Raw genomic sequence first — 115,343 nt, 5'->3', positions numbered from 1 at the left:
CGCGCCGTCGCCGGCCTCGCCCACCACCGTGAGGTCGTCCTCGTCGTCGAGCACCAGCCGGAAGCCCATGCGCAGCAGCGGCTGGTCGTCGACCAGCAGGACGCGCACCGGGCCGGACGCGCCGCCCGGGCCCGTCGCCCCCGGCCCGGTGCCGGACCCCGTCGCGTCCCCGGTGCTGCTCACGTGCGCTCCTCGTCGTGCTCGTCGGTGGTGGTCGCGGTCCCGGAGTCCTCGGTGCGGAGCTCCACGTGCACCCGCCAGCCGCCCCGGTGCGGCCCCGCCGCCACGGAGCCACGGTAGACCGCGGCGCGCTCCCGCATGCCCACCAGCCCGCGCCCCGTCCGGACCGGCTGACCCGGCACGAGGGTCTCGGTGCCGCCGGCGTCGGTGCGCGTGGCCAGCGGGTCCTCGAGCCGCTCCGCGAGGCGCCCGCTGAGGCGCGCGCGCCGGCCCGGCTCCGGGTCGGGCTCCGCGACCGGGTCCGCGCCGCCGCCGTCGTCCACGACCTCGATCCCGATGCGGCCCGCGCCGTGCCGCACGAGCACGTCCACGCGCGCGCCGCTGCCGGCGTGGCGCAGCACGTTCGTCAGCGACTCCTGGACCACGCGGTAGACCGTCAGCGCCAGGCCGGCGTCCGCGGGGAGCGCGGGCCCCGCCGTGGTCAGGTGGACCGTGAGACCCGCGGCGCGGAACTGCTGCACCAGCGACTCCAGGTCGTGCGTGCCGGGCTGCGGCTCCAGCGGCACGTCCGCGCCGCGCAGCACGCCGAGCATCCGCCGCATGTCGTTGAGGGCGGACCGGCCGGTCTCGGACAGCAGGTCCAGCGCGGCCACCGCGTCGTCCGGGGACCGCCGCACGGCCACCCGCGCGCCGTCCGACAGGGCGATCATCACCGTGAGGCCGTGCGCGACCACGTCGTGCATCTCGCGCGCGATCCGGGTCTGCTCGGCGGCCGCGGCGAGCTTCGCGTGCTGCTCGCCGGCGTCGACGAGCTGCTGGTGCCGGTCGACCAGCGCACGGGTGTGCAGCCGGCGCGCCCGCACGTTCGCGCCGATCGCGAACGCCCCGAGGCCGACCAGGAGGAAGCTGGGCGCGTCCGAGGCGAGGACCGGCTGCGGCAGCGGCCGGACGTCGGTGCCCTCGGAGGTCGTCACCGTCACCGAGCCGGGCTCCGGCTCCGTCCGCCCGCCCCACAGCGCCAGGGCGCCGACGACCACCACCGTGGCGATGCCGAGCACCGACCAGGCGACGCGCTGCGGCCGGCTGGCCGCGACGACGTACAGCGCGAGCGCGAACCCCAGGTCGAACGCCCCGACGTGCCCGTCGACGAGCACCTGCAGCAGGCCGAGCGCGGCCATGGCGAGCGCGACGCGGACCGGCCAGCGCCGCCGGACGGCCAGCACGCCCAGCCCGGCGACGGTGAGCGCCAGCGACAGCGCGGTCGCCGCGGGGCCGCCGTCCAGCAGGACGCCGGTCGAGCCCTGCGGGCCGGCCTCCGACACGCCCGCCACCGCGTACACCAGGCAGACCAGCACGTCCGACGCGACCGGGTGCCGGGCGAAGAAGCGCCGGACGCGGCCGAGCCGCCGCGCGTCGAGCTCGGTGAAGGCCTGCGGGGCGGCATCCGGGGCCGGGCTCGTGCTCGGGCTCAGCGGGACCTCCGGGGGCGGCGGAGCGGACGGGTGGACGGCGTGGACGGGCGGGTCGGGACGGCGGCGGCCCCGCCCCGCCGGAGCGGGACGGGGCCACCCTGCCACGGGCGCGGCCGGGTCAGGCGTCGCGGCGCTTCGCGAGCACCAGCGCGCCGGCGAGCGCGACCAGGCCCCAGGCCACCAGCACCCCGAAGCCCTCCCAGGGGGACAGCGTGGCGTCGGGGCCGCCGTTCTGCACGAGCTGCGACCCGGCGGACATCGGCAGGTACGGGCTCACCTTCTGGAAGAACGTCCACGGGACCATCGCGAACACGCTCTCGACCACCAGCAGCAGGCCCAGCACGGTGGCGAGCGCGCCGGCCGAGTGCCGCAGGAGCGCGCCGATGCCGTACGCGAGCAGCGCGATCGCCGCGAGGTAGAGCGGCGCGCCGACGAAGATCCGCTGGTTCACGGCGTCGCCGAGGTCCACGCGGTACTGCTCGCCGAGCACGGGGTACGTCACGGCCCAGGACGCGAGGGTGCCGACCACGCCGGTGACCCACGCGACGACCACCACGACGAGGCCCTTGGCCAGCAGGGCCGGCGTGCGGGTCGGGGCGGCGGTGAGCGTGCTGCGGATCATCCCGGTCGAGTACTCGCCGGTGATGGTGAGCACCGCGAGCACGCAGATCGCGAGCTGCGCGAACTGGATGCCGCCGACGACGTCACCGGCGGTGAAGCGGCCGAGGTCCATGCCCCCGGACTCCATCTCCCGGGTGCCGAAGTACGCGATCATCCACGCGATGCCGGTCTGCGCGAGCACCGTGATGGGCAGCACCCACCACGTCGAGCGGACGGTCCAGAGCTTGATCCACTCCGAGCGGACCAGCCGCGGGAACGTGACGCGGACGTCGCCGGCGGCGCGGGACGAGCCGGCGCGGCGGGCGGCGGGGACGGTGGCGGTGGCGCTCATCGCCGGGCCTCCTGGCTGGTCGTGGCGGCGAGGGCCGCGGGGTCGGAGTGGTACTCGACGTCGTCGGCGGTCAGCGACATGTAGGCCGCCTCCAGCGACGCGGACACCGGCGTGAGCTCGTGCAGCACCAGGCCGTGCTGCGCGGCGAGCTCGCCGACGGCCGGGGCGGTGGCGCCCGCGACCTCCAGCAGGCCCGCCTCGACGGAGGTCACGGTGGTGTCGGGGCCGCGCAGCAGGTCGGCGAGCTGGGCCGCCTGGGGGCTGCGGACCCGGACGCTCGCGCCGGACGCGCCGGCCACGATGTCCGCCACGGGGGCGTCCGCGATGATCCGGCCGCGGCCGATCACGAGGATGTGGTCGGCGGTCAGCGCCATCTCGCTCATGAGGTGCGAGGAGAGGAACACGGTGCGGCCCTCGCCCGCCAGGTGCTTGACCAGGTTGCGGACCCACAGCACGCCCTCGGGGTCGAGGCCGTTGACCGGCTCGTCGAGGATCAGCGTGCGGGGGTCGCCGAGGAGCGCCGCGGCGATGCCCAGGCGCTGGCCCATGCCGAGCGAGAACCCGCCGACGCGCTTGCCGGCGACGCCCCGCAGGCCGGTCATCTCGATGACCTCGTCGACGCGCTTGCGGCCGATGCCGTGGGTCGCGGCGACGGCCCGCAGGTGGTTGGTCGCGGAGCGGCCCGAGTGCACCGCCTTCGCGTCGAGCAGCGCGCCGACCTCCGTCAGCGGGGAGCGGTGCTGCGCGTAGGGGCGGCCGTTGACCGTGACGGTGCCGGCCGTCGGGCGGTCCAGGCCCATGATCATCCGCATGGTGGTGGACTTCCCGGCGCCGTTCGGGCCGAGGAAGCCCGTGACCTTGCCCGGCTGCACGGTGAAGTCGATGCCGGCGACGGCGGTCTTGCTGCCGTACCTCTTGGTCAGTCCTCGTGCCTCGATCATGGTGTCCTCACTGGTGGGTTCCGGTACGTCACGACCGTACGGACCGGTGCGCCGGCGCGGAACGGTCGCACGGCCGAACCCGTCCGGCCCCGCGCTCGCCCGGGGGGACGACGCGGGTCCTCCTCACGGATGACCCGGTCGGGTCCGGGCTCCCGCGCAGGTCGCGTCGTGCGCCGGGGAACTTCCGGGGGCGGCGTGGCGTTCTAGGGTGGTGAACCACTGCCGGCTCGATCTCGAACCGACCCTGGAGGACCGATGAGCAACCCGGTGTTCAACAACAGCGCCGTCTTCGGCGACCCGCGCGCCCGCGGGAACCGGGCCGCCCGCCCGCAGCAGGGTGCCCCGACGGGCACCCTCGGCTCGACGGGCCCGGTCGTCGAGGCGTCGACGCTCGAGCAGATGTACGGCGCGCCGTCCGCGACCACGCGTGACACGCGCCGCCTGACCTACGACGACGTCATCGTCAAGACGGGCGGGCTGCTCGCGCTGCTCGTCGTCGTCGCGGCGGCGACCTGGAACCTGGCGCCCGGCATCTGGCCGATCGGCGCGATCGCCGGCCTGGTGCTCGGCCTCGTCAACGCGTTCAAGCGCGAGCCGAGCCCCGTGCTCATCACGCTGTACACGGTGGCGCAGGGCGTGTTCCTCGGCGGGATCAGCCTGGCGTTCCAGAACCTCACGTTCGACGGGCAGTCGACGCAGCCGATCGTGCTGCAGGCCGTCATCGCCACGTTCGCCACCTTCGGTGCCGCGCTGTTCCTCTTCAAGTCGGGCCGCGTCCGCGTCACCCCGAAGTTCACGCGCTGGCTGCTCATCGCGATGGTGGGCTACCTGGCGTACTCGCTGGTCAACGTCGTGATGTTCTTCTTCGTCGACAGCGACGGCTTCGGGCCGCTGCGCAGCGGTTGGCTCGGCGTCGTCATCGGCCTGGTGGCCGTCGGCCTGGCCGCCGCGAGCCTCATCATGGACTTCGACGCCATCAAGCGCGGCGTCGACCAGGGCGTGCCGAACAAGTTCGCCTGGTCCGCCGCCTTCGGGCTCATCGTCACCCTGGTCTGGCTGTACCTGGAGTTCCTGCGGATCCTCGCGATCCTCCAGGGCCGCGACTGACACCACCCCCACGACGGCCCCGCCGCCCGGCCCTAGGCTGGTGCGACGGGGCCGTCGCACGTCCCCGCCACCCCCTCGGCCGTCTGGAGTCCCGTGAAGTACGCGCAGCACGTCTCCGACCTCGTCGGCAACACGCCGCTGGTCCGCCTCAACACCGTGACCGCGGGCCTGTCGGCGACGGTCCTGGCCAAGGTCGAGTACTTCAACCCGGGCGGGTCCGCCAAGGACCGCATCGCCCTGCGGATGATCGAGGCGGCCGAGGCCTCCGGCGAGCTGCGGCCCGGCGGCACCATCGTCGAGCCGACCAGCGGCAACACGGGCGTCGGTCTGGCGCTCGTCGCCCAGCGCAAGGGCTACCGCTGCGTGTTCGTGTGCCCGGACAAGGTCTCGGAGGACAAGCGCGACGTGCTGCGCGCGTACGGCGCGGAGGTCGTCGTCACGCCGACCGCCGTCCCGCCCGACCACCCGGACTCCTACTACTCGGTGTCGGACCGCCTGGTCACCGAGATCGAGGGCGCCTGGAAGCCCAACCAGTACGCCAACGTCAACGGCCCCGCGAGCCACTACGACTCGACCGGCCCGGAGATCTGGGCCGACACCGACGGCCGGGTCACGCACTTCGTCGCGGGCGTCGGGACCGGCGGCACCATCACCGGCACCGGCCGCTACCTGCACGACGTCTCGACGGACCGCCCGGCGGCCGACGGCGGCCCGGTCCGCGTGGTCGGCATCGACCCGCAGGGCTCGGTGTACTCCGGCGGCGACGGCCGGCCGTACCTGGTGGAGGGCGTCGGCGAGGACTTCTGGCCGTCCGCGTACGACCCGGCGGTGCCGGACGAGATCATCCCCGTGTCCGACGCCGACTCGTTCGCGATGACGCGGCGCCTGGCCCGTGAGGAGGCGCTGCTGGTCGGCGGGTCGTGCGGGATGGCGGTCGAGGGCGCGCTGCGCCTGGCCCGCCGCCTCGAGGAGGACGACCCGGAGGCGGCGGCCCGCGCGGTGATCGTGGTGCTGCTGCCGGACAGCGGCAAGGGCTACCTGTCGAAGATCTTCAACGACCGCTGGATGCGGTCCTACGGGTTCCTCGACGCGGGCGAGGGCGCCGCCGTCGGCGACGTGCTGCGGACGAAGGACGGCAGCGTGCCGGCGCTCGTCCACACGCACCCCAACGAGACGGTCCGGGACGCCATCGAGATCCTCCAGGAGTACGGCGTCTCGCAGATGCCGGTCGTCGGCGCCGAGCCGCCCGTGAAGATCGGCGAGGTCGCGGGCGCCGTCTCCGAGCGCGAGCTGCTGGACGCCGTGTTCTCGGGCGCCGCCTCGCTGTCGGACCGCGTTGACCGGCACATGTCGGCGCCGCTGCCGCTCATCGGGTCCGGGGAGACGGTCGGCTCGGCGCGCGAGGCGCTGCAGAAGCACGACGCGCTCATGGTGGTCGACGACGGCGTGCCGGTGGGCGTCCTCACCCGGCACGACCTGCTGGCGTTCCTGGCGCGCTGAGCGCCGCGGGCGTCCGGCGGGGCGCCCGCCCCGGTCACGCTCCCAGGACGTGCCGGTCGACGAACGCGTTGCGGAACGTGCCCTCCGGGTCGGTGCGCGCCACCAGCGCGCGGAAGTCGTCCAGCCGCGGGTAGAGCGCGCGCGGGTCCGAGTCGGGCGCGCCGAGCGAGGCGAACAGCTTGCCCCAGTGCGGCCGCGCCCCGAGCGGGGCCAGCGCGGCCTCCAGGCGGGGCAGGACGGCCTCGACCTCGCGCTGCCGCGGCTGCCACGTGAAGTGCAGGGCGACCCGGTCGCCGCCGGACGCCGTGCTGAGCCACAGGTCGTCGCCCGCGACGGTGCGGACCTCCGAGACCTGGAGCAGCGGCGCGACGACGGGGGCGAGGGCCCGCAGCGCCTCGAACGCCTCGGCGGCGCGCCCGCGGGGGACGAGGTACTCGGACTGCAGCTCGTCGCCGTTGCTGGGCGTGAACTCCAGCCGGAAGTGCGGCAGCCGCTCGTGCCACGGACCGGGGACGCCGAGCTGCTCGGTGCAGTGCACGGGGTCGATGCCGGGCAGGGGGTGCAGCGGGCCGGGCGCCGGGCGCGCGCCGAACAGCTCGGTGCGTCGCTCGTAGCCGGCGCCGGCGGCCAGGCGGGTCTTGCGCCAGACCTGCTGCACCGCGGGGCCGGTCCAGTCGGTGAACAGGCTCACGGAGTCGGCGGACCCGGTCACGTCGTCCAGGTGCTCCAGCGCGACGTCCCACGGCAGGTCGGTGTGGACCTCCTGCGCGACGTCGTACGTCGGCTCGACGTCGAGCGTGACCCGCACGACGACGCCGAGCGCGCCGAGCCCGACGACGACACCCGGGAAGTCGGCGTCCCCGCGCGCGACGTGCCGCAGCGTGCCGTCGGCGGTCACCAGGTCCACCGCCGCGACGGCCGCAGCGAGGTTCCGGGACCGGTCGCCCGACCCGTGCGTGGCGGTGGCGACCGCCCCGGCCACCGAGATGTGCGGCAGCGAGGCGAGGTCGTGCAGGGCCCAGCCCTGCGCGTGCAGGACGCGGGCGAGCGCCCCGTAGCGGGTTCCGGCGGCCACCGACACCGTCCGGGCGCCGGCGTCGACGCGGACGTCCGGGTCGAGCCCGTCCAGCCGGACCAGGTCGTGCTCGGTGTCCGCGAGGTCGTTGAAGCAGTGCCGCGTCCCGAGCGCCCGCACCCGCCGCGCGCCCGCGACCACCTCCTGCACCTGCTCGACGGTCCGCGGCTCGTGCACGCGCGCGGCGGCGTAGGTGAGGTTCCCGGCCCAGGTGGTCAGCGACATCGGTGCTCCCGTCCCGGCGGGCGCCCCTCGCCCGCCGGGACGACGCTAACCCGTCGCGCGCCGGGCGGCCGGTCCCCCGGGTTCGCGGCGACGGCCCGGGAGCGGGCAGGATGGGGGAGTTCAGCCCACGACCGAGGAGACGTCATGTCCACCCTGCCCGAGGCCACCGGATCGTTCGGCGAGAAGCCGACCCTGACGTTCCCCGAGGGCGAGGCGCCCGCCGAGCTCGAGGTCGTCGTCCTCGCGCCCGGCGACGGCGCGCTCGTCGAGGCCGGCGACGACCTCGAGGTGCACTACCTGGGCCAGACCTGGGGCGGCCACGTGTTCGACAACTCGTACGACCGCGGGTCCTCGATCTCGTTCCCGATCGGCGTCGGCGCCGTCATCGGCGGCTGGGACGAGGGCCTGGTCGGCCAGCCCGTCGGCTCGCGCGTGCTGCTGTCGATCCCGCCGCACCTGGGCTACGGCGACCGCGGCGTGCCGCAGGCCGGCATCCGCGGTGGCGACACCCTGGTGTTCGTCGTCGACATCGTCGGCACCCGCTGACGCCACCGCCCGTCGTCGCGCCGCCGCCCGCCCGCGCCCGGGAGGGCGGCGGCGCGACGTCCGGACCCGCCCGGCCCCCGCTCCGCCCCGATCAGGAGACCCCCATGCCCACCCCGCACATCTCCGCGCAGCCCGGCGACTTCGCCCCGGACGTCCTCATGCCGGGCGACCCGCGCCGCGCCACCCGGATCGCGGAGACGGTGCTGGACGACGCGCGGCTGGTGACCGAGGTGCGCGGCGTCGTCGGCTGGACGGGGACCTGGCAGGGCCGGCCGGTGTCCGTGATGGCCTCCGGGATGGGCGTGCCGTCCATCTCGATCTACGCCACCGAGCTGTTCCGGTTCTACGGCGTGCGGCGGATCATCCGCATCGGCACGGCGGGCGGCATGCAGCGGCACCTCGAGCTCGGCGACGTCGTGGTCGCCACCGCCGCGCACACCGACTCCGGCGTCAGCGCCAACCGGCTGCCGGGGCTGCACTACTCCCACGCCCCGAGCTTCGCGCTCGCGTCCGCCGCGGTGGCCGCCGCGCGCGACGTGGAGGGGGCGCGCGTCCACGCCGGGCCGGTGCTGACCTCCGACGTGTTCTACGCGGACCGGCCGCAGCTCATGCAGGCGCTGGTCGAGCACGGCACGCTCGCCGTCGAGATGGAGGCCGCCGGGCTGTACGCGGCCGCCGACCGGGAGAAGGCGGAGGCGCTGGCGCTGCTGTCCGTCTCGGACTTCACGTTCCAGGCGGCCGAGCTCGACGCGGACGAGCGCGAGCGGCTGTTCCAGCACGCGGTCGGCATCGCGCTGCGCGCGTTCGCCGCCACCGACTGACGCGCCGTCAGGCCGGCCCGGCCACCACGACGCGGGTGCCGACCGTCCGCAGCACCGCCAGCGGGGACGTCACGCCGTCCAGCAGGACGCCGCACTCGTCGGACGGCCACTGCACCCGCACGGCCCTGCCGTGGGCGTCCACCAGGTAGACCTGCGGCTGCGGCAGCCACACCGCGGCGCAGACCTGGTCGGGCCCCGCGACCCGGCTCGGGCGCGCGAGCTGGGCGAGCAGGGGACCGAGGTCGCCGGCCAGCTCGACCTCCGTGACCGCGACGGCCGCGGGGGACGGCTCGGGCGCCCCGGGCGCCGCGGGGAGGTCGCCGAGGTCGACCGCCTCGCCCTCGGGCACGGTCAGGAACCCGGGCGCCGGCTCCGCGTCGCCACCGGGTGCGGCCGGTCCGGGCTGCACCGGTCCGTCGAGCGGGCCGCGGCAGTGCACGGCCGAGACGGGGATGAACCCCTCGGGGACCGACCCCGCCGCGGGGGCCGGGCGGTCGTGGCCCTCCGGCGGCGTCAGGCCGAGTCCCCACAGGACGTCGGTCGCGAGGCAGTCGGGGGCGGCCGCGACCTCCGCGGCGGGCGGTCGCTCGGTCGCCGCCCCGCAGCCGGTGACGGCGAGCAGCGCGGGCAGCCCCAGGGCGAGGGCGGCACCCGCCCGGCGACGGGCGCGGCGGGCGTGCCGGTCGCTGGGCGCCGCGGCGCGGTCGCACGGGTCGGGCAGGTCGGGCAGGTCGGGCAGGTCGCGCGGCTCGCGCAGGGGACGGGACCCGCCGGTCGGGGCGACGGCGGGGACGGCTCGGGTCGCGGACGGCACGGGTCTCCTCGGCGGTCAGTCGAGCAGGCGGCGCAGCCGGCTCTTCTTCTCGTTCTCCCGCACCACCCACGCGACGTCCGGGTCGGTGGTGGTGCGCAGGGCGGCGAACGCCGGCAGGCCCGCGCCCGGGTCGCCGGCCACCGCCACGCTCCAGCAGTACCCGAGCGCCTGGCGCAGGGTGCGGACGTCGGGGTGGCGGCGCGCGTCCGCCGGGAGGGCGGCGAGCGCGTCGGTGGCCGTGGTGCACGCGGACAGGGCGGCGGCCGCGGTCGCCGGGTCGCGCAGCAGCCGGGGCTCGCACACACCCGCGACGGCCGCACGGCGGACCAGCGGGTGGGCGTCCGCGGCCCAGTCGGCGACGACCCCGCGCAGGTCCGCCGGCCGGTCGTCGCCGAGGCGCTGCAGGGCCATCGCGGTCGCCTCCCGCACCCGCCACAGCGGGTCCGCGGCGCGGTCGTGCAGCAGCGCGAGCAGGTCGCGGGCGCCGTCGTCGTCCCCGGCCGCCAGGGCCTCGACGAGCAGCCGTCCCGCGCCGACGGTCCCGCAGCAGCGCAGGTACTCGTCCGGGTCGTCCGCGAGCGCGAGCACCAGGGGAGCGGGCGCCACGTCGGCGAACGCCGCCATCACCTCGAGGTTCCCCCGCGGGCCCGGCAGCCCGGAGTGCTGCGTGAGGTAGCCCGGCACCTGCCCGGGGGGCAGGGCGCGCAGCGCGGCGCGGTGCTCGTCGACCTTCGTCACACCAGGTCACGGTACGCGGACGCCGCGGCGCCCGGGGTCGTTCCCGTCCCCGGGCGCCGCGGCGTCGTGGTGCTGCGGCTACGCGTCGAGCGGCCGCGGGCAGGACACGCCGGTGCCGCCGAGCCCGCAGTACCCGTTCGGGTTCTTGTCGAGGTACTGCTGGTGGTAGTCCTCGGCGTAGTAGTACGTCCCGGCCTCGGCCGCGGGCCGCACCTCCGTGGTGATCTCGCCGTACCCGGCGCGGGTCAGCCGCTCCTGGTAGGCGGCGAGCGTCTCGCGCGCCGCGGCCTCCTGCTCCGGCGTGGTCGGGTAGACCGTCGACCGGTACTGCGTGCCGCGGTCGTTGCCCTGCCGGAACCCCTGCGTCGGGTCGTGCGACTCCCAGAACGTGCGCAGCACGTCCGCGTCCGACACCACCGACGGGTCGTAGGCGACCTGCACGACCTCGGCGTGCCCGGTCAGGCCGGTGCACACCTCCTCGTACGTCGGGTACGGCGTGTACCCGCCCTGGTAGCCCACCGACGTCGCGACGACGCCCGGCAGCTGCCAGAAGACGCGCTCCGCGCCCCAGAAGCAGCCGAGGCCCAGCGTGATCGTGCGCGTGCCCTCCGGCCACGGCCCGCGCAGCGGCGTGCCGAGCACGGTGTGCGTGGCGGGCACGGTGTACGCGTAGTCCTCGCGGCCGCGCAGGGCGCGCTCCGGCGTGACCATCGTGGTGGCGAGGGCAGATCCGAACAGCCAGCTCATGGTGACTCCCTTCCTCGGGTCCGACGCTCTCAACCGGGCCGCGCGCCCGCGTGTTCCCGCCCGCTCCGACCGCCTAGCCTGGCCCTGTGACTGACGAGACGCACCCCACGCTGCCCGGATCCGGCGACCTCGCCGCGCACACCGACGACGGCGACTGGTCCGGGGCCGGCTTCGCGACGCGGGCCATCCACGCCGGGCAGGAGCCGGACGGCGCGACCGGCGCGGTCGTGACGCCGATCTACCAGGTCTCGACCTACAAGCAGGACGGTGTCGGCGGGCTGCGCGGCGGCTACGAGTACTCCCGCTCGGGCAACCCGACGCGTGCGGCGCTCGAGGAGGCGCTCCGTGCGGCGGAGGGCGGCGGCGCGGGCTTCGCGTTCGCGTCGGGCCTCGCGGCGGAGGACACGCTGCTGCGCGCCGTGCTGCGGCCCGGTGACCACGTGGTGGTCCCGGACGACGCGTACGGCGGCACGTACCGCCTCATCGCGCGGGTGTTCGGTCCGTGGGGCGTCGAGCACACGCCCGTGGGCCTGTCCGACCCCGACGCCGTGCTGGCCGCCATCCGGCCCGGGCAGACCAAGCTCGTGTGGGTGGAGACGCCGACCAACCCGCTGCTCGGCGTCTCCGACATCGCGGCGCTCGCGGCCCACGCGCGGGCGGCCGGCGCGGTGCTCGTCGTCGACAACACCTTCGCGACCCCGTACCTGCAGCAGCCGATCGCGCTCGGCGCGGACGTCGTCGTGCACTCCACCACCAAGTACATCGGCGGCCACTCCGACGTCGTCGGCGGGGCGCTGGTCGTCGCCGACGGGGCGCAGCTCCCGGTCGGGCTCGAGGGGCCGACCGGCACGACCGCCCTGGCCGACGCGGTGGCGTTCCACCAGAACGCGTCCGGCGCGGTCGCGGGTCCGTTCGACGCGTGGCTGACGCTGCGCGGCCTCAAGACGCTCGCGGTGCGGATGGACCGGCACTGCGCGAACGCCGCGGCGGTCGCGCGGTTCCTCGCCGACCGCGACGACGTCGGCGACGTGCTGTACCCGGGCCTGGACTCGCACCCGGACCACGCCGTCGCCGAGCGTCAGATGTCGGGCTTCGGCGGCATGGTGTCGTTTCGGGCCGGCAGCGCCGAGCGCGCCGCCCGGGTGTGCGCCCGCACCCGCGTGTTCACGCTCGCGGAGTCGCTGGGGGGCGTCGAGTCCCTCATCGAGCTGCCCGCCCGCATGACGCACGGCTCCGTGGTCGGCACGGACCTGGAGGTCCCCGACGACCTCGTGCGGCTGTCCGTGGGCATCGAGGACGAGGCCGACCTGCTCGCCGACCTCGCGCAGGCGCTCGCGTGAGCGCGCCCGGCCTGCCCGGGAAGGGCTGGCGCAGCCGCGCCCGGAGCCGCCGGGCCGTCGCCGCCGAGCCGGCGCCGGTGCTCCACGAGGGCGACCTGACGTCCGGCGCGACGCCCCGCGGCTGGAGCGCCGAGCAGTCGGTGACGCCGTCCGTGCGCGCGGCCGCCGCGTGGTCGTGGCGGTTCCTGCTCATCGTGGCCGCCGCGGCGGCGGCGCTGTGGCTCATCGGCTACTTCCAGATGATCGTGGTGGCCGTCGCCGTCGCGCTGCTGCTGACGGTGCTGCTCACGCCCGTGGCCCGGTGGCTGCGGCGGGTGGCCCGCTTCCCGCGCGCCCTGGCGTCGATCACGTCCGTGCTGCTCCTGCTCGCGGCCGTCACCGGGCTGGTCGTCATCGCCGGCCGGTCCATCGCGGCGGGCTTCGGCGACCTGTCCGACCAGGCGTCCCAGGGCGTCGACGAGGCGCTGCGGTGGCTGTCCGACGGGCCGCTCGGCATCGACACCGTCCAGCTCGACCAGCTCGTCCAGCAGGGCCGGGACCAGATCTCCGCCAACGCCGACGCCCTGCTGTCCGGCGCGCTGTCCGTGACCACCACGGTCGGGCACGTCGCCGCCGGCGCGCTCATCGCGCTGTTCTGCACGTTCTTCTTCCTGCTCGACGGGCGCACCATCTGGTCCTGGGTGGTCGGGCTGCTGCCGTCGTCCGTGCGGGAGCGGGTGCACCAGGCCGGCCGCCGCGGCATCGTCACGCTGTCCGGCTACACCCGCACGCAGATCCTCGTCGCCCTGGTCGACGCCACCGGCATCGGCCTCGGCGCCGCGATCCTGGGGGTGCCGCTCGCGCTGCCCCTGGCGACGCTGGTGTTCGTCGGCTCGTTCATCCCGATCGTCGGCGCGATCGCGACGGGCGCCGTCGCGGTGCTGGTCGCGCTCGTCGCCAAGGGCTGGGTGATCGCGCTGATCATGCTGGGCGTCGTGCTCGCGGTGCAGCAGATCGAGGGCCACGTGCTCCAGCCGTTCCTCATGGGCCACGCGGTGTCGCTGCACCCGGTCGCGGTGCTGCTGGTCGTCGCCGCGGGGTCGATGGCCGCCGGGATCGTGGGCGCCCTGTTCGCCGTGCCGATCGCCGCCGTGCTCAACACCGTGGTGCTGTACCTGCACGGGCACGACAAGTTCCCGCAGCTCGGCACGGACGACCACCCGGACCTGCGACCACCCGGCCTGTTCTCGCGGCGCGGCGCCGGCGGGGCGGACGCCCGTGTCTGAGCGGACCGACGTGAGCTTCCTGGAGGACGCCCGGGCGGCCGCGCGCCTGCTGGACGGGGTGGCCACCCGGACGCCGGTGGAGTCGTCCCGGGCGCTGTCGCAGGTCGCCGGCGTCCCGGTGCACCTCAAGTGCGAGAACCTGCAGCGGGCCGGGTCGTTCAAGATCCGCGGCGCGTACGTGCGCATGTCGCGGCTGTCGCCCGAGGAGAAGGCCCGCGGGGTCGTCGCCGCCAGCGCCGGCAACCACGCGCAGGGCGTCGCGCTCGCCGCGCAGCTGCTCGGCATCGACGCGGTCGTGTACATGCCGGTCGACGCGGCGCTGCCGAAGATCGCCGCCACGAAGGAGTACGGGGCGGAGGTGCGCCCCCACGGGCACAGCGTCGACGAGGCGCTCGTGGCCGCCCGCGCCGAGGCCGAGCGGACCGGGCGGGTGCTCATCCACCCGTTCGACCACGCGGACATCGTCGCCGGGCAGGGCACGCTCGCGCTCGAGATCCTCGAGCAGGTGCCCGACGTCCGGACCATCGTGGTGCCGCTCGGCGGCGGCGGGCTCGCGGCCGGCATCCAGGCGGTCGTCGCCGAGGCGGCGCCCCACGTCCGGGTGATCGGCGTCCAGGCGGCCCGCGCGGCGGCGTACCCGGCGTCCCTCGTCGCGGGGGAGCCCGTGCCGGCGCCCGAGCTGCACACCATGGCCGACGGCATCGCGGTCGGCACGCCCGGACGGGTGCCGTTCGACGTGCTGCGGCGCCACGCCTGCGAGGTGCGCACCGTCTCCGAGGAGGACCTGTCCCGGGCGCTGCTGCTCGTCGCGGAGCGCGCGAAGCTGCTCGTCGAGCCGTCCGGCGCCGCCGGGGTCGCGGCCGTCATGGCCGCCGGCGCCGGGGACCTCGAGGGAGCCGTGGTGGTCGTGCTGTCCGGCGGCAACATCGACCCCCTGGTGCTGCTCCGGGTCGTCCGGCACGGGCTCGCCGTCTCCGGTCGGTACCTGCAGCTGCGGGTGCGCGTCCACGACACCCCGGGCGCGCTCGCGGGGCTGCTGCGTGAGCTCGCGGCCGCCGGCGGCAACGTCATGCACGTGTCGCACGTCCGCACCGGGGTGGACCTGGAGATCGACGAGGTCGAGATCGAGGTCCAGGTGGAGACCAAGGGCCCCGAGCACTGCGCGCGCCTCCTGCAGAGCCTGCGCGACGCCGGCTTCCGCCTGTCCGAGCACTGACCCCCTGGCGCGAGCTCGGCGCGGCCGCGAGGTCGTCAGTCCGGGCCGAGGTCGTCCCGCCCACCTGACGACCTCGGCCCGACGTGACGACCTCGCCGCCGACCCGGAGCCCAGGGCCGCGGGGCGGGAGCGGGCGGGGACGCGGCGAGGGCCCCGTCCGGCGTGCGGACGGGGCCCTCGCGGTGCCGAGCGGGTCAGCCCTCGAAGGGCTTCGCGGCCTTGATCTCGACGGGGATCTCGCGGCCGTTCGGCGCGGTGTAGGCCACCGTGTCGCCGACCTGCCGGCCGTTGATGGAGGCGCCGAGCGGCGACGTCGGGGAGAAGACCTCGATGTCCGCGCTGCCGGCGATCTCGCGGGAGCCCAGGAGGAACGTCATCTCGTCACCCGCCACGACGGCGGTCACGACCATGCCCGGCTCCACGACGCCGTCGTCCGGCGGGGTGCCGATCTGCACGTTGCGCAGCTTCTCCTTGAGCTCGCGGATGCGGGCCTCCTGCTTGGCCTGCTCCTCGCGCGCCGCGTGGTAGCCGCCGTTCTCCTTGAGGTCGCCCTCGTCACGCGCGGCGGCGATGCGCTCGGTGACCTCGGCGCGTCCCGGGCCCTCGAGGTGCTCGAGCTCCGCCTTGAGGCGGTCGTAGGCCTCCTGCGTCAGCCAGGTGGCGGCCTGCGTCGTGTCGGTCACGTCCACTCCTTCCCTGCGTGTCGCGCCCCGGCGGGGCGGGTGCACTGTGCGTCGTCCCCGGTCAGGCGTGCGCGGACCCGCGAGGTGCGTGAACGGGTGTGCCGCCGTCTCGTGGTCGCGTCGACCTGCGGCGACGTCGGGCGACGTCGGTCCGGGGGCGGCGTATGAATCGGCAATCATAGCAACGCCGGGGCTCCGGCGCGTGCGGGTCCGGCCCGGCGCCCGCGCCGCACCCGCACGGCACCGGCGCGGTCTCCCGCACGGCTCCCGCGCGGCGTCAGGCGGGCTCGCAGGACTCCACGACGGCGGTCACGGCCTGCTCGGCGGTGAGGATGGTCGCCGTGACCCGCTGCGTGCGCGTGCCCGCGGGGCCGACCTCGACCGTCCGGACCCCGACCTCGGCGTACCCCTCGGACAGCGCCTGCACCCGGCAGACGGCGGTGGCGTCCGGGTCCTTCGTGACGTCGAACGTCACCTCGGTCGACGTCGGGCCGTCCACGCGGAAGCCGACCTCGTCCCAGCGCACGGGCGTCCGCGCCTGCCCGACGCCCAGCCAGACCACGACCGCGAGGCCGAGCACGGCGAGCACCGCCACGGCGGCCCGCGTCGCGCGCCGGGACGTCGGCGGGCGCCCGTAGCGTCCCTCCGGGGGTGCCGGCGTCGCGGCGGCGTCTGCGGTCACGCGCTCCTCCTGCTGGTCCGCCGGGCGTCGGGGTGCGCCGGTGTCGGTGGGGTGAGGGATCATTGTCTCCCGTCCGCCGGTGCTCCGGCGGACGCCGAGGGAAGGACCACGAGCGAACGTGACCGAGCAGCTGCGCCTGATGGCCGTGCACGCCCACCCGGACGACGAGTCGAGCAAGGGCGCCGCGACGACCGCCCGGTACGCCGCCGAGGGGGTGGACGTGCTCGTCGTCACCTGCACCGGCGGCGAGCGGGGCGACGTGCTCAACCCGCACCACCCGCCGGTCGAGGGCGGCATCGAGGGCATGCGCGCGGTGCGGCGCGTCGAGATGGCCGCGGCCGCGCAGGCGCTCGGCGTCCGGCAGCACTGGCTCGGCTTCGTCGACTCCGGCCTGCCCGAGGGCGACCCGCTGCCGCCGCTGCCCGAGGGCTGCTTCGCCCTGGTCCCGCTGGAGGACGCGGCGCGGCCGCTCGTCGAGCTGGTCCGCTCGTTCCGGCCGCACGTCATCACGACGTACGACCCGACGGGCGGCTACCCGCACCCCGACCACGTGATGACCCACCGGGTCGCGGTGGAGGCGTTCCACGCGGCGGGGGACCCGGAGCGCTACCGCGGGGCCGGCGAGCCGTGGACGCCGCTGAAGCTGTACTACAACCACGGCTTCTCGATGGCCCGCATCCGCGCGGCGCACGAGGCGATGGTCGAGCGGGGCCTGGAGTCGCCGTTCGGCGAGTGGGTCGAGTCCCGCGCCGCCCGCGAGATCCCGGAGCGCGAGGTGACGACCCTGGTCCCCGTCGGCGGGTACTTCGACGCCCGGGACGCCGCGCTGCGCGCGCACGCCACGCAGATCGACCCCGAGGGGTTCTTCTTCGCGATGCCGCGCGACCTCGAGCTGCAGGTGTGGCCGCACGAGGAGTACGAGCTCGCCGAGTCGCGGGTGCCGACCACGCTGCCCGAGGACGACCTGTTCGCCGGCGTGCGCGAGGCCCGCGCATGAGCGCCACCACGCTGATCGCCGTCGCCCACGGGGCGGTGCTGCAGGCGGGCGGCGCGCTCGGCGAGGCGGTGCACGCGGTGGTCCCGGTCCCCGTCGCGCTCCTGGTGCCGGGGGCCGCGGAGCCGTCGCCGTCGCCCAGCACGGTCGAGATCCCGCCGGAGGACCAGACGTCGCCGGGCCTGCTCGGCTTCCTGGTGACGTTCGCCGTGGCGGCCGCGGTGATCGCCCTGGCGTTCTCGCTGGTGCGGCACCTGCGCGTCGTGGAGCGCAACGCCCGCCGGCTCGAGGAGGCCGAGGCCGAGGCCGGGGGCGGCACGCCGGCGCCCGGCGTCGGTGACGCGCCCGACGACCTCCCGCCCGCCGCCCCGGCCGACGACCCGGCGCCCGAGGACCGGGACCGCCCGTGACCGTCGACCCGCCCGTCCGGCCCGCCGTGCGGGTGACGCTCGGCCAGCTGCGGGTCAGCGACGACCACGACGCGAACCGCGAGGTGGTCCGGCGGGCCTTCGACACCGCGGCGCGCGCCCGGGCCGACGTGCTCGTGCTGCCGGAGTACGCCTCGGGGTTCGACCCGCGCGGCACCGGGCCGGAGCACGCCGAGCCGCTCGACGGCCCGTTCGTCTCGTCGCTGCGCGAGCGTGCCGCCGCCCACGGCGTCGCGGTGGTCGCCGGCACCACCCTCCCGGGGTCCCGGGCGGACCGTGCGGCGAACGCCGTCGTCGCGGTGGACGCCGCGGGCGCGGTCGTCGGCGTCTACCGCAAGGTGCACCTGTACGACGCGTTCGGGCACCGCGAGTCCGACCGGCTGGAGCCCGGGCCGGCCGACGCCGCCCCGCTGACGCTCGACGTCGCCGGCCTGCGGTTCGGCGTGCTCACCTGCTACGACCTGCGGTTCCCCGAGTCGGCGCGGCGCGCGGTCGACGCGGGGGCGGACGTGCTGGTGGTCCCGGCGGCGTGGGCGGCGGGTCCCCTCAAGGAGCATCACTGGCGGACGCTGGCGACGGCGCGCGCCATCGAGAACACCGTGGTGGTCCTCGCGGTCGGCCAGGCCGGGCGCGGCGTGACGGGCCGGTCCCTCGTCGTCGGCCCGGACGGCGTCGCCGGGCTCGAGCTGGGCACGGAGCCGGAGCTGCGCACGGTCGACCTGGACCCCTCGGCGCTCGCCGACGTGCGCGCGGTGAACCCGTCGCTGGACCATCGCCGGTACCGCGTCGTCCCGGTCGCCTGACCCGGACGCCGGTCAGACGCGGGGGCGGCCCTCGCCGTCGAGCTGCGTGTCGGGCGCGGGCCAGAACGACCGCATGAGGTCCTCCGGGCTGAGCGCGTCGTCGGCCCCGGGGCCGGGCACCGGCTGCTCGCCCGCCAGCGCCTTGACCTCGTGGTGGATGCGCTCCATCGACGTGTCGAGCGACGCCGCCACGTCGGCCGCGAGCTTGAGCGAGTCCGTGAGGTGGCGGGGCACCTGGCCGGCGTACTTGTAGTAGATCTTGTGCTCGAGGCTCGCCCAGAAGTCCATGGCGATGGTCCGGAGCTGGATCTCCACGACGACGTCCTCGACGCGGTCGGACAGGTACACCGGCACCTGGACGATGAGGTGGAGCGACTGGTAGCCGTTCGGCTTGGGGTGGGCGATGTAGTCGCGCTCCTCGAGCAGGGTGAGGTCGCCCTGGCCGATCAGCATGTCCCGCAGCCGGTAGATGTCCGACACGAACGAGCACGTCACCCGCACGCCGGCGATGTCGAACATCTGGGCGCGCACGGCGTCCGGGTCGAGCGGGATGCCCTTGCGCCGGCACTTGGCCGCGATGGACTCGAACGACTTCAGCCGCGACCCGACGTGCTCCACGGGGTTGTCGTCCTGCATGTGGAGGAACTCGTCCCGCAGGATCGCGATCTTCGTCATGACCTCGTCGATCCCGAACTTGTACGTCAGGGCGAGGCGGCGCATCTCGCGCACCAGCGCGCGGACCTGCGCGGGGTCGGGGACGTCGCGGACGGGCTGCACGGCGGACATGACCTCCACCGTAACCGCAGAGGTCAGCGCAGCACCGCCAGCGCGGCGGCCGCGTAGTGGCAGCTGAACCCGACGACGGTGAGCAGGTGGAAGATCTCGTGGAACCCGAACCAGCGGGGGCTGGGGTTCGGCCGCTTCAGCCCGTAGACGACGGCGCCGACCGTGTACGCGAGGCCGCCGGCGGCGACGAGCCACACGACCTCGGGGCCGCCGTTGGGCGCGCGACCGAACGCCGGCAGGAACCACACCGCCACCCAGCCGAGGGCGATGTACACGGGCACGTACACCCAGCGCGGGGCCCCGAGCCAGAACACGCGCGCGAGCAGCCCGACGAGCGCCCCGGACCACACGATGACGAGCAGTGTCTGGGCGGTGGCCGCCGGGAGCAGCGCGACGGCGAGCGGGGTGTAGGTGCCGGCGATGACGAGGAAGATGTTCGTGTGGTCCATGCGGCGCAGGACGCCGGCGACCCGGGGCGACCACGTGCCGCGGTGGTAGACGGCGCTGGTGCCGAACAGCAGCATGGCGGCCCCGCCGAAGACCGCCGAGGCGATCGTGAGCGGGGCGGTGGGCGCGAGCACGACCAGGACGACGGACGCGGCGGTGGCCAGCGGGAACATGCCGGCGTGGATCCACCCGCGCAGCCGCGGCTTGACGGCCTGCGCGACCTGCTCGGCGGTCTCGGTGACCTTCACGGCGCATCCCCTCCTCGGCTCGGTGACGTCGGCTGCAGCGTAACCTACGAATGCGTAGGTTACGGGTGCGTAGGTTCGTGCACCTGCACGAGTTCTCCTCCGCGCGCCCTCCGTCCGCGCGGCCGTCGGGGGTCCGCCGGGCGGTAGCGTGAGCACCGCCACCCCTCCCGGCGAAGGAGTTCCGCGCGTGCGCCTGCCCCACCCGCTCTACGGGTTGTACGAGCGTCGGCTGGCCGCCTCGCTGCCACGCGACCGGGTGCCCCGGCACGTCGGGGTCATCCTCGACGGCAACCGGCGCTGGGCCCGCCAGCTCGGGGAGTCGACCGCCACCGGGCACCGGCGCGGCGCCGACCGGATCGCGGACCTGCTGCAGTGGGGCGAGGAGGTCGGCGTCGAGGTCGTCACGCTCTGGATGCTCTCGACCGACAACCTCACGCGGGACCCCGAGGAGCTCGAGGCGCTGCTCGGCATCATCGAGGACGCCGTGCGCGAGCTCGCGGCGACGCGGCAGTGGCGGCTGCAGGCCGTCGGGTCGCTCGACCTCCTGCCGGAGCGGACGCGCGGCATCCTGCGGGACGCCGAGTCCGCGACCGCCGACGTCGCCGGGCTGCACGTGAACGTCGCGATCGGCTACGGCGGCCGCCGCGAGATCGCCGACGCGGTGCGGTCCTACCTCGCCGAGCGCGCGGCCGAGGGTGCGTCGCTGGACGAGATCGCCGCGACGTTCGACGTGGAGCACATCGCGGACCACCTGTACACGAAGGGCCAGCCCGACCCGGACCTGGTCATCCGCACCTCCGGGGAGCAGCGGCTCGGGGGGTTCATGCTCTGGCAGTCGGTGCACTCGGAGTACTACTTCTGCGAGGCGTACTGGCCGGACTTCCGGCGGGTCGACTTCCTGCGCGCCGTGCGCGACTACGCCGCGCGGGAGCGCCGGCACGGCCGGTAGGCGCCCGCCGGGTGAACATCAGGTTTCGCGCCGCGCCGCGGGCGTGTCGCGCGCGCCGCACCCCCGCCGGCTGGGCGTAGCGTCCGAGAGCAACGGACGGCGCCCGCCGTCCCGGGGAGGCCAGCCCATGGAGCATCCGCTCCGGGAGGAGGGCCGGTCGTGGCCCGACGCCCGCGCCGGCCGCCCTCGTCCCGTCACCGCGCGTCGCACCGCCCCACGGGGCACGGACGGCGCGAGGGGCCCGATGCGGCGCTGATCGGCGCCGGAGGGAGCCTGCCGTGGTCAGCAAGCTGGGAACCGCCACCACCTCGATCGAGCAGCCGGGGGAGGGGCGCCGGACACACGTCCTCGACACGTCCGTCCTGCTGTCCGACCCCCGGGCGATCCTGCGGTTCGCCGAGCACGACGTGGTGCTCCCCGTCGTCGTGATCACCGAGCTGGAGGGCAAGCGGCACCACGCCGAGCTCGGGTACTTCGCCCGCGCCGCCCTGCGGATGCTCGACGACCTGCGGGTGCAGCACGGGCGCCTGGACGCGCCGCTGCCGATCGGCGACCAGGGCGGGACGCTGCGGGTGGAGCTGAACCACATCGACCCCGGCGTGCTGCCGGCCGGGTTCCGGCTCGGCGACAACGACACCCGGATCCTGGCGTGCGCGGCCAACCTCGCGGCGGAGGGTCGCGACGTGACGGTCGTGTCCAAGGACCTGCCGATGCGCATCAAGGCCTCGGCGATCGGGCTGCGCGCCGAGGAGTACCGCCACGAGCTCGCCGTCGACTCCGGGTGGACGGGGATGGACGCGCTCGACCTCACCGAGCAGCAGATGGCGCAGCTCTGGGAGCACGACAGCCTGCCGCTCGCGGACGTCGAGGACGCGCCGTCGCTGCCCTGCCACACGGGTCTGGTGATCCACAGCCCGCGCGGCTCGGCGCTGGGCCGCGTGACGGCCGACAAGCACGTGCAGGTGGTCCGCGGCGACCAGGACGTGTTCGGGCTCCACGGCCGCAGCGCCGAGCAGCGCATCGCGATCGACCTGCTGCTGGACGAGCAGGTCGGGATCGTGTCGCTCGGCGGCCGGGCCGGGACCGGCAAGTCGGCGCTGGCGCTGTGCGCCGGGCTCGAGGCCGTGCTGGAGCGGCGGCAGCACCGCAAGGTGATGGTGTTCCGGCCGCTGTACGCGGTCGGCGGCCAGGACCTCGGCTACCTGCCGGGCAACGAGTCCGAGAAGATGAACCCCTGGGCGCAGGCGGTGTTCGACACCCTCGGTGCGGTGGTCAGCCGCGAGGTGGTCGAGGAGGTCATCGACCGCGACCTGCTCGAGGTGCTGCCGCTCACGCACATCCGCGGGCGCTCGCTGCACGACGCGTTCGTGATCGTCGACGAGGCGCAGTCGCTCGAGCGGAACGTCCTGCTCACGGTGCTGTCCCGCATCGGGCAGTCCTCGCGGGTGGTGCTCACGCACGACGTCGCCCAGCGGGACAACCTGCGGGTCGGGCGGCACGACGGCGTCGCGGCGGTCATCGAGGCGCTCAAGGGCCACCCGCTGTTCGCGCACGTCACGCTGACGCGCTCGGAGCGGTCGCCCGTGGCGGCGCTCGTGACGGAGCTGCTGGAGGGCATCGAGCTCTGAGGCGCCGGCGGGCGGGTCAGCGCGAGGTCCGCACCGGGGCCGCCTGACCCGTCCCGCTGCCGCCGCCCCTTTCGGTGCGTTCGGATCCGCACGCACCGACACGCCCGGCGTGTCCGGCCGGACGGATCCGCACCGCCGCCGCGCCGGCCGTCGCCGCGCCGGGCTCGCCCGCGTGCTCCGGGCGCGCCGCGAGCACCGCGACGACGAGCCCGACGACCGCACCCGCCGCGGTGTCGAGGGCCCGGTCCAGCGCGAGCCGGGCGGGGTCCGGCGGCGCGCCGAGCGAGGTCATCAGCAGCGCCATCGGTGTGATGGTGAGCATCGCCGCCCCGTAGTGCCGCGCGACGACCAGCTCGGTGGCGGTCTGCAGCACGACGACCAGCGCCGCCACGGCCCAGAACGGCAGGTGCGCGTCGAGCAGCGGGAGCGCGAGCGCGACGCCGGCGGTGGTCCCGGCGGCGCGCTGCAGCGCCCGGACGCCCATGTGCCGGACGTGCGCGCCCTGCAGGACGGCGGTCGCGCCCATCACCGCCCAGGCGGGGTGACCCCAGCCGGCGGCGACCGCGACGGAGGCGGCGAGCGCCGCGGCCACGGCGACCGAGAGCGTGGGCGACAGCGCCGCGCCGCCGGCGGTGCCCTCCCGCACGACGTCCCGCACCCGCGGCGCGGCGTCGGCAGGGCGGCTGCGGTGCCGGCCGAGCACCCGGCCGGCGTTGCACACCAGGCAGGCCACGAGCGCGCCGCCCGCCACCGCGACCGCCCGCCCCGCCACGTCGCCCGCGCCGGTCGCCGCCGCGGCACCCGCGCCGGCGGCGAACACGAGGATCGTCGCCCCCGGCGGGCCGGTGCGCAGCGCGACGGCGCCGGCCGTGGCGCCCGCGGCGAGCAGGGTCAGCGCGGCCAACTCGACGACCACCGGGGCGCCCGCGGCCGACAGCGCCGACATCGCGGCCACGGCGGCGGTGAGCGCCGTGCCGACCAGGGCCATGAGCCGCAGCCGCCACGCGTAGCCGCTGGAGCGCCCGTACAGCGACGCCAGCGCGCCGAGGGAGGCGTAGCCGGCCAGGTCCTGGCGGCCGAGCGCGGCGACCAGCACGAACGCCAGCGCGACGCTCGCCCCGCACCGCAGCGCCCCGCCCAGGGACTCCCGGGTGCTCGGCCCGCCGGGGCGCGGCCGGACGTCGGCGCGGAGCTGGGACGGGTGCAGGAGGGCGGCGGCGAGGGACAGGCGGTGCACCGGGCGATGCTGCCACCGAATCGTTCACGGGTAAATGATTCGTGAAGCAACTCACGCTCGGTAGGGTGGCGGCCGTGGACAGCGTGGACCGCCTGCGCGAGGACTGGGAGCGCGAGGCCCCGGCGTTCGACGTCGCGCCCATCGCGGTGGCCGGCCGCATCACCCGCATCGCCGCGCTGCTCGACGCCCGGGCCGAGGCCGCGCTCGCGGTGGCGGACCTGACCCGGGGCGAGTTCGACGTGCTCTGCGCGCTGCGCCGGGCGGGCCGCCCCCTGCGGGCCGCCGAGGTGTCGACCATCACCGCCGCCTCGCCGGCCGCTATCACCAAGCGCGCGGACGCGCTCGAGCGGGCCGGGCTGGTGGCGCGCACGACCCCGCACCGCGACCGCCGCGGCGTGCTGCTCGCGCTCACCGCGGACGGCCGCGCCGCGGTCGACCGGCTGATGCCCGAGCACCTGGCACGGGAGGCCGAGGCGCTCGGCGCCCTCGACCCGGCCGAGGCGGCGACGCTGGCGGCCCTGCTGTCCCGGGTGCTGACGCGGGTCGAGGGCGGCGCCTAGCCGGGGCCCCACGGCCCCGGACCGTCGGCGCCGCGCGTGCTCAGGCCCTCGGGCGGGTCATGCTCAGCAGGTCGAGGGCCTCGTCGAGCTGCTGCTCCGTGAGCTCCCCGCGGTCGACGTAGCCCAGCGCCAGCACCGCCTCCCGCACCGTGACGCCCTGCGCGACGGCGTGCTTCGCGATCTTCGCGGCGGCCTCGTAGCCGATCAGCCGGTTCAGCGGCGTGACGATCGACGGCGACGACCCCGCGTACGCGGCGCCGCGCTCCACGTCGACCTCCAGGCCGTCGACGCACCGGTCTGCGAGCACCCGGCACGCCGCCGCCAGCAGCCGCTCGGACTCCAGCACCGCCTGGCCCATGACGGGGATCTGCACGTTGAGCTCGAACGAGCCGCTCGCGCCGCCCCAGGCGACCGTCGCGTCGTTCCCGACCACCCGGGCGGCGACCATGAGCACGGCCTCCGGGACCACCGGGTTGACCTTGCCGGGCATGATCGAGGAGCCCGGCTGGAGGTCGGGGATGCGGATCTCGCCGAGCCCCGTGTTGGGGCCGGAGCCCATCCAGCGCAGGTCGTTGCAGATCTTCGTCAGGCTGACGGCGATGGTGCGCAGCGCGCCCGACAGCTCGACCAGCCCGTCGCGGGCGCCCTGCGCCTCGAAGTGGTCGCGCGCCTCGGTGAGCGGCAGCCCCGTGTCCTGCGCGAGCAGCGCGATGACCCGCTGCGGGAAGCCGGCCGGGGTGTTGATGCCGGTGCCGACCGCCGTGCCGCCGAGCGGGACCTCCGCGACGCGGGGAGCGCCGCCTGCACCGCTCGACGCCCCGGCGGACCGCGGCCGCGTACCCCCGAACTCCTGGCCGAACGTGACCGGGGTGGCGTCCATGAGGTGGGTGCGGCCGGACTTCACGTCGCCGGCGTGGCGCTCGGCGAGCCGCTCGAACGAGACCGCGAGGTGCTCGAGGGCGGGCACCAGGTCCTGCACCGCGCCCGCCGTCGCGGCGACGTGCACGGACGTCGGGAACACGTCGTTGGAGGACTGGGAGGCGTTCACGTGGTCGTTGGGGTGCACGTCCGCGCCCAGCGCCCGCGACGCGAGCGTCGCCAGCACCTCGTTCATGTTCATGTTCGAGGACGTGCCCGAGCCGGTCTGGAAGACGTCCACCGGGAAGTGCGCGTCGTGCCGGCCGTCGGCGACCTCGTCCGCCGCGGCGGCGACCGCGTCCGCGACGGCGCGGTCCAGGATGCCGAGCTCGGCGTTCGCCAGGGCCGCGGCCTTCTTGATGCGCGCCAGGGCGGCGATGTGGCCGCGCTCCAGCGTCGTCCCGCTGATCGGGAAGTTCTCGACGGCGCGCTGGGTCTGCGCGCGGTACAGCGCGGCGGCGGGGACGCGGACCTCGCCCATCGTGTCGTGCTCGGTGCGGTACTGGACGTCGTCGTCGGCGTGCAGGCTCATGCGCGGCATCCTGCCACCGCCGCGTGCCGCCGGCCCGGCCGTCCGGGACCTTCGTCCCGGGTTATGGCGCACGTCACACCCGCCGGTGGCGCGGAGCGTGGCGTGACCGGCGCGCCGGGCGTGCGGGCGCCCGTCAGGCGGCGGGCCGGTCGCCCACCTCGCCCACGGCCGTCGTCAGCCGCGCGCGCCCGTCGGCCAGCGCGTACTCCACGCCCACCACCGCGCACCGGCCGGCGTCGATCGCCTCCGCGAGCGTCACCGAGTACGAGCGCAGCATGTCGACGGTGTGCCGCACGTGCTCGTGCCCGAGCTCGGCGGGGTCGACCGTCGCGAGGTCCCGCGGCCGCCCGTCGGCGTCCGGGCCGTGGGCGAGCGACACGATGCTCGGGATCACGCGGTCGACCACGGCCCGCACGAAGCCGCGCGGCAGCTCCCCGGTGGTCAGCGCGGCCGTCGCCGCCGCCACCGCCCCGCACGAGTCGTGCCCCAGGACGACCACGAGGGAGGCCCCCAGCACCTCGACGCCGTACTCGATGGAGCCGATGACGGTCGTGTCGAGCACGTGGCCCGCCGTCCGGACGACGAACACGTCGCCGAGGCCCTGGTCGAAGATGATCTCCGCCGCGACGCGGCTGTCCGAGCAGCCGAAGACGACCGCGAACGGCGCCTGCCCGGTGCTCACCTCGGCGCGCCGGTCGATGCCCTGGGACGGGTGCTCCATCTCGCCGCGGACGAACCGGTCGTTGCCGTCGCGCAGCGCGGACCAGGCCTCGGCGGGGGTCGTGGGGTGTGCCATGGCGGTCATGATCGCACCGCCCGGCCGGTGCGCGCCCGCGGGGCCCGGCAGGCGCCCGGCAGGCGCCCGCCGGGATCCGTCCGCGCGGCCCCGGCGCGCCTTCCGGTGGCAGGACCGTCCGGAGCCGGGTAGCACTTGGGGGGGACGCGTGGCGGACGCCGCGGGTGCGCAGGTCGGGCGCCCCGGGGGACCAGGGGAGGGAGCGGTGAGGGTGCGCAGACGATCGAGGGGGATCGCCGCGGGAGCCGTGCTCGCGCTCGGCGTGGGGCTCGCGGCGTGCGCCCCGGCCGACGACACCCCCGTGCTGACCTGGTACACCAACCCCGACGCGGGCGGGCAGGCCGCCCTCGCGCAGCAGTGCACCGAGGAGGCGGACGGCGCCTACCGCATCGAGGTGTCCGTGCTGCCCCGCGAGGCCAGCGCCCAGCGCGAGCAGCTCGCCCGGCGCCTCGCCGCCTCGGACTCGTCGATCGACCTCATGAGCCTCGACCCGCCGTTCATCCCCGAGCTGGCGAACGCGGGGTTCCTCGCGCCGGTGCCGCCGGAGGTCGCCGAGCAGGTCAGCCAGGACGTCGCCGAGGGCGCGCTGCAGGGAGCGTCCTGGGGCGACGAGCTGGTGACCGTGCCGTTCTGGGCGAACACGCAGCTGCTGTGGTTCCGGACGTCCGTCGCCGAGGCCGCCGGTCTCGACATGTCGCAGCCGGTGACGTGGGACCAGGTGATGGACGCGGCCCGCGACCAGGACAAGCGCCTCGGCGTGCAGGGCGTCAAGGCCGAGGCCTACACCGTCTGGATCAACGCGCTGGTCGAGTCGGCGGGCGGGCACATCGTCGAGACGCCCGAGGCGGACGCCCAGGACGTCGAGCTGGGGCTGGACTCCGAGGCCGGGCGCGAGGCGGCGCGGATCATCGGGGAGATCGGCTCCGAGGGACTCGGTGGTCCCGGCCTCCCGACGCAGGACGAGAACGCCTCCCTCTCGCAGTTCCAGGGGGACAGCGGGTCGTTCATGGTGAACTGGCCGTTCGTGTGGCCGGCCATGCAGGGCGCGGTCGAGGACGGCACGCTCGACCAGGAGCTGCTCGACGACGTCGGCTGGGCCGTCTACCCGCAGGTCGTCGAGGGCGAGGACGCCGCGCCGCCGTACGGCGGGATCAACCTCGGCGTCGGGGCGTTCAGCGAGCACGTCGACGAGGCGTACGAGGCCGCGGTGTGCATCACGACGCCCGAGAACCAGGCGGCGTACTTCGTCTCCGACGGCAACCCGCCCGCCAGCACCGTCGCCTACGACGACCCCGACGTGCAGGAGACGTTCCCCATGGCGGACGTCATCCGGCAGTCGCTGGAGCAGGCGGCGCCCCGCCCGCAGACCCCGTACTACAACGAGGTCTCCCAGGGCCTCGTCGAGACCTGGCACCCGCCGGCCTCCGTCGACCCGGACTCCACGCCGCAGGAGTCGACCGACTTCATCACCGCCGTGCTGCGAGGGGAGCGCCTGCTGTGAACCGACGCGAGGACGCGCGCCCCGCCGGACCCGAGGGGGCGCCGAGATGAGCACCGAGGTCACCGGCGCGACGGCGGGCGTCGCCGCGCGCAGCACCCGCGGGTCCGGGCCCGAGCGGTCCGGCAAGCCGCGCCGCAGCGACCGGGCGCGGGCCGAGGCGCGGCTCGGGTGGCTGCTCGCCGGGCCGGCGTTCGTGGTGATGCTCGCGGTCACCGCCTACCCGATCCTGCAGGCGGTCTACGAGTCGCTGTTCCGCAACCGGCTCACCGCCCCGGGCGACCGGGCGTTCGTCGGGCTCGGCAACTACGCGGTGATCCTCACCGACCCCGTGTTCTGGGGCTCGCTGCTGGTCACGACGATCATCATGCTGGTCACCGTCGCCATCGAGCTGGTGCTCGGGTTCGCGCTCGCGCTCGTCATGCACCGGGCGATCACGCGGCTGCGCGGGCTGCTGCGCACCGCGATCCTCGTGCCCTACGGGATCATCACCGTCGTCTCGGCGTTCGCGTGGTTCTACGCGTTCGCCATCGACTCCGGGTACGTGAACCACTGGTTCGACTGGGTGCCGGCATCAGCCCCGACCTCAACTGGTTCGCCGGCACCGGCACCAGCCTGTTCGTCATCATCGCGTCCGAGGTCTGGAAGACCACGCCGTTCATCTCGCTGCTGCTGCTCGCCGGCCTCGCGCAGGTCCCGGGCGACCTGGAGGAGGCCGCGCAGGTCGACGGTGCGACGTGGTGGCAGCGGATGAAGCGCGTCGTCCTGCCGAACATGAAGGCCGCGATCATGGTCGCCGTCCTGTTCCGGGCGCTCGACGCGTTCCGCATCTTCGACAACGTCTTCATCATGACGAACGGCGCGAACAACACGACGGTGCTGTCGCTGCTGGCCTACCGGACGTCCATCAGCAGGCTCGAGATCGGTCTCGGGTCCGCGATCTCCGTGCTGCTGTTCGTGTGCGTCCTGATCATCTGCTTCATCGCGATCAAGATCTTCAAGGTCGACCTGGCCGGCGCGAGGGGGACCGCTGATGGGTGCCATGTCCGGCCGGCAGAAGGTCGCCTGGGCGGCGATCACGCTCGCGGTGCTGATCTACGCGCTGTTCCCCGTCGCGTCCATCCTCGCGACGTCGTTCAAGCTGTCGAGCGACCTCAACACCGGGACGTTCCTGCCGAGCACGTGGACGCTGGGCAACTACGAGCAGATCCTCGCGCCCGACGGGTCCGCGCAGGACCTGTTCCTGTCGTCGCTGCGCAACTCCGTCGGCATCTCCCTGATCGCCACGGCCATCTCGGTGGTGCTGTCGACGCTCGCCGCCTACGCGATCGCGCGGCTGCAGTTCCCCGGCCGCAAGCTGATCCTCACCACGGCGCTCGCGGTGTCGATCTTCCCGGTCATCTCGATCGTCACGCCGCTGTTCAACCTCTGGCGGTCCATCGGGCTGTACGACACCTGGCCCGGCCTGGTGATCCCGTACCTGTCGCTCACGCTGCCGATCTCCATCTGGACGCTCACCGCGTTCTTCCGGCAGATCCCGTGGGAGCTCGAGCAGGCGGCGCAGGTGGACGGCGCCACCACCTGGCAGGCGTTCCGCAAGGCGATCGTCCCGCTGGCCGCGCCCGGCGTGTTCACCACGGCGCTGATCGCGTTCTTCATCGCCTGGAACGACTTCGTCTACGGGATCTCGCTCACGTCCACCGAGGCCGCGCGCCCCGTCCCCGCGGCGCTGGCGTTCTTCGCCGGCGCCTCCCAGTTCGAGGAGCCGACCGGGGCCATCTCCGCCGCCGCGGTCGTCGTCACCGTGCCCGTGGTCGTGCTGGTGCTGCTGTTCCAGCGCCAGATCGTCTCCGGGCTGACCCAGGGCGCCGTCAAGGGCTGACGCCCCGCCGCACGAGGAGGAACCCCATGGCATCCATCACCCTGACGGACATCGTCAAGGAGTACGGCGACGGCTACCCGGCGGTCAACGGCGTCAGCCTCGACATCAAGGACGGGGAGTTCGTCATCCTCGTCGGGCCGTCCGGCTGCGGGAAGTCGACGCTGCTCCGGATGATCGTCGGCCTCGAGGACATCACGTCCGGCGAGCTGAGGATCGGCGACGAGGTCGTCAACGACAAGGCCCCGCGTGACCGGCACCTGGCGATGGTGTTCCAGAACTACGCGCTGTACCCGCACCTGACGGTGTTCGAGAACATCGCGTTCCCGCTGCGGCTGCAGAAGGGGAAGTTCACGGAGGACGAGATCCGCTCGCACGTCGAGTTCGCCGCCGACACCCTGGAGCTGCGCGAGCACCTGGACCGCAAGCCCGCGAACCTGTCCGGCGGCCAGCGGCAGCGCGTCGCGATGGGCCGGGCGATCGTCCGGGACGCGCGCGCGTTCCTGTTCGACGAGCCGCTGTCGAACCTCGACGCCAAGCTGCGCGGCCAGATGCGCACCGAGATCGCCCGGATGCAGCGCCGGCTCGGCACCACCACCGTCTACGTCACGCACGACCAGACGGAGGCCATGACGCTCGGCGACCGGGTCGCGGTGCTCCGCAAGGGCGAGCTGCAGCAGGTCGCGAGCCCGCGGGCGCTGTACGAGCAGCCCGTGAACCTGTTCGTCGCCGGGTTCATCGGGTCGCCGCCGATGAACTTCATGCCGGGCGAGGTGCGCGGCGACTCCCTGGTGCTGCCGTTCGCCGAGGTGCCGCTCACGGACGACCTGCGGCAGCGCATCGACGGCCGCGAGCTGGTCATCGTCGGGCTGCGCCCGGAGCACGTCGAGGACGCGCGCGTGATGGACGACGCCAAGCGGGACGGCGGCGTGCGGTTCGAGGCCGACGTGGACGTCGTCGAGTGGCTCGGCGCCGAGCTGTACGCGTACATCCCGTTCGAGACCCACGCCGACGTCGCGGCGAAGCTCGAGGAGCTCGACCGGGACCTCGACGGCGAGGGCATGCGGACGCAGGTCGTCGTCGCGCTCGGGTCGGAGAGCCGCGTGCGGGACGGCAGCCGCGCCGAGCTGTGGTTCGAGCCGCGCCGGCTGCTGGTGTTCGACCCGGAGTCCGGCGAGAACCTCACGTACGACGACGAGGCGGCGAAGCGGATCGACGCCGAGACGGAGGAGGACCGCCGGGCCGCGCTGGAGCGGGCGCACCGCGATGCGGAGCGCTCGGACGACGGCACGGCGTCGGACGGCCGCCCGTCCGGCCGCGAGCCGTCCGGAGAGCGCGAGCCGTCCGGCGGCGCCGAGCCGTCCGGCGGCCGCGAGCCGTCCGCGGGCCGGCACCGCCAGGCGGGCTGAGCTCCGCCGTCGAGGTCGTCAGCCCGGGCCGAGGTCGTCAGGTCCGCGTGACGACCTCGGCCGGACGTGACGACCTCGGGCGGGGCTGGGCCCGCCGGGTCGGTCAGGCCTCGCCCAGCTCCGCGGACGTGGGCGGGTTCGCGCCGGCGCGGGACACCGTGATCGCGGCGATCGCCACGCAGCGCGCCAGCACCCGCTCGACCGTCGCCACGTCGACCGCCCGGAGCCGGTCCCGGGCGTCCGCGCCGAGCAGGCCCGCGGTCCACAGGCCGTCGACCAGCCCCGCCATGAACGAGTCGCCGGCGCCGACCGTGTCCGCGACCTGCACCCGCGGTGCCGTGACGGTCAGCTCGTCGCCGCCCGCGGTGACCGCCAGCGCGCCCTCGCCGCCCAGCGTGACGACGACCAGCGCCGGCCCGCGCCCGACCCAGTCGCGCGCGACCTCCACCGGGGCGACGCCCGGGTGGAGCCAGCCGAGGTCCTCGTCCGACACCTTGACGACGTCCGCCAGCCCGACGAGCCGCTCCACGACGGGCAGCGTCCGCTCCGGCGAGCCCATGAGCGCGGGCCGCAGGTTCGGGTCGTACGTCAGCGTGGCGGTCGCACGCCGGTCGGCGAGCAGCCGCGCGACCGCCTCGCCGCCCGGCTCGATGACCGTGGCGATGGAGCCGGTGTGCACGACGAGCGCCTCGCCGTCGCTCTCGTCCCAGCGGTCGGGCAGGTCCCACGTGAGGTCGAACTCGTAGCTCGCGACACCGGCCTCGTCGACGTGCGCGCGGGCGACCGGGGTGCGCTCGGGGCGGCGGTCGCCGGCCAGCACGTGGACCCCGGAGGACTCCAGGTGCGCGCGCACCAGGTCGCCGTGCGCGTCGTCGCCGAGCCAGGTCAGCAGGTCGACCCGGCGCCCGAGCCGCCCGAGGCCGATCGCGACGTTCGCGGGGCTGCCGCCGGGGTGCTCGGCGGGCTCGTCGCCCGGCCGCAGCACGACGTCGACGAGGGCCTCCCCGACGACGAGGGCGCGGGCGGTGGCGGGGGCGGACTGCTCGGACATGCTGCTCCTTCGGTCCGGCTGCGGTGCCGGGGGACGGTCTCGGTCGGGGTCGGGCGGATCAGGGACCGGGCGGCCGGCGCCCGCGGACGGTCAGGCCGGGCGGCCCTCGCCGGCCGGCGCGTCGGGGGCGTCGTCGGAGGTCCGGGCGGCGTCCAGCCGGGCCCGCGCGCCGTCGAGCCACTCCTGGCAGCGCGCGGCGAGCGCTCGCCGCGCTCCCACAGCGCCAGCGACTCCTCCAGGGTCGCGCCACCGGCCTCCAGGCGGGAGACGACGGCGACCAGCTCGTCACGGGCCTGCTCGTAGGACAGCTCGGCGACGCCCGGGGCGTCCGGTGCGGGGGTGGTGGCGCTCACGGGTCCATCTAACCAACGACCGAGGACACCCGGCCCGGGACAGCGGTCCGGGGACGCACGGCGCGCCGCCCGGACCCGGCCGTCGAGCCGGTGCCAGGGGAGTGCCGCGTCTGTCGACCCGGCCGTGGAGCCAGTGCCGGCGGGAGCGCCGCTCGCCTCCCGGACCCGGCCGTCGAGCCGGCACCGGGAGCTCCGCGCGCCCCACGGCCCGTGCGCCGTCGCCGGGCCGTCCCGGCACCGCCTCCCGCGGTCAGGAGCCGGCGGCCCCGTCCGACGTGGCGTCAGCGCCCGCCGCGGTGTCCGCGTCGGCGGGCCGGCGCCGGCCCGGTGCCACGGCCACCACCGACGCGATGAGCTCGCCGCGGGCCAGCCGCACGCGCAGCGAGTCCTTCGCGGCGACGCTCGTGGCGTCCCGCACCACCGCCCCGTCGGCGGTCTGGACGACGGCGTAGCCGCGCTCCAGGGTGGCCGCCGGCGACAGCGCCCTGACCTGGGCCGCCAGGGATCGGACCTGCGCGGCCCCGCCGGTGAGCGCGTGGTCCAGGCAGCGTCGCGCGGTCTCCCGCAGCCGGTGCACGTCCGCCTCACGCGTCTCCACCATCGTGCCAGGGCGCGCGAGGACGGGGCGGCTGCGCACCTGCTCGAGCCCGGCGGCCTCCCGCGCCACCCGGTGCTCCACCGCGGCCCGGATGCGCGACCGGGCCTGCGCCACCCGCGCCCTCCTCGCCGACGTCCGGGACGATGCGCTTCGCGGCGTCCGTCGGGGTGGACGCGCGGTAGTCCGCCACGAGGTCGAGCAGCGGGGTGTCCGTCTCGTGCCCGATGGCCGACACCAGGGGCGTGCGGCACGCCGCCGCCGCCCGCACGAGCGCCTCGTTGCTGAACGGCAGCAGGTCCTCCACGGAGCCGCCGCCGCGCGCGACCACGACGACCTCCACCCGCGGGTCCGCGTCGAGCTCGGCGATCGCCCGGCTCACCTGCGGGACGGCGCCCGCGCCCTGGACCGCGACCTCCCGGATCACGAACTCGACCTGGGGCCAGCGGGCGCGGGCGTTCACGACGACGTCGTGCTCGGCCTTGGACTCCCGGCCGCACACCAGGCCGACGACCCGCGGGAGGAACGGCAGCGCGACCTTGCGCTCGGCGTCGAACAGCCCCTCGGCGGCCAGCACGCGCTTGAGGTGCTCGATGCGGGCGAGCAGCTCGCCGATCCCGACCGCCCGGACCTCGTCGGCGTTGAGCTGCAGCGTGCCGCGCTTGGTCCAGAACGTCGGGCGGGCGTGCACCACGACGTGCGCGCCCTCGCTGAGCGGCGTCGCCACCGAGGCCAGCACCTGGGCAGGCAGCGACACGGGCAGCGACATGTCCGTGTCCGTGTCGCGCAGCGTGAGGAACGCGATCCCCGCGCCGGGGCGCCGGTTGAGCTGCACGACCTGGCCCTCGACCCAGAGCGGGGACATCTTCGCGACGTAGTCGGCGATCTTCACGGACAGCAGCCGCACCGGCCACGGGCGCTCCGCCGTCGTGTCGAGGGCCCGGGCGGGCAGGTCCGTCGGGGGCGTCCCCGGGCGCGGGCCGGCGGCGGTGCGCGGGACGTCGGGGAGGGCTGCTGCACGCACCCACCCTGCCACGCCGCCTCGACACCCCGGCGCGGTCGCCGCTGCCCGGCAGCCCGGCGCGACCGGGTGCCGCCCGGTCGCCGCCCGGTCGTCGCCGGGTGCCCGGCGCCTAGACTGGCGCGGTGACGCCCGACACCGCGCCCGCGCCGGACGCCCGCCGCGGCGGGCGCGTGCTCCTGGCCGCCCCGCGCGGGTACTGCGCCGGCGTCGACCGCGCGGTCGTCGCCGTCGAGCAGGCGCTGGAGCACTACGGGGCCCCGGTGTACGTCCGCAAGGAGATCGTGCACAACCGCCACGTCGTCGACACCCTCGCGGCGCGGGGAGCGGTGTTCGTCGACGAGACCGACGAGGTGCCGGAGGGTGCGCGGCTGGTGTTCTCGGCGCACGGCGTGTCCCCCGCGGTGCGGGCCGCCGCCGCATCACGGTCGCTGCGCACGATCGACGCGACCTGCCCGCTCGTCACGAAGGTCCACCGGGAGGCGGTGCGGTTCGCCGCCGACGACCTCGACGTGCTCCTGATCGGGCACCCGGGCCACGAGGAGGTCGAGGGCACGCAGGGCGAGGCGCCGGACCACGTGCAGGTGGTCGCGTCGCCCGAGGCGGTCGCCGACGTGACCGTGCGGGACGAGAGCCGCGTCGTGTGGATCTCGCAGACGACGCTGTCGGTCGACGAGACGATGGAGACGGTGCGCCGGCTGCGCGAGCGGTTCCCGCTGCTGCAGGACCCGCCGAGCGACGACATCTGCTACGCCACGCAGAACCGGCAGGTCGCGGTGAAGAAGCTCGCGCCGGAGTGCGACGTCGTGATCACGGTCGGGTCGGCGAACTCCTCGAACTCGGTGCGCCTCGTGGAGGTGGCGCTCGAGGCCGGTGCGGGGGCGTCGTACCGCGTCGACACGGCCGCCCAGGTGGACCCGGCGTGGCTGGCGGGCGCCCGGACGGTCGGGGTGACGTCGGGCGCCTCGGTGCCCGAGATCCTGGTGCGGGACGTGCTGGACGTCCTGGCGGCGCACGGCTTCGGCGAGGTGGAGGAGGTCCGCACCGCGACCGAGGACCTGATGTTCTCGCTGCCGCGGGAGCTGCGGACGGACCTGCGGGCGGCGGGTACGGACGACCCGCGACCCCGCCGGGGCGAGCGCCGCGACCTGGCGGTCCGCCCGGTCTGACTCCCGCCGCGGTCCGCCCCTGGGAGAGCGCCACGGTCCGCCTCCCGGGAGCGCGTCGTGATCCGCGCCCGCGAGCGCGCGCTCAGGTCGCCGGACCGCCGGTCGTCCCCGCGTCGTCGGTCGTGCCGGTGTCGCCCGGGGCCCCGAGCACCGCGTCGTCCAGCGCGCCCAGGGCCGCCGCCCGGTCGCGCTCCGCGCCGCGGCCGGGCACTCCCTCGCCGTCGAGCCCCACGACCCGCGCCTGCTCCCACGCCACCAGCTCCGGGGCGGTGACGACCGAGAGCCGCCGCTCGACGGGCTGCGGCGTGGGCAGGTCGGTGTCGACCACCCGCAGGTCCGCGAGGCGCCGCGCGGACACCAGGACGCGCGACTCGAGCGACGCGATGGACTGGTTGTACGCCGTGGCTGCGCCGTCGATCGCCCGGCCGACCTTCGACAGGTGCCCGCCGAGCGTCGCGATGCGGCCGTGCAGCTCCTTGCCGAGGTCGAGCACCGCCTGGGCGTTGCCGGCCAGCGCGTCCTGCCGCCAGGCGTACGCGACGGTCCGCAGCAGGGCGAGCAGCGTCATCGGCGTGGCGATCACGACGTTCTGCTCGAACGCCCGCTCGACGATGCCGGGGTCGACGTCGAGCGCCGCGTGCAGGAACGCCTCCGCCGGCACGAACATCACGACGAACTCCGGCGACGGCGCGAACTGGTCCCAGTAGCGCTTGGCGGCGAGCTGGTCGACGTGGGCGCGGACGTGCCGCGCGTGCGCCGCGGTGCGTCGCTCCCGCTCCGCCGGGTCCGTCGCCTCGACCGCCTCCAGGAAGCCGAGGAACGCGACCTTGGCGTCCACCACCACGCGCTTGCCGCCGGCGAGGTGCACGACCATGTCGGGCCGCAGCAGCCCGTCGTCGGTGCGCACCTGGTCCTGCTCCACGAAGTCGACGTGCGGCAGCATCCCGGCGGCCTCGACGACGCGACGCAGCTGGACCTCGCCCCAGCGGCCCCGCACCTGCGACGACCGCAGCGAGGTCACGAGCCGCGCGGTCTCCTCCCGCAGCCGCCCGGCCTCCTCGCGCATCTGCCGGACCTGCTCGCCGAGGGCGGCGTCGCCCTGCGCGCGGGCCTGCTCGGCGGTGCGCAGCTCCGTGCGCACGGCGTCGAGCGTCCGCGCCAGCGGGTCGACCAGCGCCCGCACCGCCTGCTCGCGCTGGGCCAGGTCGCCGGACTGCTCCTGGTGCCGCGCGGCGAGGCTCTGGTGCGCGAGTGCGAGGAACTGCTCGCTGCTCTGGGCGAGCGCGTCGGCGGCGAGCGCCCGGAACCGGTCCGCCTGCCGCTCCTCGCCGGCCGTCCCGCCGAGCTCCCCGCGGACCTCCGCGGACGCCCGCCACCGCGCGGCCTCCACCTCCGCCGCCCGCAGCCGCGCCGCGGAGCGACCGGCCGCGGCGAGCCAGCCCACCGCCACGCCGACGAGCAGCGAGCCGGCGAGCGCGACCACGAGCGCGAGATCCGTCATGCGCCGCAGCCTGCCAGCCACCACCGACACACCCCGGGACCCGCGCGCCGGCCCGGGCGGCGGACGCCGGGCGGGCGGGCACGCACCCCTCCTATGCTGGGCCGATGACCGCGGACGAGCCCCTGAGCCCTGCCCGGCCCGACGACGCGGCCCCGTCCGGGGACGCCGCTGCGGCGGACGCGCCGCCGGCGCCCTCCCCGCACGCGCCCGCCGCGCCCGCCCCGCGCCCACCCGCCCTGTCCATCCAGGGCCTGTGGAAGCGGTTCGGCACCAAGATCGCCGTCGCCGACGTCTCCCTCGAGGTGCCGGCCGGCTCGCTGTACGGCCTCGTCGGCCCGAACGGCGCCGGCAAGACGACGACCCTGTCGATGGCGACCGGCCTGCTGCGCCCCGACTTCGGCCGCGTGGTGGTGCGGGGGCACGACCTGTGGTCCGACCCCCTGCCCGTCAAGCGGATGCTGGGCGTGCTGCCCGACGGGGTCCGCCTGTTCGACCGCCTCACCGGTGCCCAGCTCGTGACGTACGCCGGGCTGCTGCACGGCCTCGACCGGGCGACGGTCGGCGACCGGACCGCCGACCTGCTGCGGGCGTTCGACCTGACCGCGGACGCGGACACCCTGGTCGTCGACTACTCCGCGGGCATGACCAAGAAGATCGCGCTGGCGTGCGCGCTCGTCCACGCCCCGCGCGTGCTCGTGCTCGACGAGCCGTTCGAGGCGGTCGACCCGGTGTCGGCGGCGAACATCCGGGACATCCTCGCGTCGTACGTCGCGGACGGGGGCACCGTGGTGGTCTCGTCGCACGTCATGGACCTGGTGCAGCGCATGTGCGACCACGTCGCCGTGATCGCGGCCGGCCGGGTGCTGGCGCAGGGCACGGTGGACGAGGTGCGCGGCGCGGAGTCGCTGGAGGACCGCTTCGTCGAGCTGGTCGGCGGCCGCCGCAGCGAGGAGGGGCTGGCGTGGTTGCACACCTCGTCCGACTGAAGCTGTCGCTGCTGCGGGGCGGCCTGCGGCGGAGCACGTGGCGGGTCGTCGGGCTGGTGCTCGGCGGCGCGTACACGGCGTTCCTGGTGGTGCTCGCGGTGGTCGGCCTCGTCGCGCTCGGCGTGCAGCGCGACGAGGAGCTGGCACGCACGGTCGTGGTGCTCGGCGGGACCCTGCTGGTCGCCGGGTGGTGGCTGCTGCCGCTCGTGGCGTTCGGCGTGGACAGCACGCTGGACCCGGACCGGTTCCGGCTGTTCCCGGTGCGGCGCCGGACGCTGCTGCTGGGGCTGGCGGTCGGCGGGCTGGTCGGGCTGCCGGGCGTCGCGACGACCGTGGTCTCGGCGGCGACCGCCCTGGTGTGGTGGCGCACCCCGGTCGCGGCCGTCGCCGCCCTCGTCGGCGCCGCGCTCGGTGTCGCGCTGTGCGTCGTGGGCTCCCGGGCTCTCACCACCCTGCTGGCGCCGCTGGTGCGCGGGCGGCGGTTCCGCGAGGTCGCGGCCGTGCTGGCGTTCGTGCCCCTGATCCTCGCGGGACCGATCATCATCGGCGTCACCGCGGGACTGAGCGCCGTCGCGACGACGCGCCCCGGGGTGGCCGTCGTCGTCGGCTGGACGCCGCTCGGGGCGCCGTGGGCGCTCGCGGCGGACGTCGCCGCCGGCGCGTGGCTCGCCGCGCTGGGCAAGCTCGCGGTGGCGTGCGCCTCCCTCGCCCTCGGTGCGCTGGTGTGGGACCGGGCGATGGCCGCAGCGCTCGTGCGCCCGCCGGGGGCCGGCCCCGCGGCGCGCAGCACCGGGCTCGGGTTCTTCGGGCGGCTGCCGGCCACCCCGACCGGTGCGGTGGCCGCGCGCTGCCTCACGTACTGGGTGCGCGACGCCCGCTACGCCGGCGCGGTCGCCGTGGTGCCGGTGCTGGTGCTGCTGCTGTGGTTCCTCGGGCGGGGCGGCACGTCGCTGCTGTGGGCGGGCCTGCTGGTCGCGTTCGTCATGGGGTGGTCCCTGTCGACGGACGTGTCGTCCGACTACACCGCGTTCTGGACGCACGTCGCCGCACCCGTCGACGGCCGCGTGGACCGCGCGGGGCGGGCGCTGGCCGGCCTGCTCGTGGGCGGGGCGGCGGTGCTGGTGACGGACGTCGTGGTGCTCGCCGGTTCCGGCCGGTGGGGCGCGACCCTGCCGGTGCTCGCCGGCTCGGTCGGCGTCCTGCTCACGGGCGTGGGCGCGGCGAGCGTGTTCTCCGCGCGCGTCGTCTACCCCGTGCCGAAGCCGGGGAGAGCCCGTTCACGACGCCGCAGGGCTCGTCGTTCGCCACGATGGTGACCCAGTGGGTCGGGATGCTCGTCCTCGGGGCGCTGTGCCTGCCGGGCGTCGCGCTCGCGGTCGCCGCCGTGCTCACCGGGAACGCGGTCCTCGTGGCGCTCACGGTCGTGGTCGCCCCGGGGTCGGCGTGGCGGTGCTGCTCGGCGGGATCCGGCTCGGCGCCCGGGAGTACGACCGCCGGGCGCCGGAGCTGCTGCAGGCGCTGCGCTCCTTCGCCTGAGGGACCCGCGGTGGCGGCCCGTGACCGCCCCCGGCCCGCCGCGCCGCGTGCTCCGGCGTCCACGGCCCCGGCCGCCCGCCGCGCGGCCCCCTAGGATGGTCGCCCGTGGCACTCACCATCGGCATCGTCGGCCTGCCCAACGTCGGCAAGTCCACCCTCTTCAACGCCCTGACCCGCGCGCAGGTGCTCGCGGCGAACTACCCGTTCGCCACCATCGAGCCGAACGTCGGCGTCGTGCCGCTGCCCGACCCGCGCCTGGAGAAGCTCGCGGAGATCTTCGGCAGCGAGCGGATCCTGCCCGCGACCGTGTCGTTCGTCGACATCGCGGGCATCGTCAAGGGCGCCAGCGAGGGCGAGGGGCTGGGCAACAAGTTCCTGGCGAACATCCGCGAGGCCGACGCGATCTGCCAGGTCACGCGCGCGTTCGCCGACCCGGACGTCGTGCACGTGGACGGGCGCGTGTCGCCGCGCGACGACATCGAGACGATCAACACCGAGCTCGTCCTCGCCGACCTGCAGACGCTCGAGAAGATCGTGCCCCGGCTCGAGAAGGAGGTCCGCGCCAAGAAGGCGGACCCGGCCGAGCTCGCCGCCGCCCAGGCCGCGCAGGCCGTGCTGGAGACGGGCCAGACGCTCTTCCAGGGCGCGAAGGCCGCCGGCCTCGAGCTCGCGGACCTGGCGCCGCTGCAGCTCATGACGGCCAAGCCGTTCATCTACGTCTTCAACACCGACGACGCCGGCCTGGCGGACACCGCGATGCAGGAGGAGCTGCGCGCGCTCGTCGCCCCGGCCGACGCCATCTTCCTCGACGCGAAGTTCGAGTCCGACCTGGTCGAGCTCGAGCCGGACGAGGCCAAGGAGATGCTCGCCGAGAACGGCCAGGAGGAGGCGGGCCTCGACCAGCTCGCCCGCGTCGGGTTCCACACCCTCGGCCTGCAGACGTACCTGACGGCCGGGCCGAAGGAGTCGCGCGCCTGGACGATCCGGCAGGGCTGGACGGCCCCGCAGGCCGCCGGCGTCATCCACACGGACTTCCAGAAGGGCTTCATCAAGGCCGAGGTCATCTCGTTCGACGACCTGGTCGAGGCCGGCTCGGTCGCGGCCGCCCGGTCCGCCGGCAAGGCGCGCATCGAGGGCAAGGACTACGTCATGGCCGACGGCGACGTGGTGGAGTTCCGCTTCAACGTGTGACCGGCTGCCGGCACCGACGAACTGCTAGCATCAGGGCTAGCAGTTCGGAGGGAGGTCGCCAGCATGTCCACCATCGTCGTCCGCGGGCTCGACGAGTCCGTGAAGCAGCAGCTCGCCGCCCAGGCCAAGGAGCACGGCCGGTCCATGGAGGCTGAGGCGCGCGACATCCTCACCAGGGCTGCTCGCCGCCCCCACATCGGTGTGGCCCTCCTCCGGGCGGCCCGTCAGGTCGGTGGCGTCGAGGGCCTCGTCGTGCCGGAGCGCAGCGACGACGCCCGGGCGGTGGACCTCGAATGATCGTGCTGGACACCCACGTCATCTCGGAGGTCTTCCGGCCCGAGCCCGAGGCGCGGGTCGTGGCCTGGCTCGAAGGGCTGACCGGGGAGGTCGCGATCGCTGCCGTGACGCTCGCCGAGCTGCTCGCCGGGGTCCGTCGGCTCCCCGACGGGCAGCGCCGCACCGCGCTCGCCGGGATGCTCCACGACGCGTTGGAGCCCTATCGCGCGACCCGGGCCATCCTGCCGTTCGACGTGGCAGCCGCCGAGCAGTACGCGGACGTCCTCGCCGCGCGCGAGCGGGCGGGTCGGCCGATCCACACCGCTGACGCCCAGATCGCGGCGATCTGCCTGGCGCACGGAGCCACGTGCGCCACCCGGAACGTCCGGGACTTCGACGGCACCGGTGTGGATCTCGTCAACCCGTGGACCGCGTGACCGAGGCCCTGCTCGCCGCGCTGCGCTGCGACCCCGAGATCCCCGCGCCCGACCTGGTCGCGGTGGACGCCGCGGACCGGCTGCTCCTCGACGAGGCGGCGCCGCTGCTCGACGGCGCCGCGCCGGGCACGGTCGTGGTGGTCGGCGACCGGTACGGCGCGGTGACGCTCGGGGCGGTGCACCGGTTCGGTCTCAGCGGGGTCCGCGCGCACACCGACCGGCTCACGGGCGAGCTCGCGCTGGCGGGGAACGCTGCCCGGCTCGGCGGCGCGGACGCGTTCCGGTCGCTCGCCGGGCTCGGGCCGGAGCTCGTCTCCGGGGCGCGCGTCGTGCTGCTCCTGCTGCCGCGGTCGCTCGACGCGCTGGACGAGGTGGCCGGGCTCGTCGCGCGACACGCCGACCCGGCGGTCGCGGTGGTCGCCGCGGGCCGGGAGAAGCACATGTCCCGGGCGATGAACGAGGTGCTGGCCCGCCACTTCGGCGTCGTGCGGGCCAGCCGCGGGAGGCAGAAGGCCCGGGTGCTGCACGCCGCGGAGCCCCGCCCCTCCTCGGGCGAGGACGCCTGGCCCGTCACCGCGCTGCACGACGACCTCGGCCTGACGGTCTGCGCGCACGGCGCGGCGTTCGCCGGTGCGCGCGTCGACATCGGGACGCGGTTCCTGGCCGAGCACCTGGCCGGTGCGGTGCCGGACGCCCGCACCGCCGTCGACCTCGGCTGCGGCACCGGTGTGCTGGCGTCCGCGCTGGCCACCGCGCGCCCGGGCGTCGAGGTCGTGGCCACCGACGAGTCCGCGGCGGCCGTCGCGTCCGCCCGGGCGACCGTCGCGGCGAACGCGCTGGGGGAGCGGGTCCGCGTCCGGCGCGCCCGGGGACCGCCGGGATCGCGGACGCGAGCGCGGACCTCGTCCTGCTGAACCCGCCGTTCCACGTCGGCGCCGCGGTGCACGACGGGGTGGCCCGCGGGCTGTTCGCGGAGGCGGCGCGGGTGCTGCGCCCGGGCGGCGAGCTGTGGTGCGTGTGGAACTCGGGGCTCGGCTACCGGCCGGCGCTGCGGGAGGCGGTCGGCCCGACCCGGCAGGTCGCGCGGAACCCGAAGTTCACGATCACCGCGTCCCGTCGGGCCTGACCGCCCCGGGCGCCGCGGACCGTGAGGCGCCCGGACGCGGTCGAGCGGCTCACAGCAACGTCGTGAGCACGCCCCCGTCCGCACGGACGGCGGCGCCGTTCGTGGCCGACGACACCGGGCTGGCCAGGTACACCGCGAGCCGGGCGATCTCCTCGGGCTCGATGAACCGCTGCAGCAGCGACGTGGTGCGGGCGGCGGCCAGCGACGCCCGGAGCTCGCCGGCCGGCACGCCCTGGCTGCCGGCGATCTGCTCCACGGTCGCGGCGACGCCGTCGGACCACGTCGGCCCGCCGAGGACGGTGTTGACCGTGACCCCGGTCCCGCGGGTGGTCTTCGCCAGGCCGTTCCCCAGCGCGAGCAGGGCGGCCTTCGTGACGCCGTAGTGGGTCATGTCGGCCGGGACGTCCACCCCGGACTCGCTGCTGATGAGCACGACGCGGCCCCACCCGCGGCCGAGCATGGGGCCGAGCAGCCGGCGGGTCAGGCGGACGGCGCTCATGACGTTGAGGTCGAGGTGGCGCTGCCAGTCGGCGTCGGTGAGCCGGTCGAACGGGGCCACGTCGAAGACGCCGGCGTTGGCGACCAGCACGTCGACGTCGCCGAGCTCGCCGAGCTCGTCCAGCAGCTGCTCCACCTGCGCGGCGTCGGCGAGGTCGGCCGCGATGCCGGACACGACGGCCCCCGGGGCGGCGTCGCGCAGCCGGGCGACGGCCGCCCGCACCCGCCCGGCGTCGCGCCCGTTGACGACCACCTCGGCCCCCTCGGCCAGCAGGCCCCGCGCGATCGCGTGGCCGATGCCCTGGGTCGACCGCTGACGAACGCCCTCCGGCCGGTCAGCTGCAGATCCATGTCGTCCTCCTCCGTCCCGCACCGTGAGGTTCACGTGCTCAGGAAAGTGACGGTAGGCGGCGATGACTTGCCTGAGCAAGTCAACCGGGGCGGCTAGGGTGCGGGGCATGACGGATCCCGGCACCCCCGCGCGCTGTCCGGCACCGAGCTCGAGGCGTGGTCGGCCCTGGCCACCGTCCTGGAGTGGCTGCCCCCGGCGCTCGACGCCCAGCTGCAGCGGGACGCGGGTCTGACGCACTTCGAGTACGGCGTGCTGTACGCGCTGAGCCGCGCCGACGCCGGGACGCTGCGCATGAGCGTGCTCGCCGGCTACGCCAACAGCACGCTGTCCCGGCTGTCGCGCGCGGCGGCCCGCCTGGAGGCGCGCGGCTGGCTGCGCCGCAGCCCCGACCCGCAGGACGGCCGCTACACGCTGGCGTCCCTCACCGACGCCGGGCGCCGCGTCGTCGCCGACGCCGCACCCGGTCACGTGGAGACGGTGCACCGGCTGGTGCTCGACCGGCTGACCTCGGCGCAGGCCCGGCAGCTGCGCGAGATCGGGCGGCGGATCGCGCGGGGTGTCCGCGAGGAGGGCGGCTGGGAGCCCCCGGCCGGTGCGGGGGAGCGGTAGGCCCGGCGCCGTCCGGGGCCTGTCGCGCGGGTGCTCATAGCACACCCGGTCGCCCCGGCGCTCGGCGGAGGAGCCCCGGCGCGCACCTGCGCGGGGCGGTGCGGTCGCGATCCCGATGTTTCCGGGACGTTACGCACGTGTTCCGTCTTGAATGCTGGACACTACTACTCAGTATCGATCCGGTAACGATCAGCCCCCCACCTCGGGGGTGTCCGATATGTCCGTCTCAACGCCACTAGCGTGTCCCCATCCATGGCGGGAGCGTGCGTCCGCCCTGCGCGAGCCGGTGACGGCCGCGGCGCAGGGGCCGGAGGCCGAGCGCCACCTTCTCAGGAGGAACATTGAGGATCACACGAAAGGCCGCCGCTGCGGTCTCCATCGCTGCGGCCGGCGCCCTCGCGCTGACGGCCTGCTCGGACTCCGGCAGCGACGACACCACCGACGACTCGGGCATCAACACCGAGACCTCGGTGAACATCGCCTGGAACCAGCCGTTCTACTCGTACAACCAGAACAGCATCACGGGTAACGCGACGGCCAACTCGGTCATCACGTACCTCACCAAGGCCGGCTTCAACTACTACGACCAGGAGCTCAACCTGGTCCCGGACGAGTCGTTCGGCACGTACGAGAAGACCTCGGACGACCCGCTGACCATCGAGTACACCTTCGCGGACACCGCGAAGTGGTCCGACGGCGTCGCGGTCTCCCCGACCGACTTCCTCCTGGAGTGGGCGGCCCAGAGCGGCACGTTCAACAACGTCGAGGCCGAGTACGACGACGAGGGCAACATCTCGAACCAGGACGCCCTGGACGCCGGTGTCTACTTCGACGCCGCCTCCCCGTGCGCGCCGCCCTGATCGAGACTCCCGAGATCGACGGCAGCACGATCACGTTCACCTACACCAAGCCGTTCGCGGACTGGGAGACCTGCATGACGGCGCCCACGCTGCCGTCGCACGTCGTCGGTCAGCGCGCGCTGGACGAGTCGGACGCCGAGGCCGCCACGCAGGCGGTGCAGGACGCGATCCTCAACAACGACGTCGACACGCTCTCCAAAATCGCCAAGGTCTGGAGCACCGACTTCAACTACACCGAGCTCCCGGACGACGCGAACCTGTACCTGTCCAACGGCGCGTACGTCATGACGGACTTCGTCAAGGACCAGTACATGACGCTCAAGGCCAACGAGGCCTACGAGGGCGCGAACAAGGCGTCGATCGGCACCGTCACGGTCCGCTGGAACGGCGACCCGATGGGTCAGGTCCAGGCGCTGCAGAACGGTGAGGTCGACCTCATCAGCCCGCAGTCGACCGCGGACGTCCTCGAGGCGATCCAGGCGATCGACAGCCTGAAGGTGGAGACCTCCGACGAGGGCACCTACGAGCACGTCGACCTGCAGTTCGCCAACGGCGGCCCGTTCGACCCGGCCACCTACGGCGGCGACGCCGACAAGGCGCTCAAGGTCCGCCAGGCGTTCCTCAAGACGATCCCGCGTCAGGACATCGTCGACTCGCTCATCAAGCCGCTGAACGAGAACGCCCAGGTGCGCAGCTCCTACACCGTGGTCCCCGGCTCGCCGAACTACGACGCCGTCTCCGAGGCCTCCGGCCAGGACGCCCAGTTCGGCGAGGTCGACATCGAGGGCGCCAAGGCGCTGCTCGCCGAGGCCGGCGTGCCGGCGGTCAACGTCCGCCTGCTCTTCGACCCGGAGAACACCCGGCGCCAGAACGAGTTCCAGCTGATCGCCGCGTCCGCGGCGGAGGCCGGCATCACGGTCACCCCGTACCAGGTCCAGGCCGACTGGGGCACCGACCTGTCCAACGCGACCTCCTACTACGACGCGGCCCTGTTCGGCTGGCAGTCGCAGTCCACGGCCGTGACGGAGTCGGACGCCAACTACCGGACCGACGCGACGAACAACTTCTACGGGTACTCGAACCCGGAGGTGGACTCGCTGTTCGACGAGCTCCAGGTCGCGACCGACCCCGACGAGCAGGGTGAGCTGCTCGGCCAGATCGAGAAGCACCTGGTCGACGACGCCTTCGGCGTGACCCTGTTCCAGTTCCCGGGCGTCACCGCCTGGAACCCGGAGAAGATCGACGGGATCTCGAAGATCTCGATCAACCCGACGATCTTCGCGGGCTTCTGGAACTGGACCCCGGGCTCGGCCGCCTCGGCGAGCTGACCCACCCAGCGCACGACCCGGCACGTCCCGCCGGCGCCTCCTCGCGAGGCGCCGGCGGGGCGGCCACCCAGAACCACACCGAAGGGCGCCGAGGCACCCCCGCCCGGCGCTCTTCGCGTGCTCGGACCCGACCCGGGTCACGGGCACGTGCGGACGTGAGGCTAGGATCCCTCTTCGTCCGCGGCATCCTTTCCGTGAGCGAGGTCCCCTCCCCGTGCTGAGATTCCTCTGGCGCCGCTTCCTGGCGGGGCTGGCCACGTTGTTCGTGGCTCTGTTCCTGATGTTCATCCTGGTCAACGCCGCGGTCGACCCGCTGCAGGACCTCCGCGAGAGCACGGCGCCGAACAAGGCCCAGCTCATGGAAGCGCGCATCGCGCAGCTCGACCTCGAGACCAACGTGGTCATCCGGTTCTTCCGCTGGATCGGGAACTTCGTCACCGGTGACTGGGGCGTCGCCTGGCGCACGGGTCAGGACGTGAGGCCGCTCATCGGCGACGCGATCGGCTCGACGCTCGAGCTGGTCACCGCCGCGACGTTCCTCGCGCTGCTCCTCGGCGTGTTCGTCGGCATCGTCAGCGCGCTGCGCCAGTACAGCGCGTTCGACTACCTCATCATCTTCGTGTCGTTCCTGCTGTACTCGCTGCCCTCGTTCTGGGTCGCGGTGCTGCTCAAGCAGTGGGGCGCCATCGGCTTCAACGACTTCCTGCGCGACCCGACCATCGCGTGGCCGGTGCTGATCGCCCTCGCGGCCGTCGCGGGCGTCGTGTGGATGCTGGCGATCGGCGGCTCGGCCCGCCGGCGCGCGCAGACGTTCGGCATCGCCACCGCCGCGACCTTCGCGATGCTCGCCTACCTGCAGCTCACCGACTGGTGGTCCCGCCCCCAGATCGGCCCGGCGCTGCTGCTGGTGCTCGGCATCGGGACCGCCCTCGCCGTGACGATGGTGTCCGCGGGCCTCGAGAACCGCCGCGCCCTGTTCACCACGCTGACGGTCGCGCTGCTGGGCGTCGCCCTGTACTTCCCGATGCAGTCGTTCTTCAAGTCGGTCGACGAGTCGCACCTGCTGATCGCCGGCCTCGCGCTCGTGACGCTGGCGGTCGGCTGGGGCATCGGCATGCTGTTCGGCGGCCCGGACCGCGGGATCTCCGCCCGCGCGGGGCGATCACCGCGATCGTCGTCGGCGCGCTGATCTTCGTCGACCAGGTCATGAAGGTCTGGGTGCCGTACTTCAACGCCCTGAGCGGCCGGCCCATCCCGACGTTCGGCGACCGCACGCCCAACCTCGGCGGCAACTACTGGGTGCAGACGCTCGACTCGTTCACGCACCTGATCCTGCCGACGCTCACGCTGATCCTCATCGCGTTCGCGGCGTACACCCGGTACTCGCGCTCGAGCATGCTCGAGGTGATGAACCAGGACTACATCCGCACTGCGCGCGCCAAGGGCCTGCCGGAGCGGCTCGTCGTGGTCCGCCACGGGTTCCGCAACACGCTGATCCCGCTGGCCACGGTCGTCCCCATCGACGTCATCACCCTCATCGGCGGCGCGATCATCACCGAGGCCGTGTTCGCGCGGCCCGGCATGGGCCAGCTGTTCGTGCAGTCGCTGCAGAACGCCGAGATGGACCCGGTGATGGCCTACCTGTTCATCACCGCGGCCCTCGCGATCATCGCGAACGTCGTCGCTGACATCATCTACGCGGTCGTCGACCCCCGGATCCGGTTGGACGCATGAGCACCCAGAACCCCACCCCCGTCCGCCGGCGACCAGCCGACGGAGCACCTCGAGAACGCGATCGAGCTCCAGGAGGTCGCGGGTCTGTCCCAGGGGCAGATCGTCCGGCGCCGGTTCTTCCGTCACAAGGGCGCGATGATCGGCCTCGGCGTGCTGATCCTGGTCGTCCTGCTCGCGTTCAGCTCGGTGGGCTTCGGCCCCGTCCCGGGCTGGTGGAAGTACACCGGCGCGCCGGACCCGCAGAACATCACCAACCCCGGGGCAGCCCGACCCTCTCGATGCCCACGTGGCTCGGCGGCACCGGCTTCGCGATCGGCGAGCACCCGCTCGGCCAGGACGAGATCGGCCGCGACATGTTCGCCCAGGTGATGAAGGGCATCCAGACCTCGCTGATGGTCATGTTCATCATCGGCGTGGTGTCCTGCGCCGTGGGCGTGCTCGTCGGCTCGCTCGCCGGGTTCTACCGCGGGCGCACCGACACGTTCCTCATGCGGACCACGGACCTGTTCATCACGGTCCCGGCGCTCGTCATCGGCGCGGTCGTCGGCAAGCTCGCCGGCGGCGTCTCGGGCCTGGTGTTCGCCTTCGCCCTCGGCCTGATCCTGTGGCCCAGCCTGGCGCGCCTGGTGCGCGGCGAGTTCCTGTCGCTGCGTGAGCGCGAGTTCGTCGACGCCGCGCGCGTCGCCGGCGCCAGCACGCGGCGGATCATCTTCAAGCACATCCTGCCGAACGCGATCGGCGTGATCATCGTGAGCACCACGCTGCTCATGAGCCAGGCGATCCTGCTCGAGACGGCGCTGTCGTACATCCACTTCGGCATCACGCCGCCGGAGGTGTCGCTCGGCCGCCTGATCAGCGACTACCAGAGCGCCTTCGCCACCCGGCCGTGGCTGTTCTGGTGGCCGGGTCTGTTCATCGTGGTCATCGCGCTGAGCGTCAACTTCATCGGCGACGGCCTGCGCGACGCGTTCGACCCGCGCCAGAAGCGCATCCCGTCCGCGCGCAAGATGGCGCGCGCCGAGGCCGCGGCCTCGCGCGAGCCCGTCGTGCCGCTGCAGATCCAGGGCCGCGGCAACGGCCTCGGCAGCTGAGGTCGACCCGGTGGACGCACCCCGGCCCGGGCCGCTGTCAGCCCAGCAGCAGCCCGGCCACGCCGACGGCGACGAGCACCGCGACCGCCGCGAGCGTGCGGACGTGCAGCCGGCGCGTCGGCACCACGCCGGCCGCGACGGCCGCGTCGGCTCCCTCGAGGTGGCCGGCGTCGCGCAGGGCGGAGTACCGCTCGGCGACGGCGCGGGCCGCGGTCTCGGCGGTGCCGTGGTGACGCAGCACGGTGCCGGGCTCGCCGCCGGGCAGCGGGGTCGCGTCGCGTCGGCCGCGGGACAGCCGGGCGGCGGTGCCGCTCGACCGGGGTGCCGCCCAGGCGCTCACGGTGCCGGACACGGACCGCACCTCCAGGGAGAAGCCGGCCTCGACGCCGCGGAACGCCGGCCAGGGCACCCGCACCGTGGACCACACGTTGCGGACCTCGACGCCCGCGTCGCTGACCTCCACCTGCGGCAGCCAGAAGGTCGCCGCCACCAGCACCACGGCCAGCACCAGCCACGGACCGTAGGCGAGCAGCGCCTGCGCGCCGTCGGTGGCGACCACGCTGACGCCCGCGGCCACCGCCGCGACGGCGGCCGCGCCGGTCAGCACACGGCCGAAGCCCGAAGGAAGACATGCGTGGGGCCCATGGCCTCATGCTCCCAGACGCCCGGTCCCGGACCGCGCCGTCATGGTGCACCGGCACGCTGCCGGTGCAGGAAGGACACTGAACCGTGGCCATCGACACCTCCCACGGCACGACCGCACCGGAGACCACCCCGGTGCTGAGCGTGCGCGACCTCGGCGTGGACTTACGTGGACGGCGCGTGGTTCCCCGCCGCCAAGCACGTGAACTACGACGTGCGCCCCGGCGAGGTCCTGGCGATCGTCGGCGAGTCGGGCTCCGGCAAGACGCAGTCGTCGATGGCGCTGCTCGGCCTGCTGCCGCAGAACGGCCGCGCGACCGGGTCCGCCAAGCTCGGCGAGCGCGAGCTCATCGGCATGCCGAACGGCGCCCTGCGCAAGATCCGCGGCAAGGAGATCGCGGTCATCTTCCAGGAGCCGATGACGGCCCTGAACCCCGTCTACACGATCGGGTTCCAGATCGTCGAGACGCTGCGCACCCACTTCGAGATGGGCCCGACCGCCGCCAAGGAGCGCGCGATCGAGCTGCTGCGCCTCGTGGAGATCCCCGAGCCGGAGCGCCGGTTCGACTCCTACCCGCACCAGCTGTCCGGCGGCCAGCGCCAGCGCGCGATGATCGCCCAGTCGCTCGCCTGCGACCCGAAGCTGCTCATCGCGGACGAGCCGACCACGGCCCTCGACGTGACGGTGCAGGCCGAGATCCTCAAGCTCATGCGGGACCTGCGTCACCGCATCAACTCCGGCATCGTCCTCATCACGCACGACATGGGCGTGGTCGCCGACATGGCGGACTCGATCGTCGTCATGAAGGACGGCGAGGTCGTCGAGCACGGCGACTCCGCGGCGATCTTCTCGTCCCCGCAGCACCCGTACACGCAGCGGCTGCTGGACTCGGTCCCGCACCTGGGCCGGCACGCCGGCACTCCGGGCGCCACGGCCACGCCGGTCGAGCAGCCGGCGGCGGCGCCCGCCACGACGCGCCCCGTCGTCCTCGAGGCCCGCGACATGGTCGTCGAGTACCCCGGGCGTGGCCGTACTCCGGCGTTCCGCGCCGTCGACGAGGTCAGCTTCTCGATCGCGCAGGGCGAGGTCGTCGGCCTCGTCGGCGAGTCCGGCTCGGGCAAGACCACCATCGGGCGCGCCCTCGTCGGCCTGCTCCCGGTCACGGCCGGCTCGCTGACGATCAACGGCGTCGACATGGTGGGGGCGACCACCAAGACGCTGCGGCCGCTGCGCAGCCAGGTCGGCATCGTGTTCCAGGACCCGGGCTCCTCGCTCAACCCGCGCCTGCCGATCGGCGAGTCGATCGCCGAGCCGCTGCTGCTGCACCGCGGCACCAAGGGCGCCGAGCTCAGCCGCGAGGTCGAGCGCCTGCTCGACCAGGTCCAGCTGCCGCGGGCCATGCGCAACCGCTACCCGCACGAGCTGTCCGGCGGCCAGCGCCAGCGCGTCGGCATCGCCCGGGCGCTGTCCCTGGAGCCGAAGCTGCTGGTCGCGGACGAGCCGACCTCCGCGCTCGACGTGTCCGTGCAGGCGACGGTGCTGGACCTGTTCCAGGAGCTGCAGCGCGAGCACGGCTTCGCCTGCCTGTTCATCAGCCACGACCTCGCCGTGGTCGAGATCCTGTCCGACCGCATCGCCGTCATGCACAAGGGCAAGCTCGTCGAGATCGGCGACACCACCCAGGTCGTCACCGAGCCGCAGCACCCGTACACGCAGCGCCTGCTCGCCGCGGTCCCCGTCCCGGACCCGGAGGAGCAGCGCCGGCGCCGCGAGCTGCGCGACGCGATGCTCGAGGAGCAGCGCGCGGAGATCGAGCGCGAGGAGGCCGAGGCGGCCGAGGGCGCCCACGCCCCCGACACCGGCGACCTCGAGGCCCGGCACCCCGGCCCCGCGGGCGTCTGACCCGGCCCGCCGGCAGGCGGACCCGCACCACCACGCACCGTCCCGCACCACCCCGCGCGCCCCGGCACAGGGCCTCCCTCGTGCCGGGCGCGCGGGCGCGTAGAATCGACCGGCGCTCGACGTCGTCGCGCCCCCTCCCACCCCCTTCGCGGAATGAGTCCTCATATGTCTGTGCCCTCGACGCCCACGGGAACCCGTGTGCGCGGCGACCTGCGCAACGTCGCGATCGTCGCCCACGTCGACCACGGCAAGACCACGCTCGTCGACGCCATGCTCTGGCAGTCCGGCGCGTTCGGCGCCCACGCCCACGTGGACGAGCGCGCGATGGACTCCGGTGACCTGGAGCGCGAGAAGGGCATCACGATCCTCGCGAAGAACACCGCGGTCCGGTACTCCGGCCCCGCGGCGGCCGCGGCGGGCCAGCCCGACGGCATCACCATCAACGTCATCGACACCCCGGGTCACGCCGACTTCGGCGGCGAGGTCGAGCGCGGCCTGTCCATGGTCGACGGCGTCGTGCTGCTGGTCGACGCGTCCGAGGGCCCGCTGCCGCAGACGCGGTTCGTGCTGCGCAAGGCGCTCGCCGCGAAGCTGCCGGTGATCCTCGTCGTCAACAAGGTCGACCGCCCCGACTCGCGCATCTCCGAGGTCGTCGCCGAGGCGACCGACCTGCTGCTGGGCCTCGCGTCCGACCTGCACGACGAGGTCGAGGACCTGGACCTCGACGCGATCCTCGACGTCCCCGTCGTGTACGCCGCCGCCAAGGCCGGCCGGGCGTCGCTGAACCAGCCCGCCGACGGCGGACTGCCGGACTCCGAGAACCTCGAGCCGCTGTTCGCGACGATCCTCGAGAAGATCCCGGCCCCCACGTACACCGAGGGCGCGCCGCTGCAGGCCCACGTCACGAACCTCGACGCCTCGCCGTTCCTCGGGCGCCTGGCCCTGCTGCGCGTCTTCAACGGCGAGCTGACCAAGGGGCAGACGGTCGCGTGGGCGCGGGCCGACGGCACGATGCAGAACGTCCGCATCACCGAGCTGCTCGAGACGAAGGCGCTCGACCGCGTGCCGACCGAGAAGGCGGGCCCGCGGCGACATCGTGGCGGTCGCGGGCATCGCCGACATCACCATCGGCGAGACGCTGACCGACCCCGAGGACCCGCGGCCGCTGCCACTCATCACGGTCGACGACCCGGCGATCTCGATGACGATCGGCATCAACACCTCGCCGCTCGCCGGCAAGGGCGGCAAGAACCACAAGGTCACCGCCCGCCAGGTCAAGGACCGCCTCGACTCCGAGCTCATCGGCAACGTGTCCCTGCGCGTCGTCCCGACCGACCGCCCCGACGCGTGGGAGGTGCAGGGCCGCGGCGAGCTGGCGCTGGCGATCCTCGTCGAGCAGATGCGCCGCGAGGGCTTCGAGCTGACGGTCGGCAAGCCGCAGGTCGTCACCAAGAAGATCGACGGCAAGGTGCACGAGCCGGTCGAGCGCATGACCGTCGACGTGCCCGAGGAGTACCTGGGCGCCGTCACGCAGCTCCTGGCGCAGCGCAAGGGCCGCATGGAGACGATGTCGAACCACGGCACCGGCTGGGTCCGCATGGAGTTCCTCGTGCCGTCGCGCGGCCTCATCGGCTTCCGCACCCGGTTCCTCACCGACACCCGCGGCACCGGCATCGCGTCCTCGATCGCCGAGGGCTACGAGCCGTGGGCCGGCCCCATCGAGACCCGGGTCTCCGGCTCGCTGGTCGCCGACCGCGCGGGCGTCGTGACGCCCTACGCCATGATCAACCTGCAGGACCGCGGCTCGTTCTTCGTGGACCCCACGCAGGAGGTCTACGAGGGCATGATCGTCGGCGAGAACTCCCGCGCGGAGGACATGGACGTCAACATCACTAAGGAGAAGAAGCTCACCAACATGCGCTCCTCCACAGCCGACAACTTCGAGAACCTGGTGCCGCCGCGGCACCTGACGCTCGAGGAGTCCCTGGAGTTCGCCCGCGAGGACGAGTGCGTCGAGGTGACGCCCGAGGTGGTGCGCATCCGCAAGGTGGTCCTGGACCAGACCGAGCGCGCCCGCCAGACCGCGCGGGCCAAGCGCGCCTGACGCCGTGACGACCGCCGCGACCACGCCGCCCGTGACGGGTGGCGTGGTCGCGGTGCACGCGCACCCGGACGACGAGACGCTGACGTCCGGCGCGCTGCTCGCCACCTGGGCGGCGGCGGGCCTGCCGGCGCTGGTCGTGACGTGCACCCGCGGGGAGCGGGGCGAGGTGATCGGGGCGGAGCTCGCGCACCTGGAGGGCGACGGCCCGGCCCTGGCCGCGCACCGGGAGCGGGAGCTCGCGCGGGCGGTCGCGGCCCTGGGCGCGGACCAGGTCTTCCTGGACACCCTCCCGCTCCCGCCCGCTTCCGCACCGCCCGTCGAGGTTGCAGCAGGTGCGGGGTTCGGCCCTGAACCCCGCACCTGCTGCACTCTCGTCGTCCGGGACGCGCGGTACGAGGACTCGGGGATGGCGTGGGTCGGGACCGGGCGGGCCGGGGCAGCGGCCGCGCTGCCGGACCGGGCGTTCGTGGGCGTCGCCCTGGACGACGAGGCCGCCGGGCGGCTCGCCGGGCTGCTGCTGGACCGGCGCCCCGACCTCGTCGTCACGTACGAGCCGGGCGGCGGCTACGGGCACCCGGACCACGTGCGGGCGCACGAGGTCACGATGCGAGCGGTGGAGCTGGCGCGGGCCGCCGACGCGGACGGGTGGCGGCCGGCCGTCGCGTGGGCGGTGCAGGACCCGGACGCCCTGCGCGCCGGGTACGCCGCGCTGGCCGAGGACCCCGTGGTCCGCGCCGTGCTCGCGGCCCACGCCGGCGCCGACCCGGCGACGCGCAGCGGCCCGCTCGTGCTGCCCGACCCTGACGGCCCGCTGCCGTCGGTGGCCGCCGCGGGGCGGCCCGACCTCGTGGTGGACGTCGTGCCCGTCCGCGACCGCCTGCTCGGCGCCCTCCGGGCCCACGCGACGCAGGTGCAGGCCGTGCGGCCGCTCGACCACCCCGCGGCCGCCGCCTGCCTCGCGCTGTCGAACCTCGTGCTCGCCCCGGTGCTGCCGCACGAGGGCTACCGCTGGGCCCCCGGGGGCGCCCCGGCGGCGGGGCTGCGCGTGCCGCCGGGCGTCACGCGCCGGTCCTGACGCCGCGAGCCCGCCCGCCCGGGGCCGTCCCGGTCCGCGCGCGGCGCCGGCCCGGTCCGCGCGCGGCGCCGGCCCGGACCGCGCGCGGCGCCGGCCCGGACCGCGCCCGGTGCGACGCGCTGCACGCGGCGGACCGGCGTGACGCGCCGCACGCGGCGGACGTAGCCTGACGCCCGTGCCGCCCCTCACCTCCCGCCTGGTCCTGAGCACCCTCGGCGCGCTGCTGCTCGGCGTCGTCGCCGGCGCTGTCGGCACCGTCCTGCACCGCTCGACGCGCCCCTGGGGCCTCGTCGTCGGCCTGCTGCTCGTGCTCGCCGTGTCCGTGGCCGCGCGCGCCGGCGGCGGGCGGATCGCGTCGACGGCCCTGCTGGCCGGCGTGTTCCTCGCGGTGCAGGTGCTGTCGGGGCGGGGCCCGGGCGGCGACGTGCTGGTCCCCGCGGCCGGCGCGATCGGCTGGGTCTGGGCGGTCGGCGCCCTCGTCGTGGCGCTGGGTGCGACGCTCGCGCCCTCGGCGTGGTTCGCGGACGTGCCGCTGCGGCGCAGGCCGAGCACGCCGTGACCGACGCGACCGTCGACCCGCTCTACGGCGACGGCGACCCGGGCGGCGGCGCGGCGACGGACGCGTTCCGGGCGGCCATGGGCCGGCTGCCCGCGGGTGTCGTCGTGCTCGCCGTGCGCTGGCGCGGGCTCGACCACGCGATGACCGCCAGCGCGGTGACGTCGGTGTCGCTGGAGCCGCCCATGCTGCTGTTCTGCGTGCACCGGGACGCGCGGCTGCGGGAGGCGCTCGACGACGTCGACACCTGGGCGGTGAGCGTGCTCGCGGACGACCAGGCGCCGGTCGCGGACTGGCTCGCGTCGCCGGGCCGGCCGAGCATCGGGCAGCTCGACCGGGTGCCGCACGTGGCCGCGCCGCGCTCCGGTGCCGCGTGGGTGTCGGGGGCGGCCGCGTGGGTGGAGTGCCGGACCGTCCAGGTCATCGCGGCGGGGACCACGACGTGGTGCTGGGGGAGGTGCTGACCGCGCGGGAGGGCGACCCCGGGTCGGGCAGCCTGGTGCACCTGCGGCGTCGCCTGCGGCCCGTCCGCTGACCCGCGGGATCGAATCGTTGCGAAGTCGTGATCTCGCCAGGCGGGCGAACCGTGGCACGCGCGACGGCGGCGTCAGGGGGCGCCCGTAGAATCGGCGCCTGGCGGTGGGCGCACGGAGCGCACCCGCGGGGTCTCGCGAGGGGGAACCGGATGGCGAAGGGCAGCGCGGAGGGCACGGAGCCCGCGGTGGACTCCGAGGGCCCGGACGACGGTGCGTGGTCGCCGCTGGACGACTTCGACGCCGACCGCCCCCGGCGCCGCTGGCTGCGCACGGTGCTGGTCGTCGTCGGCGTGCTCGTGGTGCTGGGCGGCGGCTACGTCGGCGCCGCGTACGCGCTCGCCGACCGCGTGCCCCGCGGGACGACGGTGGCCGGCGTCGACGTCGGCGGGATGACGACCGCCGACGCGGAGCAGGCGCTGACCGACGGGCTCGGCTCCCTGGCCACCGAGGCGGTCCCCGTGACCGCGCAGGACATCACCGGCTCCGTGGACCCCGCGACGGCCGGGCTGGCCCTCGACGTCGAGGCCACCGTGGAGCGGCTGACGGGGGCGGACCTGCGCCCGCAGCGCCTGTGGCTGCACGTGGTGGGCGGGCAGGCCGAGCCGCCGGTGACCCGGGTCGACGACGCGGCGCTCGACACCGCGCTGGACACGCTCGGCGGCTCGCTGAGCCTGGCGCCCGTCGACGGCTCGGTCGTGTTCGCGGACGGCGACGCGCACGCGGTCGACGCGGTGGACGGCTGGTCGCTGGACGCGGACGCCGCCCGGCAGGAGCTCGTCGACACGTGGCTGACGGCCGCGCGCCCGCTCGAGCTGCCCACCGAGGTCGTCGAGCCGGACATCACGCAGGAGGAGACGGACGCGGCGCTGCAGGACGTGGCGTCGCGCGTCGCGGCCGCCCCGGTGGGCGTGGAGGTCGCCGGCCAGACCATCGAGCTCCCCGTCGACGTGCTCACCTCGGTGTCGTCGATGGTGCCGGAGGACGGCGACCTCGTGCTGCGGATGGACGGGGCGGCGCTCGTGGACGCCGTGATCGCCCGCAGCACCGACCTGCTGACCACGGCGTCGGACGCCCGGTTCGACCTGTCGAGCGGCAGCCCGGTGATCGTCCCCGGGGTGCCGGGCACGACGCTCGACCCCGACGCGCTGGCCGAGGCGGTCGCGAAGGCCGCGGTGGCGGACGACCGCGCCGCGAAGGTCGAGCTGGTGGAGTCGGACCCCGACCAGACGACGAAGGCGCTCGAGGACCTCGGGATCACCCAGGTCGTCGCGGAGTTCTCGACCCCGCTGACCAGCGAGCCGCGCCGCACGCAGAACATCGCCGCGGGCGCCGCTGCGATCAACGGCACGCTGGTGCGCCCGGACGAGATCTTTAGCCTCACGGACGCCCTCGGCCCGATCGACGCCGCCCACGGCTTCACGACGGCCGGCGCGATCGTCAACGGCGAGCACACCGACGCGTGGGGCGGCGGGCTGTCCCAGCTCTCGACGACGACGTACAACGCCGCCTACGAGGCCGGCATGGAGGACATCGAGCACAAGCCGCACTCCGAGTGGTTCCAGCGCTACCCGGCCGGCCGCGAGGCGACCATCTACACGGGCACGCTCGACATGCGGTGGAGGAACAACACCCCGCACGGCGTGCTGGTCCAGGCGTGGGTCGCGGACGGGCGGACCTGGGTGCGGCTGTGGGGCACGCCCTACTGGGAGGTCACCTCCGAGTCCGGCCCGAAGACCAACGTCGTGCAGCCGACGACGGTGTACTCGCAGTCCCCGACGTGCGCGCCGCAGTCCGCGGGCAACCCCGGGTTCCGGATCACGGTCACCCGGACGATCAAGCTCAACGGCGAGGTCGTGGCGGTCGAGCCGTCGACGTGGACGTACAAGCCGCAGAACCAGGTGGTGTGCGGTCCGGACCCGGCCTCGGCGCCGCCGGCCGGCTAGCGGGCCGCCCGGGTCGCGACGACCGCGTGCCCCGGTGGTCGGTCGCCCCGGCGCCGGCCCCGGGGCCGGGTCACCGGCGCGGACGCCGCTCGGGCGCGGGCGGCACGACCTTCCCGATCGCGATCTCGTCGGCGGGCACCCGCACGTCGCCGCCGCGCCGCGTGCGGACCGTCACCCCGTCGGGGTCCACCGCCAGCAGGTCGCCCAGCACGTCGGTGTAGGGCTGGGGCTCGCCGGGTGGCAGCCGCCGCCGGACGACGACGCGCTGCCCGGGCCGCCAGGCCCGCCACGGGGTCGCCGGGTCGGTCTCGTCGTGTGTCACCAGCGTCTCCGTCCCGTGGCTGCGCCGCCCGAGCGCAGGTGAGCGATACTAGGACGAACCATCTGGACCCGACCTGCGACCGCGCCGGCCCCGGCCGAGCCGCGCGCGTGGAGGACGCACCGTGACGTATGTGATCGCCCCAGCCCTGCGTGGACGTCAAGGACAAGGCCTGCATCGAGGAGTGTCCGGTCGACTGCATCTACGAGGGGAAGCGGTCGCTGTACATCCACCCCGACGAGTGCGTGGACTGCGGCGCCTGCGAGCCGGTGTGCCCGGTGGAGGCGATCTACTACGAGGACGACGTCCCCGAGCAGTGGAGCGAGTACTACAAGGCGAACGTCGAGTTCTTCGACGACCTCGGCTCCCCGGGCGGCGCGGCCAAGATGGGCATGATCGAGAAGGACCACCCGATCATCGCAACGCTGCCGCTCCAGGTGCACGGCGAGTAGAGCGCGTGGGCCTGCTGACCGGCGCCCTGCCGGACTTCCCGTGGGACACGCTCACGCCGTACGGCGACCGGGCGCGGGCGCACCCCGGCGGGATCGTGGACCTGTCCGTCGGCACCCCGGTGGACCCGACGCCGGAGGTCGTGCGGCGCGCGCTGGCGGACGCCGCGGACGCGCCGGGCTACCCGCAGACGTGGGGGACCCCGGCGCTGCGCGAGGCGGTGGTCGCGTGGTTCGCCCGCCGCCGGGGCGTGCCGGGGCTCGACCCCGCGGGCGTGCTGCCGACCGTCGGGTCCAAGGAGCTCGTGGCGCTGCTGCCGGCCCTGCTGGGGCTGGGGGCCGGTGACCTGGTCGCGCACCCGGCGGCCGCGTACCCGACCTACGACGTGGGCGCGCGCCTCGCGGGCGCCGAGCCCGTCGCGACCGACGACCCGGCGGCGCTGCTGGCGGGCCCGGAGGGCGACCGGGTGCGGCTGGTCTGGCTGAACTCGCCGGGCAACCCCGACGGCCGGGTGCTGGACGCCGCCGCGCTGCGGGCCGTCGTGGACGCGGCGCGCGCCGCGGAGCGCCGCACCGGCAGGCCCGTCGTCGTGGCGTCCGACGAGTGCTACGCCGAGCTGCCCTGGGACGAGCCGTGGGCCTCGCAGGGCGTGCCGAGCGTGCTGGACCCGCGCGTGACGGGCGGGGACGTCACGGGGCTGCTCGCGGTGTACTCGCTGTCCAAGCAGTCGAACCTCGCGGGCTACCGGGCGGCGTTCGTCGCCGGCGACCCGGGCGTCGTGGCGGACCTGCTGGCGACCCGCAAGCACGCCGGGATGATCGTGCCGGCGCCGGTGCAGGCGGCGATGACCGTCGCGCTGGGTGACGACACCCACGTGGCGGAACAGCGCGAGCGGTACCGGGCGCGGCGCTCGGCGCTGCGGGCGGCCCTCGAGGGCGCGGGTCTCGTGGTCGACGGCTCGGCCGCCGGGCTGTACCTGTGGGCGCGGCCCGCGGGCGCGTCGGTGGGCGCGGACGGCGCTGACCCCTGCTGGGCGACGGTCGGCCGGCTCGCGGACGCGGGCGTGCTGGTCGCGCCGGGGTCGTTCTACGGCGCGCCGCAGCACGTCCGGGTGGCGCTCACCGCGACCGACGAGCGGGTCGCCGCCGCGGTCGGGCGACTCGCGACGCTCGCCGCCCGGTGATCCCGGGGATCTCCTGCCCTGTGACCCGAGTCACACGCCGCCAGGCCGCCGCCGGGATGGTCGAGCCCCCGGACGGGAAGTAGCGTCAGGGCAGGCCGACGCCACCCCCGTGGCGCGCCCGCACCGCAGCGGCCGCCCTCCGGCCCTGATCGACCTCGCGGACCGGACCGAGGTCCACCCGCACACCGCCCGAGGAGGAGCGCCATGACCGACGTCGCCACCGAGCCCGTCCAGCTGGTCGTCAACGGCACCCCGCACGACCTGCCCGTGGTGCGCGCCACCGAGGGCAACGACGGCGTCGTGGTGTCGTCGCTGCTGCGGGACACCGGCCTGGTCACCGTCGACCCGGCTTCATGAACACCGCGTCCTGCGAGTCGCAGATCACGTACATCGACGGCGACGCCGGCATCCTGCGCTACCGCGGGTACCCGATCGAGCAGCTCGCCGAGAAGTCCTCGTTCCTCGAGGTCGCCTACCTGCTGTTCAACGGCGAGCTGCCCACCGCGGACCAGCTCGAGGCGTTCGTGGAGCGCGTCAACCGGCACACGTTCGTGCACGAGAACTTCCGCACGTTCATGGGGACGTTCCCGTCGGGCGCGCACCCCATGGCGGTGATGTCGTCGGCGATCAACGCGCTGGCCACCTTCTACCCGGAGTCGCTCGACCCGTTCGACCCGGAGACGGTCGAGCTCGCGACCGTGCTGATCCTGGCCAAGACGCGCACGATCACGTCCTACCTGCACCGGACCTCGCGCGGCGAGCCGCTGCTGTACCCCGACTACTCGCGCGGGTACATCGAGGACTTCCTGCGGATGACGTTCGCCGTCCCGTACCAGCAGTACGACGTCGACCCGACCGTCGTGCGGGCGCTCGACAAGCTGCTCATCCTGCACGCCGACCACGAGCAGAACTGCTCGACGTCGACCGTGCGCGTCGTGGGCTCCAGCCACGCCAACCTGTACGCCTCGGTGGCCGCCGGCATCAACGCGCTGTCCGGCCCGCTGCACGGCGGGGCGAACGAGGCCGTGCTCAAGATGCTCGCGGAGATCCAGGCGAACGGCGGGGACGCCTCCGACTTCATGCGCCGCGTGAAGAACAAGGAGCAGGGCGTCCGCCTCATGGGCTTCGGGCACCGGGTGTACAAGAACTACGACCCGCGCGCGGCGATCGTGAAGGAGAGCGCCGACGCGGTGCTCGCGGCGCTCGGCGGCAACAACGAGCTGCTCGACATCGCGCGCCGGCTCGAGGAGATCGCGCTGTCCGACGAGTACTTCATCTCCCGCAAGCTCTACCCGAACGTCGACTTCTACACCGGGCTGATCTACAAGGCGATGGGCTTCGAGGAGCGCATGTTCACGCCGCTGTTCGCGCTCGGCCGGATGCCCGGCTGGATCGCGCAGTGGCGGGAGATGATGACCGACCCGCAGACGAAGATCGGCCGGCCGCGCCAGGTGTACTCCGGGTCGCCGGCGCGCGACTACCGCACCGTCACGGAGCGCTGACGACCGGCAACCGCTTCCCTGCGTTTCCGCAGGACGAATCGGTCAGAACGCCGGGGAGCGGGTCGATCCAGGGGGCATGTCGCCCACGTCGACCGCGCCCGAGCGCGGGACCCGGCGGCCCACCGACGTTGCGCGAGGGCGGCGCGCAACGGGGCCGACCGGTGTCGAGCGGACCTTCGGTCCCGAGGAGATCATCGTCTCCAAGACCGACCCCAAGGGGTCATCACCTACGCGAACGACGTCTTCGTCCGCGTCAGCGGCTACGCCGAGCGCGAGATCCTCGGGAGCCCGCACAACCTGATCCGCCACCCGGCGATGCCGCGGGCGGTCTTCCAGCTCATGTGGGAGGTCATCCCGGCGGGGCGGGAGATCTTCGCGTACGTGGTGAACCTCGCCGCCGACGGCGGGCACTACTGGGTGCTCGCCCACGTCACGCCGTCGTTCGCCCCGGACGGCTCGGTGGTCGGCTACCACTCCAACCGCCGGTGGGTGCCGCCGGCGACCCGTCGCACCGTGGGCGACCTCTACGCCCGGATCCGCGCCGTCGAGGACGCGCAGTCCCGCACGCCGGACCGGATCGCGGCGGGTCGTGCCGCCCTCGACGCCGCGCTGGCCGACGCCGGCGCGACGTACGACGAGTTCGTGTGGTCGCTGGCCGCGGCCGACGACGCCTCGGACGCACCGGGCTCGGCCGTCGCGGGGGTCCGGTGAGGCGGGGCGGGCGTGCCGGGCGCGACGCCGGGGGCCACGTCGAGCCGGGGCTGGACGAGGAGACGCGGCGGTCGCTCGAGCTGATCGCCGCGTTCTGCGACCGGGTGGCCGACGGCGACCTGGAGGGCCGGCTCCCGGTGCTCGAGGGCGACCCGGCGGTGCAGCGGGCCCGCGCCGCGCTGAACCGGGTGGCCGACGTCGTCGACGCGTACGTGCGCGAGTCGCAGGCGTCGCTCACCGCGGCGGGCGAGGGCCGGTTCCACCGCCGGTTCCTCCGGCGGGGATGCCCGGGGCGTTCCGCGACGGGGCCGTGCGGATCGACGCCGCCCGCGCGGGGCTCGAGGCGGCCGCGCAGCGCACCGCCCGCGACCAGGCGGAGCGCGCCGACCTCGCGGAGCGCATGGTCGAGGTCGCGGCCCGCGTCGCCGACTCCGCCCACGGGCTCGCCTCGTCGGCAGCGTCGCTCGCCGCCGCGGCCCGCTCCGCGACCGGCGCGGCCCACGACTCCCGGGAGACGGTGCGGGAGCTCACCGACACCTCCGCGCAGATCGAGGAGGCGGCCGGGCTCGTCAAGACGATCGCCAGCCGGACGCGCCTGCTCGCTCTCAACGCCGCGATCGAGGCGGCCCGGGCCGGCGACGCGGGGCGCGGGTTCGCCGTGGTGGCCGACGAGGTCCGCACGCTCGCCGACGACTCCGCGGGGCGCTCCGACGACATCGCGCGCCAGGTCGTCGCCGCGCAGGCCGCCGCCGAGGAGGCCGGCCGGGCGATCGGGCGCATCGACGAGATCATCGCGGGCATGTCGACGCAGGTCGCGGCGGTCGCCGCCGCGGCCGACGGCGGCGACGGGGCGGGGCTCGCCGAGCTCGCGGAGCAGCTGCGGGCGGAGATCACGAGCTTCGCCCAGCTGAGCTGACGCCGCGCCGGGGCTGACGCCGCGCCGGGGTCGGCGCCGCGCCGGGGCGGACCCGCCGCCGCCCTGACGCCGCGCGGAGACCCGTGCCCGGCGTCAGGGCGCGGAGGGCAGCGTCAGCGCCACGGTCCCCGGGGCGAGGGCGTCCGGGCGCGCGCCCGCCTGCCAGCCGTCGCCCCCGCGCGACCACCGGGCGTCGCCGACCTCGACGGTCGCGACGTCGAGGGCCTCCGCCGCCGCCACCGCCCACTGCGCGACCGCCCAGCCGGAGCGCGCCGCGTCGCCGCCGGACCGCGCCGTCAGGCCCCCGGTCTCCAGCAGCACCACGGGTCCGTCCTCGCCGTCGGCGGACCGTCGGCGACGGCCGTCACGCTGCCGGCGAAGTCCCGCTGCACGCGCGCGGCGACCGCGTCGACGTCGCCCGGCCGGGCGGGGGCGCCCAGGTCGCAGTGCAGGGCGGCCGTGCTCCAGCCGGTGAGGGCCGACGCCCACGCCCGGGAGCGTGCCTCGTGCTGCGCGTAGGCGTCCGGGAACCCCGACCGCTGCACGGCCTGCGCGGCCTCGGTGACCGGCAGCTCCGTGTAGCCCGCCACCTTCACCAGGCCGTCGTAGAACCGGCCGGTGGAGTAGACGGGGTCCATGATCTGCTCGACGGTGCCCCAGCCCTGGGACGGCCGCTGCTGGAACAGCCCCACCGAGTCGCGGTCGCCGTAGTCGATGTTGATGAGCCGCGACTCCTGCAGCGCCGTGGCCAGCCCGATCGTGACGGCGCGCGCGGGCAGACCGCGGTGCTGGGCGGTGGCGGCGATCAGCGCGGCGTTGTCCGCCTGGTCGGCCGACAGGTCCCACGTGGCGCCGTCGACGGTGGCCGTGCACTGCCGGGACGCCGTGTCGTCGTGCGTGGCGTCGAGCGTCCAGACGACCGCGCCGACGGCGCCCGCGAGCACGGCCAGTGCGGTCACCGCCGCGCAGCCGAGCCGGGACCGCCGTCGCGCCACGGTGCTCAGTTCGCGTGCAGCGCGGCGTTGAGCGCGATGCCGGTCCCGGTCCGGGCCACGGCCTCCACCCCGCCGGTCAGGGAGTTGCGCCGCAGCAGGATCCCGTCGGCGCCGGACAGCTCGCGCGCCTTGACGACCCGCGGGGCGCCGTCGGGGCCGGCCTCGCCGACCAGCGTCACCTTGGTGCCGGCGGTCACGTACAGGCCCGCCTCGACCACGCAGTCGTCGCCGAGCCGGATGCCGAGCCCGGCGTTCGCGCCGAGCAGGGACCGCTCGCCGATCGAGACCCGCTCGCGCCCGCCGCCGGACAGCGTGCCCATGATCGACGCGCCGCCGCCGATGTCGCTGCCCCGCCGCCGACGACCACGCCCTGCGAGATGCGCCCCTCGACCATCGACGTGCCGAGGGTGCCCGCGTTGAAGTTCACGAAGCCCTCGTGCATGACCGTCGTCCCGGGGGCGAGGTGCGCCCCGAGGCGCACGCGGTCGGCGTCCGCGACGCGCACGCCCGACGGGAGCACGTAGTCGACCATGCGCGGGAACTTGTCGACGCCGTAGACGGTCACCGGCCGCCCGGTCGCCGCCCGCAGCCGGGCGCGGGTCGACTCGAAGCCCTCGACCGCGCACGGGCCGCGGTCCGTCCACACGACGTTCGGCAGCGCGCCGAACAGGCCGTCGAGGTTGATCGTGTTCGGGCGCGCCAGGCGGTGCGACAGCAGGTGCAGCCGCAGGTAGGCGTCGGGCGTGCCGGCGGGCGCGGCGTCCAGGTCGACGACCGTCAGCACCGTCTCGGTGCGCACCCCGCGCGCCGGGTCGGTGCCGGCCAGGTCGGCCAGCTCCGGCGGGCACGGGACGTCGTCCGGTGCGGCGCCGAGCGCGGGCTGCGGGTACCAGGTGTCGAGGACGGTCCCGGAGTCGGCGACGGTGGCCAGGCCCCAGCCCCAGGCGGTGCGGTCGGTCATGCCACCAGCCTAGGGGCCGTCCGGGGCCGCCCGGCGCCCGGCGGTAGGGTCGCGGCGTGACGACGACCACCCCGCTGGACCTGACCGCCGACCTCACGACGCTCACCGCGCGCGTGTGCGACATCGCCTCGGTCAGCGGGGACGAGGCGGCGCTCGCGGACGCGGTGGAGGCGGCCCTCGCTGCCTACCCGCACCTGGAGGTGCTGCGCGACGGGGACACGGTCGTCGCGCGCACCCACCTCGGTCGCGCGTCGCGGGTCGTCGTGGCCGGGCACCTCGACACGGTGCCGGTCGCGGACAACCTCCCCACCCGGCTGGAGGGCGAGGGCGGGGACGCCGTGCTGTGGGGGCGCGGCACCGTCGACATGAAGGGCGGCGTCGCCGTGCAGCTCGCGCTGGCCGCCTCGCTGACCGAGCCGACCCGTGACGTCACGTGGGTGTTCTACGACCACGAGGAGGTCGACGCCTCCCTGAGCGGCCTCGGCAGGGTCGCCCGGCGGCACCCCGAGTGGCTCGCGGCCGACTTCGCGGTGCTCGGGGAGCCGACGGACGCCGGCCTGGAGGGCGGCTGCAACGGCACGCTGCGCGCCGAGGTGCGGGTGACGGGCGTCGCCGCCCACTCGGCCCGCGCGTGGACCGGGGTCAACGCGATCCACGCCGCTGCGCCGGTGCTCGCCCGGCTGGCGGCGTACGAGCCCGCCTCGGTCGAGGTCGACGGGCTCGTGTACCGCGAGGGGCTCAACGCGGTGCTGATCGGCGGCGGCGTCGCGACCAACGTCGTGCCGGACCGCTGCGTCGTCACGGTGAACTACCGGTTCGCCCCGTCGCGCACCGTGGCGGAGGCGACCGCGCACGTCGAGGACCTGTTCGCCGGGTTCGAGGTCGTGGTCACCGACGCGGCCGGCGGCGCCCGGCCGGGGCTCGACGACCCCGCGGCCGCCGAGTTCGCCGCGGCCGTGCTCGGCGTGACCGGGGAGCCCCCGCGCCGAAGTACGGCTGGACCGACGTCGCGCGGTTCGCCGAGCTCGGCATCCCCGCCGTCAACTTCGGGCCCGGCGACCCGCTGCTCGCGCACAAGGACGACGAGCGGCTCCCGGTGGCCCAGCTCGCGCTCTGCCACGACGCCCTGCGGGCCTGGCTGACGGCCTGACACGGGGTCACGCACCGTTCACCCGGTCGTCGCCCGCCGTCGCCGCACGTCCCGCCGCCACGCCCCGCCGCGGACCGTAGAGTCGGCTCCCATGAGCGACGACGGCCTCCCGGCACCCGGCTCCGGCTACCGCAAGGGGCCGGTGCTGCTCCGTCGCGGGCAGATCCCCGCGACGACCTCCGACCAGCGGCTGCTGTCCGGCGGCGACGGCGCCGACTGGCTGCACGGCGACCCGTGGCGCGTGATGCGGATCCAGAGCGAGTTCGTCGAGGGGTTCGGCGCGCTCGCCGAGCTCGGCCCGGCGGTCAGCGTGTTCGGCTCGGCGCGCACGCTGCCGGAGCACCCCGACTTCGTGCTCGGCGAGTCCGTCGGGCGGCTGCTGGCGGAGGCCGGCTACGCGGTGATCACCGGCGGCGGTCCCGGCATCATGTCCGCGGCGAACAAGGGCGCGTCCGAGGCGGGCGGGCTGTCCGTCGGCCTCGGCATCGAGCTGCCGTTCGAGCAGGGCATGAACCCGTGGGTCGACCTGGGCGTCAACTTCCGCTACTTCTTCGCCCGCAAGACGATGTTCGTGAAGTACGCCGAGGGGTTCATCGTGCTGCCCGGCGGCTTCGGGACGTTCGACGAGCTGTTCGAGGCGCTCACGCTCGTGCAGACGCACAAGGTGACCGAGTTCCCGATCGTGCTGGTCGGCACCGACTACTGGACCGGGCTGCTCGAGTGGCTGCGCGGGCCGGTGCTGCGGCGGGGGATGGTCCGCGAGGCCGACCTCGAGCTGCTGCGCCTGGTGGACGACCCGGAGGAGGCGGTGCGCATCGTCCGCGACCGCGGGGCCGAGCTCCGCGAGGCCGAGCGCGAGGCGGCGCGCGACGCGGCCCGGGCGCAGTCGGTGGCGGAGTCCCGGGTCGTCGCCGAGGGGGGAGGCGGAGGCGGAGCCGGGTGGCCGCTGACGACGCCGCGACCCCGCCCGCCGCGGGGCCGTCCCGGCCGCCGGCGCGCCCCTGCTGCTGCGTGGCCGCTGGTACGGCCCGGAGCGCCCCGTCGTGATGGCGGTCGTGAACCGGACGCCGGACTCGTTCTACGCCGCCGCCCGGTACGACGACGCGGGGGCGGACGCCGCGGTCGCGCGCGCCGAGGAGGAGGGCGCGGACCTGGTCGACCTCGGCGGCGTCCGCGCCGGCCGCGGGCCCGGGGTGGACGCCGCCGAGGAGATCGCGCGGGTGGTGCCGCTGGTCGATCGCGTCCGCCGCCGGCACCCGGACCTGCTGGTGAGCGTCGACACGTGGCGGTCGGAGGTGGCGCGCGCCGCGGCGGACGCCGGCGCCGACCTGCTGAACGACACGTGGGCCGGCCACGACCCGGCCCTGGTGGAGGTCGCAGCCGAGCGGGGCTGGGCGTGGTCTGCTCGCACACCGGCGGCCTCCCGCCCCGGACCGACCCGCTGCGGGTCTCCTACCCGCTGCCGGACGGCGCCCCGCGGGCACCGACCCCCGGGACGGCGTCCTCCTGGACGTCCTCGCCACGCTGCGGGCGTCCGCGGCCCGCGCGGTCGGGCTCGGCGTGCACCCGGCGAGCGTGCTGGTGGACCCCACCCACGACTTCGGCAAGAACACCTGGCACTCGCTGCACCTGGTCCGCCGGACCGCCGCGCTGACGACGCTCGGGCACCCGCTGCTGGTCGCGCTGTCGCGCAAGGACCTGGTGGGCGAGACGCTCGGGCTGCCGCCGGAGGAGCGCCTCGAGGGCACGCTCGCCGCGACGTCGGTGGCGCGGCGTGGCTCGGGGCGCGCGTGTTCCGCGCCCACGACGTGCGCGCGACGCGGCGCGTGGTGGACATGGTGGCCGCGCTGCGCGGTGACGCGCCGCCGGCGCGGGCGGTCCGGGGGCTCGCGTGACGGGGCCGGGTGCGACCGGGCCGGGGGTGGCGGGGTCGGGCGTGACGGGCACGGGTGCGACGGGCACGGGTGGTGGCCCCGACCTGCCCGCGGCGCCGCGTCCCCGCGCGCGGGTCCTCGACCCGCGCACCTGGCCGTGGTGGGCGCAGGTGCTCGGGGTGTACGCCGCGGCACGCGCCTTCTCCGCGGTGGTGCTGCTCGTGGTCGCCCGGCACCAGGCCGCCACCGGCTGGACCGCCGCCTCGCCGGGCTACGCGGACTACGCGGGCCTGATGTGGGACGCCACGTGGTACCGCCGGATCGCCGAGGGCGGCTACCCCGCGACGCTGCCGGTGGGCGCCGACGGGCTGGTGCAGCAGAACGAGTGGGCGTTCTTCTGTACCCCCTGCTGGTGCGCGGCGTGATGGCGGTCACCGGCGGGTCGTGGGCGGTCGTCGCGCCGACGGTGTCGCTGCTGCTCGGTGCGGGCGCGGTCCTGCTGGTGCACCGCACGGTGGTGCGCGGCGCACCGCGGGCGGTCGCGGCACGGCCCGGGCTGCCGCTGGCGACGGTGCTGCTGGTCAGCGTGTTCCCGACCTCGGTCGTGCTCCAGGTCGGCTACACGGAGGCGCTGGCGCTGCTGCTCGTCGCGGCCTCGCTGCTGGCCGTCGTGACGCGCCGCTACGGCTGGGCGTGCCTCGCGGTGCTCGCGCTCGGGTTCACCCGCGCGGTCGCCCTGCCGATGGCGGTCGTCGTCGCGGTGCACGCGCTGGTCCGGTGGCGGGAGTGGCGCGCGACCGGCCGGCGTCCGCCGGGGCGCGACGTCCTCGGCCTCGGGGCCCTCGCGCTGACCTCGGTGGTCTCGGGCTTCGCGTGGCTGGTGGTCTGCGGCTGGGTGACGGGGGTCCCGGACGCGTACCTGCGCACGCAGGAGGCGTGGCGCGGGTCGCCGACGACGGCACCGTTCGCCGGGTGGGCCTACGTGCCGCAGTTCTGGTTCGGCGACGCCGCGCCGTGGGTCGTGCTCGCGGCCGCCGCGGTCGTCGTGGGCAGCCTGGCCGCCCCGCCCACCTGGCGGCTGGGGCGGGAGCTGCACGCGTGGTCCGGGGCGTACCTGCTGTACCTCGCCGCGGCCGTGGAGCCCGGGAGCAGCCTCGCGCGGTTCCTGCTGCTGGCGTTCCCCCTCGGCGCCGCGACCGCCGGGGTGGTGACCCGACCGCGTGCCGCACGGTGGGCGTGGACGGGCGCGGTGACCCTCCTGATGCTCGTCCTCCAGGTGGTGTGGGTGTGGCGGATCTGGCGACTCGTCCCGCCCTCCGGGTGGCCGCCGTGACCGCGGGAGTGCGCGTGCGCAGGCGCTCCCTGCCTCGCGTGTCGCCCCGGTGAACTAGACTGGCCGACGGACATCCGCTGATCCGCGCCCTGTCCGCACCGGCCCCGCCCGCGGCGGGACCAGCGCGTTCGGGTCCCGGGACGCACGACGCGAAGGAGAGCCCCGCATGGCCGCGATGAAGCCGAGGACTGGTGACGGTCCGCTCGAGGTGACCAAGGAGGGCCGCGGCATCGTGATGCGGGTCCCGCTCGAGGGCGGTGGTCGGCTCGTCGTCGAGCTCAACGCGACCGAGGCGCAGGAGCTGGGCGAGGCCCTCACCTCCGTCGTCTCCTGACGGCCCGGGGGCTCGCTCCGTCGTGGCACGTTCCGTGACGCACCCCGAGGTGCGCATCGGCCGCCCGGTGCCGGCGGTCGGCCTGGTGGGCGGTTCGCTCGCGTCCTCCGCGCTCCTGCTGGAGGCGGACGTCGACGCGGTGGCCGTCCCGGTCGCCCCGCCCGCGCCGGACGACACCGACCTCCAGCCGGGCCGCGGCACCGCCGACGCCGCCGCCCGCTACGGCATCGACCTCGCCGAGGTCGCCGAGCGGGCCGGGCTGACCGGCGCGCCCGGCGAGGCGTGGACCCTGCTCCTCCCGCGCCCGGTCGGCCGGGCCGGCGCGGCCCTGCCCTGGGACGGTCTGCCGCGCCGCCTCGTCCTCGTGGGCGTCGGCGGCGGCACCCCCGACGAGCTGCGGCGCGCCGGTGCCGCGCTGGCGCGTGCGACGCGCGGGCTGCGGCGCGTGCTGACGACCGTGGCGACCGAGCCCGGGGTCGACGGCCCGCGGGCCGTGCGGGCGTTCGCGGAGGGCTACCTGCTGGCCGCCTACCGGGTGCAGCGCATCGGCGCGCCCGCCTCGGCGAGCGAGGCGCCCGCCTCCGAGCTGGTGGTGGTCGGCCGCGACGGCGTCCGCGCCCAGGCCGCACTGGACGAGGCGGTGCGCGGCGCGACCGCGACCTGGCTCGTGCGCGACCTCGCGAACACCCCGTCCAGCATCAAGGACCCGGCCTGGATGGCGGACCGCGCCTCCGCGCTGGCCCGCGCGGCCGGCCTGCGCGTCGACGTCCTCGGCCCCCGGGAGCTGGCCGCGCAGGGGTTCGGCGGCATCCTCGCCGTCGGGTCCGGCTCGGCGTCGACCCCGCGGCTCGTGACCGTCGCGTACGAGCCGCCCGCCGGGGGCGGCTCCCGGCGCACCCGGCACGTCGTGGTGGTCGGCAAGGGCATCACGTACGACACCGGCGGGCTCTCGATCAAGCCGCGCGAGTCGATGGTCCCGATGAAGACGGACATGGCCGGCGCCGCGGTCGCGCTCGCCACCGTGCTCGGCGCGGCTGCCGCGGGCGTCCCGCACCGCGTCACCGCCGTCCTGCCGCTCGCGGAGAACCACGTCGGCGCCGCGTCGTACCGACCGGGGACGTCCTCACCCTGTGGGGCGGACGCACCGTCGAGATCGCGAACACCGACGCCGAGGGCCGCCTGGTGCTCGGCGACGCGCTCGCGTGGGCGGACGCGACGCTCGACCCGGACGTGCTGCTCGACGTCGCGACGCTGACGGGGGCGGCCAGCCTGGGGCTCGGCAAGCAGCACGCCGCGCTCTACGCCACCGACCCGCGCCTCGCCGGGGCGATCGAGACCGCCGCCGCCGAGTCGGGCGAGCCCGTGTGGTCCATGCCGCTCGTCGAGGACTACGCCGACGCGGTGCGATCGACGGTGGCCGACCTGCGGCACGTGCCGATCGACCCGAAGCAGGGCGGCGGCTCCATCACCGCCGCGCTGTTCCTGCGCGAGTTCGTCGGCGCCCGCACCTGGGCCCACCTCGACATCGCCGGCCCGGCGCGGTCGACGGCGGACAAGCACGAGGTGACCGAGGGGGCGACGGGCTTCGGCGCCCGGCTGCTGCTGCGGTACCTCGCCGCGCTGCGCTGACCCGGTACCCGGGCCGGCCCGGGTGACCGGTCGGCCCGGGCGCCGTGCGGGGTCCGGGCCGGGACGGTCAGCGGCGGACGGCGACCAGCAGCCCGTCGCCGACCGGCAGCAGCGCGGGGAGCAGCCGCTCGTCCTCGCGCACGCGCCGGCCGGTCTCCCGGACGATCGTCGTGGCCTCGTCACGCCGCGCCGGGTCGGCGACCCGGTCGTGCCAGAGCGCGTCGTCGACGGCGAGCACGCCGCCCGGGCGCAGCAGCCGCACCGCCTGCTCCACGTAGGCGGGGTAGTTCTCGATGTCCGCGTCGACGAGCACGAGGTCGTAGGCGCCGTCGGTCAGGCGGGGCAGGACGTCGAGCGCCCGGCCCGAGATGGTGCGGGTGCGCGCCGGGCGCACGCCCTCCTCCGCGAACGCCGTCTTGGCGGCGCGCTGGTGCTCCACCTCGACGTCGATGGTGGTCAGCACGCCGTCGCCGGGCATGCCGCGCAGCAGGTGCAGGCCGCTCACGCCCGCCCCGGTCCCGACCTCGACGACCGCGCGGGCGCGCCGCGGCGGCGAGGACCGTCAGCGCGGCACCCGTGCCGGGGGCCACCGGCGTGCAGCCGAGCTGACCCGCGCGGTCCCGGGCGCGCAGCAGGGTGTCGTCCTCGGGCACGAAGCCCTCCGCGTAGACCCAGCTGGCAGCCTTGTCGGTGGCGATGGTGTCCTCCTGCGGACGGTTCGAGAGCGGCGGGTGTCGACGCAGGCCAGCCTAGTGGGCGACCGTCGCCCGGACGGGGCGCCCGTCGGCGACGCGCGGGGGCGGCGGGGCCCGGGACGCCGTCCGTCCGCCGGGGAACCGCGGGAACGGTGCAGGGTGTGTGCGCGTTGTGCGTGAGCAGGAGGGGAACCGGTTCGCACGGGGACCCGCGCCCTGGGACACTGGGCACGCGCCGCGCCCGCGGCTCCTGAGACGAAGGACCTGGATGGCGACCTCGGTGCCCGAGACGGACTGGCAGCCCCCGACCTGGGAGGCGATCGTCCGCGAGCACTCCGCGCGCGTGTACCGCCTCGCCTACCGGCTGACCGGCAACCGGCACGACGCCGAGGACCTCACGCAGGAGGTGTTCGTGCGGGTGTTCCGGTCGCTGTCGACCTACACCCCCGGCACGTTCGAGGGCTGGCTGCACCGCATCACCACCAACCTGTTCCTCGACCAGGCGCGCCGCCGGCAGCGCATCCGCATGGACGCGATGGGCGAGGACAGCGACCGGTACCCGACCACCGACGGGGCCCCGAGCGGGCGTTCGAGCACGACAACCTCGACGTCGACGTCCAGCGCGCGCTCGACGAGCTGCCCCCGGAGTACCGGGCGGCGGTGGTGCTGTGCGACATCGAGGGGCTGTCGTACGAGGAGATCGCGGTGACCCTGGGCATCAAGCTCGGCACGGTGCGCTCGCGGATCCACCGGGCGCGCGCCCGGCTCCGGGTGTCCCTGGAGCACCGCGCGCCCCGCGAGCAGCGGACGCCCGAGGGCGCGGCCCGGGACGGGCGTGACCTGCCCGGGCGCCAGGCCGCCGGGGAGTCCGTGACCGCACCCGCGGGGGCGCGATGAGCGGCCACCTCGGGGACCGGGTCAGCGCCCTGGTCGACGGGCAGCTCGGCCCGGCGGCCACCGAGCGCGCGCTGGCGCACGTCGCCGGCTGCCCGCGCTGCGCGGCCGACCTCGCCGCCGCCCGGGCCGCCCGCCGCGTGCTCTCCGACGCCGACGACGTCCGCCCGGCAGGGGACCTGACCGCCCGGCTGCTCGCGCTCGGCTGCCCGGGGACCGCGGACCCGCGCCGCGACGCCGCCCCCGCCGGCCCGCGACGGATGGACCCGTTCGTCCCGCCCGCCGGCGCCTCCCGCCCGTCCCCGGCGGTGACCGGGCTCGCGGGGCTGCTCGGCGCGGGCCGCGGCGTGCTCGGTGGCGAGGTCCTCGGCTCCCGCGCCGTGGTCGGTCAGCGCGCCGCCGCGGGCCGGGTGCTCGGCGGCGAGGTGCTCGGCGCCGGCGGTGTGCTCGGCGGGCGCGGCGTCCTCGGCGCCGGCACCGGGCAGGGTCGCCGGCGGTTCCGCGCCGCCGTCGGGTCCCTCACGGGGCTGGGCATGGTGGCCGTCGGCCTGTTCCTGCTCGGCGACCGCCCCGATGTCGCCCCCGTGACCGCCTCCCGCGACGCCATGGCGATGCTCGGGGACGCGGGAGCGCCCGCCGCGGTCACGGTGGCCGCGCCGCGCGAGCCGGTCGCGGGCGCCACCACGCAGGAGTACCTCGACTGGATGCGGGCGCAGGGCTGGACCTGCCCGACCGAGGTCCCGGACGGCTGGGCGGTGACCTCGGTGCGCGAGCGTGACGGCGGCAGCACGCTCGAGGTCGCGCTGTCCGGGCCGGCCGGCGACGTGGTCGTCACCGAGCAGCACGGCCAGCTCGACACCGGCGTCCTGACCGCCGCGGACCGGCTCGACGTCGCCGGCCGCACGGTCTACGTGCTGTCCACCGCCCCGTGGCACGCCGCCTGGCAGTCCGGCGACACCGTGGTCGAGGTCGTCGCCGCCGCCGGCACGGGCCCGGACGTCTCGGCGGTCGTCGCCCAGTTCCCCGGCGGGGAGTTCGACACCGGGCTGCCCGCCCGCCTGACCCGCGGCTGGGACACGCTCACGACCGCCGTGCACCTGCCGTGACCGCGCACGACGAGCACCGCGACGCGCGCGACCGGCCCGAGCCGTACGGAGAGGACCCGCAGGTGGGGGAGCAGCAGCCGGAGCCGCCGCGGAGCGAGCCGGGACCGGTGCCCGGCCCGCCGGGGACGTCGCCGGCCGGCGACCCCCGCGGCCGCCGCGTCGCGCCCCGCCGACCCGTTCGCGGCTCCGCCGGCCGCTCCGCCCGGGTGGGAGGCCCCCGCCCGTGGGGTCCGCCGGGCGGCGCGGCGCCCGCGCCCGACCCGTGGCGCGCCCCCGCACCGCCGCGCCGTCGCCGTCGCCCTTCGCCGCGCCGTCCGGCGCCGCGCACCCCGGCCACGCCCCGGCCGGCGCCGCACCCGGCGGGCCCGCGTACCCGGGCCCCGGGCCGACGGGCCACCCGTCCGCCGGGCCGACGGGCCACCCGTACGGCCCGCCCGCGGCGCGGGGCCCCGTCCCGTCGTCGGCGTACCCGCCGGCCCCGCTGCCGCCCGACCCGGGGGCCGCCCCGCGCCCGTCCGTGGTGCCCGAGGGCGCGCCGCCGTGGCCGTCGTTCGAGCCGCCCGCCGCCCCCCGCCGCCGCGCCCGGCTGCCGCTGGGCGTCGTCGCCGGCCTGGTCGTCGCGGCCTTCGGTGCCGGCCTGCTCGGTGGCATGGTCGGCGCCGGCCTGACGGGCGGGGACGACCGGCTGGTCGACGCCGGCCTCCCGGCCGCCGTCGGGGGCAGCTCGCCGGACCGGGCGGCCGACAGCGTCGCCGGCATCGCGGCGACCGTGCTGCCCTCCGTCGTCTCGATCGAGGCCACGAGCGCCGCCGGCTCGGCGACGGGCTCCGGCATGGTGCTGCGCCAGGACGGCTACATCCTCACCAACCACCACGTGGTGGCCGGCGCGGAGGACGCCGGGTCGTCGCTGGTCGTGCTGTTCGCGGACGGGTCGCAGGAGCCGGCCACCGTCGTCGGGAGCACCCCGGACTACGACCTGGCGGTGCTCAAGGTCGAGGTCACGGGGCTCACCCCGCTGGCGCTGGGCGACTCCGACGACGTCCAGGTCGGTGACCCGGTCGTCGCGGTCGGCGCGCCGCTCGGGCTCGCGGGCACCGTCACGTCCGGCATCGTCAGCGCCCTCAACCGACCGGTGGCGGCGGGGGACGGCAGCGAGGCGACCGCGTTCATCAACGCGATCCAGACCGACGCGGCCATCAACCCGGGCAACTCCGGGGGGCCCCTGGTGAACGCCGCCGGGGAGGTCGTCGGGATCAACTCCGCGATCGCGCAGCCGCCGGGCGCCGCACCGACCGCCGGCGGCAGCATCGGCCTCGGCTTCGCGATCCCGTCCAACCAGGCGCGTCGCACCGCGGAGCAGCTCATCGAGACCGGCCGCGCCACGTACCCGGTGATCGGCGCGATGCTCGACACGCGCTACACCGGCGAGGGCGTGCGGGTGGCGGAGGAGTCGCAGCAGGGCCAGGCGCCGGTGACACCGGACGGGCCGGCCGACCGGGCGGGCATCCGCCCCGGGGACGTCATCCTCGCCATCGAGGGGCGTCCGGTGACGCAGCCCGACGAGCTCATCGTCGCCATCCGCGCGCGCACCCCCGGGGAGGCGGTGCTGCTGCGCGTGCGCGGCACGGACGGCGCCGAGCGGGACGTGCGCGTGGTGCTGGACGAGTCCCCGCAGGGCTGACCCGCCGGGGCCTGCGTGCCCACGCCCGCGCCCACACCCGGGCCCACGCCCGTGCCCACGCCGGGACGGGCCGGCGGCGCCGGGACCGCCCCCCGCGGCGGGCGGTAGCCTGGACGGGTGTTGTTCGACATCAACGGCGGCGAGCTCCTCGTCATCCTGCTCGTCGCCGTGATCGTCATCGGGCCCTCCCGGCTGCCGCGGTACGCCGAGCAGCTCGCCCGCCTCACGAAGCAGGCCCGCCACTTCCTGCAGGACGCCCGCAGCCGCGTGGACTCCGAGCTCGGCGACGAGGTCAAGGACATCGACTGGGAGGCGCTCGACCCGCGGCGCTACGACCCCCGCCGCATCGTGCGCGAGGCGCTGCTCGACCCGGAGCCCGGCGCCGCGTCGCGGGGCGCGGCCACCGCCCGGGCGTCGTCCGCCGCGACGACCGCGTCCGCCGCCGCCGGTGCCTCCCGCCTCCCCGGCACCGCCCCGCCGCCCGCGCCGCCCGCCCCGTTCGACGACGAGGCGACCTGACGCCCCGCACGCGCCCGCACCCCTCCACCGGGCCCCGGCCCCCGACCGTCAGAATGGACCCATGGTCTCCGGCTCCCCTCGCATCTTCTCCGGGATGCAGCCCACCTCCGACTCCCTCCACCTCGGCAACTACCTCGGCGCGCTGACCCAGTGGGTCGCGCTGCAGGACTCCTACGACGCGCTGTACTGCGTCGTCGACCTGCACGCGCTGACGGTCTCGCCGGACCCGGCCGCGCTCCGCGAGCGCACCCGGCGCACCGCGGCGCAGTACCTGGCCGCCGGCGTGGACCCCGAGCGCTCGATCCTGTTCGTGCAGTCGCACGTCGCCGAGCACGCCGAGCTCGCCTGGCTGCTGTCCTGCCAGACGGGCTTCGGCGAGGCCGGGCGCATGACGCAGTTCAAGGACAAGTCCGCGAAGCACGGGGCGGAGGGCACCTCGGTCGGGCTGTTCACGTACCCGATCCTCATGGCGGCCGACATCCTGCTGTACGACACGGCGCTGGTGCCGGTCGGCGAGGACCAGCGTCAGCACCTCGAGCTCACCCGCGACCTCGCGCAGCGCCTGAACTCCCGGTTCGGCGAGGGCACCGCCGTCGTCCCGGACGCCCACATCGTCAAGGCGACCGCGAAGATCTACGACCTGCAGGACCCGACGTCGAAGATGAGCAAGTCGGCGTCGAGCCCCAACGGCATCGTCGACCTGCTCGACCCGCCGAAGACCGTCGCGAAGCGCATCCGGTCGGCGGTGACGGACGCGATCGGCGAGGTGCGGTTCGACCGGGAGGCGCAGCCGGGCGTCGCCAACCTGCTGACGATCTTCTCCGCGCTCACGGGGCGTGACGTCGACTCGATCGTCGCCGACTACGAGGGCAAGGGCTACGGCCACCTGAAGGTCGACCTCGCGGAGGTCGTCACGGGCTTCCTCACCCCGTTCCAGGAGCGGGTGGACGGCTACCTGTCGGACCCGGCGTCGCTCGACGCCGTGCTGGCGGACGGCGCCGAGCGGGCCCGGGTGATCGCCCGCGCGACCCTCGGGCGGATCTCGGAGCGGTTCGGCCTGCTGCCGCGCCGCGGGACGGCATGAACCCCACCGGCCCGTTCGGCGAGGAGCTCCGGATCGGCGTGGCCGTCAGCGTCCCGGAGCCGTACGCCGGGGCGCTCCAGGCCGCCCGGGCGCGGGTCGGGGACCCGGCGGCCGACCTGATCCGGCCGCACATCACGCTGCTCGGCCCGACGGTGCTGCCGGCCGCGGCGCTGCCCGACGTCGACCGGCACCTGCGGGCGGTCGCGGCCGCGCACGCGCCGTTCACCGTGCACCTGCGGGGCACCGCCACGTTCCGGCCGGTGTCGCCCGTCGTCTTCGTGCAGGTCGTCGAGGGCATCGCGGCGTGCGAGGGGCTCGAGGTCGCGGTCCGGTCCGGCGTCCTCGCCCAGGAGCTGCGGTTCCACTACCACCCGCACGTGACCATCGCGCACGACGTGGACGACGCCGCGCTCGACCGCGCGTTCGAGGACCTCGCGGGGTTCGAGGCGCGGTTCGACGTCCCGGTGATCCACGTCTACGAGCACGGCGACGACGGCATGTGGCGGACCATCGGCGCGTACCGGCTCGGGGCGGACGCGCCCGGTCCCGCGGCGTCCTGACCGGCGGGGACGCCCCCGCTCGGGATGCCGCGCGGACGGTCCGCTCCTAGGGTCGGACCATGGGAGTGCCGGCCGAACCACGCGGCGCCGGGCAGGCGCACGCCTCCGTCAGCAGCGCCGCCGACGTCGCGGCCGGCAACCGCCGGGACATCGGCGCCCGCGTGTACCCGGGCGGTGCGGCGGGGCTGGTCGCCCGCGCGAAGGCCCTGCTCGCGTGGTGGCAGCAGACCCGGGCCGCCCGGGCGAACGCCCGGTTCGGCGCGGCGGGCGGCGGCGTGCTCACCGGCGGCATCGCGTACGCGACGATCTTCTCGCTGTTCGCGGGGCTGACCATCGGCTACACGGTGTTCATGGCGGTGCTCGGCAACAACGCGGAGCTGCGCAGCACGGTGCTGACGACCATCGACGCGAACCTGCCCGGGCTGGTGAAGACGAGCAGCCGCGACGACGGCATCGTCGACCCGGACACGCTGGTCCTCAGCACCGGGGTCGGCATCGCCGGCGTGGTCGCCGTCGTCGTGCTGGTCGTGAGCGCGATCTCGGCCATGGCGGCGCTCCGCACGGCCGTGCGCGCGATGTTCGCCGACACCGGCCCCGGCGGCAACGTCGTGGCGAGCAAGCTGCGCGAGCTCGGGGGCTTCGCCGGCATCGCGCTGGCCATCCTGCTGTCCGCGGTGCTGTCGATCGCCACCACGACGGCCGCGGACTGGGCGCTCGGGGCCCTCGGTCTCGAGGGCTCCACGGCCGCGTCGTGGGTGCTGCGCGCCGTGGGGGTCCTCGTGGCGTTCGTCGTCGACGCAGGGACCTTCTGGATGGTCGTGGTGCTGCTCGGCGGGCAGCGTCCCGCGTGGCGGGACCTGCGTCAGGGCATGCTCGTCGCGGCGGTCGGCCTCGGCGTCGTGCGCGTGCTCGGGACCTCCGTGGTCGCCGGCTCGGCGCGCACCAACGCCGTGCTCGCGTCGTTCGCGGTGATCGTGACGCTGCTGGTGTGGGTCAACCTCATCGCCCGCGTGGTGCTGCTGGCCGCCGCGTGGACGGCCGACCCGCCGGCCGCGCAGGACGCCGCACCGGACGACGCCGCCGCCCCCGCGGGCTGACGGGCCCGGTGCGCGCGGGGCGGCAGGTCTCGCCCTCCGGTGCCGTTCGGATCCGTCGGGACGGGCTCACCGGGCGTGTTCGTGTGGACGGATCCGCAGTGCTGGGCGGTGGCGCGCGGGTCCCCTCGCCCGGCGTCGGTGATCGGATCCGTCGGGACGGACCCGCCGGGCGTGTGGGTGCCGAAGGGTCCGAACGGTCCGGGGCGTACCACGGGGCCCGGGTCGCGGCGCGGGCCCGTACGCGACGCGGACCTGGCCTCGTGCGGCGACGCCCGGGGTCCCGCTCCTCCACAGGACGTGGCCTCGGTGATCGTCCCCAGAGCGCCGGCGGCAGAAGGTCCGTCGACGGAGACGCTCGTGGACGCTGGTCACATGGCGGCGACAAGGGCCCTCCCCAGTGTGATGACCACCGCTCAGGCGCGGGCGTTCGGCGTCGCACGGCTGCTGCGCGACGGGAGCTACATCCGGGCGGCTCGTGGTCTGTGGATGGTCGTCGGTTCCGACCCGGCGGATCCCGGTACCCGTGTGCTGCTCGCGACCACCGCCGCTCCCGACGACGCGGTCGTCGGCGGGTGGGCCGCCGCCCGGGTGCACGAGCGGCGCCGTCTGGGGCGATCCGAGGTCCCCCAGTTCGACGGCGCGTGGGGCTCCCCGGACGCACCGGAACCCGTCCTGCTGCTCGTCCCGCCGGAGACGCGACTCGTGGCACGGCCGTTCCACCGCGTCGTGAGGACGCCTGTGGCAGCGGCCGAGCGGGAGCGGGTCGACGGCATCGAGGTCACGACACCGCTCCGCACGGCCTTCGACCTGGCCCGGCTGTCCCCGCTGCCCCAGGCGGTGGCTGCGATCGACCGGCTCCGGGCGCTCCGCCTGGTGGATCCGGACCAGCTCGCGGAGCTCCTGGAGGAGAGGCGTCACCTCACCGGTGCCGCCCGCGGACGTCGGGCCGTGGCCCTGTCGACGGACGGTGTCGAGTCGCGGCAGGAGTCGGCGATGAGACTGCTCTGGTGCGAGGCCGGTCTCCGGCCTCCGACGTCGAACGCGGTGATCCGCGACGCGCGCGGTGGCTTCGTGGCGCGCGTGGACGTCCTCGACCCGGACGTCGGGCTCGTGGGCGAGTACGACGGGGCCGTCCACGCCTCGGCGCAGCAGCGGAGTTCCGACGCGGCCCGGCAGCAGCGGCTCGAGCGCCTCGGGCTCGTCGTCGTGCGGGCGACGGCGGCCGACCTCGCGACGCGCGCGGCCCGTGCGGAGTGGTGCCGCCTGCTCCGTGATGCCCACCGTCGGGCGGAGCCTCGCGCATCGGCCGGTGCGTGGAGCGCTCGCTGAGTCGAGGCCCGGCTCGGGGCCCGGGACCGGGTGGTCCCACCGCGCGAGAGGTGCACGGCCCGCCCACAGAGGCGTGCGCTCCGGGTTGTCGTCCGGGCGGTCGCCCCGAGGGATCCCTCGGCACGGACGCGCCGGGCGTGTCTGCCTGTTCGGATCCGAACGACCACCTGACAGCAGCTCTCGGATGGGAGACCGCGCGGCCCGGCCGGACGTGTGGATCCCTCGGCACCGACGCGCCCGGCGTGTTGGTGCGTTCGGATCCGAACGCACAAGCAGGTGCGGGGTCACGCAGGTGCGGGCCCGGGCCCCCGGGGGGTCAGAACGCGCGGGTGATCATCGCGCGCTTGACCTCCTGGATCGCCTTGGTGACCTCGATGCCGCGCGGGCACGCCTCCGTGCAGTTGAAGGTCGTGCGGCAGCGCCACACACCCTCCTTGTCGTTGAGGATCTCGAGGCGCTGCGCCCCGCCCTCGTCGCGGCTGTCGAAGATGAACCGGTGCGCGTTGACGATCGCGGCCGGGCCGAAGTACTGGCCGTCCGTCCAGAACACCGGGCACGACGAGGTGCACGCGGCGCACAGGATGCACTTGGTGGTGTCGTCGAACCGGGCGCGCTGCTCGGGGGACTGCAGCCGCTCGCGGGACGGCTCGGTCCCCGTGGTGATGAGGAACGGCATGATCTCGCGGTAGGAGGCGAAGAACGGCTCCATGTCGACCACGAGGTCCTTGATCACCGGCAGGCCCTTGATGGGCTCGACGAGGATCGGCTTGTCGGGGTTGAGGTCCTTGAGGAGGGCCTTGCACGCGAGCCGGTTGCGGCCGTTGATCCGCATGGCGTCGGAGCCGCAGACGCCGTGCGCGCACGAGCGGCGGAACGTCAGCGACCCGTCGTGCTCCCACTTGATCTTGTGCAGCGCGTCGAGCAGGCGGTCGGTGCCGTGGGCGGTGACCGTGAACTCCTGCCAGTACGGCTCGTCGCCGTGGGTCTCCGGGGTGTAGCGGCGGATCCTCAGGGTGACGTCGAACGTCGGGATCTCGCCGGCCTTCGGCTCGGTCCCGGCCGAGCGCTCTGCGACAGCAGTCATCAGTACTTCCGCTCCATCGGCTGGTACACGGTGGTCACGACGGGCTTGGTGCCCAGGAGCACGACGGGGCGGCCGGGGCCCGGTGCGGGCACCTCCTCGCCCTTCGGCGCGGAACCCGCGGGGGAGTCGACGGGAACGCCCGGCTCCCGGCGGTACGCCATGGTGTGCTCCATGAAGTTCGCGTCGTCGCGCTGCGGGTAGTCCTCGCGGAAGTGCCCGCCGCGGGACTCGCGCCGGTTCAGCGCCCCGACGACGACGGTCTCGGCGACGTCGAGCAGGAACCCGAGCTCGATCGCCTCGATGAGGTCGGTGTTGAACGCGCGCCCCTTGTCCTGCACGGACACACGCGTGTAGCGCTCCTGCAGCGCCTGGATGTCGGAGAACGCCTGCCGCAGGGACTCCGCGGTGCGGAACACCTGCGCGTTGGTGTCCATCGTCTGCTGCAGCTCGCGGCGCACGTCGGACACCCGCTCGCCCTGCGGGCGGCTGCGCATCGTCTCGAGCTGCTCGACGACGGCCGCCTCCGGCGCCTCGGGGAGCGCGACCCACGGCGCGGTGGCCGCGTACTCGGCGGCGGAGATGCCGGCGCGCTTGCCGAAGACGTTGATGTCGAGCAGGGAGTTCGTGCCGAGCCGGTTCGACCCGTGCACCGAGACGCAGGCGACCTCGCCGGCCGCGTAGAGCCCCTTCACGACGTGCGTGGTGTCGCGCAGGACCTCGCCCTCGACGTTCGTCGGCACGCCGCCCATGGCGTAGTGCGCCGTCGGGTACACGGGCACGGGCTCGGTGTACGGCTCGATGCCGAGGTAGGTCCGCGCGAACTCCGTGATGTCGGGGAGCTTCGCGTCGATGTGCGCGGGGTCGAGGTGGGTCAGGTCGAGCAGGACGTAGTCCTTGTTCGGACCGGCGCCGCGGCCCTCGCGCACCTCGTTGGCCATCGACCGGGCGACGATGTCGCGCGGCGCGAGGTCCTTGATGGTGGGGGCGTACCGCTCCATGAACCGCTCGCCGTCGGCGTTGCGCAGGATGCCGCCCTCGCCGCGCGCGGCCTCGGACAGCAGGATGCCGAGGCCCGCGAGGCCGGTCGGGTGGAACTGGAAGAACTCCATGTCCTCCAGCGGCAGCCCGCGGCGGTAGGCCAGCGCCATGCCGTCGCCGGTGAGGGTGTGCGCGTTGGAGGTCGTCTTGTAGATCTTGCCTGCGCCGCCGGTGGCCAGGACCACGGACTTGGCGCGGAAGACGTGGAGCTCGCCGGTCGCCAGCTCGTACGCCACGACGCCGGAGACGGCGACGTCCTCGCCGTCGGGCACCTCGCGGCCCGTGAGGTCGTGGGTGAGCAGCAGGTCGAGCACGTAGAACTCGTTGAAGAACGCGACCTCGTTCTTCACGCACTGCTGGTAGAGCGTCTGCAGGATCATGTGCCCGGTGCGGTCCGCGGCGTAGCAGGCGCGGCGCACGGCGGCCTCGCCGTGGTTGCGGGTGTGGCCGCCGAACCGGCGCTGGTCGATCCGGCCCTCGGGGGTGCGGTTGAACGGCAGGCCCATGCGCTCCAGGTCGAGCACGGCGTCGATCGCCTCGTCGGCCATGATCGTCGCGGCGTCCTGGTCGACCAGGTAGTCACCGCCCTTGACGGTGTCGAACGTGTGCCACTCGGGGTTGTCGTCCTCGACGTTGCCGAGCGCGGCGCACATGCCGCCCTGCGCCGCCCCGGTGTGCGAGCGCGTGGGGTAGAGCTTCGAGATGACGGCGGTGCGCGTGCGGGCGGACGACTCGAGGGCGGCGCGCATCCCGGCGCCGCCGGCGCCGACGATCACGACGTCGAACTGGTGGGTCTGCATCGGGGTCGATGCCTCCAAAGCGGGAGCGGGTGGCAGGGGCGGGGCGTCAGGCGGTGCAGAACGACGGCAGCAGGTCCGCCGGGCTGTTCGCGGGGCACGGGTCGAAGGTGAAGATCACCAGCGTGCCGAGCACCACCACGACGGTGAACGCCGTGTACAGGGCGAGCTTGAGCACCAGCCGGGTGCCGTTGCGCTCGGCGTAGTCGTTGATGATCGTCCGGACCCCGTTGGTGCCGTGGATCATCGCGAGCCACAGCATGAGCAGGTCCCAGATCTGCCAGAACGGGGACGCCCACTTGCCGGCGACGAACCCGAAGTCGATGGCCGAGATGCCCTCGCCGGCGACCAGGTTCACGAACAGGTGCCCGAAGATCAGCACGAGCAGCACCACGCCGGACGCGCGCATGAAGACCCAGCCGTAGAGCTCCCAGTTGCCGCGCGACGTCCGGCGGCCCGGTCCTGCTCCCCGCGTGCGCGGGGCGGCGATCGTCGTCATCACTCGCCTCCGAAGACGTGCATCAGGTGCCGCGGCAGGAAGCCCGCCATCGTCACGACGAACAGCCCGAGCACGACCCAGAGCATGACGCGCTGGTACCGCGCGCCCTTGGACCAGAAGTCCACGAGCAGGATCCGGATGCCGTTGAACGCGTGGAAGACGATGGCGGCCACGAGACCGGCCTCGCCGAGCCCCATGATCGGGTTCTTGTAGGTCCCGATCACGGCGTTGTAGGCCTCGGGCGAGACCCGCACGAGCGACGTGTCCAGCACGTGCACGAGCAGGAAGAAGAAGATCAGCACGCCGGTCACGCGGTGGGCGACCCAGGACCACATGCCTTCGCGGCCGCGGTAGAGGGTGCCGCCGGGGGTCCGCTTCCGGGCCGCCCGGGGGGGTGCGGCGGCGGGCGCGGTCGGCGTCGTAGGCACCGTGGGCACGGTAGGCCTCCTGGCGAGTTCGGGCGGGACTGCAGTGTCCGGTCAGATCACTGTAGTGATGGTGCGCCGTCCGGCCCCGTGGGGGAGAACCGATCGGGCCCAGTGTGACGAACCGCACACGCCCGGAGGGACCGAAGTCCCTGGTCGGGCCGGGCCCGGGTCGTGGCGAGGCCGTGCGTGAGGAACCGGGGCCGGGGACCCCCGCGCCGCTACGCTGGCCGCCATGTCCGAGCGCCCGACGGCCCCGCCCGCACGCCCCCGCCCCGTCCCCGGCTTCCACGCCGTGGTGCCCGCCGGGGGGGCCGGCACCCGGCTCTGGCCGCTGTCCCGGCAGGGCTCGCCGAAGTTCCTGCACGACCTGACGGGGACGGGCCGCACCCTCCTGCAGGGCACGGTCGACCGGCTGGTCCCGCTGACGGGCGAGGACGGCGTGCTCGTGGTGACGGGCGTCCGGCACGCCGCCGCCGTGGCGGAGCAGCTGCCCGAGCTGGACGCGTCCCAGGTGCTCGCGGAGCCCTCGCCGCGCGACTCGATGGCCGCGATCGGGCTCGCGGCGGCGGTGCTCGCGCGACGGCACGGCCCGGAGACGGTGCTCGGATCGTTCGCCGCGGACCACGTCATCGCCGACCTCGAGGCGTTCTGGGGCGCGGTCACCGAGGGCGTCGCGGCCGCGCGGGCCGGGTACGTCGTGACGATCGGCATCACCGCGACCGGGCCGTCGACGGCCTTCGGCTACGTCCGCTCCGGCGCCCCGCTCGGCGTGGCCGGCGCCCCGAGCGCCCGGCACGTCGCGGGCTTCACCGAGAAGCCCGACGCCGCGACCGCCGCTGAGTACCTCGCCACCGGGGAGTACCGCTGGAACGCGGGCATGTTCCTCGTGCAGGCGGGCGTCCTGCTGGACCACCTCGCGACCCAGCTCCCGCCTCTGGCCGAGGGCCTGCGGACGATCGCCGCGGCGTGGGACGACCCGGACCGCCGGGACGAGGTCCTGGCGGAGGTCTGGCCGGGCCTGACGAAGATCGCCATCGACCACGCCATCGCCGAGCCGGTCGCGGCCGCGGGCGGCGTGGCCGTCGTGCCGGGGTCGTTCACGTGGGACGACGTCGGCGACTTCGCGTCACTGGGCGCGCTGCTGCCGACGGTCGACGCCGAGGCGGCCCGCACGCTCGGCGACGACGCGGCCGTGCAGCGGATCGCGGCACCCGGCGCGCTCGTCGTCCCCGCCCCGGGTCGCACCGTCACCGTCCTCGGGGTCCCCGACGCGGTGGTCGTCGACACCCCGGACGCGCTGCTCGTCACCACGCGGGAGCACGCCCAGGCCGTGAAGCAGGCCGTGGACGGCTGGCGGGCGCGCGGGCGCGACGACCTGCTCTGACCTGCGTCCCGGCCCGTGGCCGTCCCCGGGCGGTCGCGGCGCGGGCGACTAGGGTCGGAGGCGTGATCGTCGACGCCTCCCGGGTGACCCAGCTGGTCGCCACGCTGCACCCCGAGCTCGTGGAGATCCGGCGGGACATCCACGCCCACCCCGAGCTCGGCCGCACGGAGCAGCGCACCACCCGGCTCGTCGCCGACCGCCTGCGCCTCGCGGGCCTGAGCCCGCGCCTGCTGCCGGGCACCGGCCTGACGTGCGACATCGGGCCGAGCCCGCTCGAGACCGGCCGCCGCCGCATCGCCCTGCGCGCGGACATCGACGCGCTGCCGGTGCAGGAGACCACCGGCCTGCCCTTCGCCTCGACGGTGCACGGCGTCGCGCACGCCTGCGGCCACGACGTCCACACCGCGGCGGTGCTCGGCGCCGGCCTGGTGCTCGCCGAGCTGCACGCCACCGGGGACCTGCCGGTCGGCGTGCGGCTCGTGCTGCAGCCGGCGGAGGAGGTGCAGCCGGGCGGCGCGCTCGACGTCATCGCCGCCGGCGGGCTCGACGGCATCGGCCGGATCTTCGCCGTGCACTGCGACCCCAAGGTCGACGTCGGTCGCATCGGGACCCGCATCGGGCCGATCACGTCCGCCTCCGACGAGATCACCGTCGTCGTCACCGGGCCCGGCGGGCACACGTCGCGCCCGCACCTGACGGGCGACGTCGTGTACGCGCTCGGCCAGGTCATCACGCAGGTGCCCGCCGTCCTCGGGCGCCGGCTGGACCCCCGGTCCGGCGTGAACCTGACCTGGGGCGCCGTGCAGGCCGGAGCCGCCCACAACGCCATCCCCGCCTCCGGGACCGTGCGCGGCACGCTGCGCTGCCTGGACGTGCGGGCGTGGGAGCGCGCGACGCAGGTGGTGCACGACGCGGTCGAGCAGGTCGTCGCGCCGTACGGGGTCGAGGTCGAGGTGCGCCACCAGCGGGGGGTGCCGCCGGTGGAGAACGACGAGCGCGCGGTCGCGGTGCTCGAGGGCGCCGCGCGCGACGTGCTCGGCGAGGACTCCGTGCAGCTCACCGAGCAGTCCCTCGGCGGCGAGGACTTCGCCTGGTACCTGACCAAGGTGCCGGGGGCGATGGCGCGGCTCGGCACCCGCACGCCGGGCGGCCGGACCTACGACATCCACCAGGGCGACCTCGTGGTCGACGAGCAGGCGATCGCCGCGGGAGCGGCGCTGCTGGCGCGGGCCGTGCTGCGGGCGGGCGCCGACGGGCAGGCGGGCTGAGCCCCCGTGCACCCGGCCGGGTGACGGCGGGACGCCCGAGAGGTCCCGATTGTTCCAAGTCCGTAACGAAGGGGCGGTGTGACCGCCCGGTAACACAGCGGACACCTGCGCCTCGCTAGGGTCGTGCCGAACACCGGACGGACCCTGCTCCCGGGCCGCGCGTAACGGCGCGTGCGGCACGGGCCGGGCCCCGGACCGGTCGACGACGAGAAGCAGGAGTGTCGCGTGAAGAAGATCATCCGTGTGGCCGCCCTGAGCGGGGCTGTCGCGCTCGCCCTCGCCGCGTGCGGCAGCGCGCCCGAGGACTCCGAGGAGACCGGCGGCTCCGACACCGGCGCGTCGGACTTCAAGGCCTGCATGGTCTCCGACTCGGGCGGTTTCGAGGACAAGTCCTTCAACCAGTCCGGTGCCGAGGGCCTCGACCGCGCGGTCGACGAGCTGGGCGTCCAGGAGGTCAAGGTCGAGTCCCAGGCCGAGACCGACTTCACGCCGAACATCGACTCGCTGGTCCAGCAGGACTGCGACCTCATCATCGGCGTCGGCTTCCTCCTCGAGGACCCGATCCAGACGGCCGCCGAGGCGAACCCGGACATCGAGTTCGCGCTGATCGACTCGTCGTTCTCCGACGCCGACTTCAACCCGGTCACGCTGGACAACGCCAAGCCGCTGCTGTTCAACACGCAGGAGGCCGCCTACCTCGCCGGCTACGCCGCCGCGGGCACGTCGGCCACCGGCACCGTCGCGACGTTCGGCGGCATCCAGCTGCCGTCGGTCTCGATCTTCATGGACGGCTTCGCCGACGGCGTCGCGAAGTACAACGAGGACAACGGCGCTGACGTCAAGGTCCTCGGCTGGGACAAGGAGGCCCAGACGGGCTCCTTCACCGGTGACTTCGAGAACCAGGCCAACGGCCAGAACCTCGCCAAGGGCTTCATCGACCAGGGCGCGGACGTCATCATGCCCGTCGCCGGCCCGGTCGGCCTCGGCGCGGCGGCGGCGGCCCAGGAGGCCGGCGACGTCTCGATCGTCGGCGTCGACGCCGACTGGTACCTCACGGCGCCGGACTACTCCGCGATCGTCCTGACCTCGGTCATGAAGGAGATCGGCCAGGCCGTGTTCGACACGGTCTCGGAGGCCGCCGACGGCAACTTCTCCGCCGAGCCGTACGTCGGCACGCTGGAGAACGGCGGCATCGGCATCGCCCCGTTCCACGACTTCGACTCCGTGGTCCCGGACGACGTCAAGACCGCGGTCGAGGACCTCAAGGCCCAGATCATCTCCGGTGACCTGGTCGTGGAGTCCCCGAGCCAGAACTGACGCAGCACCCAGGGGTGGCCCGGGCAGCAGGTCTGCCCGGGCCACCTCCTGCGTTCACCCCCACACGCACGCCGGGGCATGCCCACAAGGCGCCGTATTTGCCCTAGTGTGCGCACGACGAACGACCGAAGGAGCAGGCCCACGTGAAGCTGGAGCTGCGGGGGATCACCAAGCGTTTCGGCGCCCTGGTGGCGAACGACCACATCGACCTCGTGGTCGAGCCCGGCGAGATCCACGCGCTGCTGGGCGAGAACGGCGCGGGCAAGAGCACGCTCATGAACGTGCTCTACGGGTTCTACGACCCGGACGACGGGCAGATCCTCGTCGACGGGGCGCCCGTGACGTTCACCGGACCCGGCGACGCGATGGCCGCCGGCATCGGCATGGTGCACCAGCACTTCATGCTCGTGCCCGTGTTCACCGTCGCGGAGAACGTCGTCCTCGGCTACGAGCCGGTCAAGGGCGGCGGGCTCATCGACCTGCCCGAGGCGCGGCGCCGCGTCAAGGAGATCTCCGACCGCTTCGGGTTCGACGTGGACCCCGACGCCCTGGTCGAGGACCTCCCCGTCGGCGCGCAGCAGCGGGTGGAGATCATCAAGGCGCTGTCGCGCGACGCGAAGGTCCTCATCCTGGACGAGCCCACCGCGGTGCTCACGCCCCAGGAGACCGACGAGCTCATCGCGATCATGCGGCAGCTCAAGGCGGCCGGCACGTCCATCGTCTTCATCACCCACAAGCTCCGTGAGGTCCGCGCCGTCGCGGACCGCATCACGGTCATCCGCCGCGGCAAGGTCGTCGGCAGCGCGTGGCCGGACGCCGCGGAGACCGAGCTCGCGTCGCTCATGGTCGGCCGGTCGGTGTCGCTCGGCGTGGACCGCGCGCCCGCGCAGCCGGGCGAGGTGGCGCTGCGGGTCCGGAACCTGTCGGTCCTGGACGAGGCCGGCGTGCGCCAGGTCGACGACGTGTCGTTCGACGTGGCGCGCGGCGAGATCGTCGCGGTGGCCGGCGTGCAGGGCAACGGCCAGACCGAGCTGACGGAGGTCATCCTCGGCCTCCAGCAGCCCGTCGCCGGCTCCGTGGTGCTGGACGGCACCGAGCTGGTGGGCCGCTCGGTCAAGGACGTGCTCCAGGCGGGCGTCGGGTTCGTGCCCGAGGACCGCACCGAGGACGGCCTGGTCGCCGACTTCTCGGTGGCCGAGAACCTCATCCTCGACCTGTACGACCGCGAGCCGTTCGCCCGCGGGATCTCGCTCGACCCCCGCGCCGTCCGGGAGAACGCCGAGCAGCGCACCGTCGAGTTCGACGTCCGGACGCCGTCGGTCGACGCGCACGCCGGCACGCTGTCCGGCGGCAACCAGCAGAAGGTCGTCCTGGCCCGCGAGATGTCCCGGCCGCTGCGCCTGTTCATCGCGTCGCAGCCGACGCGCGGCCTCGACGTCGGGTCCATCGAGTTCGTGCACAAGCGCGTCGTGCAGGAGCGGGACAACGGCACGCCGGTGATCATCGTGTCCACCGAGCTCGACGAGGTGCTCGCGCTGGCCGACCGGATCGTCGTCATGTACCGCGGCCGCATCGTCGGCATCGTCCCCGGCGGCACCGACCGGGACGTCCTGGGCCTCATGATGGCCGGCGTCCCGCAGGCCGAGGCCGAGCAGCAGGCCGCGTCCCACCACACCGTGCTCGGCGTGGCCGACATCGACGCCTCCGAGGAGGAGAGCAAGTGAGCGAGGCGACCCCCGCCCCCGACAAGCCGGCCGGGTCCACGGCGCCGGCCCCCCGGCGCGACGACGGCCTGGAGGCCCGCGCCCAGGGCGCGCTGCGCGAGATGCTCTCCAGCTCCTGGCTGGTGACGGTCGCCGCCGTCGTGCTCGCGCTGATCATCTCCGGCGTGCTCATCGCGGCCGCCGACTCCGCCGTGCAGGACGCGGCGGGCTACCTGTTCGCGCGCCCGTCGGACTTCTTCTCCGCCGTGTGGACCGCCGTCTGGGGCGCGTACCGCGCGCTGTTCGAGGGCGCCGTCCTCGACCCGACGGCCTCGTCGTTCGTCCGGGCGATCCGGCCGATCACCGAGACCATGACCTGGTCGGTCCCGCTGATCCTCGCGGGCCTCGGCCTCGGGATCGGCTTCCGCGCCGGGATGTTCAACATCGGTGCGCAGGGCCAGATCATCCTCGGCGCGGTGTTCGCCGGGTACATCGGCTTCGCGTTCTCGCTGCCCCCGGGGCTGCACCTGCTGCTCGCCGTCATCGGCGGCGCCATCGGCGGCGGCCTGTGGGCCGGGATCGCCGGCTACCTCAAGGCCCGCACCGGCGCCAACGAGGTGATCGTGACGATCATGCTGAACAACATCGCGATCTACCTGGTGGGCTACCTGCTGACGCTCGGCGCGTTCAAGCGCGGGGGCAGCAACAACCCGATCTCGCCGCCGATCAAGGACAGCGCGCTGTACCCGCAGCTGCTCGGCTCGCAGTTCCGGCTGCACCTCGGGTTCGTCGTGGCGATCCTCGCCGCGGTGTTCGTGTGGTGGCTCATGAACCGGTCGACGATCGGCTTCGCGTTCCGGGCGGTCGGCTCCAACTCGAGCGCCGCCCGCACGGCCGGCATCAACGTCAACCGCATGTACCTGTGGGTCATGGTCGTCGCCGGCGCCCTGGCGGGCCTGGCCGGCACGGCGCAGGTGCTCGGCACCGAGAAGGTGCTCACCGCCGGCGTCGCGGCGTCCTTCGGGTTCGACGCGATCACCGTGGCGCTGCTCGGCCGGTCCAAGCCGCTCGGCACGTTCCTGGCCGGTCTGCTGTTCGGCGCGCTGCGCGCCGGCGGCTTCGCGATGCAGTCCCGGACCGGCACGCCGATCGACATCGTGCTCGTCGTGCAGTCGCTGGTCGTGCTGTTCATCGCGGCGCCGCCGCTGGTGCGAGCCGTCTTCCGCCTCCCGTCCCCGCGCGGCGCGTCGGGGGCTGCCCCCGAGCTGTCCGCCCCCGTCGTGAAGGAGGCCGCAGCGTGAGCGCCGTGACCGCCCCCGCCCCGGCCGCGCCGGCGCCCGCCACGGGCAAGCCGCTGCCGCCGATCTCCTACAAGGCGCCGATCGGCTACGCGTCCGTCGCCGTGCTCGCCCTGCTGCTGTTCGGCATCCTGCCGGCGTCCGGCCGGGAGACGACGTTCACCGTGTTCTGGCCGGGGGAGAACCTGGCCTTCACGGTGCCGTCGAAGCTCACCGCGCTCCTGCTGTGCCTGGTCGCGGTCGCGCTGGCGGCGTGGACGTTCCAGGCCGCCCGCACCCGCCGGAAGACCGGCATCTGGCTGCCCGCGGTGTACGCGGTCGCGCTGATCTTCGCGCTGCTCACCTGGGCGGTGGCGGACAAGGCCCAGCCCCTGCCGCTGACGTCGCTGCTGCAGGGCTCGCTGTTCCTCGCGGTGCCGCTGGTGTTCGGCTCGCTCGCCGGCCTGCTGTGCGAGCGCTCCGGCATCATCAACATCGCGATCGAGGGCCAGCTGCTCGCGGGCGCGTTCCTCGCCGCGGTCGTCGCGACGCTCACCCAGAGCGCGTACATGGGTCTGCTCGCGGCACCCGTCGCCGGCGCGCTCGTCTCGGCGCTGCTGGTGGCGTTCGCCATCAAGTACGTCGTGGACCAGATCATCGTCGGCGTCGTGCTGAACGTGCTGGTCGTCGGCATCACGAGCTACCTGTTCTCCACCGTGCTCAAGGAGAACGCGGGCACGCTCAACACGCCGCCGCGCCTGCCGACGCTGGCCATCCCCGGCCTGTCCGACATCCCGGTGATCGGCCCGGTGCTGTTCCGGCAGACCGCGCTGGTGTACATCATGTACGTCGTCGTGATCGTGCTGCAGGTGCTGGTGTTCCGCAGCCGCTGGGGCCTGCGCATGCGGGCCGTCGGCGAGCACCCGAAGGCGGCCGACACCGTCGGCATCAACGTCAACCGCACGCGGCTGCGCAACACGCTGCTGGGCGGCGCGGTCGCGGGTCTCGGCGGCGCGTTCTTCACCGTCGCGAACGGCCTGGCGTTCGGCAAGGAGATGACCGGCGGCAAGGGCTTCATCGCCCTCGCGGCGATGATCCTCGGCCGGTGGAGCCCCAAGGGCGCGCTGGCCGCCGCGCTGCTGTTCGGGTTCGCCGACAACCTCCAGGTCGTGCTCGGCATCATCGGCACGCCCATCCCCAGCCAGATCATGCTGATGACCCCGTACGTGGTGACGATCTTCGCGGTCGCCGGCCTCGTCGGCCGCGTGCGGGCCCCCGCCGCCGAGGGCATCGCCTACGTGAAGTGACCCCCGCCGGCCGCGTCCCCGACGCGGCCGGCGGCGGTCTGCGCGGGGCGGGGCACCCGCCCCCGGAAGGAGCACCATGACCACCCCCGAGATCGACTGGGACGCGCTGCGGGCCGCCGCCACCGAGGTGATGCACCGCGCGTACGTGCCGTACTCGAAGTTCCCCGTCGGGGTCGCCGCGCTCGTCGACGACGGCCGGGTCGTCACCGGCTGCAACGTCGAGAACGCGTCCTACGGCCTGACCCTGTGCGCCGAGTGCGCGCTCGTGTCCGGCCTACACGTGTCCGGCGGCGGGCGCCTCGTGGCGTTCGCCTGCGTGGACGCCCACGGCAACGCCCTGATGCCGTGCGGCCGCTGCCGCCAGCTCCTGTGGGAGCACGGCGGCCCGGACCTGCTCGTCGACACGGTGAGCGGGATCAAGCCGATGACCGAGGTCCTGCCCGACGCGTTCGGGCCGTCGGACCTGGTCGAGAGGAAGTCGTCGTGAGCACCCCCAGCACCGAGCAGTTCGACGCCGTCGACGTCATCGTCACCAAGCGGGACGGCGGCCGGCTCTCCGACGCCCAGATCGACTGGGTGATCGACGCGTACACCCGCGGCGTCGTCGCCGAGGAGCAGATGTCCGCCCTCAACATGGCGATCCTGCTCAACGGCATGGACCGCGCGGAGATCGCGCGCTGGACCGCGGCGATGATCGCGTCCGGCGAGCGCATGGACTTCTCCGGCCTGCGCCGCCCCACGGCCGACAAGCACTCCACCGGCGGCGTCGGCGACAAGATCACGCTGCCGCTCGCGCCCCTCGTGGCCGTGTTCGACGTGGCGGTCCCGCAGCTGTCCGGGCGCGGCCTCGGGCACACCGGCGGCACGCTCGACAAGCTCGAGTCGATCCCCGGCTGGCGCGCGGCGCTGAGCAACGACGAGATGATGGCGCAGCTCGACGACGTCGGCGCGGTCATCTGCCAGGCCGGCTCCGGCCTCGCCCCCGCCGACCGCAAGCTCTACGCGCTGCGGGACGTCACCGGCACCGTCGAGGCCATCCCGCTGATCGCGTCGTCGATCATGAGCAAGAAGATCGCCGAGGGCACGGGCGCGCTCGTGCTCGACGTCAAGGTCGGGTCCGGCGCGTTCATGAAGGACCTGGACCGCGCGCGCGAGCTCGCCCGCACCATGGTCGACCTCGGCACCGACGCGGGCGTGCGGACCGTCGCGTTGCTCACCGACATGTCCACGCCGCTCGGCCTCACCGCGGGCAACGCGCTCGAGGTCCGGGAGTCCGTGGAGGTGCTCGCCGGCGGCGGGCCGTCCGACGTCGTCGAGCTCACGGTCGCGCTGGCGCAGGAGATGCTCGCGGCCGCGGGGAAGCCGGACGTCGACGTGCGGGCCGCGCTCGCCGACGGGCGGGCGATGGACGTCTGGCGCCGGATGATCGAGGCGCAGGGCGGCGACGCGGACGCGACGCTGCCGGTCGCCCGGCACACCGAGCAGGTGCTCGCGCCCGCCGACGGCGTCCTGACCCGGCTCGACGCGTACCAGGTCGGCATCGCGGCGTGGCGGCTCGGTGCCGGGCGCGCCCGCCGGGAGGACCCGGTGCAGGCCGGCGCGGGCGTCGAGATGCACGCGAAGCCCGGCGACACCGTGCGGGCCGGTCAGCCGCTGCTGACCCTGCACACCGACACCCCGGAGCGGTTCCCGCGGGCGCTCGGCGCGCTCGAGGGCGCGTTCGACGTGGCGTCGGAGGCGGCGACCGCGCCGACGCCGCTGGTCCTGGACCGCATCGCGGCGTCCTGACGCCCCGGCCCGGGTCCGCGGGCCTGCTCCCGGACCCGGGCCGCACCCGCGCGCCGGGCCCGCGCGCGCCGGGCTCGCGTGCGCGCACCCGCCCCCCGTGCGGGCCGTCCGCCGACGAGATCGCCGTTGTTGCGGGCTTCCGGCCGCGGAACCCCGCAACGACGGCGATCTCGACGGGCGCAGGCACAGGCGGGACGGGCACGGGCGGGCGCGTACGGTTCGTTGCGGACGCGGACGCGGACGCGGACGCGGACGCGGATGTGCACGCGGACGCGGATGCGCTGCGGGGGGCTGGGGCCGAGGCGGAGGTGAGGGTGTGAGCGGGATGCAGGTCACGACGCTGCTGCGCGCCGTCCGCGGCCGGGTCGTCCCCGCGCCGCCCGCGACCGCGCCGGACGCCGCGTCGGACCCCGTGCCGGTGCCCCGGCCGGCGCTGCCCGACCCGCTGCGCCCCGTCCTGGCGGCGCTCGACGCGGGTGCGCGCCGGCAGGTGCTCGCCCCGCTGGACGTGCCGGCCGGCCGGACCGTGCGGTGGGGCACCGCGGCCGCGCGCCAGGTGGACGGCACGACGTGCGGCGCCGCCGTGCTCGGGATGCTGGCGGCCGCGGGCGACCCCGTCCTGGCGACGTGGCTGGTGACGGGCGAGCTGTGCGCGCCCGTCCCGCCCGAGCTCGCGGGCCTCGACCTGCCCGCGCCCCCGTCGCCGCACGACCCGGACGCCCCGGACTGGTTCCGGTCGCCGGGCGGGGCCGTCGTGCACGGCGCGGCGACGCCCGGGCAGGCGTCCGCCCAGCGGTGGGGCCTGCTCCAGGCGGCCCTGCACCGGCGCAGCACGCGGCGGGCCGTCCTGGGCGTGCTGCCCTGGCCGCGGTCGCTCGGCACGCCGCCGTGGGGCGCGGCCCGGGTCGCGCGGTTCCCCGGTGCGACCTACCGCTCGGTGCTCGTGGACGACACGCGCCCGGACGAGGTGGACGACCTGCTGGTGCGCGTGGACGCCGCGCTGGACCGGGGCGTGCCGGTGCCGCTCTACGCGGGCGGCGACACGTCCGGCGGCCTCGGGGCCGCGCTGCCGCGCCACGTCGTCCTCGCGGTCGCGCGCACCGGCGAGAGCTACCGGGTGTACGAGCCCGGGGCGGGCCGGGTGCTGGGCGTGACCCGCGCGACGCTGCGGTCGCCGTCCGGCCCCGTCGCCGCCCTCGGCCACTGGAGCCACCTGGCCTGGGCGCTGCTGCCGGTGCCCCGGCGGGCCTGACCCGCGCTGCCCTGGCGGTCCCGCGCGCGGCGGGTCACGATGGAGGCGTACAGCAGCCGACGTCAGGAGGCGCCATGAGCACCGTGCCCGGAGACCGGACCTGGCGGGACGCCGGACTCGTCGAGCCCGCGCTGACCGACCTGCCCGAGGTCGAGCCCGACGACGACCGCGACGCGCGCGACGGCGCGTACGACCCCGACGAACCCCGCCCGGACCTGGCCGGCGAGGCCGACCCCGCCGACGTCGCCGAGCAGGTCACGCCCGTCCCCGACGACGACTCGGAGGAGTACCCGGCCTGACCCGCGCGGACCGCTCCCGGGCGGTCGGCCGGCGGGCGCCCGGCAGCCCCCGGGCGATGCGACGGTCCGCATCGTGGACCAGTACGGTGGGCGCATGACCGCGACCCTCGAGCAGATCGTCGCGCTGCCGAAGGTGCTGCTGCACGACCACCTCGACGGCGGCGTGCGCGCGGCCACGGTCGTCGAGCTCGCCGCCGAGGCCGGGCACGCGCTGCCGACCACGGACGCGGACGAGCTCGCGGCCTGGTTCCACGCGCAGGCCGGGTCGGGGAGCCTCGAGGCGTACCTGGCGACGTTCGCGCACACGGCGGGCGTCATGCAGACCGCCGACGCGCTGCGACGGGTCGCGCGGGAGGCGGTGCTCGACCTCGCCGCCGACGGCGTGGTGTACGCCGAGGAGCGGTTCGCGCCGGAGCTGCACCAGGCCCGCGGGCTCTCGCTGCAGCACGCGGTCGACGCCGTCCGCGAGGGCCTCGCCGAGGGGGAGGCCCAGGCGGCGGCGCAGGGGCGGACCATCCGCACCGGCCTGCTGCTGTGCGCGATGCGGGACTCGGACCGCGCGGACGAGGTCGCGGCGCTCGCCCTGGCGAACCGGGACCGCGGTGTGGTCGGCTTCGACGTCGCGGGGCCGGAGGACGGGTACCCCGCGAGTGCGATGGGGGCGGCGTTCGCGCAGCTGCGGGCCGCGCGGTTCCCGGTGACCGTGCACGCCGGCGAGGCCGCCGGCCGCGACTCCCTGGACGGCGCGGTGGACGTGGGGGCGCTGCGGCTCGGCCACGGCATCCGCCTGCTCGACGACGTCCGCGCCGACGGCGAGGGCGGCCTGCGGCTCGGCCGGCTCGCGCACTGGGTCCGGGACCGGCGCATCGCTCTGGAGGTCTGCCCGACGTCGAACGTCCAGACCGGCGGTGCGGCGTCCTACGCCGACCACCCCGTGACGACGCTGCTCCGGCTGGGCTTCGCGGTCACCGTGAACACGGACAACCGCCTGCAGTCCCGCACCACGCTGAGCCGGGAGCTGCACCTGCTCGTCTCCGAGGCCGGCTGGACGCCGGACGACCTGCGCGCGGTCACGGTCACCGCCGCGCGGCACGCGTTCCTCCACGAGGACGAGCGCACCGACCTCGTCGACCGGGTGATCCTGCCCGGCCACGCACCCACCGCACCAGGAAGGCACCGCGCATGAGCGCCTCGTTGGACGCCGCAGGACTGGCGAAGTTCGTCGACCACACGCTGCTGAAGCCGGAAGCGACGCGCGCAGACGTCGAGGCGCTGATCGCCGAGGGCGTCGAGCTCGGCGTCTACTCCGTGTGCGTCTCCCCGTCGTTCCTGCCGCTGGACGCCCGCGGGCTCAAGGTCGCGACCGTCTGCGGCTTCCCGTCGGGCAAGCACCACAGCGACGTCAAGGCCGCCGAGGCCGCCCGCTCCGTCGCCGACGGCGCCGACGAGGTCGACATGGTCATCGACGTGGGTGCCGCGAAGGAGGGCCGGTTCGCCGACGTGCAGGCCGACGTCGCCGCCGTGCGTGCCGCCGCGCCCGCGCCGACCGTGCTCAAGGTCATCATCGAGTCCGCCGCGCTGACGGACCACGAGATCGTCGAGGTGTGCCGTGCCGCCGAGGCCGCGGGCGCCGACTTCGTCAAGACCTCCACCGGGTTCCACCCCGCCGGCGGCGCGTCCGTGCACGCCGTCGAGATCATGGCGGCCACCGTCGGCGGCCGGCTGGGCGTCAAGGCGTCGGGCGGCATCCGGACGACGGCCGACGCGCTCGCGATGGTCGAGGCCGGCGCCACCCGCCTGGGCCTGTCGGGCACCGCGGCGGTGCTCGGCGGGTTCGAGGCGGACGGCGGGTACTGACCTCCTGACGCCCCGCCGCCGGTCCCGGGGGCCGGCGGCGGTGCCGGGCCCGGCCCGGCGTCAGTGCGGCGGGCGCAGGTCGGCGAACGCCGTGTCCGCCGTGCAGCCGAGCTCCCCGGGCAGCAGGTACACCGACGGGACGTCGACGTCCCGGACCTCGCCCTGGAACCGCCCCACGAGCACGCAGTCGTGGGCGTCGCCGGTCGCGACGGCCACGGACGTGCCCTCGACGTGGGCCGTGACCACCGCGAGCGGCGTCACGTCGTTGTCGTGCGGCTCGAGCAGGGCGGTGACCTCCGCGACGATCTCGTCCTCCGACGGCGGGTCCTCCGGCAGGGCCTGCAGCACCGACCACACCGCCTCCTCGGCGTTCGCGGCGATCTCCGGACGCTCCGACGGCGGCGCGGGGACCTCCTCGAGCGTGTCGGGGCAGTCGGCGCCGCGGATGTCCTGGGCGCCCCAGTGGTCGAACATGACCCGGTAGCAGTACGGCCCCGGGTCCTGCTCGCGGTCCGAGTCCCAGTAGCCCTCGGCCCGGCGCGTGTCGCTCACGGTCAGCCCGAACGTGATCCACCCGATCGGCTCGCCGCCGTTCCGCGCGGACGCGTCGCCCTCCTCGACGTCCAGCATCATGATCGGGCCCTGCTCGGTGGCGGCCTCCGCGCGCCGGGCGAACTCCACGATGTCCGGGGCGTAGCTCTCGAAGGCCAGGTCGTCGAGCAGGGACTGCACGGCGTGGCTCGCGACCTCCTCGCCGAGGTCCGTCGGGGACGAGCACGCGGCCAGACCCACGACGAGCGCCGCGGCGGCGGTCAGGCCGAGGGCGGCGCGGCGGGCCGGGGTCGGGTGCACGGGCGTCACCGTAGCGGCCCGGTGGTGCCGGCCGGGCGGGTTCCGCGGTGCGTGCCCGCACGTCACCCGCCTGCCCGGCGTCCCGTGCCGTGCCCGCCGCGGGGCTCAGAGACCCAGCGCCGCCGCCACGTCCGCGCGCACCGCGTCGAGCCGCTGCCGCGCCGCCGCACGGGCCGCGCCGACCGTCTCCGGGGAGGCGTGCTCCTCGACCGGCACGACGACCTCGAGGTAGCACTTCACCTTCGGCTCGGTGCCCGACGGCCGCACGACCACGCGGGTGTCGTCCTGGGTGAGCAGGCGGATCCCGTCGGTCGGAGGCAGCCCGCCGCGGTCCGCCTCGGAGCCGGCCGCGAGGTCCACGACGGACATCACGGGCGAGCCGGCGAGCACGACGGGCGGGTGCTCGCGGAGCCGCTGCATGGTCTCCGGGATCTGCGACAGGTCCGTGAACCGGGCCGACAGCTGGTCGGTGAGGTGCAGCCCGTGGCGGCGCGCGAGGTCGTCGAGCACGTCGACCGGGGTGCGTCCCTCGACCTTCAGGCGCGCGGCGAGCCCGGCGAGCGTGAGCGCGGCGGAGATGCCGTCCTTGTCGCGGACGTGCGGGGGGTCGACGCAGTAGCCGAGCGCCTCCTCGTAGCCGAACACCAGGCCGTCGACGCGCGAGATCCACTTGAACCCGGTGAGCGTCTGGGCGTGGCGCAGGCCGGCGTGCGCGGCGATCCGGGCGAGCAGCCGGGAGGACACGATCGAGTTCGCCAGCACCGGCGCGTCGGGCGCGACCTGCGTGGCGCCGGGCGTGCCGAACCGCTCCGCGGCGACGGTGCCGAGCAGCGCGCCCGTCTCGTCGCCGTGCAGCATCCGCCAGCCGTCGGCGGCGGCGGCCTCGGGCCCGGCGTGGGTGCGCAGCCGGTCGTCGACGACGGCGGCGCCGCACCGGTCGGCGTCGGGGTCGAGCGCGATCACCAGGTCCGCCCGGACCTCCGCCGCGAGCGCCACGGCGAGGTCGATCGCGCCCGGCTCCTCGGGGTTCGGGAACGCGACGGTCGGGAAGTCGGGGTCGGGCTCCGCCTGCTCGTTGACCACGTGGACGTCGGTGAAGCCGGCCTCCGCGAGGACGCGCCGCGCGGTGGCGCCGCCCACGCCGTGCATCGGGGTCAGCACGACGCGCAGGCCCGCCGCCGCGGCGCGCGCCTCCTCCGACACGTCCGCGAGCCGCAGCACCTGGGCCACGTACGCGTCCGCGACCTCGGGGCCGGCGACCGCCCAGCCGTCGCGGGCGCGCGGGACGGCGGCCACGGACGGCACCCGGGCGATCTCCGCCGCGATCGCGCCGTCCACCGGCGGGACGATCTGCGCTCCCTGGCCGGAGTCCGTCACCACGCGGCCGCCGAGGTACACCTTGTAGCCGTTGTCCTGCGGGGGGTTGTGGCTCGCGGTGACCATGACGCCCGCGTCCGCGCCGAGGTGGCGGACGGCGAACGCCAGGACGGGCGTGGGGAGCCGCGGCGGCAGCATGACGACGTCGACGCCCACGGCCGTGAGCACCGCCGCGGTGTCGCGCGCGAAGTCCTCGGAGCCGTGCCGGGCGTCGTGGCCGACGACGACCTTCGGCGCCGGCGTGGCGCCCTCGAGCTCGCCGAGCAGGTACGCGCCGAGCCCGGACGCCGCCCGGATGACCACGGCGCGGTTCATGCGGTGCGGACCGCCGCCGATCGCGCCCCGCAGGCCCGCGGTGCCGAACTGGAGCAGCCCCTGGAACCGGTCCGCGAGGTCCTCACGGGCGTCCCGCACGTCGACCGCGGCGTGCCGCTGCTCGGGCGTCACCGTCCCGTCGACGTCCGGCAGCTCCGCCTCGGCGCGGGCCAGGAGGCGGGTCAGCTCGTCGGCGGTCGACGGGTCGGGGTCGTCGGCGATCCACGCGCGCACCTGCTCCGCCAGGGCCGGCCAGCCGTCGGTGGTCGGGTCCGTGGGCTGCTGCTCGGTCATGGCGGGTCCTGCTCCTCGGTCGGGGTGGGTGGTCGTGGGCGGCGGCGGTGTCAGATGCGGCCGACGACGTCCGCGAGCAGCCGGCTGATGCGGGGGCCGGCGGCGCGGCCGGCCTCGAGCACCTCCTCGTGCGACAGCGGCTCGTCTCCGACGCCCGCCGCGAGGTTGGTCACGAGGGAGACGCCGAGCACCTCCATGCCGACGTGCCGCGCGGCGATGGCCTCGATGGTGGTGGACATGCCCACCAGGCTGCCGCCCATCACGCCGGCCATCGCGACCTCGGCCGGGGTCTCGTAGTGCGGGCCGCGGAACTGCACGTACACGCCCTCGTCGAGCGTCGGGTCCACGGTGCGCGCGACGTCCCGCAGGCGCGCGGAGTACAGGTCCGTCAGGTCGACGAACGTCGCGCCCTCCAGCGGGGAGACGGTCGTGAGGTTGATGTGGTCCTTGATGAGCACGGGGGTGCCGGGCGCCCACGACGGGTCGAGGCCGCCGCAGCCGTTGGTCAGGACGATGGTCGAGCAGCCCGCGGCGGCGGCCGTCCGCACGCCGTGCACCACGCGGCGCACGCCCTTGCCCTCGTACAGGTGGGTGCGCGAGCCGAGCACGAGCGCGTGCCTGCCCGTCGCCGCGACGCGGATCGAGCGGATCGTGCCGACGTGGCCCACGACGGCCGGCGCGGCGAAGCCCGGGACCTCGGGCGCGGGGATCTCCGCGACCGTCTCGCCCAGCAGGTCGGCGGCGCCGCCCCAGCCCGAGCCGAGCACCAGCGCGACGTCGTGCCGCTCGACGCCGGTCTCGCGGGCGAGGAACGCCGCGGCGTCGGCGGCGACGGCCAGCGGGTCGGTGGTGGGGTCGTCGAGGCGGGCGTCGTCGGCCATGCGGGGTGCTCCTCCTGGGGCGGGTGCTGCGGACGTGCGGCACGGGTCCCCGCGCGGGCGCAGCGCGGGTCTGCGGGTGCTCCGACCGGGGCCGGACGCACCCGCCGAGCCTACCGGCGTCGTGCCCCGCGCAGCCCGGCGGCGGCGACGCCGAGACGGCGCGATCCACCGGCTGGGCACCGTGCCGCGGGGTGCCGGGCCGCAGCCCGCGCACCGGACGCCGCGCGGGTCGCGCGCGTCCGGCGGGCGCAGGGGTCAAGATGGTCGGCGTGACGCAGCCGACCCCCACGCCCGCGCCCGCCCCCGCCGACCCGGCCACGCCCGCCCCGCAGCGCGGTCCCGAGCAGCCGCGCGACGACCGCCGGCCGGCCCCGCGCGTCGTCGTGGTGGGCGGCGGCCCCGGCGGCTACGAGGCGGCGCTGGTCGCCCGCCGGCTCGGGGCGGACGTGACGGTGGTGGAGCGTGCGGGCCTGGGCGGTGCGGCCGTGCTCACCGACGTGGTGCCGTCCAAGACCCTCATCGCCACGGCGGAGTGGATGACGATCGCCGAGCGGGCACCGGACCTGGGCATCCGGCTGGACATCCCGGCGTCCCCGGGCGACGACGAGGTGCCGGGGACGGCGGCGGACGGGGGCCGCAGGCGGCGGCACAGCGTCGACATGGCGGCCGTGAACGCCCGCGTGCGCGAGCTGGCACTGGCGCAGTCCCGGGACATCCGCACGCGCATGGAGCGCGAGGGCGTGCACGTGCAGATCGGTCACGGCCGGCTGGACGGCCCGGAGCGGGTGGTCGTCACCGGGGACGACGGCGAGCGGACGCTCGACGCCGACGTGGTGCTGCTCGCCACCGGGGCGACCCCGCGGACGCTGCCGGACGCCCAGCCGGACGGCGAGCGGATCCTCACGTGGACGCAGCTGTACCACCTGGCCGAGCTGCCGGAGCGGCTGGTCGTGGTCGGTTCGGGCGTGACGGGCGCGGAGTTCGCGGGCGCCTACGTCTCGCTGGGGTCGCAGGTCGTGCTGGTCTCGAGCCGCGACCGCGTGCTGCCGGGGGAGGACGCCGACGCCGCGACGATGCTCGAGGACGTGTTCCGCGCCCGCGGCATGGAGGTCGTGGCGCGCTCGCGGGCGCAGGCCGCGCGGCGCACCGCCGACGGCGTCGTGGTCACGCTGGCGGACGGCCGCGAGATCGAGGGCTCGCACGTGCTGCTCGCGGTCGGGTCGATCCCCAGCACCGACGGGCTCGGGCTGGCGGAGTCGGGCGTGCGGACCACGCCGTCCGGGTACATCGAGGTCGACCGGGTCTCCCGGACGTCGGCGCGCGGGGTCTACGCCGCCGGCGACGTGACGGGCGTGCTGCCGCTGGCGTCCGTCGCCGCGATGCAGGGCCGGATCGCCATGTCGCACGCGCTCGGCGACGCGGTCGCGCCGCTGCAGGTGCGCGGCGTCGCGGCGAACATCTTCACGGCCCCCGAGATCGCGACCGTCGGCCTCAGCGAGCGCGCCCTCGTCGAGCGGGACGCGCACTTCGTCACGCACACGCTGCCGCTGGCCCGGAACCCGCGGGCGAAGATGCTCGGCGTCCGGGACGGCTTCGTGAAGCTCTTCGCGCACTCGACGGCCGGGACGGTGCTCGGCGGCGTCGTGGTGGCGCCGCGCGCGTCGGAGCTGATCTTCCCGATCACGCTCGCGGTGTCGCACAGCCTGACGGTCGACGACGTCGCGAGCGCGTTCACGGTCTACCCGTCGCTGTCCGGCAGCATCGCCGAGGTCGCCCGGGTGCTGCACCACACGGAGTAGCGGGTCAGCCGCCGACGCGCACCACCGCGACCACGGGCAGGTGGTCCGAGGACTCGTCGGACAGCACCCGCGCGTCGTCGAACACCACCCCGCCGCGGCCGAGCAGCCAGTCGATCCGGACGTCGGGGTCGTCGCTCGGGTGGGTGAGCGCGCCCGGGTCGCCCGCGGTGTCGAGCGCGCCGGCCCAGCCCGCGTCCGTGAGCGCCGCGACCTCGGGGGAGCCCGGGCCGGCGTTCAGGTCGCCGCCGAGCACGGAAGGCCCGTCGTCGGGCAGGGCGCGCTCCAGGGCGGCGAGCTGATCGAGCCGGGTGGGGGTGTTCCCGTCCCGGTGCTGGAGGTGGACGGACGTGACCCGCACGGGCGTCCCGTCGGGCCCGTCGACCAGCGCGGTGAGCGCCGAGCGCTGCTGCGGCCCGGCGCCGAACGGCAGCCGCACCACCGCGACGTCGCGCAGCGGCTCGCGGGACAGCAGGACGTTGCCGAACTGCTGGTCGGCCGCCGGCGCGAAGGCCACGTGCATGCCCAGCCGGTGCCCGAGCCACGTGGCCATGTCCGTGCCGCCGCCGAGCACCCAGCCGCGCGCGACCTCCTGGAGCATCACGACGTCGGGCGCCTCGGACTCGATCGTGCGGGCGATCTGCTCCAGGTCGACGGCCGTGTCCGCGGCGACGCCGTAGTGCAGGTTCCAGTCGAGGACCACCATCGTGCCGGCCTCCCGGTCCACCGCGACCGCCGTCGACGTGCCCGCGGCGGACGCCCACCAGCCGACCAGCAGCAGCACCACCGACGGCAGCACGAGGAACCGCAGCGCGTTGGCCCGCAGCGGTGGGGCGCTCTCCCGGACCGAGGTCTCCTCGGGGGTGCGCCAGCGCAGGCCGCCCGCGCCGACCAGGGCGGCCGCGAGGACCACGACCCACGCGTTGTCGACCCCGAGCGGGACGTCGTAGTCGAGCAGGTAGACGAGCAGCGTCGCGACCAGTCCCACCCCGACGGTCGTGGTGGCCAGTGCGGTGCGCGGCACCCCGGGCGGCGCGGGCCGGCGGGTGCTGAGGGCTGCCGCGAGGACGACCCCGGCGGCGGCCTCGGCGAGCACGACCGCGACCAGGGCGACCGGCCCGGTGACGAGCATCGCCACGGCCGTCGCGACAGGCAGCAGCACCGCGGCGCAGACCCGCACCGCGGGGACGAGGACCCGCGGGACCAGCAGCACCCACACGGTCGCCGCGGCGGCGAGGACGGTCGCGGTCCCCGCGCCCAGCAGCGGCACACCGGACTGCGAGGCGGCGAACGCCGGGTTGGCCACCACCATGACCACCAGGGCCAGCGCGGGGCCGAGCACCCACGTGCGGCGCGGACGGCCCGCCGCGGTCCAGCCGCGCCCGACCACGGCCAGCGCGACCGTGAGCCCCACGAGGACGACCGCCACGACGGACCCCACCACACCACCGCGCCACAGGGGGTCCCAGGTGCCGAGCGTGAGCTGGAGCGCGGCGGACAGCCCGGTGCCGAGCGTCAACCCGAGCGCGGCCTGCCGCCCGCCGGTGGGCCGCCCCGCGACCAGGGTGGCCGTCAGGACGAGAGCCGCGACGGCGAGCGCCGCGGTGACCAGGCCGGCGCCGAACCGTGCGACGTCGTGCACGGCCTGCGTGACGAGGCGGGCTGCACCCGTGGCGGCCACCACGGCCAGCACCGTGGCGCCCGAGGCGGTCCCGGGGCCGCGGCGGCCGGTGGCCAGCAGCGCGACGGCCGCGACCAGCCCCGCACCGAGGAACGTCACCAGGGCGGTCACCGCCACGGTGGTCGTGCCGACCGCGAAGGCCCGGTCCAGGACCGGCCCGGACGCCCGCACGACGTCGACGGCCAGCACGGTCACGAGCGCGAGCAGGGTGACGCGGGTCGTGACGCCGGCGTCCGGGGGCACCGGTCCGGCGGGGGCGGGCGGGCGCGCGGGGGAGGGGGCGCTCATCCCGCCAACCTAGAGCGCAGCGGCGCTGCGCCGCGAACCGCGGCGAGCGGCTGGACGGCGCGCGGGGCGTCGCAGGGCGTCACGGGGCGTCACGGGGCGTCACGGGGTGGCGCAGGTGGCCGGCGCGGCCCGGCGTCAGGCTCCGCGGGCCACCTCGTCCGGCAGGGAGGCGCGCAGCACCGGCCACGCGTCCGCGAACGCGGGCAGCAGCGGTCGCCGCTCGACGTCGTCGAGCGCCACCCAGGCGATCTCGAGGCTCTCGTCGTCCGTCGGCCGGGCGTCGACCGGGCCGGACGTCACCGCGACCACCGTCGTGTACGACCAGTCGCCGTGGTCGAGCACGTGCTCGCCCAGCACGCGGACCGACGACGGCTCGATCCCCGCCTCCTCCTGCGCCTCCCGCAGCGCGGCCTCCACGGCGGTCTCGTCGGGGTGCCGCGCGCCTCCGGGCAGCCCCCACGTCCCGCCCTGGTCGCTCCACAGGGCGCGGTGCTGCAGCACGACGGCCGCGGGCTGCGACCCCGAGGCCGGGCGGACCAGGAGCAGACCGGCGGCGCCGGCGAGCCCCCAGTGCCGGCGGCCGCAGCGGCAGTCCACCCAGCCGTCGCCCGGGTGCCGGGGGCGGGGGGACGTCACGTGGGCGGCCTCAGCCGACGATCTCGCAGATGGCGGACCCCGCGGCGACCATGCCCCCGACGCCCGCGGCGAGCGACGTGACGGTGCCGGACCGGTGCGCCACCAGCGGCTGCTCCATCTTCATCGCCTCGAGCACCACGACCAGGTCGCCCTCGGCCACCGTGTCGCCCTCGCCGACCGCGACCTTGACGATCGTGCCCTGCATCGGGGAGGTCAGCGTGGTGCCGGACGCCGCGACGCTGCGGGCGCCGTTGCGGCGGGGGGCGGCGCGCCGGGGACCGGCGGCCGGGCGGCCGCGCCCGGCCCGGAGCGCGAGCGCCGCGGGCAGCACGACCTCCAGGCGCTTGCCGCCGACCTCGACGACCACGCGCTCGAGCTCGGTGGGCGCCTCGTCCTCGTCGGCGCCCGCGGAGGTCACGGCGGGCGCCCCCGTGAGCGACGGCAGCCGGTCGGCGAACTCCGTCTCGATCCACCGGGTGTGCACCGCGAACGGCTGCTCCGGGTCCGTCGGGACGAACGCCGGGTCCGCCATCACCGCGCGGTGGAACGGCACGACTGTCGGGATGCCGGCGATCTCCAGCTCGGCGAGCGCACGCCGCGCCCGCTCGGCCGCCTGCTGCCGCGTCGCGCCCGTGACGACGAGCTTGGCGATCATCGAGTCGAACGCGCCGGAGACCGTGTCGCCCTCGACGACGCCGGAGTCGACGCGGACGCCCGGGCCGGCGGGGAACCGGAGCGTGGAGATCCGGCCCGGGGCGGGCAGGAACCCGGCGGCCGGGTCCTCGCCGTTCAGCCGGAACTCGAACGAGTGGCCGCGGGTCTCGACCTGGGTGTAGCCCAGCGGCTCGCCGTCGGCGATCCGGAGCTGCTCGCGCACAAGGTCGATGCCGCTGATCTCCTCGGAGACCGGGTGCTCGACCTGCAGGCGGGTGTTCACCTCGAGGAACGAGATCGTGCCGTCGGCGGCCACCAGGAACTCGCAGGTGCCGGCGCCGACGTACCCGGCCTCCCGCAGGATCGCGACCGAGGCGTCGACGAGCTGCGCGCGCTGCGCGTCCGAGAGGAACGGCGCCGGGGCCTCCTCGACGAGCTTCTGGTGCCGGCGCTGCAGCGAGCAGTCGCGCGTCGACACGACGACGACCGTGCCGTGCTCGTCGGCGAGGCACTGGGTCTCGACGTGGCGCGGGCGGTCGAGGTAGCGCTCCACGAAGCACTCGCCGCGGCCGAACGCCGCGGTCGCCTCGCGCACCGCGGAGTCGTACAGCTCGTCGATCTCGTCCTCGGAGCGCGCCACCTTCAGGCCGCGGCCGCCGCCGCCGAACGCCGCCTTGATCGCCACCGGCAGGCCGTGCTCGGCGACGAACGCGTGCACCTCGGCGGCGCCGGAGACCGGGTCCGGGGTGCCGGCGACGAGCGGGGCGCCCGCCCGCTGCGCGATGTGCCGGGCGCTGACCTTGTCACCGAGCTCGCGGATCGCGGCCGGCGGCGGGCCGACCCACGTGAGGCCCGCGTCGATGACGGCCTGCGCGAACTCGGCGTTCTCGGAGAGGAACCCGTACCCCGGGTGCACGGCGTCCGCGCCCGAGCGGCGGGCCACGTCGAGCAGCTTCGCGATGTCGAGGTACGTCTCCGCCGCGCGGGCGCCGTCCAGGGCGTACGCCTCGTCCGCGACGCGCACGTGCAGCGCCTCGCGGTCGGGGTCCGCGTAGACGGCGACGGAGCCGATGCCGGCGTCCCGGCAGGCGCGGGCGATGCGGACGGCGATCTCGCCGCGGTTGGCGACGAGGACCTTCGAGATGCGGGGCACGGCTCACGGTAACGCGGGGGGTGGGCGGGGATCACGTCCTGGCGGAGGTGCGTCCCCAAGACTGCGGAACCGCCCACCTGGCGCCGCCCGCGTTTGGAGGTTCCGTCAACGCCCCCGGGCCCCCGGGTGCCGCACCCCGCACACCCTTGTCCGGAGCGGACAAACCCCCACCCCGCCACCCCGTGCGCCCCCCACCGTCCCGTCACCCTGTCACCCGCCGACCCGCCACCCTGGCGACCCGCCACCCCGGCGCCCCCCGTGACGCCTGTGGCCGCCGCTGCCCCACCGCTACCCCCGTTCGGAGGCTCCCAACGTGCTCGGAGGTGGGCGCGCGTCATCGTGGTGGTCCGCGGAGCACCACGACGACCCGTCGGAGCCTCCGAACGGGCAGAGCGCGTGCCGGTGGGTGTGCGCCGGTGCGCCGGCGTGCCGGGGTTCGGGTCGGCGGCGGGGGCGTTCGGAGGCTCCCACCGTGCTCGGAGGTGGGCGCGCGGGATCGTGGTGGTCCGCGGAGCACCACGACGACCCGTCGGAGCCTCCGAACGGGCAGAGCGCGTACAGGTGGGTGTGGGGTGTCGCGCCGGTGCGCCGGCGCACCGGGGTCGGTGGAGGTCGCGGCGTTCGGAGGCTCCCACCGTGCTCGGAGGTGGGCGCGCGGGATCGTGGTGGTCCGCGGAGCACCACGACGACCTGTCGGAGCCTCCGACGGGGTTCAGGTGGGGTGGGGCTGGGGCGGGTCAGTGCCAGAGGGTGGGGAGCGGGACGGCGCGGGCGGCCAGGAGGTGGCGGAGGAGGGGTAGGCTCAGGCCGACGACCCCGTGGTGGTCGCCCTCGATGCGCTCGACGAACGGGCCGCCGAGGCCGTCGATGGTGAAGGCGCCCGCGACGTGGAGCGGCTCGCCGGTGGCGACGTAGGCGGCGATCTCCGCGTCCGTCACGTCCGCGAAGTGGACGACGGTGGTGGACGTCCCGCCCGACTCCGCCTCCGGCTCGGGCCCGGTCGAGGCGCCCGCGGCAGCGCTCTGCCGCGCGTCCACCAGCCAGTGCCCGGTGTGCAGCAGCCCCGCGCGCCCGCGCATCGCGCGCCACCGGGCGGTGGCCTCGGCGGCGTCGGCAGGCTTGCCGAGCACCTCGCCGTCCAGCTCCAGCATGGAGTCGCACCCCAGCACGAGCGCCCCGGGGTGGGCCGGCGCGACGTCACGGGCCTTCGCGCGCGCGAGCAGCAGCACGGCCTCGGCCGGCGCGACGGGGCCGGCCGCGGCCAGCACGGCGGGCTCGTCGACGGCGGACACCGCCACGGTGGGCTCGATGCCGGCGGCGCGGAGCGTCGCCAGCCGGGCGGGGGAGGCGGAGGCCAGCACGAGGGTGGTCACCGGGCGAGCGTACGGCCGGGCCGGGGACGTACGTCCTCCCGTGCGCAGCGACGGCGTGCCGATGATGTCCGGGGAACTCCCAGGAGGGGATGCGACGATGACAGGCGTGACCGAGGACAGCGACCTGGCCACGCGCCCCGTGGGCGCCGCCGCCGACCCGATCGACCTGCTCGACCGCGACCCCGTGGACGACGACCCCGACTCCCCGGAGCGCGTCGCGTGGCGCCGCCGGACCGCGATCGAGATGGTCGTGTCCGGCGTCATCGGGTTGTTCACGTCGTTCGTGCTGTCGATCGAGGCGTGGCGGCTCGCCCTCGACCCGTCCGCGACGTTCAGCTGCGACGTGAGCTCGGTGATCTCGTGCAGCACCGTGGCGCTCTCCCCGCAGGCGGAGGTGCTGGGCTTCCCGAACGCGTTCCTCGGCATCGCGTTCGAGTCCGTGGTGATCGCGATCTCCGTGGCCGGCATCGCCGGGGTGCGGTTCCCGCGGTGGTACATGCTCGGCACGCAGGCGCTGTACACGGTGGCCCTGGTGTTCGCGTGGTGGCTGTTCCTGCAGTCGTACTTCGTCATCAAGGCGCTGTGCCCCTGGTGCCTGCTCATCACCGTGACGACGACGCTGGTGTGGGCCGGCCTGACCCGGTGGAACGTCCGCGACGGGCACCTGCGGCTGCCGGGCCGCGCCGGGCCGTGGGCGCGCCGGTTCGTGGCGACCGGGACCGACTGGTACGTGACGGCCGCCGTGATCGTGCTGTTCGTCGCGGCGATCCTGCTCCGGTACGGCCCCACGCTGCTGGCGGCCTGAACCCCGTCCGCTCGACGCACGAGGCCCCCCGGACCAGCAGGTCCGGGGGGCCTCGCGACGTCCCGGCGCCGTGCCGGGGCGCGCCCGTCAGGCGAGCGCGTCCCGCAGCACGTCCAGCGGCAGCGCGCCCATGCCGAGCGCCCGGGCGTGGAACGCACGCAGGTCGAACTCCTCGCCGCGCGCCTCCGCGGCGGCGCGGCTGCCGTCGCGGACCTGCTCCCAGATGCGCTGCCCGATCTTGTAGGCGGGCGCCTGCCCCGGCCAGCCGAGGTACCGGTTGAGCTCGAACCGCACGAACTGCTCGGGCATGTTGACGTTGGCGCGCAGGAACTCCCACGCCTTGTCGGCGTCCCACGTGCCGCCGCCCCAGCGCTCCGGCGCGGGCAGGCCCAGGTGGACGCCGAGGTCCAGCACGACGCGGGCGGCCCGCATCCGCTGGCCGTCGAGCATGCCGAGCCGGTCGCCCGGGTCGTCGAGGAACCCGAGGTCGGCCATGAGGCGCTCGGCGTACAGCGCCCAGCCCTCGCCGTGCCCCGACACCCAGCACGCGAGCCGGCGCCACGAGTTCAGCGTCGCGCGCTGGTAGACGGCCTGGCCGATCTGCAGGTGGTGACCGGGGACGCCCTCGTGGTAGACGGTCGTCTTCTCGCGCCACGTGTTGAACGTCGTGACCTCCGGCGGCACGGACCACCACATGCGGCCGGGCCGGCTGAAGTCGTCGGACGGGCCGGTGTAGTAGATGCCGCCGTTCTGCGTCGGGGCGATGCGGCACTCGAGCGTGCGGATCGGCCCGGGGATGGCGAAGTGCACGCCGTCGAGGGCCGCGACCGCCGCGTCGGAGGTCTCCTGCATCCAGCGCTGCAGGGCCTCGGTGCCCTCGAGCCGGCGGGACGGGTCGGCATCGAGAGCGGCGACGGCCTGCTCGACCGTGGCACCCGGGCCGGCGATCTGCGCGGCGACGGCCTCCTGCTCGGCGACGACGCGGTCGAGCTCCTCGAGCCCCCACCGGTACGTCTCGTCGAGGTCGACCGCGGCGCCGAGGAAGTACCGGGACCACAGGGCGTAGCGCTCGCGGCCGGCGGCGTCCGCCTCCGGCGCCTGCGGGGCGAGCTCGTCGCGCAGGAAGGCGGCGAGCTCGGCGTACGTGCGGCGGGCCGCCTCGGCACCGCGCTCCAGGTCCTCGCGCAGCGCGTCACCCCCGGCGGCGACGGCCTCGCGGGCCTCGGGGCCCGCCACGAAGGTGGTGAAGAACGACGTCGACGGGTCGGCGAGCTCCTCGGCCTGCGCGAGCGCCTCGCGCACCTGGCGGACGGCGGGCACGCGGCCGCGCGAGGCGGCGAGCCGCAGCGACTCCACGTAGCCGGCGCCGGCGGTCGGCAGCCCGGAGAGCCGCTGCGCGATCGTGGACCAGGCGTCGGGGCCGTCGGTCGCCATGAGGTCGAGCACGTCGCGCATGCCCTGCACCGGCGAGGCGATGACGTTGAGGTCGGCGAGCAGCTCGCCCGCGTCGTGCAGCTCGAGCTCCAGGCCGAGGCGCTCCCGCATGGCGGCGAGCGTGATGCGGTCGACCTCGTCGACCGGCTGCTCGGCGTCGAGCGCGCGCAGCGTGGCCCGGGTGGCCTCCGCGCGGGCCTCGTGGCCGGCGGGGGACAGGTCCGTGACCTCGTGGTCGTGGCCCGTGATGCCGAGGGCGGTGGCCTCGAAGGGGTTGAGGGCGGCGGTCGTGTCGACGTACGCGTCGGCGATCGCGTCGATCGGGGTGGCGGCACGCTCCGGTGCGCGGCTGTCGGGGGTGGGTGCAGTGCTCACCCGGCCGACCTTACCCGCGCCCCGGGGCCCGGTTCACCGGGATTGCGCCGGCGTCAGCGCAGGCTGTGCCGCCACGCGTCGGGGCCGGGGCGCCAGGCCGCGCCGCCGCCCGGGACGGTGCGGGCCCGGTCCGTCCACCCGGCGCGCGGCGCGCTGCCCGGCCAGTCGGACGTCCCGTCCTCGCCGCCGCCCGCCGCGGCGACCAGCCCGGCGACGAGCGCCGCGAGCTCCACGTCGTCGGGCGTGCCGCGCACCACCTGGACGTGCGCCGGCCCGGATGCCCCGGACCCGTCGGCCGTCACCGGTCGTCCTCGTCGTCGTCCGGGTCGTCGTCGAACGCGACCGGCGCCCCGCGCGACGCACCCCAGCCCTCGACCGTGAAGCCGCTCTCCAGCAGGCGCTCGACGATCTCGGCCCCGCCGTTGTCGACGATGCCGAGCACGGCGTCGATCGTCTGGTCGCTCGGGTGCGGCGGCACGCTGACGACGAACCCGAGGTGGAACTCGTCGGTGTCCTCGTCGGTGCCGGCCTCGGCCTCGGGCGCGGCCTCGTCCTCCCACGTCATGCCCGTGAGCTCGGAGTGCATGCCCAGGCTCTCGTGCAGCAGGTCGTACAGCCGCGCGTTGAGGCCGGAGACGCGCGCCTCGAGCGCGAGCACCCGCGGGTCCTCGTCGGCCTCCGAGGCGCCGAACTCCGCGCGGACGCCCGCGGCGGTGTCGACGTAGTCGTGCAGCGCGGCGGTCAGGGCGTCGACGGCGGCGTGCATGGCGCCGGTGTCGACGCCGGGCAGCGGCTCGGGCCCGTGGGCGCCGCCCGCGTGGTCGTGCGCGTCGTGGCCGTGGTCGTGCCCGTCGCCGTCGTGTCCGCCGGGGAGCAGGGGGTCGCCGGTCACAGCGGGATGTTCCCGTGCTTCTTGGGGGGCAGCGCCGCGCGCTTGGTGCGCAGCACGCGCAGCGCGCGGACGATCTGCGACCGGGTCTCGGCGGGCGCGATGACCGCGTCCACGTAGCCGCGGTCCGCGGCGTCCCACGGGTTCACGATGGCCTCCTCGTACTCGCGCGTGAGCCGGGCGCGCTCGGCCTCGACGTCCCCGCCGGCCTGGGCGACCTGCTGCAGGGCGCCGCGCTGCAGGATGTTCACCGCACCGCCGGCACCCATGACCGCGATCTGCGCCGTGGGCCACGCCAGGTTCACGTCGGCGCCGAGCTGCTTCGACCCCATGACGATGTAGGCGCCACCGTACGCCTTGCGGGTGATGACGGTGACGAGCGGGACCGTCGCCTCGGCGTAGGCGTAGATGAGCTTGGCGCCGCGCCGGATGATGCCGTTCCACTCCTGGTCGGTGCCCGGCAGGAAGCCCGGGACGTCGACGAACGTCAGCACCGGGATGCTGAACGCGTCGCAGGTCCGCACGAACCGCGCGGCCTTCTCGGCGGCGTCGATGTCGAGCGTCCCGGCCATGGTCAGCGGCTGGTTCGCGACGACCCCGACGGCGTGGCCCTCGACGCGGCCGAAGCCGATGAGCACGTTGCGCGCGAACAGCGGCTGCACCTCGAGCAGCTCCCCGTCGTCCAGGACGTGCTCGACGACGGTGCGCATGTCGTACGGCTGGTTGTCGGAGTCCGGCACCAGGGTGTCGAGCTCGAGGTCCTCGTCCGTGACCTCGAGCTCCGCCTCGTGCGGGTAGGCCGGCGGGTCGGTGAGGTTGTTCTGCGGCAGGTACGACAGCAGCGACCGCACGTAGTCCAGCGCGTCCTCCTCGTCGGAGGCCAGGTAGTGCGCGACGCCGGAGCGGGTGTTGTGCGTCGTGGCGCCGCCGAGCTCCTCGAAGCCGACGTCCTCGCCGGTCACGGCGCGGATGACGTCCGGGCCCGTGATGAACATGTTCGAGGTGCCGTCCGCCATGACGATGAAGTCGGTGAGCGCGGGGGAGTACACCGCGCCGCCGGCCGACGGGCCGAGGATGAGGCTGATCTGCGGGACCACGCCCGAGGCGGCGACGTTGCGGCGGAAGATCTCCGCGAACTGCGTGAGGCCGGCGACGCCCTCCTGGATGCGCGCGCCGCCGCCGTCGCTGATGCCGACCAGCGGCATGCCGGTGCGCAGCGCCAGGTCCATCACCTTGGTGATCTTCTGGCCGTGCACCTCGCCGAGGCTGCCGCCGAACACCGTGAAGTCCTGCGAGTAGACGGCGACCGGGCGGCCGTCGACGGTGCCGTGGCCGACGACGACGCCGTCACCGGGGACGCGCTTGCGGTCCAGGCCGAAGTTGGTGGAGCGGTGCCGGACGAACGCGTCGAGCTCGGTGAACGAGCCCGGGTCGAGGAGCGCCTCGATGCGCTCGCGGGCGGTGCGCTTGCCGCGGGCGTGCTGCTTCTCGGCGGCGGCCTGCTCGGGCTCCGTGACGGCGCGGCGGTAGCGGTCCGCGAGGTCGGCGACCTTCGCGGCCGTGCCGGCCGGGGGCGTGGGTGCGTGCGACGCGGGGGTGTCAGTCACCCGAGGAAGGCTAGTGCGCGCGGGCGTCGGCGGGGGTGGGCGACGACCACGGAGCTCGGCGCGCCGCGTGGTGCGGATGCGACAACCGGCGCGGTGGGGCGGCGAGGTCGTCACCTCGGCCCGAGGTCGTCAGGCCGGCGTGACGACCTCGGGCGCAGATGACGACCTCGCGGGGCGCGGGAGCGGGGCGGAGCGGGTGGGCGGGCGTGGGAGCGGCGCGGCGCGGGGCGCGAGGATGGGGGCGTGGACGACGGACGCGGGCCCCTGCGGGTGGACGAAGTGGCGGCGCTGGCGGGCCCGGGCGGGCCGCTGCGGCGGTGCGCGGTCGTGGCGGAGGCCGGCTCGACGAGCACCGAGCTGCTCGCGCGACTGGCGGCCGACGCCGCGTGGGCGGACGGCGGCCTGCTGGTCGCCGAGCACCAGCGCGCCGGGCGCGGGCGGGGCGGCCACACCTGGACCACGCCGGCCGGCACGGCGGTGACGATGTCGCTGGCGGTCCGTCCGGGCGTGCCGCGCGCGTCGTGGGGGTGGCTGCCGCTGCTGGCGGGGCTGGGCGTCGTGCGCGGGCTGTCCGTGGCCACGGGCCTGACGGCGGCGCTGAAGTGGCCGAACGACGTGCTGCTGCCCGCGTCGTCCGGCGCCGAGGAGCTGCCCGGCTGGGGGCTGGACCGCAAGGCGGTCGGGATCCTCGCGGAGGCGACGCCGGCGGGGGACGCGGTGGTGCTCGGCATCGGGGTCAACGTCGCGCAGACGGCCGCCGAGCTGCCGGTGCCGAGCGCCACGTCGCTGCGGCTGTCGGGCGCCCCCTCCGCGGACCGCACGGCCGTGCTGGTCGCCGTGGTCCGCGAGGTGTGCGCGGTCCTCGCGCGCTGGCGGCGGGCGGGCGGGGACGTCGGGGCGGCCGGGCTCGACGCCGAGGTCGCGCAGGTGTGCCGGACGCTCGGCTCGGAGGTGGGGGCGACGCTGCCCGACGGGTCGCAGGCGCGGGGCACGGCGGTGCGGATCGACCCCGACGGCGCGCTCGTGCTGCGGGGCGCGGACGGCGCCGAGCGGCGGCTGCTCGCCGGTGACGTGCGTCACGTCCGGCCCACCCGCGGGCACCTGCCGTGAACTAGGGTCGCTGGTGTGACGGACCGGACGGGCAGCGCGCGCCAGGACGACGAGGCGCGTCCCGTCGCCCCGGAGAGCGCCGGCGTCCCGACTCCGGCCGCCGGCACCCCGGGGCCCGACGACGCCCCCGTGTCCGCCGGTGCCCGCCTCGACGCGGCGCTGCTCGGCGGCCCCCGCACCCTGAGCATGCGGGACCTGGCGGAGCGCGCCGGCGTGGACGTCGAGCTGGTGCGGCTGTACTGGCGGACGCTCGGCCTGCCGCACCCGGACGCGGACGACGCCGCGTTCACGGTGCGGGACGCCGAGGCCCTGGG

97 protein-coding genes and 16 pseudogenes (2 of these 113 cut by a window edge) are annotated in these 115,343 nt (G+C 75.5%); 73 read left to right on the top strand and 40 right to left on the bottom strand.

Features of this window, described 5'->3' with window-relative positions; all coding sequences use genetic code 11:
• The 4 genes from P9841_RS06170 to P9841_RS06155 form a co-directional block, all read right to left on the bottom strand.
• A protein-coding gene (locus tag P9841_RS06170; protein WP_502848865.1) for a response regulator crosses the window boundary here: on the bottom strand, positions 1-69 show its beginning. It extends 558 nt beyond the left edge of the window; the window shows 69 of its 627 coding nt (coding positions 1-69); it begins with the start codon at positions 67-69; the stop codon falls past the left edge of the window.
• 110 nt (positions 70-179) lie between these two features.
• Positions 180-1,757, bottom strand: coding sequence for a sensor histidine kinase (locus P9841_RS06165; RefSeq protein ID WP_283321155.1), 1,578 nt, complete (start codon positions 1,755-1,757; stop codon positions 180-182).
• A 13-nt stretch (positions 1,758-1,770) separates the two neighbouring features.
• A complete protein-coding gene (locus P9841_RS06160) occupies positions 1,771-2,604 on the bottom strand; it encodes an ABC-2 transporter permease (RefSeq protein WP_283321154.1) in 834 nt (277 codons plus the stop codon).
• The gene (locus P9841_RS06155) at positions 2,601-3,545 is read right to left on the bottom strand and encodes an ABC transporter ATP-binding protein (RefSeq protein WP_283321153.1); all 945 of its coding nucleotides are present in this window, start codon (positions 3,543-3,545) and stop codon (positions 2,601-2,603) included. Before P9841_RS06155 ends, P9841_RS06160 begins: the two co-directional genes overlap by 4 nt.
• 255 nt (positions 3,546-3,800) lie before the next feature.
• Between P9841_RS06155 and P9841_RS06150 the strand changes: the two genes are divergently transcribed.
• Positions 3,801-4,652, top strand: coding sequence for a Bax inhibitor-1/YccA family protein (locus tag P9841_RS06150; protein ID WP_283321152.1), 852 nt, complete (start codon positions 3,801-3,803; stop codon positions 4,650-4,652).
• 93 nt (positions 4,653-4,745) lie between these two features.
• Positions 4,746-6,152, top strand: coding sequence for a cystathionine beta-synthase (locus P9841_RS06145; protein WP_283321151.1), 1,407 nt, complete (start codon positions 4,746-4,748; stop codon positions 6,150-6,152).
• Between the two features lie 34 nt (positions 6,153-6,186).
• On the opposite strand, the gene P9841_RS06140 is transcribed toward P9841_RS06145, so the two are convergent.
• On the bottom strand, positions 6,187-7,452 hold the full coding sequence (locus P9841_RS06140; protein WP_283321150.1) for an FAD-binding protein: 1,266 nt from the start codon (positions 7,450-7,452) through the stop codon (positions 6,187-6,189).
• Between the two features lie 144 nt (positions 7,453-7,596).
• On the opposite strand from P9841_RS06140, the gene P9841_RS06135 reads away from it, so the two are divergent.
• Together P9841_RS06135 and deoD are read left to right on the top strand one after the other, a co-directional pair.
• The gene (locus P9841_RS06135; RefSeq protein WP_283321149.1) at positions 7,597-7,998 is read left to right on the top strand and encodes an FKBP-type peptidyl-prolyl cis-trans isomerase; all 402 of its coding nucleotides are present in this window, start codon (positions 7,597-7,599) and stop codon (positions 7,996-7,998) included.
• Between the two features lie 104 nt (positions 7,999-8,102).
• Positions 8,103-8,819, top strand: a complete 717-nt coding sequence (gene deoD, locus P9841_RS06130; protein WP_283321148.1) for a purine-nucleoside phosphorylase — start codon at positions 8,103-8,105, stop codon at positions 8,817-8,819.
• Positions 8,820-8,826: 7 nt separating this feature from the next.
• Here the strand turns inward: deoD and P9841_RS06125 are convergent, their stop codons facing one another.
• From P9841_RS06125 to msrA, 3 genes are all read right to left on the bottom strand, one after another.
• Positions 8,827-9,633, bottom strand: a complete 807-nt coding sequence (locus P9841_RS06125; protein ID WP_283321147.1) for a hypothetical protein — start codon at positions 9,631-9,633, stop codon at positions 8,827-8,829.
• 15 nt (positions 9,634-9,648) lie between these two features.
• The gene (locus tag P9841_RS06120; protein WP_283321145.1) at positions 9,649-10,371 is read right to left on the bottom strand and encodes a HEAT repeat domain-containing protein; all 723 of its coding nucleotides are present in this window, start codon (positions 10,369-10,371) and stop codon (positions 9,649-9,651) included.
• Positions 10,372-10,449: 78 nt separating this feature from the next.
• Positions 10,450-11,118: a peptide-methionine (S)-S-oxide reductase MsrA gene (gene msrA, locus P9841_RS06115; protein WP_283321144.1), complete on the bottom strand. Its 669-nt coding sequence runs from the start codon at positions 11,116-11,118 to the stop codon at positions 10,450-10,452.
• A 110-nt stretch (positions 11,119-11,228) separates the two neighbouring features.
• Between msrA and P9841_RS06110 the strand changes: the two genes are divergently transcribed.
• From P9841_RS06110 to ilvA, 3 genes are all read left to right on the top strand, one after another.
• A complete protein-coding gene (locus P9841_RS06110) occupies positions 11,229-12,458 on the top strand; it encodes a cystathionine gamma-synthase (RefSeq protein WP_283321878.1) in 1,230 nt (409 codons plus the stop codon).
• A 95-nt stretch (positions 12,459-12,553) separates the two neighbouring features.
• On the top strand, positions 12,554-13,723 hold the full coding sequence (locus P9841_RS06105) for an AI-2E family transporter (RefSeq protein ID WP_283321877.1): 1,170 nt from the start codon (positions 12,554-12,556) through the stop codon (positions 13,721-13,723).
• Positions 13,716-14,939, top strand: coding sequence for a threonine ammonia-lyase (gene ilvA, locus P9841_RS06100; protein WP_502848571.1), 1,224 nt, complete (start codon positions 13,716-13,718; stop codon positions 14,937-14,939). Before P9841_RS06105 ends, ilvA begins: the two co-directional genes overlap by 8 nt.
• Positions 14,940-15,133: 194 nt before the next feature.
• On the opposite strand, the gene greA is transcribed toward ilvA, so the two are convergent.
• Entirely contained in the window at positions 15,134-15,622 is a 489-nt protein-coding gene (gene greA / locus P9841_RS06095; protein WP_222171571.1) for a transcription elongation factor GreA, read from the bottom strand.
• Positions 15,623-15,899: 277 nt separating this feature from the next.
• On the bottom strand, positions 15,900-16,304 hold the full coding sequence (locus tag P9841_RS06090; protein ID WP_283321143.1) for a DUF4307 domain-containing protein: 405 nt from the start codon (positions 16,302-16,304) through the stop codon (positions 15,900-15,902).
• 139 nt (positions 16,305-16,443) lie between these two features.
• Between P9841_RS06090 and mca the strand changes: the two genes are divergently transcribed.
• Genes mca through P9841_RS06075 form a run of 3 tightly spaced genes read left to right on the top strand, consistent with a single transcriptional unit; the run spans position 16,444 to position 18,529 of the window.
• Positions 16,444-17,301, top strand: a complete 858-nt coding sequence (gene mca / locus P9841_RS06085) for a mycothiol conjugate amidase Mca (protein ID WP_283321875.1) — start codon at positions 16,444-16,446, stop codon at positions 17,299-17,301.
• The gene (locus tag P9841_RS06080; protein ID WP_283321142.1) at positions 17,298-17,708 is read left to right on the top strand and encodes a hypothetical protein; all 411 of its coding nucleotides are present in this window, start codon (positions 17,298-17,300) and stop codon (positions 17,706-17,708) included. Before mca ends, P9841_RS06080 begins: the two co-directional genes overlap by 4 nt.
• Positions 17,705-18,529, top strand: a complete 825-nt coding sequence (locus P9841_RS06075; protein ID WP_283321141.1) for a nitrilase-related carbon-nitrogen hydrolase — start codon at positions 17,705-17,707, stop codon at positions 18,527-18,529. Before P9841_RS06080 ends, P9841_RS06075 begins: the two co-directional genes overlap by 4 nt.
• Before the next feature lie 12 nt (positions 18,530-18,541).
• Here P9841_RS06075 and P9841_RS06070 read toward each other — a convergent pair whose 3' ends face one another.
• Positions 18,542-19,315, bottom strand: a complete 774-nt coding sequence (locus P9841_RS06070) for a GTP pyrophosphokinase (protein ID WP_283321140.1) — start codon at positions 19,313-19,315, stop codon at positions 18,542-18,544.
• A 23-nt stretch (positions 19,316-19,338) separates the two neighbouring features.
• Positions 19,339-20,010: a PAQR family membrane homeostasis protein TrhA gene (gene trhA / locus P9841_RS06065; protein WP_283321139.1), complete on the bottom strand. Its 672-nt coding sequence runs from the start codon at positions 20,008-20,010 to the stop codon at positions 19,339-19,341.
• A gap of 187 nt (positions 20,011-20,197) precedes the next feature.
• Between trhA and P9841_RS06060 the strand changes: the two genes are divergently transcribed.
• A complete protein-coding gene (locus tag P9841_RS06060) occupies positions 20,198-20,959 on the top strand; it encodes an isoprenyl transferase (protein ID WP_283321138.1) in 762 nt (253 codons plus the stop codon).
• A gap of 278 nt (positions 20,960-21,237) precedes the next feature.
• The gene (phoH2, locus tag P9841_RS06055) at positions 21,238-22,587 is read left to right on the top strand and encodes an RNA 5'-3' helicase PhoH2 (RefSeq protein ID WP_283321137.1); all 1,350 of its coding nucleotides are present in this window, start codon (positions 21,238-21,240) and stop codon (positions 22,585-22,587) included.
• Positions 22,588-22,603: 16 nt separating this feature from the next.
• Here phoH2 and P9841_RS06050 read toward each other — a convergent pair whose 3' ends face one another.
• Entirely contained in the window at positions 22,604-23,824 is a 1,221-nt protein-coding gene (locus tag P9841_RS06050) for an FUSC family protein (protein ID WP_283321136.1), read from the bottom strand.
• A gap of 74 nt (positions 23,825-23,898) precedes the next feature.
• Between P9841_RS06050 and P9841_RS06045 the strand changes: the two genes are divergently transcribed.
• Positions 23,899-24,384 carry a MarR family winged helix-turn-helix transcriptional regulator gene (locus tag P9841_RS06045; RefSeq protein ID WP_283321135.1) on the top strand — a complete coding sequence of 162 codons (486 nt, stop codon included), beginning with the start codon at positions 23,899-23,901 and terminating at the stop codon, positions 24,382-24,384.
• Between the two features lie 40 nt (positions 24,385-24,424).
• On the opposite strand, the gene P9841_RS06040 is transcribed toward P9841_RS06045, so the two are convergent.
• Both P9841_RS06040 and P9841_RS06035 read right to left on the bottom strand, forming a co-directional pair.
• Complete coding sequence (locus P9841_RS06040) at positions 24,425-25,834, bottom strand: class II fumarate hydratase (RefSeq protein ID WP_283321134.1); 1,410 nt, start codon at positions 25,832-25,834, stop codon at positions 24,425-24,427.
• A 133-nt stretch (positions 25,835-25,967) separates the two neighbouring features.
• Entirely contained in the window at positions 25,968-26,630 is a 663-nt protein-coding gene (locus P9841_RS06035) for a carbonic anhydrase (protein ID WP_283321133.1), read from the bottom strand.
• A gap of 211 nt (positions 26,631-26,841) precedes the next feature.
• Here P9841_RS06035 and P9841_RS06030 point away from each other — a divergent pair, with 211 nt between their 5' ends.
• The 4 genes and pseudogenes from P9841_RS06030 (at position 26,842) to P9841_RS06015 (ending at position 31,416) form a co-directional block, all read left to right on the top strand.
• Positions 26,842-28,131 (top strand): sugar ABC transporter substrate-binding protein, encoded by a 1,290-nt coding sequence (locus tag P9841_RS06030; RefSeq protein ID WP_283321132.1) that lies wholly within the window; start codon positions 26,842-26,844, stop codon positions 28,129-28,131.
• A 46-nt stretch (positions 28,132-28,177) separates the two neighbouring features.
• Positions 28,178-29,154, top strand: a pseudogene (locus tag P9841_RS06025) (carbohydrate ABC transporter permease); the annotation flags it as partial.
• Between the two features lie 16 nt (positions 29,155-29,170).
• Entirely contained in the window at positions 29,171-30,010 is an 840-nt protein-coding gene (locus tag P9841_RS06020; RefSeq protein WP_459349120.1) for a carbohydrate ABC transporter permease, read from the top strand.
• A gap of 26 nt (positions 30,011-30,036) precedes the next feature.
• Positions 30,037-31,416 (top strand): ABC transporter ATP-binding protein, encoded by a 1,380-nt coding sequence (locus tag P9841_RS06015; RefSeq protein WP_283321873.1) that lies wholly within the window; start codon positions 30,037-30,039, stop codon positions 31,414-31,416.
• Between the two features lie 103 nt (positions 31,417-31,519).
• Here P9841_RS06015 and P9841_RS06010 read toward each other — a convergent pair whose 3' ends face one another.
• The 3 genes and pseudogenes from P9841_RS06010 to xseA form a co-directional block, all read right to left on the bottom strand.
• Positions 31,520-32,467 (bottom strand): carbohydrate kinase family protein, encoded by a 948-nt coding sequence (locus tag P9841_RS06010; protein ID WP_283321130.1) that lies wholly within the window; start codon positions 32,465-32,467, stop codon positions 31,520-31,522.
• A gap of 90 nt (positions 32,468-32,557) precedes the next feature.
• Positions 32,558-32,820, bottom strand: a pseudogene (locus P9841_RS06005) (exodeoxyribonuclease VII small subunit).
• A gap of 250 nt (positions 32,821-33,070) precedes the next feature.
• Positions 33,071-34,280 (bottom strand): annotated as a pseudogene (xseA, locus tag P9841_RS06000) (exodeoxyribonuclease VII large subunit).
• A gap of 281 nt (positions 34,281-34,561) precedes the next feature.
• Here xseA and P9841_RS05995 point away from each other — a divergent pair.
• Positions 34,562-35,605, top strand: coding sequence for a 4-hydroxy-3-methylbut-2-enyl diphosphate reductase (locus tag P9841_RS05995; RefSeq protein ID WP_283321129.1), 1,044 nt, complete (start codon positions 34,562-34,564; stop codon positions 35,603-35,605).
• Between the two features lie 82 nt (positions 35,606-35,687).
• Here the strand turns inward: P9841_RS05995 and P9841_RS05990 are convergent, their stop codons facing one another.
• Positions 35,688-37,106 carry a DNA recombination protein RmuC gene (locus P9841_RS05990; protein WP_283321128.1) on the bottom strand — a complete coding sequence of 473 codons (1,419 nt, stop codon included), beginning with the start codon at positions 37,104-37,106 and terminating at the stop codon, positions 35,688-35,690.
• Between the two features lie 104 nt (positions 37,107-37,210).
• On the opposite strand from P9841_RS05990, the gene P9841_RS05985 reads away from it, so the two are divergent.
• The 6 genes and pseudogenes from P9841_RS05985 to P9841_RS05960 all read left to right on the top strand — a co-directional run bounded on the left by P9841_RS05985 (position 37,211) and on the right by P9841_RS05960 (position 42,658).
• Positions 37,211-38,092, top strand: coding sequence for an ABC transporter ATP-binding protein (locus P9841_RS05985; RefSeq protein WP_283321127.1), 882 nt, complete (start codon positions 37,211-37,213; stop codon positions 38,090-38,092).
• The gene (locus P9841_RS05980; protein WP_283321126.1) at positions 38,068-39,408 is read left to right on the top strand and encodes a hypothetical protein; all 1,341 of its coding nucleotides are present in this window, start codon (positions 38,068-38,070) and stop codon (positions 39,406-39,408) included. The genes P9841_RS05985 and P9841_RS05980 overlap by 25 nt, the downstream gene beginning before the upstream one ends.
• A gap of 325 nt (positions 39,409-39,733) precedes the next feature.
• Positions 39,734-40,819, top strand: a complete 1,086-nt coding sequence (gene ychF / locus P9841_RS05975; RefSeq protein ID WP_283321125.1) for a redox-regulated ATPase YchF — start codon at positions 39,734-39,736, stop codon at positions 40,817-40,819.
• A gap of 63 nt (positions 40,820-40,882) precedes the next feature.
• Positions 40,883-41,116, top strand: coding sequence for a FitA-like ribbon-helix-helix domain-containing protein (locus P9841_RS05970; protein ID WP_283321124.1), 234 nt, complete (start codon positions 40,883-40,885; stop codon positions 41,114-41,116).
• Positions 41,113-41,532 (top strand): type II toxin-antitoxin system VapC family toxin, encoded by a 420-nt coding sequence (locus P9841_RS05965; protein ID WP_283321123.1) that lies wholly within the window; start codon positions 41,113-41,115, stop codon positions 41,530-41,532. Before P9841_RS05970 ends, P9841_RS05965 begins: the two co-directional genes overlap by 4 nt.
• Positions 41,529-42,658: pseudogene (locus P9841_RS05960) on the top strand (class I SAM-dependent methyltransferase). The gene P9841_RS05965 and the pseudogene P9841_RS05960 overlap by 4 nt, the downstream one beginning before the upstream one ends.
• Before the next feature lie 49 nt (positions 42,659-42,707).
• Here the strand turns inward: P9841_RS05960 and P9841_RS05955 are convergent.
• Positions 42,708-43,541, bottom strand: coding sequence for an SDR family NAD(P)-dependent oxidoreductase (locus tag P9841_RS05955; RefSeq protein ID WP_283321121.1), 834 nt, complete (start codon positions 43,539-43,541; stop codon positions 42,708-42,710).
• Positions 43,542-43,640: 99 nt separating this feature from the next.
• On the opposite strand from P9841_RS05955, the gene P9841_RS05950 reads away from it, so the two are divergent.
• The 7 genes from P9841_RS05950 to P9841_RS05925 all read left to right on the top strand — a co-directional run bounded on the left by P9841_RS05950 (position 43,641) and on the right by P9841_RS05925 (position 49,130).
• Positions 43,641-44,117, top strand: coding sequence for a MarR family winged helix-turn-helix transcriptional regulator (locus tag P9841_RS05950; protein ID WP_349306957.1), 477 nt, complete (start codon positions 43,641-43,643; stop codon positions 44,115-44,117).
• A gap of 341 nt (positions 44,118-44,458) precedes the next feature.
• A complete protein-coding gene (locus P9841_RS05945; RefSeq protein ID WP_283321120.1) occupies positions 44,459-44,977 on the top strand; it encodes a periplasmic substrate-binding domain-containing protein in 519 nt (172 codons plus the stop codon).
• The gene (locus P9841_RS05940) at positions 44,962-46,305 is read left to right on the top strand and encodes an ABC transporter substrate-binding protein (protein WP_283321119.1); all 1,344 of its coding nucleotides are present in this window, start codon (positions 44,962-44,964) and stop codon (positions 46,303-46,305) included. The genes P9841_RS05945 and P9841_RS05940 overlap by 16 nt, the downstream gene beginning before the upstream one ends.
• A gap of 214 nt (positions 46,306-46,519) precedes the next feature.
• Positions 46,520-47,494 (top strand): ABC transporter permease, encoded by a 975-nt coding sequence (locus P9841_RS05935; RefSeq protein WP_283321118.1) that lies wholly within the window; start codon positions 46,520-46,522, stop codon positions 47,492-47,494.
• Between the two features lie 17 nt (positions 47,495-47,511).
• Positions 47,512-48,039: an ABC transporter permease gene (locus P9841_RS05930; protein ID WP_283321117.1), complete on the top strand. Its 528-nt coding sequence runs from the start codon at positions 47,512-47,514 to the stop codon at positions 48,037-48,039.
• A 60-nt stretch (positions 48,040-48,099) separates the two neighbouring features.
• The gene (locus P9841_RS18985; RefSeq protein WP_349306956.1) at positions 48,100-48,408 is read left to right on the top strand and encodes a hypothetical protein; all 309 of its coding nucleotides are present in this window, start codon (positions 48,100-48,102) and stop codon (positions 48,406-48,408) included.
• The gene (locus P9841_RS05925) at positions 48,318-49,130 is read left to right on the top strand and encodes an ABC transporter permease (RefSeq protein WP_349306932.1); all 813 of its coding nucleotides are present in this window, start codon (positions 48,318-48,320) and stop codon (positions 49,128-49,130) included. The genes P9841_RS18985 and P9841_RS05925 overlap by 91 nt, the downstream gene beginning before the upstream one ends.
• Before the next feature lie 37 nt (positions 49,131-49,167).
• Here the strand turns inward: P9841_RS05925 and P9841_RS05920 are convergent, their stop codons facing one another.
• The gene (locus P9841_RS05920) at positions 49,168-49,737 is read right to left on the bottom strand and encodes a PH domain-containing protein (RefSeq protein ID WP_283321116.1); all 570 of its coding nucleotides are present in this window, start codon (positions 49,735-49,737) and stop codon (positions 49,168-49,170) included.
• A gap of 122 nt (positions 49,738-49,859) precedes the next feature.
• Here P9841_RS05920 and P9841_RS05915 point away from each other — a divergent pair.
• The 6 genes and pseudogenes from P9841_RS05915 (at position 49,860) to P9841_RS05890 (ending at position 57,889) form a co-directional block, all read left to right on the top strand.
• Positions 49,860-51,675: pseudogene (locus tag P9841_RS05915) on the top strand (ABC transporter ATP-binding protein).
• 165 nt (positions 51,676-51,840) lie between these two features.
• Positions 51,841-53,779, top strand: a pseudogene (gene typA / locus P9841_RS05910) (translational GTPase TypA).
• A 4-nt stretch (positions 53,780-53,783) separates the two neighbouring features.
• Positions 53,784-54,854, top strand: coding sequence for a PIG-L family deacetylase (locus P9841_RS05905; RefSeq protein WP_283321115.1), 1,071 nt, complete (start codon positions 53,784-53,786; stop codon positions 54,852-54,854).
• Positions 54,855-55,029: 175 nt separating this feature from the next.
• Positions 55,030-55,413 (top strand): hypothetical protein, encoded by a 384-nt coding sequence (locus P9841_RS05900; protein ID WP_283321114.1) that lies wholly within the window; start codon positions 55,030-55,032, stop codon positions 55,411-55,413.
• A complete protein-coding gene (locus P9841_RS05895) occupies positions 55,410-55,874 on the top strand; it encodes a flavin reductase family protein (RefSeq protein WP_283321113.1) in 465 nt (154 codons plus the stop codon). Before P9841_RS05900 ends, P9841_RS05895 begins: the two co-directional genes overlap by 4 nt.
• A 221-nt stretch (positions 55,875-56,095) precedes the next feature.
• Positions 56,096-57,889 carry a VanW family protein gene (locus P9841_RS05890; protein ID WP_283321112.1) on the top strand — a complete coding sequence of 598 codons (1,794 nt, stop codon included), beginning with the start codon at positions 56,096-56,098 and terminating at the stop codon, positions 57,887-57,889.
• 70 nt (positions 57,890-57,959) lie between these two features.
• Here the strand turns inward: P9841_RS05890 and P9841_RS05885 are convergent, their stop codons facing one another.
• Positions 57,960-58,211, bottom strand: a complete 252-nt coding sequence (locus P9841_RS05885; protein WP_283321111.1) for a putative acetyltransferase — start codon at positions 58,209-58,211, stop codon at positions 57,960-57,962.
• A 121-nt stretch (positions 58,212-58,332) separates the two neighbouring features.
• Here P9841_RS05885 and fdxA point away from each other — a divergent pair.
• The 5 genes and pseudogenes from fdxA to P9841_RS05860 all read left to right on the top strand — a co-directional run bounded on the left by fdxA (position 58,333) and on the right by P9841_RS05860 (position 62,970).
• A pseudogene (gene fdxA / locus P9841_RS05880) lies at positions 58,333-58,660 on the top strand (ferredoxin).
• 5 nt (positions 58,661-58,665) lie between these two features.
• Complete coding sequence (dapC, locus tag P9841_RS05875; protein ID WP_283321110.1) at positions 58,666-59,841, top strand: succinyldiaminopimelate transaminase; 1,176 nt, start codon at positions 58,666-58,668, stop codon at positions 59,839-59,841.
• Positions 59,842-60,045: 204 nt separating this feature from the next.
• A pseudogene (locus P9841_RS05870) lies at positions 60,046-61,343 on the top strand (citrate synthase).
• An 18-nt stretch (positions 61,344-61,361) separates the two neighbouring features.
• Positions 61,362-62,054, top strand: coding sequence for a PAS domain-containing protein (locus P9841_RS05865; RefSeq protein ID WP_349306955.1), 693 nt, complete (start codon positions 61,362-61,364; stop codon positions 62,052-62,054).
• A gap of 283 nt (positions 62,055-62,337) precedes the next feature.
• Positions 62,338-62,970 carry a methyl-accepting chemotaxis protein gene (locus P9841_RS05860; RefSeq protein ID WP_283321109.1) on the top strand — a complete coding sequence of 211 codons (633 nt, stop codon included), beginning with the start codon at positions 62,338-62,340 and terminating at the stop codon, positions 62,968-62,970.
• 93 nt (positions 62,971-63,063) lie between these two features.
• Here the strand turns inward: P9841_RS05860 and P9841_RS05855 are convergent.
• Positions 63,064-63,965 (bottom strand): annotated as a pseudogene (locus tag P9841_RS05855) (hypothetical protein).
• Between the two features lie 5 nt (positions 63,966-63,970).
• A pseudogene (gene dapD, locus P9841_RS05850) lies at positions 63,971-64,926 on the bottom strand (2,3,4,5-tetrahydropyridine-2,6-dicarboxylate N-succinyltransferase).
• A 56-nt stretch (positions 64,927-64,982) separates the two neighbouring features.
• Between dapD and dapE the strand changes: the two are divergent.
• From dapE to P9841_RS05815, 7 genes and pseudogenes are all read left to right on the top strand, one after another.
• Positions 64,983-66,076, top strand: a pseudogene (gene dapE / locus P9841_RS05845) (succinyl-diaminopimelate desuccinylase).
• Between the two features lie 91 nt (positions 66,077-66,167).
• Positions 66,168-66,974, top strand: a pseudogene (locus tag P9841_RS05840) (LOG family protein); the annotation flags it as partial.
• A gap of 103 nt (positions 66,975-67,077) precedes the next feature.
• Positions 67,078-67,971, top strand: a pseudogene (gene folP, locus P9841_RS19070) (dihydropteroate synthase).
• A gap of 41 nt (positions 67,972-68,012) precedes the next feature.
• A complete protein-coding gene (locus tag P9841_RS05830) occupies positions 68,013-68,375 on the top strand; it encodes a hypothetical protein (RefSeq protein ID WP_283321108.1) in 363 nt (120 codons plus the stop codon).
• The gene (locus P9841_RS05825) at positions 68,336-69,283 is read left to right on the top strand and encodes a hypothetical protein (RefSeq protein WP_283321107.1); all 948 of its coding nucleotides are present in this window, start codon (positions 68,336-68,338) and stop codon (positions 69,281-69,283) included. Before P9841_RS05830 ends, P9841_RS05825 begins: the two co-directional genes overlap by 40 nt.
• Before the next feature lie 166 nt (positions 69,284-69,449).
• Positions 69,450-69,617, top strand: coding sequence for a DUF3117 domain-containing protein (locus tag P9841_RS05820; protein WP_082812748.1), 168 nt, complete (start codon positions 69,450-69,452; stop codon positions 69,615-69,617).
• Positions 69,541-71,246: pseudogene (locus P9841_RS05815) on the top strand (leucyl aminopeptidase family protein). The gene P9841_RS05820 and the pseudogene P9841_RS05815 overlap by 77 nt, the downstream one beginning before the upstream one ends.
• 67 nt (positions 71,247-71,313) lie before the next feature.
• On the opposite strand, the pseudogene P9841_RS05810 reads toward P9841_RS05815, so the two are convergent.
• A pseudogene (locus tag P9841_RS05810) lies at positions 71,314-71,944 on the bottom strand (O-methyltransferase).
• A gap of 265 nt (positions 71,945-72,209) precedes the next feature.
• Between P9841_RS05810 and sigE the strand changes: the two are divergent.
• From sigE to P9841_RS05770, 8 genes and pseudogenes are all read left to right on the top strand, one after another.
• Positions 72,210-72,838 (top strand): annotated as a pseudogene (sigE, locus tag P9841_RS05805) (RNA polymerase sigma factor SigE).
• Positions 72,835-73,941: a zf-HC2 domain-containing protein gene (locus tag P9841_RS05800; protein WP_283321106.1), complete on the top strand. Its 1,107-nt coding sequence runs from the start codon at positions 72,835-72,837 to the stop codon at positions 73,939-73,941. The pseudogene sigE and the gene P9841_RS05800 overlap by 4 nt, the downstream one beginning before the upstream one ends.
• A 262-nt stretch (positions 73,942-74,203) precedes the next feature.
• Positions 74,204-75,622, top strand: coding sequence for a S1C family serine protease (locus P9841_RS05795; RefSeq protein WP_283321105.1), 1,419 nt, complete (start codon positions 74,204-74,206; stop codon positions 75,620-75,622).
• Positions 75,623-75,739: 117 nt separating this feature from the next.
• Positions 75,740-76,141 carry a twin-arginine translocase TatA/TatE family subunit gene (locus P9841_RS05790; RefSeq protein ID WP_283321104.1) on the top strand — a complete coding sequence of 134 codons (402 nt, stop codon included), beginning with the start codon at positions 75,740-75,742 and terminating at the stop codon, positions 76,139-76,141.
• 61 nt (positions 76,142-76,202) lie between these two features.
• Positions 76,203-77,225, top strand: coding sequence for a tryptophan--tRNA ligase (gene trpS / locus P9841_RS05785; protein WP_283321103.1), 1,023 nt, complete (start codon positions 76,203-76,205; stop codon positions 77,223-77,225).
• A complete protein-coding gene (locus tag P9841_RS05780) occupies positions 77,222-77,785 on the top strand; it encodes a 2'-5' RNA ligase family protein (RefSeq protein ID WP_283321102.1) in 564 nt (187 codons plus the stop codon). The genes trpS and P9841_RS05780 overlap by 4 nt, the downstream gene beginning before the upstream one ends.
• Before the next feature lie 59 nt (positions 77,786-77,844).
• Complete coding sequence (locus tag P9841_RS05775; RefSeq protein ID WP_283321101.1) at positions 77,845-78,882, top strand: YihY/virulence factor BrkB family protein; 1,038 nt, start codon at positions 77,845-77,847, stop codon at positions 78,880-78,882.
• A 402-nt stretch (positions 78,883-79,284) separates the two neighbouring features.
• Positions 79,285-80,211: a type IV toxin-antitoxin system AbiEi family antitoxin gene (locus P9841_RS05770; RefSeq protein ID WP_283321100.1), complete on the top strand. Its 927-nt coding sequence runs from the start codon at positions 79,285-79,287 to the stop codon at positions 80,209-80,211.
• A gap of 316 nt (positions 80,212-80,527) precedes the next feature.
• On the opposite strand, the gene P9841_RS05765 is transcribed toward P9841_RS05770, so the two are convergent.
• From P9841_RS05765 to sdhC, 4 genes are read right to left on the bottom strand one after another with little or no spacing between them, the layout of a single operon-like run.
• Positions 80,528-81,295: a succinate dehydrogenase iron-sulfur subunit gene (locus tag P9841_RS05765; protein ID WP_283321099.1), complete on the bottom strand. Its 768-nt coding sequence runs from the start codon at positions 81,293-81,295 to the stop codon at positions 80,528-80,530.
• Positions 81,295-83,133 carry a succinate dehydrogenase flavoprotein subunit gene (gene sdhA / locus P9841_RS05760; protein WP_283321098.1) on the bottom strand — a complete coding sequence of 613 codons (1,839 nt, stop codon included), beginning with the start codon at positions 83,131-83,133 and terminating at the stop codon, positions 81,295-81,297. Before sdhA ends, P9841_RS05765 begins: the two co-directional genes overlap by 1 nt.
• 46 nt (positions 83,134-83,179) lie before the next feature.
• The gene (locus P9841_RS05755; RefSeq protein ID WP_283321097.1) at positions 83,180-83,629 is read right to left on the bottom strand and encodes a succinate dehydrogenase hydrophobic membrane anchor subunit; all 450 of its coding nucleotides are present in this window, start codon (positions 83,627-83,629) and stop codon (positions 83,180-83,182) included.
• Positions 83,629-83,964, bottom strand: a complete 336-nt coding sequence (sdhC, locus tag P9841_RS05750; protein WP_502848860.1) for a succinate dehydrogenase, cytochrome b556 subunit — start codon at positions 83,962-83,964, stop codon at positions 83,629-83,631. Before sdhC ends, P9841_RS05755 begins: the two co-directional genes overlap by 1 nt.
• 325 nt (positions 83,965-84,289) lie before the next feature.
• Here sdhC and P9841_RS05745 point away from each other — a divergent pair, with 325 nt between their 5' ends.
• From P9841_RS05745 to deoC, 12 genes are all read left to right on the top strand, one after another.
• A complete protein-coding gene (locus P9841_RS05745) occupies positions 84,290-85,441 on the top strand; it encodes a mannose-1-phosphate guanylyltransferase (protein ID WP_283321095.1) in 1,152 nt (383 codons plus the stop codon).
• A 62-nt stretch (positions 85,442-85,503) separates the two neighbouring features.
• Entirely contained in the window at positions 85,504-86,709 is a 1,206-nt protein-coding gene (locus P9841_RS05740; protein ID WP_283321094.1) for an amidohydrolase, read from the top strand.
• A 225-nt stretch (positions 86,710-86,934) separates the two neighbouring features.
• Positions 86,935-88,026: a BMP family lipoprotein gene (locus P9841_RS05735; RefSeq protein WP_283321093.1), complete on the top strand. Its 1,092-nt coding sequence runs from the start codon at positions 86,935-86,937 to the stop codon at positions 88,024-88,026.
• Positions 88,027-88,169: 143 nt separating this feature from the next.
• Positions 88,170-89,750, top strand: a complete 1,581-nt coding sequence (locus tag P9841_RS05730) for an ABC transporter ATP-binding protein (protein WP_283321092.1) — start codon at positions 88,170-88,172, stop codon at positions 89,748-89,750.
• Positions 89,747-91,030 (top strand): ABC transporter permease, encoded by a 1,284-nt coding sequence (locus P9841_RS05725; RefSeq protein ID WP_459349128.1) that lies wholly within the window; start codon positions 89,747-89,749, stop codon positions 91,028-91,030. Before P9841_RS05730 ends, P9841_RS05725 begins: the two co-directional genes overlap by 4 nt.
• A complete protein-coding gene (locus P9841_RS05720) occupies positions 91,027-92,313 on the top strand; it encodes an ABC transporter permease (RefSeq protein ID WP_502848550.1) in 1,287 nt (428 codons plus the stop codon). Before P9841_RS05725 ends, P9841_RS05720 begins: the two co-directional genes overlap by 4 nt.
• A gap of 76 nt (positions 92,314-92,389) precedes the next feature.
• Complete coding sequence (locus tag P9841_RS05715) at positions 92,390-92,800, top strand: cytidine deaminase (RefSeq protein WP_222171624.1); 411 nt, start codon at positions 92,390-92,392, stop codon at positions 92,798-92,800.
• Positions 92,797-94,101: a thymidine phosphorylase gene (locus P9841_RS05710; protein WP_283321091.1), complete on the top strand. Its 1,305-nt coding sequence runs from the start codon at positions 92,797-92,799 to the stop codon at positions 94,099-94,101. The genes P9841_RS05715 and P9841_RS05710 overlap by 4 nt, the downstream gene beginning before the upstream one ends.
• A 316-nt stretch (positions 94,102-94,417) precedes the next feature.
• Complete coding sequence (locus tag P9841_RS05705) at positions 94,418-95,353, top strand: hypothetical protein (RefSeq protein ID WP_283321089.1); 936 nt, start codon at positions 94,418-94,420, stop codon at positions 95,351-95,353.
• A 74-nt stretch (positions 95,354-95,427) separates the two neighbouring features.
• Positions 95,428-95,652, top strand: a complete 225-nt coding sequence (locus P9841_RS05700; RefSeq protein ID WP_222171627.1) for a hypothetical protein — start codon at positions 95,428-95,430, stop codon at positions 95,650-95,652.
• A gap of 94 nt (positions 95,653-95,746) precedes the next feature.
• Positions 95,747-96,838, top strand: coding sequence for an adenosine deaminase (locus tag P9841_RS05695; RefSeq protein ID WP_283321088.1), 1,092 nt, complete (start codon positions 95,747-95,749; stop codon positions 96,836-96,838).
• Entirely contained in the window at positions 96,835-97,509 is a 675-nt protein-coding gene (gene deoC / locus P9841_RS05690; RefSeq protein ID WP_283321087.1) for a deoxyribose-phosphate aldolase, read from the top strand. Before P9841_RS05695 ends, deoC begins: the two co-directional genes overlap by 4 nt.
• A 60-nt stretch (positions 97,510-97,569) precedes the next feature.
• On the opposite strand, the gene P9841_RS05685 is transcribed toward deoC, so the two are convergent.
• The 3 genes from P9841_RS05685 to P9841_RS05675 all read right to left on the bottom strand — a co-directional run bounded on the left by P9841_RS05685 (position 97,570) and on the right by P9841_RS05675 (position 101,228).
• The gene (locus P9841_RS05685) at positions 97,570-98,361 is read right to left on the bottom strand and encodes a hypothetical protein (protein ID WP_283321086.1); all 792 of its coding nucleotides are present in this window, start codon (positions 98,359-98,361) and stop codon (positions 97,570-97,572) included.
• Between the two features lie 105 nt (positions 98,362-98,466).
• Positions 98,467-100,347: a phospho-sugar mutase gene (locus P9841_RS05680; RefSeq protein WP_283321085.1), complete on the bottom strand. Its 1,881-nt coding sequence runs from the start codon at positions 100,345-100,347 to the stop codon at positions 98,467-98,469.
• A 50-nt stretch (positions 100,348-100,397) separates the two neighbouring features.
• Positions 100,398-101,228, bottom strand: a complete 831-nt coding sequence (locus P9841_RS05675; RefSeq protein ID WP_283321083.1) for a purine-nucleoside phosphorylase — start codon at positions 101,226-101,228, stop codon at positions 100,398-100,400.
• Positions 101,229-101,611: 383 nt separating this feature from the next.
• On the opposite strand from P9841_RS05675, the gene P9841_RS05670 reads away from it, so the two are divergent.
• The gene (locus tag P9841_RS05670; protein WP_283321868.1) at positions 101,612-103,027 is read left to right on the top strand and encodes an NAD(P)H-quinone dehydrogenase; all 1,416 of its coding nucleotides are present in this window, start codon (positions 101,612-101,614) and stop codon (positions 103,025-103,027) included.
• Positions 103,028-103,031: 4 nt separating this feature from the next.
• On the opposite strand, the gene P9841_RS05665 is transcribed toward P9841_RS05670, so the two are convergent.
• The 4 genes from P9841_RS05665 to P9841_RS05650 form a co-directional block, all read right to left on the bottom strand.
• The gene (locus P9841_RS05665; RefSeq protein ID WP_283321082.1) at positions 103,032-104,993 is read right to left on the bottom strand and encodes an endonuclease/exonuclease/phosphatase family protein; all 1,962 of its coding nucleotides are present in this window, start codon (positions 104,991-104,993) and stop codon (positions 103,032-103,034) included.
• A 135-nt stretch (positions 104,994-105,128) separates the two neighbouring features.
• Positions 105,129-105,629 carry an NUDIX domain-containing protein gene (locus P9841_RS05660; protein WP_283321081.1) on the bottom strand — a complete coding sequence of 167 codons (501 nt, stop codon included), beginning with the start codon at positions 105,627-105,629 and terminating at the stop codon, positions 105,129-105,131.
• A 10-nt stretch (positions 105,630-105,639) separates the two neighbouring features.
• Positions 105,640-107,436, bottom strand: a complete 1,797-nt coding sequence (locus P9841_RS05655) for an acetyl/propionyl/methylcrotonyl-CoA carboxylase subunit alpha (protein WP_283321080.1) — start codon at positions 107,434-107,436, stop codon at positions 105,640-105,642.
• Between the two features lie 737 nt (positions 107,437-108,173).
• A complete protein-coding gene (locus P9841_RS05650) occupies positions 108,174-108,809 on the bottom strand; it encodes a Maf family protein (RefSeq protein ID WP_283321079.1) in 636 nt (211 codons plus the stop codon).
• A gap of 97 nt (positions 108,810-108,906) precedes the next feature.
• Between P9841_RS05650 and P9841_RS05645 the strand changes: the two genes are divergently transcribed.
• Complete coding sequence (locus tag P9841_RS05645; RefSeq protein ID WP_502848543.1) at positions 108,907-109,614, top strand: vitamin K epoxide reductase family protein; 708 nt, start codon at positions 108,907-108,909, stop codon at positions 109,612-109,614.
• 87 nt (positions 109,615-109,701) lie between these two features.
• Here P9841_RS05645 and P9841_RS05640 read toward each other — a convergent pair whose 3' ends face one another.
• From P9841_RS05640 to P9841_RS05625, 4 genes are read right to left on the bottom strand one after another with little or no spacing between them, the layout of a single operon-like run.
• Positions 109,702-111,423, bottom strand: a complete 1,722-nt coding sequence (locus P9841_RS05640; RefSeq protein WP_283321078.1) for a DUF885 domain-containing protein — start codon at positions 111,421-111,423, stop codon at positions 109,702-109,704.
• A gap of 53 nt (positions 111,424-111,476) precedes the next feature.
• The gene (locus tag P9841_RS05635) at positions 111,477-111,725 is read right to left on the bottom strand and encodes an acyl-CoA carboxylase epsilon subunit (RefSeq protein ID WP_283321077.1); all 249 of its coding nucleotides are present in this window, start codon (positions 111,723-111,725) and stop codon (positions 111,477-111,479) included.
• Complete coding sequence (locus tag P9841_RS05630; protein WP_283321076.1) at positions 111,722-112,315, bottom strand: hypothetical protein; 594 nt, start codon at positions 112,313-112,315, stop codon at positions 111,722-111,724. Before P9841_RS05630 ends, P9841_RS05635 begins: the two co-directional genes overlap by 4 nt.
• The gene (locus P9841_RS05625) at positions 112,312-113,919 is read right to left on the bottom strand and encodes an acyl-CoA carboxylase subunit beta (RefSeq protein ID WP_283321075.1); all 1,608 of its coding nucleotides are present in this window, start codon (positions 113,917-113,919) and stop codon (positions 112,312-112,314) included. Before P9841_RS05625 ends, P9841_RS05630 begins: the two co-directional genes overlap by 4 nt.
• A gap of 243 nt (positions 113,920-114,162) precedes the next feature.
• Between P9841_RS05625 and P9841_RS05620 the strand changes: the two genes are divergently transcribed.
• Positions 114,163-115,029, top strand: coding sequence for a biotin--[acetyl-CoA-carboxylase] ligase (locus P9841_RS05620; protein WP_283321074.1), 867 nt, complete (start codon positions 114,163-114,165; stop codon positions 115,027-115,029).
• 15 nt (positions 115,030-115,044) lie between these two features.
• Positions 115,045-115,343 carry the beginning of an adenylate/guanylate cyclase domain-containing protein gene (locus P9841_RS05615; protein ID WP_349306928.1) on the top strand. It continues 850 nt past the right edge of the window, so the window shows 299 of its 1,149 coding nt (coding positions 1-299); it begins with the start codon at positions 115,045-115,047; its stop codon lies off the right edge, out of view.

The organism is Cellulomonas sp. ES6 (genome assembly GCF_030053835.1).
Classification (GTDB): domain Bacteria; phylum Actinomycetota; class Actinomycetes; order Actinomycetales; family Cellulomonadaceae; genus Cellulomonas.
Note: the sequence above shows the minus strand (reverse complement) of the source record. Positions and strands in the feature narration are given on the sequence as shown.

What these genes read in the sequence shown, in the direction of transcription:
- P9841_RS05965 (WP_283321123.1), top strand. Translation starts at nt 41,113, where the DNA reads ATGATCGTGCTGGACACCCACGTCATCTCGGAGGTCTTCCGGCCCGAG.
- P9841_RS05860 (WP_283321109.1), top strand. Translation starts at nt 62,338, where the DNA reads ATGCCCGGGGCGTTCCGCGACGGGGCCGTGCGGATCGACGCCGCCCGC.
- P9841_RS05925 (WP_349306932.1), top strand. Translation starts at nt 48,318, where the DNA reads ATGCCCACGTGGCTCGGCGGCACCGGCTTCGCGATCGGCGAGCACCCG.
- P9841_RS06160 (WP_283321154.1), bottom strand. Translation starts at nt 2,604, where the DNA reads ATGAGCGCCACCGCCACCGTCCCCGCCGCCCGCCGCGCCGGCTCGTCC.
- P9841_RS06040 (WP_283321134.1), bottom strand. Translation starts at nt 25,834, where the DNA reads ATGAGCCTGCACGCCGACGACGACGTCCAGTACCGCACCGAGCACGAC.
- P9841_RS05770 (WP_283321100.1), top strand. Translation starts at nt 79,285, where the DNA reads ATGACCACCGCTCAGGCGCGGGCGTTCGGCGTCGCACGGCTGCTGCGC.
- mca (WP_283321875.1), top strand. Translation starts at nt 16,444, where the DNA reads ATGGCCGTGCACGCCCACCCGGACGACGAGTCGAGCAAGGGCGCCGCG.
- P9841_RS06070 (WP_283321140.1), bottom strand. Translation starts at nt 19,315, where the DNA reads ATGTCCGCCGTGCAGCCCGTCCGCGACGTCCCCGACCCCGCGCAGGTC.
- P9841_RS06080 (WP_283321142.1), top strand. Translation starts at nt 17,298, where the DNA reads ATGAGCGCCACCACGCTGATCGCCGTCGCCCACGGGGCGGTGCTGCAG.
- P9841_RS05700 (WP_222171627.1), top strand. Translation starts at nt 95,428, where the DNA reads ATGAGCACCGTGCCCGGAGACCGGACCTGGCGGGACGCCGGACTCGTC.
- P9841_RS06150 (WP_283321152.1), top strand. Translation starts at nt 3,801, where the DNA reads ATGAGCAACCCGGTGTTCAACAACAGCGCCGTCTTCGGCGACCCGCGC.
- P9841_RS05990 (WP_283321128.1), bottom strand. Translation starts at nt 37,106, where the DNA reads ATGACGGATCTCGCGCTCGTGGTCGCGCTCGCCGGCTCGCTGCTCGTC.
- P9841_RS05680 (WP_283321085.1), bottom strand. Translation starts at nt 100,347, where the DNA reads ATGACCGAGCAGCAGCCCACGGACCCGACCACCGACGGCTGGCCGGCC.
- P9841_RS05715 (WP_222171624.1), top strand. Translation starts at nt 92,390, where the DNA reads ATGACCACCCCCGAGATCGACTGGGACGCGCTGCGGGCCGCCGCCACC.
- P9841_RS05775 (WP_283321101.1), top strand. Translation starts at nt 77,845, where the DNA reads ATGGGAGTGCCGGCCGAACCACGCGGCGCCGGGCAGGCGCACGCCTCC.
- trpS (WP_283321103.1), top strand. Translation starts at nt 76,203, where the DNA reads ATGGTCTCCGGCTCCCCTCGCATCTTCTCCGGGATGCAGCCCACCTCC.
- P9841_RS05890 (WP_283321112.1), top strand. Translation starts at nt 56,096, where the DNA reads ATGGCGAAGGGCAGCGCGGAGGGCACGGAGCCCGCGGTGGACTCCGAG.
- sdhA (WP_283321098.1), bottom strand. Translation starts at nt 83,133, where the DNA reads ATGCAGACCCACCAGTTCGACGTCGTGATCGTCGGCGCCGGCGGCGCC.
- P9841_RS05645 (WP_502848543.1), top strand. Translation starts at nt 108,907, where the DNA reads ATGACAGGCGTGACCGAGGACAGCGACCTGGCCACGCGCCCCGTGGGC.
- P9841_RS06155 (WP_283321153.1), bottom strand. Translation starts at nt 3,545, where the DNA reads ATGATCGAGGCACGAGGACTGACCAAGAGGTACGGCAGCAAGACCGCC.
- P9841_RS05665 (WP_283321082.1), bottom strand. Translation starts at nt 104,993, where the DNA reads ATGAGCGCCCCCTCCCCCGCGCGCCCGCCCGCCCCCGCCGGACCGGTG.
- P9841_RS05745 (WP_283321095.1), top strand. Translation starts at nt 84,290, where the DNA reads ATGTCCGAGCGCCCGACGGCCCCGCCCGCACGCCCCCGCCCCGTCCCC.
- P9841_RS05930 (WP_283321117.1), top strand. Translation starts at nt 47,512, where the DNA reads ATGAAGGTCTGGGTGCCGTACTTCAACGCCCTGAGCGGCCGGCCCATC.
- P9841_RS05970 (WP_283321124.1), top strand. Translation starts at nt 40,883, where the DNA reads ATGTCCACCATCGTCGTCCGCGGGCTCGACGAGTCCGTGAAGCAGCAG.
- P9841_RS05985 (WP_283321127.1), top strand. Translation starts at nt 37,211, where the DNA reads ATGACCGCGGACGAGCCCCTGAGCCCTGCCCGGCCCGACGACGCGGCC.
- deoD (WP_283321148.1), top strand. Translation starts at nt 8,103, where the DNA reads ATGCCCACCCCGCACATCTCCGCGCAGCCCGGCGACTTCGCCCCGGAC.
- P9841_RS06035 (WP_283321133.1), bottom strand. Translation starts at nt 26,630, where the DNA reads ATGGCACACCCCACGACCCCCGCCGAGGCCTGGTCCGCGCTGCGCGAC.
- msrA (WP_283321144.1), bottom strand. Translation starts at nt 11,118, where the DNA reads ATGAGCTGGCTGTTCGGATCTGCCCTCGCCACCACGATGGTCACGCCG.
- P9841_RS06020 (WP_459349120.1), top strand. Translation starts at nt 29,171, where the DNA reads ATGTCCGGCCGGCAGAAGGTCGCCTGGGCGGCGATCACGCTCGCGGTG.
- P9841_RS06015 (WP_283321873.1), top strand. Translation starts at nt 30,037, where the DNA reads ATGGCATCCATCACCCTGACGGACATCGTCAAGGAGTACGGCGACGGC.
- deoC (WP_283321087.1), top strand. Translation starts at nt 96,835, where the DNA reads ATGAGCGCCTCGTTGGACGCCGCAGGACTGGCGAAGTTCGTCGACCAC.
- P9841_RS05780 (WP_283321102.1), top strand. Translation starts at nt 77,222, where the DNA reads ATGAACCCCACCGGCCCGTTCGGCGAGGAGCTCCGGATCGGCGTGGCC.
- P9841_RS06010 (WP_283321130.1), bottom strand. Translation starts at nt 32,467, where the DNA reads ATGTCCGAGCAGTCCGCCCCCGCCACCGCCCGCGCCCTCGTCGTCGGG.
- P9841_RS05675 (WP_283321083.1), bottom strand. Translation starts at nt 101,228, where the DNA reads ATGGCCGACGACGCCCGCCTCGACGACCCCACCACCGACCCGCTGGCC.
- P9841_RS06140 (WP_283321150.1), bottom strand. Translation starts at nt 7,452, where the DNA reads ATGTCGCTGACCACCTGGGCCGGGAACCTCACCTACGCCGCCGCGCGC.
- P9841_RS05820 (WP_082812748.1), top strand. Translation starts at nt 69,450, where the DNA reads ATGGCCGCGATGAAGCCGAGGACTGGTGACGGTCCGCTCGAGGTGACC.
- sdhC (WP_502848860.1), bottom strand. Translation starts at nt 83,964, where the DNA reads ATGTGGTCCTGGGTCGCCCACCGCGTGACCGGCGTGCTGATCTTCTTC.
- P9841_RS06135 (WP_283321149.1), top strand. Translation starts at nt 7,597, where the DNA reads ATGTCCACCCTGCCCGAGGCCACCGGATCGTTCGGCGAGAAGCCGACC.
- P9841_RS05755 (WP_283321097.1), bottom strand. Translation starts at nt 83,629, where the DNA reads ATGACGACGATCGCCGCCCCGCGCACGCGGGGAGCAGGACCGGGCCGC.
- P9841_RS05800 (WP_283321106.1), top strand. Translation starts at nt 72,835, where the DNA reads ATGAGCGGCCACCTCGGGGACCGGGTCAGCGCCCTGGTCGACGGGCAG.
- P9841_RS05695 (WP_283321088.1), top strand. Translation starts at nt 95,747, where the DNA reads ATGACCGCGACCCTCGAGCAGATCGTCGCGCTGCCGAAGGTGCTGCTG.
- P9841_RS05765 (WP_283321099.1), bottom strand. Translation starts at nt 81,295, where the DNA reads ATGACTGCTGTCGCAGAGCGCTCGGCCGGGACCGAGCCGAAGGCCGGC.